Below are 115,343 nucleotides of genomic sequence, written 5' to 3'. Positions count from 1 at the left end.
ATATTCCCGGTGAGCGACAGGACCGCCACGGCGGTCATGATCGCGGCCGTTGAGCCCTGCACTGTAATGAGAATCCGCCGTTTGGAGAACCGGTCTGCGACAACCCCACCGAGAACGGAGAACGCAAACAGGCCAAGACTCATTCCGGTTGCAACCGCCGACAAGGCAAGTGGGCTGTCATCGAGTGCGAGTACTTGGAAGACCATGACGATCGTCCACATACCGGTCCCGAATACCTCGATGCCGACGGCGGCAAACAGGAGACGGTAATCACGTGATGCCAATGGGCGGAGTGCGCGTAGCTTGATGGTGTTGCTCATACCAGTGCCTCGCCTTCAGCCATCGCCATCAGATGTACATGAGACCATTGGGCGACATCGCGCAGGAGTTGCCGATCGTGGGTCGACAGTACGACGGCCGCTTGGGTAGCCCCGAGTGCCTCGGTGAGTTCGTCAACGAGCGCGATGGAGAGGTGGTTGGTGGGCTCGTCTAGTAGTAGCACGTGCGGGCGTGCCGCGAGTACGAGCGCCAGATCGAGGCGTCGTTGTTGACCCATCGACAGTTCACCCACTCGTTTGCCTGCCTCGCGCGATCGCAGCAGTCCAAGTTGACCGAGACCGACCGCCTCAGATGATTGAAGCGTTCCTTGACCGACGAGTTCGTCGAGGTGTCGGGCGTATACCTCGTTCGCCCGGCGATCAGGCGGCAGCATCGTCTCCTGACGAAGAAAACCCAAACGCGTGCCACGGGATGTCCGCACTGTTCCCGTATCTGGCAGTAGTTCGCCCGCCGCGATACTCAGGAGCGTCGACTTTCCGGCCCCGTTCGAGCCGGTGACCACGAGCCTGCCGCGGTGCGAGAGTTCGAACGACACTGGCTGCGCTAACCGCCCGGCAAGGCTCACGTTGTCGACGTTTAGTAGCACCGCCCCTTTTCGTGTGGGCAGGTCGGGGAACTGGAATAGCTGCGGTGGTTCAGGTACCGTCACCGCGTGTGCTTCGAGTGCTTCCTGGCGTCGGTGCACGCTCTGCACCAGCCCGCCCGCGCGCGTCGCGCGGCCGTGCTTCGGTGACCCCTTCTCCGGTCGCCAACCCGATACGAGTCGGTTCTGTGCAGCGCTGAGACTGTCCTGCAGCCGGGCTTGTTCCTGCTGCTGGCGGTCGTACTCCTGCTCCCAGCGTTCCCGCTCGGCCACGCGCCCTTCTCGGTATCCCGCGTACCCGTTGCCGTAGATGCGGGGGCGATCATCAGGTGTCGGATCGAGGTCGACCACCGTCTCCGCAATGTCAGAGAGCAGCGCGCGATCGTGGCTGACGATGACGACACCACCGTTGCGCGTGCGGAGTTGCATGGTCAAGAAATCAAGTCCGCTGCGGTCGAGGTGATTGGTGGGCTCGTCCAGCAGTAAGAAATCATCTTCAGCCCCCAACAGGCAGGCCAACCGCACTCGATATCGCTGCCCCACAGACAGATCAGCGAGCAACCGCGTCATGTCGGTTTCGGCGTCGAGTGCTTCGAGCGCGATTTGTACCCGGCGCTCGGCATCCCAAGCGTCGAGCGCTTCCGCATCTTCCAAGGCCGCAGCGTACTGCTCTGCGGCCTCGCTACTCCCTTCCGCGAGAGCGGCAGCGGCGTCGTCGAGTGTGGCCAGCGCTGCGAGCGGTTCGGCGATGGCCTCCGCGACGGCCTGCCCAACGGTTCGGTTGTCGGTGGAGTCCATCTCTTGTTCAGCGAGCCCGAGCGTGCCGATGCGCTGGATCGTTCCACTATCAGGTACCAGCGTGCCCGCGAGCGCGTGCAGAAGTGTGGTCTTTCCGCGCCCGTTCTCTCCGACGATCGCCACACGGGACGCGGGAGTGACGACGAGATCGACATGGTTGAGCACCGGGGTTACGCCTCGCATTACGGAGACGTCGGAAGCGGTGAGTTGCGCGCGATGGCGCGCCGGATGACGGTTAGTAGGGGTAAGCATTCAAATCCTTCAGCAAGGCGCACCACGACGAGCCAAACAGCCAGCGGGCACGCAAATGACGGGGACCCTTCCAGGGTCAGAACGAGCGGCCGTCGCTAGCTCGGAGTTGCTCAACGAGCGCGATAGGCCTACTCAACCGTCACAGGAAATACAAATGCATGCTTCCAGTGTACCCCATAAGGTCGGCAACGCTCAATCCCCACCTCCGCAACCAAGCATGTAAATGTCGATAGCAGTGCCGACCTCTCAAAGCAGACTGCGAAGCGACGCAAGCCACCGCTGGCGCGTCTCTTCCGGTGATTGTGACCGGCCCGACACCTCAGTAGCGAGAGAGAGGTAAAGCCCCACGAGAATCTGTGGACGCAAGTCAGATGTGTCGGCGGGGTCTATGCCGAGGCGGCGAACGTAGGCATCGCGCAGCCGGATGCTAAGTGACTCATGGAGGTAGGCGAGTTGGCGCTGAACGCGCGCATCGTCGCCAAGCTGATTGCGAATCGCCTGTCGTCGCCTGTCCAGTTCGGTCGTCGGGATCAAGAAGAGTTGCGCAGTCGCCCAGTCAAGCGTCTCGATCGCTACAACACCACGCGTCGGCATTCCTGGTGCGGGTATCTCGCTCCAGCAGTGTTTGAGGAGCAATGTCCTGTTACGCTGAGATCTGCTTCCTGATCACATCCCCCGTGTCTACTTTCCGGGGGTCGGGCCCCTTTGTTCAAGGAATCTCATTCTAAAGATATTGTAAAACTAGTATCGCTGGCGCACACGTGCCCCGACTGATCCCCTCTTCTGGTTCGTTTCACTAACAAGACGATTTAAACCAGTCTTGAACCAGCAGGCGGACCGTACGCCTGCCTCGCTTTGGAGGGGTAGAACCACTTTCTAAGTGGGGTGGCAGGGTTAGCTCAGCTAACTCCCCTGCCGCCCCGGTGGCTAAGGTCGCAGGGAGGCACCGTTGCTAGCAATGACCTGCTTGTACCAGTCAAAGGACTTCTTGCGGTAGCGCTCCAAGCTACCCGAACCGTCGTCATTCCGGTCTACATAGATGAAGCCGTAGCGCTTGGACATCTGAGCGGTACTGGCTGATACCAGGTCAATGGGGCCCCAGCTAGTGTAGCCCAGCACCTCAACACCGTCCTCAATCGCTTCGCCCACCTGCACCAGATGATCATTCAGGTAGTCGATGCGGTAGTCGTCTTCAACGGTCTCGTTGATCAGCTGGTCCTTAGCGCCCAGCCCGTTTTCCACGATGAAGAGGGGTTTCTGCCAGCGGTCCCAGTAATCATTCAGAATGATGCGCAGCCCCACCGGGTCAATCTGCCAGCCCCACTCTGAGGCTTTCAGGGTGGGGTTAGGGACGCCGCCAATGATGTTGCCCTCGCCACCTGCCTCCTGGTTGGCTGACTCACAGACCGACATGTAGTAAGAGAAGGAAACGTAATCGACTGTGTGCTTAAGGTCTTCCTTATCAGCATCGGTCATCTCTAGTTCAACGCCCAGCTCCTTGAGCTTGCGCAGGAAGTAACCGGGGTAGGTACCGCGCACGTGCACATCCCCAAAGGTGTAATCCTCGTGGGAGGCAGCCATCGCGGCGAGCGCATCCTGGGGGTCAGGGGTTAGAGGGTAACGGGGAACCGCCAGAATCATGCAGCCGACCTTGTTCGCTGGGTCGATGTCGTGGGCAATTTTGGTTGCACGGGCTGAAGCAACCAGCTCGTGGTGGATGGCCTGGTAGAGCTTTTGAGGGCCGAGTTCCTCGGGCGTGCTTTCGATGCCCGAGAAGAAGGGGAAATGCAACACCGAATTGATTTCGTTGAAGGTGAGCCAGTAGCGCACGCGCCCCTTGAAATGTTCTATAACGGTGCGGGCGTAGCGTTCAAAGAAGGTGATGAGCTCGCGGTTGGTCCAACCACCGTAGTGCCTTGCCAGGTGCAGGGGTGTTTCGTAGTGACTGAGGGTAACCAGCGGTTCGATGCCTTTTTCGAGCAGGTAGTCAATCACCCGGTCGTAAAATTCAAGGCCCGCTGCGTTGGGTTCTGCTTCGTCCCCCTGAGGGAAGATACGGCTCCAGGCGAAGGAGAGTCGGAAGGTTTTGAAGCCCATTTCAGCGAAAAGATCGATGTCTTCACGGTAGCGGTGATAGAAGTCGATGGCTTCACGTTTGAGATTATCGTTCGTGGGTTCAGCGGTAGGTGGGGTGCGCAGGCCGTGAGGCATGACGTCCTGGACGCTGAGTCCCTTGCCGTCTGCCCGATAGGCGCCTTCGATTTGGTTAGCTGCGGTTGCCCCGCCCCAGAGAAAATTGTGAGGAAACATCGTCTCATCTGCCTTCGTGTACTGTGCAGGCAGTGTCTGCCTGAAAAAGAAAAAACCCCGAGAATCACTGTATCAGCAGAAAAATATTTCTGGCAGGTAGCAGGCTTTGTGATTCTCTCTGAGGATTCCATCATGGGTTTTGATACCTTTACCATGGCACCTGCTCAGGGCGCCACTCCCATTTTTGCGGTCTTTGCCAAGAGGTTCATTGAGCAGTTTTCCCCTGAGGTTGCCTCCCATGTGCCCAGTGTCCTTTGCGCTCTCTGGTTTTTAGTTAAGCACCCATTCCTGCAACCCATCAGCAACTCCTCCGCGGGATTCTACTGCCTGTTTAACCCGCGCGTAAGAAGCTGCTGCACGTGCCGGCGCAGCGCAGGAGCTTGCTGCTGCGCTGGGTGAGGTAATGCAGTAGCGGTAGCTAGGGTCATCGACCATCATGCTCGGCGCCCAGCGCAGGGCCTTAACCGACCAGTCCCCTGCATCATCGCGGGTCATGACGGCGTTGACCATAATGCCCTCGTTGTTACCGACGATGGACGGTGAGAGCTCCGTGACGTTATTGCCCATGCCGTAGACAACCCAGGTGTCCCCGAACTTTTCGATGGGCTGGACGGTGTGAGCGTGCTGACCTACGATCAGATCAAAGGCCTCGGAATCTGACAGCTCACGAGCGACTGTGACCTGTTGGTTGTTGGGCTCGGTGACGTATTCATCACCGGCGTGCATATTGGCGACCACGATATCAGCACCTTTTTCTCTAGCTCGTTGAGCCTTAGCGAGCATAGTCTTGGTGTCGAGCATATCTACCTGCCAGTTGTGCTCGGGAACCTGCCCGTTAAGCCCGTAGGTGCCGGTAACCACCGCAATCTTGACGCCATTGGCGCTTTCAAAGATATCGGGTTGCTGGGATTCATCTTCGCTCAGGTTGGTGCCGGTGACCCCCATACCGGCTGCCTCAACGGCTCTATAGGTTCGTTCGAGCCCCGCAGTCCCCTGATCAATGGAGTGATTACTGGCCGTCATGCAGGCGTCCCAGCCAATGTTAGCTGCCGCCGTAAGAATCTGGGGAGGTACATTGAATCTGGGGTAGCCGCTGTAGGGGCCGCTTTCAACGGCTACCGGGGTTTCCATTTGGCACACGGCCAGATCTGATTTCTCTAAGTAGGGCTTTTGAGATGCAATCATCGGCTCAAAATCCAGCAGCTCTTGCCCGGTCAAGCGGGCATCAGCACCGGCCTGAGCCCACAGGAGGTTGTGCACTAAAAAATCACCGGTAAAGGTCAGAGAAACGCAACTAGCATCACCGCAATCATCGGTAGCGGCTGCTGAGTTGTCCACAGCGTTGAGGGTGGGTGAGCTCTGAGTGTTCGGGCTCTGCTGAGCAGGCTCACTAGTTTCTTGACCGATACAGCCGGAGAGAAGGAGGGTCGTTGCGGCGACTATAGCCAAAACTATGTGGGGGCTCTTCATGCGTCATTTCGTTTCACCGTGGGAAAGAACTATGCTTCCCACTCTACCGGTGCCCCTCTTTGCTCCCGCTTATTACGTCTCGTTGAAGTTGGCATAGACACCCGCCACCGGTTCTCCGCGCTGATTGCGGGGCCGATAGCCTGCTAGGTTCTTGAGCAGTTTCATGTCGCGGACGCCTGAGACCGGGTTGGTATCGATGACAGCGCACCTGCCGATGGGCTCACCGAGGGTGAGTTTTACCCCGTCTAAGTCGCCAGGAACCGGCTTTCCCTCTAGGGGGGTTAGCACGTGTAGCTGAACCTGTTGCCCTGCCCACGTGTCTTCAATAAAGGGTTCATCCGTCTGGACGACCAGGTTGCACCGCAGGCGGGCAGCGTCCACCGACACCAAGCCGGTTTCGTGGTTAGAAGGTAGCTCTACCCTACGTCCTAGCTCCTCTAAAGTGGCAGAACCTACCAGACTCAGCGGGGCGCCAAAAATCAGCGGGTCAAGGGCATAGGCCAGCACCACCTGCTCGTGAAGGAAATCAGACAGAGCTCTATTGACCGGGTGGTCGTAGAGGGATAGGCGTTTAGGCTGACCCCAAAAATCAAAAGCCCGGACTTCTCCCTTGGATAGTGGCTCAAGAGTGAAGCTACCCTTCCCCGGGATACGCACCTCGAGTACCGTCCCGTGACCACACTCGCTCACAGAATTCTCTACCTGCACCAGTTTCGGGTAGGCAACAGATCGCGCTACCTTACCTGTCTGGGGCAGAACAAGACCCCAGCGGCGATTAAAAACAATGCCACCGGGGCCACGTTTCGCCCTCGTGTGGGCGGTGTGCCGGGCGCCTTTGACCGGGCTGAAACCGAAGTGTGTGACCGTTAGCTGGAGCATACCCCCAGCTTAACAAGCCACACAGCGCGGCAAAAGGCTAATTCCACAGGCCGATCAGCATGAGCCAGAGCGTGCCAACGCTACCCCATATGATGATGTTAACGACCGAGGCAATGAAGCTCTTTTTGAACCATTCGTTGGTGGGAACGTAACCCGAACCAAAGATGACGCCTGCAGGGCCCGAGGCATAGTGGGTCAACCCGCCAATCAGGTTGCCGGCGAAACCGAACATCAGAGCAGCGAACATCGCCGGGGTGCCTGCGGCGACAGCCGCTGCCAGGAAGACCGCGTACATGGCGACAATTTGTGCGGTGTTGGACGCAAAGAGGTAGTGGACGTAGAAGTAGACCAGGAAGAGCACGGCGAAAGCGAGCGGCCAGGGCATGCCTCCGACCAGTGAGCTCACAGAGTTACCAATCCAGGTAATAACCCCCAGGGTGTTGAGGTGTTCTGCCATAGCTACCAGCACCGAGAAGAAAATGAGGGTGGACCAGGCACCGGAATTCTTCGCCATGTCGTTCCAGGTCAGTACCTTGCCGGCCAGCAGAATCGCGATGCCCAAGAAGGCAGCTGAGGTGGCATTGACACCGATGGTTGAGCCTAGAATCCACAGCGCCAAAAGGAGCAGGAAGGTCATCAGCATAATGATTTCGGCGCGGGACATAGGCCCCGATTCCTTGAGTTGCACACGAGCGTGAGCAGGAGCGTCCGGAGTCTGGCGCAGGGTGGGCGGATAGATTTTCATCATGACCCAGGGCATAGCCAGCAAAGCGACCAAACCGGGCACCAGTGCGCCCAGAGCCCAGGTGCCCCAGGTAATGTGAACGCCCTGCTGCTCAGCGAAGCCCACTGCCAGAGGGTTGCCCGCCATCGCCGTAATGAACATGGCTGAGGTGATGGTATTGACCTGAATCGCGGTCAGCGACAGGTAAGAGCCCAGACGTTTGCGGGAGTCCGTGGTGGTGGGTTCAGAGTTATTCACCATTGCCAGCGATTTGATGATGGGGTAGACCACGCCACCGGCACGAGCCGTGTTAGAGGGCGTAGCCGGTGCAAGAACTAGGTCGGTCAGTGCCATGCCGTAGGCAAGGCCCAGGGACGAGCGCCCCAGCTTGGATACAAACATCAGGGCGATACGGCGCCCCAGGCCGGTGATCAAGAAACCGTCGGCAATGAAGAAAGCGGCGACAATCAGCCAGATGGTGGGATTGCCAAAGCCGGTCAGTGCCTCATCTTTTGCAGCCATGGTGCCGGTCATCATCGCTGCAGCCAGACCAATCAGCGCCACTGACGCAGTAGGCAGGGGCTGCAGAATCAACCCCAAAATGGTACCGGCAAAAATACCCGCCATGTGCATACCGCGTGGGTCGACCCCTTCGGGGGCAGGCAGGAAGAAAAGAATTAGAGTCACAGCCAAAATCGCTATGATTTTGGCAATCATCATATTTCGTTCACGAGCTGGTGCCGGGGCTACAGGAACTCCTGGCTGTGGTGCAGATGTCATGGTTGCTTTCTTCGCGCAGCCCTCAAGCTACGCGCTCGAAGTAGGTATTTTTTCTTCCTAGCCTACTCCCGTCTAAGGGTTAATTCCCCAGCGAGGAGGCTAGTCGTCCTTGCCCTTACGGAAGGCGGAGCGGGCTCGCTCACGGTTGACGGCGGCGATAGCTGAAAGCGGGATGCCTGCCGGGCAGGTAACAGCACATTCACCGTAAACCGAGCAGGGGCCAAAGTGGGTATCCGCTTCGGCCAGCAGGTTACGGGCGCGGGAGGAGCGTTCAGCTTGCCCCTGAGGCAGCAGGGAAAGGCTTTGCAGCGCTGAACCAGCGTAGAGGTTAGCTGAACCGTTGGGGCAGGCTGCGATGCAGGCACCGCACCCGATGCAGGCTGAAAAGTCGAGTGCCTGTTCAGCCCGCCCGTGACCGATTTGCATGGAGTCGGCATCTGCGGCAGTCCCAGCATCCACCGAGACAAAACCGCCGGCGCGGATGACATCGTCCAGGGCGGTGCGGTCAACCACCAGGTCACGGACGACGGGGAAGGCTTCGGACCGGAAGGGCTCTAGGCGGAGCTTATCCCCGTCCTTGAAGGAACGCAGATGCTGACGGCAGGAGGGCGTGTTGGGCACTGGGCCATGGGGCTGGTCGTTAACGGTGATACCGCAGGTGCCGCAGATACCTTCACGGCAGTCAGACTCGTAGGCAATCGGCTCGTGCCCCTCAGAAACTAGCTGGTCGTTGAGGTAGTCAATGAGCTCTAACAGGGACATTTCTTCGTAGGCACCGGTAACAGTGTAGGTTTCAAATCGGCCTGCTGTAGCGGTGTTATCTTGACGCCAGACTTCGATGGTGAGTTTCACTTGTAGTTCCTCGTTTCTAGGGTGATGTCTTTGAAGTCCAGGGGTTCAGCGTGGCGGATGTGGGCACCATCTGCGGTCTCCTCCCAGACGCTGACAAAGCACCAGTCCTCATCGTTGCGGGAGGCCTCGCCCTCTTCGGTTTGGTATTCCTCGCGGAAGTGGGCACCAGCTGATTCCTTGCGGTCCAGGGCATCGATGCACATGAGTTCTGCCATCTGCAGGTAGTCCTCCAGGCGGCCGGCGCGCTCGAGTTCCTGGTTGAAGCTCTGGGGGTTGCCTGGGATAAAGAGGTCGGTGTAGAAGACCTTTCTCAGAGCCCTGATTTTCTCGATGGCGGCGGTGAGTTTAGCTTCGGTACGGCTCACCCCGCAGCCCTCGTAGAGGATTTCACCCAGTTCAGCATGGATACGGTCTGCCGGAGTTTTACCGCCAATCTTCATCAGTCGGTTTACTCTCTCTGAAACATCCTTCAGGACACCCTGCACGGCGGGGTCGGTAGGTTCTAGCGGGGTTTCCCCCAGGTGCTGGGCCAGGTAGTTGGGGACCGAGTAGGGCAGGGTGAACCAGCCGTCTACACAGGCAGAGAGCAGGGAGTTGGCGCCCAGCCGGTTGGCACCGTGGTAGCCCCAGCCGGCTTCACCGCCCACAAAAAGCCCGGGTATGTTGCTCATCTGGTCGTAGTCAGTCCACAGCCCGCCCATGGCGAAGTGGGCGCCGGGGGCGATACGCATAGGCACGTCGTGGGGGTCTTCGCCGGTTGCGTCCCGGTACATCTCGAAGAGGTTGCCGTAGCGTTCATCCAGCACTTTGACGCCCAGACGCTCCTTGGCGTCTCTAAAGTCAAGGTAAACCGAGTTCTTCAGCGGACCAACGCCGTGGCCGCTTTCAATCTGTTCGCGGGCTGCACGTGAGGCAATATCGCGCGGGGTGAGGTTAGCAAAGGCAGGGTACTTGCGCTCCAGGTAGTAGTCCCGTTCGTCCTCGGGAATGGCGTTGGCGGGCCGGTCATCGCCTGCCAGTTTGGGCACCCAGATCCGCCCGTCGTTGCGCAGGGACTCAGACATCAGCGTGGTCTTGGACTGCCACTTGTGGCTAATCGGTAAGGCGGTGGGGTGGAACTGAATGTAGGAGGGGGACGCAAAGTAGGCCCCCCGGCGCACTGCGCGCCAGGCAGCGGTCACGTTGGAGTTCTTTGCCAAAGTTGAGCGGTGAAAAACGTTGCCATAGCCGCCGGTTGCCAGTACGACGGCGTGGGCAGTTTCCGCTCGCACCTCACCGGTTTTGAGGTTGCGGGTGACGATACCCCGGGCACGTCCGTCCTTGATGATGAGGTCCAACATCTCCTCGTGGGTATGCAGAGTAACGGTACCGGCGGCAACCTGGCGTTGAAGTGAACGGGACGCTGAAACCTGCAGCTGTTGCCCGGTCTGCCCGCGAGTGTAGTAGGTGCGGGAGACCTGCACTCCACCGAAGGATCGGGTGGTCAGCTGGCCGCCGTACTCCCGGGCGAAGGGGGCGCCAATGGCGTTCATGTGGTCGATGACGCGCACCGATTCTTCGGCCAGACGGAAAACATCGGCCTCGCGCCCGCGGAAGTCCCCGCCCTTGACGGTGTCTTTGACGAAGCGGTGGATGGAGTCATTATCAACCTTGCGGGCACGGGCCGCGTTAATGCCGCCCTGGGCTGCTACCGAGTGGGCACGGCGGGCCGCGTCGTGAATGGTGTAAGCAGATACCTGGTAGCCCAGCTCCCCCAGTGCCGCGGCACAGCCGGCACCGGCTAGACCGGTCCCCACCACAATGACTTTGAACTTGCGGCGGTTGAGGGGCGAGACTAGTTTGTATTGGTCGCGGCGGCGAGCCCAGGCGGTTGAGGGAGGTCCGTCCGGCACTTTGCCGTCAACGGGGTCTGCGTAGGAAATATTGACGTTAACCATGATTGCTTATCTTTCTATTTCACTAGCCCGAAGAGCACGGCAAGGGGGATGCTGATGTTGCCCAGCATGACGATGAGCGCGTACACACCGGCAATGAGGATGACCCAGGAGCGGGCTTTTTCGCTGACGGTCACACCAAAGTCGTAGACCGCTGCCCAGAGCCCGTGAGCTAGGTGCAGGAAAAGAATGACCATGGCAAGAAGGTAGATTAGGGCTACTACAGGGCGTTGGAAGCTAGCGACCAGATTCTCGTAGGCGAAACTGCCTGCTTGGCTACCGTGCTGGAATTCGGTGGGTGATACACCCACGCCGGCGGTCAGATCAAGAATGTGGAAGATGATAAAGAGCAAGAGGACGACGCCTGTGACGGGCATAGTGCGGGCGGTGAAGGATTTGAAGCCTTTAAGGCCCCTGCGCTTGTGGGATCCGCGGGCTTTTTTAGCACGTGCTGAGAGGAGGACAGCGCAACCTACGTGCCCGATGAGACAGGCCAGCAGGGCGGCACGGAAAATCCAGAGAAAACCCTCGTAGGGGAAGAGCGGCTCGAAGAGGGTTCGCAGGAAGAGGGCGTAGTCGTTGAAGGCTTCAGGGCCTTTATAGACTTTGAGATTGCCGTACATGTGCACCATCACGAAGAGGGCGAAAACGATGCCAGTGATGGCCATAATGTACTTGGCGAGGACGTTGGAGATCAGTGGAGGCTTGGCGGCGGGGGTTCTCGAAGTCATGTGTATTCCTGTGCTGGTGGTGCCCTGTGTGGGGCTTTCAAACCGTCATTTCCAGCCTGGCACTTTTGGAGTTTGGTTTCTAGACCAGATGCCACCTTGAACCGTTTAAGTTCAATTTTTACGTTTGTTCGGTTTTCACCTTTAGGTTTTAAAGCGAAAACTCCCTAGCTAAAAGCTAGGGAGTTTTCTTTGTGCGCGATACTGGGATCGAACCAGACGGAAGGAAATTTTCCGAGCTGGCGAGGAAATAAAAATTTCCTGAAGTGGTCACTGTCATGAAACAGTGAGCACCAGATACCCATATATCATTTGTGCGCGATACTGGGATCGAACCAGTGACCCCTTCCATGTCAAGGAAGTGCGCTACCGCTGCGCCAATCGCGCGTGGAGGTGAGGACGGGACTCGAACCCGCGTACACGGTTTTGCAGACCGTTGCCTAACCACTCGACCACCTCACCACACGCTCAAACCTGGGGTTTGAGGGGCGAAAACTTTTGGTTTTCGTGAGAGCGGTTGACGAGACTTGAACTCGCGACATCCACCTTGGCAAGGTGGTGCTCTACCAACTGAGCTACAACCGCAACTCGAATTACTATACAGAGGTGTGGGGGTCTTGGCAAATGTGGTGTTGCCGTTCTCAGCCCATGGATATCTACCGTGTGAATGCGCCTTTTAGTAGCAGCGAATGTGCCATTTTGGAGCGCATGCTCGGCGCGAAGGTGCATACTGGCTTGCTGGGAGAGAGTTAAAACAAAACCCCGGTCGCTGGGACCGGGGTTTTCGTGCGAGCGGTTGACGAGACTTGAACTCGCGACATCCACCTTGGCAAGGTGGTGCTCTACCAACTGAGCTACAACCGCATATGTGTTGAACCGAAGTTCTGTACGCGATACTTAAGTATCATGCGTGCGCGATACTGGGATCGAACCAGTGACCCCTTCCATGTCAAGGAAGTGCGCTACCGCTGCGCCAATCGCGCATAAACCTGTAAAAGGTTTTGCGAGCGGTTGACGAGACTTGAACTCGCGACATCCACCTTGGCAAGGTGGTGCTCTACCAACTGAGCTACAACCGCAGATGTTTCGTTACGTTTTCACGCTTCGAACCAACGTGTATATACATTACAGCCTTTTTGGTCACTTGCCAAATTAGGTCAGGCTCCGCATAAATTTTCATTTATACTAGTCAGAGCGAAATTTTTGAACCTCTCGCCCTAGTCAAGAGAATTTTTTAGTCTATGCACTGCGCCACAGCCATTTAGGATTGAAGTGTTTACTGCATGGAGAGGTTAGATATGTATCCAAGCTTGATTGCTGAGCGTTTCACCTTGCGTCCTCTGCGAGATGCGGACGCTGCAGCTATTGCCGCTGCCTGCGTCGATCCTGAGATTGTGCGCTGGTGTAAGAGTATTCCCCTGGACTACACCCTGGATAATGCGCGTCTGTTCATTGACTACACTCGCGTTGCGGCGTCCAATGGCAGTGAGCTGGTGTGGGCTATTGACTATAGCGGGGTTTTCGCGGGCGTGGTCACTTTGTTTGATATTGAGCACGACGCTGCTGAGGTCGGCTTTTGGATGGCACCGCAGATGCGGGGCAAGGGAATCCTTAGAGAGGCTTTGGCAGTCATGATGGGTTTTGCCTTTGACCCTCAGGGTATGGGTCTGAATCAGCTGACGTGGACTGCCATTGAGGGCAATATAGCTTCTGAGAAAGCTGCTCTGGCAGTGGGTTTTGCCGGCATCAGAACGGTACCCAAGGGGACGTTTGACCGCCGGTTACCTAGCGGTGAGCAGCCTCGGCTAACGGCGCGAACAGCTACCATGACTCGTGCTCAGTGGGCCGAGAAGGGATTCCCTGTTTAGGAAGAAGTGGTTTCGCACCTCCTACTCCGGTTGGCCAGCTCCTTCACGAGCCAGTGCGGTGAGGCGGGACGGAGTGAGCGGGAGCGAGCGCGCGAGCTCAAAAGAGCGAACGGAGTGGTTTCACGCCTCCTACTCCGGTTGGCCAACTCCTTCACGAGCCAGTGCGGTAAGGCGTGAAACCGCACGGAAGTACTTTTTCTGGTAGCCACCTTCCATCATTTCTTGGGTGAAGACGCGGTTGAAGGGTATGCCGCTGGCGATGATGGGAAGGTCTTTGTCGTAGAGGCGGTCGGCGAGTACAACGAAGCGAAGGGCTACAGCTTGCTGGTCGATGGTTTGTACGTTCTTCCAGGCGACAGCGTCGAGACCGGTGATAAATTCGCGGTAGCGGGAGGGGTGCACGCGTGAAAGATGGTTGATGAGGTCTAGGAAGTTGTCAATGGCGATGGTGCCGAGGTCACCGAAGTTTTGGGCGACGGTGGTGTCAAAGTCCGTGTCAGAGACGGGGGCGGGGGCTGCGGGTAGGCCGCGGTGGCGGAAGTCCTCACCGTCTACTCGGATGACGTCAAACTGTTCGGCCAGCACTTGGATTTCACGTTTGAAGTCAGCCGCGGCGAAACGGCCTTCGCCGAGGGATCCGGGCAGGGTGTTAGAGGTGGCGACCAGCTTGACGCCAGCCTCTGCTAGTTCGCGCATGAGTCGAGACATGAGCACGGTGTCACCGGGATCATCGAGTTCAAATTCGTCGATGCAGACCAGCTTGTAGGCAGAGAGGGCTTCTACAGTTTTGCGGAAAGTGAGGGCACCCACCAGGTTGGTGTATTCCACGAAGGTACCAAAGGCTTTGGGGCCTTCTACTGAGTGCCAAAGGGAGGCCAGCAGGTGGGTTTTGCCAACGCCAAAGCCGCCGTCCAGGTAGAGCCCGGCCTTAGTCGCTGGTTTTTTCTTGGTTCCACCGAAAAGCTTGCCGAAGAAGCCGCCTGTTGCTGCACTTCCTCCGTTGATGCTGGCACCAAAGGCTCGGAGGGCGTCCACAGCTTGCTGCTGTGAGGGCTGGGTGGGGTCAGGGCGGTAGGTGTCAAAGGAGACCTCACCGAATCGTTCGGAGGGGCGGAAGCCCGCCAGCAGTTCGTCTGCTGAGACGTTGGGAGTGCGATCAGTGAGGTGGACGGTGGTGACCAAGGGCGTGACTCTCATCCCGTGTGCGTGTCGGTGATTCTTACAGGCTTAGTCTAGTGCTGCACCCCACTTTTACCCAATGTTGCGCTCTGCCGCGAGGGTACTAGGGTTGATGGGTAGTAGAGAAAGGTTGTCTCATGGCTAAAAAGAAGAAGACCGCTGCTGCTACTGCCGCGCTAGCTGTTTTGCAGGGCGCAGGGGTGCACTTTGAGGTGCGGGAGTATGAACACACTGCCGGGGAAACCAATTTTGGGGTTGAAGCTGCCCAGAAGCTGGGCCGCTCCCCCGAACAGGTTTTCAAGACCCTGATGATTAATCACGAGCAGGATTTCGCGGTCTGTGTGGTGCCGGTGGGGGGCAAGCTTAACCTCAAAGCTGCCGCTGCGGCGCTGGGTTGGAAGAACGCGGTCATGGCTGATCCAGCGGTCGCTCAGAAACGCACGGGCTATGTGGTGGGAGGGATCTCGCCCCTGGGGCAGAAGACTGCCCACCCGACGCTGGTCGATGAATCTGCCCAGCTTTTTGACACTGTGTTGGTCTCGGGAGGCAAAAGAGGGTTGGATGTAGAGCTAACCGGCGATGATCTGGTGGCGATCACCGCCGGTTCCTACGCTGATATCGCAACTTCCTAGCTAGCCAAGACGGGGCCCTAGCCAGTCAATCACAGTCCGCTCCCACTTGACGGGGTCCACGTTCCACTCGCGGGTGTGGGATGCCGCCTCGAAGGGGACGAAATCGACGAGGGCTGACTTTGTGGCGAGCTCCTGTGAAGGGCCAACCGGCACATAGGCATCATCGACTGAGTGCATGATGAGGGTAGGTACCTTAATATATGAAGCCCGGTGTGGCCAGGAGATTTCCTCTAGCCGGATGGGATCTTTGAGCCCGGTGAAGACCTTGAGCGCAGGGTGGGTAATCATTGAAACACCCAGCTGGCCAATACGCAGGGGCATTTTGTTGAGTTGAGAGTGGTACTGAATTAGTTCAATCCAGTTAAGGGCGGGGCCGTCCAATACGAGTGCCCTAACGTGCTGTCGGTTGCGCGCCTTATCGGCAGCCTGCAGGGAAATAGACCCACCCATGGACCACCCAAAAAGTACCACATCGTCCGCGCCGTGCTCCAAGGCGTAGTCGATGGCAACCTCAACATCACGCCACTCCGTGAACCCTAAACCGTATCTGCCGTCTTCTGAGGCGGGAGCTTCGCGGTCATTGCGGTAGCTCATGTGCAAAGAGGTGAGGCTCAGGGCCTGCGTTGCGCTCAGGGCACGCAGGGTTTCAGCCCTGGTTGCGCCCATACCGTGCACCATGATGACCCAGGTTGAGCTAGGGGTAGTACTGCTACTTTCAGCCTTCTGATCTGGCAGCGCAGTGAGGGACGCACCGGGCCGAACCAGCCAGGCAGGGGCGGGCCCAACCGGCAGATTAAGCTCAATATCTTCAGAAGCATAGCCCGCATCCCTAGGGTGGGGTGCTACCACTCCACTCAGCCGCCCCCGCTCGATGTCTGAGATATCGCCACGCATAATTTTTAGAATCTGACGGGTGACGGTCTGATCTTTGGGTGAGTAACTGGTGACCTCCCCCAGCACCGCAAAGCCCGCTCCACCCGAAAAGTAGAAGCCGTAATTGCCGCGAGCGCGTGTTCGGTCTGTGGCGTCTATTCTGATACTGCTCGGTTCTTGTCCCTCGGCGATATCAACAGAGTCATACCCCAGGGAGTGTACCCGCACGTCCTCTCCCGGGGTTTTGGGAGGGACCACCACGCGCCGAGCGAAATAGGTAGCTAGACCAGCTGAGCCTGCCAGACCAACGGTAGCCAAGGTCGCACCAGATACCAGGCCAAAGGTCAGCGGTTTCCACATTTTCGCGGGTTTTTCTTCAGGGCTTAGTTGAACCATAGTGACCAGTTTAGAACACTGGAGTTAAGCGGCCGGGGTTGGTGTGCTCAACCTCATCGCTCGGGCAGGGCAGATGCCCTGGGTGGGGATGAAGCGGGAATAAGAAGGTGTGCCGGCACGCTACTAGAGGTAGGGTAAAAAGTATCCTCTATTGAAAAAAGAAAGGCATTATCGTGAACGATTTTAAGCCCGGCGTTGGCTCTGTGGTTAAGAACTGGAAATCTGTGCTGAATCCCACCGAGTATGCCGTATTGCGCGAGGGCGGCACCGAGCGTCCCTTTACCGGCGAATACTGGGACGCCACCACTGAAGGTGTCTATTCGTGCCGAGCCTGCGGGGTTGAGCTCTTTCGCTCTAGCGAGAAATTTGAGAGCCACTGCGGTTGGCCCTCTTTTTATGAACCTGCAGCCGAGTCAAGCGTGCGTTACATCCAGGACCGTAGCATGGGCATGGTGCGTACCGAGGTGCGCTGTGCAGCTTGCGATTCCCATCTGGGGCACGTTTTCGAGGGTGAAGGTTATGCTACGCCCACCGACCTGCGCTACTGCATCAACTCTATTTGTCTTACTCTCGAAGAGAAGCCTGTACAGAAGTAAACCGCGCTTAACTCAGACTTAGGAGCCGTTTTCTACAAAGTGGCATAATAGTTGAGTATGTCTACCGCCGCGAAAGAGAGTTGGCCCATGCCCGCATCTACTACCCCCGGTGCTTCGGCGGCACCCACCGGGCCCGTGAGCAGCGACTTTGGGCTACCCAGTAGCCTTCAGATTCCTGATCTAGTCAAGCTTGAGGCTCCCGCTGGTGGCACACCCAGCGTGATTAATACCGAACGCGGGCTGAGAAGGGTTGCTCAGCTATTATCAGAGCAAACCGGCCCGGTCGCTGTCGATACCGAACGCGCCTCGGGGATTAGATACGGGCAGCGTGCCTTTCTGGTGCAACTCAAGCGCGGCGAGTCGGGTGTCATCCTCATTGATCCCGAAGCTTTTGAGGATCTCTCCCCCATCAATGATGCTCTCTCAGGTGTGGAGTGGGTATTGCATGCTGCTACTCAGGACCTCCCCTGCCTGGCTGAACTGGGGATGCACCCCGACGCTCTTTTTGATACCGAAATGGGCGGACGTCTGGCCGGCTTCGAGCGCGTTGGCCTGGGGTTCATGGTAGAAAACCTTTTGGGTTTCAAATTGGCTAAGGAGCACTCATCGGTTGACTGGTCTAAGCGGCCCCTCCCCGAAGAGTGGCTCAACTACGCCGCCTTGGACGTCGAGATTCTGCTGGACCTGCGCGATGCTGTTGAAGAGGTGCTGCGAGAGCAAGATAAACTCGGATACGCCCTTGAAGAGTTTAGGTATGAGTGCGAGGTCTGGGAAAGGGAGCCCAAAAAGGACCCCTGGCGTAAAACTAAGGGAATCAGAGAGCTAAAGAACCGCCGTCAGCTGACCGCGTTGCGCAACCTCTGGTACGAGCGTGAACGTCTTGCCCAAACAAAAGACGTAGCGCCTAAGCGCCTGCTGCCCGATCCCGCTCTGATTCAAGCAGCCCGGCTCATGCCCCGTTCGGTTCCCGCAATTTTACAGGTTCCGGGTTTCCAGACCCGTGCCCTCAAGCGAGAGGCTCCGCGCTGGGTTCGGGCAATTGCCGACGCAAAAAACGATGCCCAACCGGTTCCCTTCACCACCCCGGCAGAAGGGCCACCACCGCTCAAGGCGTGGGAGACTAAGCGCCCTCTATCAGCCCAGCTCTTTGCTGAGGCTAAACCTGCTATAGTCGCCCTGGCAGAGGAGCTTGCCCTGCCCCAGGAAAACCTCTTGTCGCCTGATACTCTGCGCCGTCTCTGCTGGGACCCTCCCGCCGAGCCAACCGCCGCGCAACTTAGGTCAGCCCTGCTTGAATTGGGAGCCCGAGAGTGGCAAATTGAAGTGGTAGTAGGCTCTCTTGCTGAGATTTTTGGTGAGATTCTGGGGTCTGCCCCCTCTACCTCTAAGGAGTAAACCGTGTGCAATACCTGTGGTTGTTCATCAGCCAAAGAAATCACTGAAAACCCTGGAATGACGCGCCGCGCAGCAGTTGGTGCTGTTAGCGCTGGTGCAGGAGCTCTAGCTCTTACCGCATGCGGCTCCTCCATGGATTCCGATGCCACCGCTGCCTCCATCGACCCCGGTGCCCCTGCAGAGCCCACTGACATGGCGGCTGTAGCAGATGTGCCGGTGGGCGGCGTTATTAAAGCTACCGCTCAGGGAACCAGCGTGATGATTACTCAGCCTACCGAAGGCACCTTCCATGCGTTCTCGTCCGTCTGCACCCACCAGGGTTGCCAGGTTAACGCGCAGAAAGAAAAGACCATAAACTGCCCCTGTCACGCTTCTGTCTTTTCCACTGAGGACGGCGCGCCCCAGGGTGGTCCGGCTGAAACAGCTTTACCAGAATTCCCCCTTGAAATTAAGGGCGACCGTATCTGGGTAGGCTAAAGCCTTCCAGTCGACTCAAAAGGCCGGGGATAACTATCCCCGGCCTTTTCTGTATCTGTTACCCACCGCTAGGGTAGTTTAGAGAGTATGTTTGGGCTTTTCACCTTCACCTCGAGCAAAGGGAACCATGGTGCCAGAAAGCTGGGCCAGGATATCAGAGCTAATCTTCTGGGGTGTCAGTCCAACTTCTTCAAGAATTTCGTGACGCTCAGCATGTTTGATGAATTCAGCGGGCAGACCCAACTCGTTGAGTGCGGTATCGATACCTGCTGCTCGCATTTCCTGACGGATGCGAGAACCCACACCACCTGCCCGCACGCCATCCTCCATTGACACCACGATGCGGTGTTGCCCGGCAAGATCAACCACGTAAGACGGCACAGGCATGACCCAGCGGGGGTCAATCACGGTAAGGGTAACACCCCGGTCTTCAAGGAGTTCGGCCACCTGCAGAGCCAGGCGCGCAAAGGCTCCCACACCAATCAACAAGACATCGCGTTGACCGGTTTCGGTGTGCGGTTCGCCGGTACGTGCGAGGATATCAGTGCCATCCGGCAGTCGCTCAAGAGCAGGGATGTCTGTACCTACCGAGCCCTTGGGGTAGCGCACCACGCTGGGGGCGTCCTCGATAGCGACTGCTTCACGCAGTTCTTCGCGCAGTGTTACGGCGTCGCGCGGTGCTGCCAGGTGCAGACCCGGGATGAATTGCAGCAGGGCCAGATCCCACATACCGTGGTGGCTGGCGCCGTCGGGGCCGGTAACACCTGAACGGTCTAGCACAATGGTCACACCCGCCTTGTGGAGCGCGACGTCCATGAGCAACTGGTCAAAGCCGCGGTTGAGGAAGGTCGCGTATAGGGCGATGACCGGGTGCTGCCCGCCGTAGGCTAGACCGGCGCTCATGGCAATCGCATGCTGTTCGGCGATTCCCACGTCGATGACCCGGTCAGGGTGGGCTGCGGCCATAGGCTTGAGGCCCACCGGAATCAGCATGGCTCCGGTGATACCCACGATATCTTTGCGTTCGTCGGCAATCTCTTTGATTTCCTGGGCAAAGACCGAGGTCCAGGACTTATCCGAGGGCTTAGCTAGAGCTTCACCCGTTTCGGGGTCAATCACGCCCACGGCGTGGAACATGTCGTCCTTATCATTGACGGCAGGCGCGTAACCGTGCCCCTTCTCAGTGATTGCGTGAACAATCACGGGGCCACCAAAGTTCTTGGCAGATTCAAGCGCTGATTCAATGGCTTCAAGATCATGCCCGTCAATCGGGCCCACATACTTCATACCCAGGTCCTCGAAGATACCGCCGGGCACCATGACGTCCTTAATCCCGGCTTTCATACCGTGCAGGCCCTGGTAAACCATGCGACCGAGTGGCCCGCCCTGCTGAAGTTTCTCCCGGGCGGTGGTCAGGGTGCGCTCGTAGCGACTATCAAGGCGAACCTTGTCCAGCTTGTTTTGCAGTTCGTATTGCAGGGCTGCTAGCTGGTTGGCAAAGCCGCCCACTGTAGGTGCGTAGGACCGGCCGTTATCATTGACCACAATAACTACCTTGCGGTTCTTGTCTGCCGCAATGTTATTGATAGCTTCCCAGGCCATGCCACCGGTTAATGCTCCATCACCAATAACAGCAACGGTGTAGCGGTCAGTTTCTCCTGCCAGCTGGCGCGCGCGAGAGATGCCGTCGGCCCAGGACAGCGATGAGGACGCGTGAGATGACTCGACGATATCGTGTTCAGATTCAGCTCGCTCAGGGTAACCAGCTAGGCCACCTTTTTGGCGCAGAGTTTCAAAATTTTGCCGTCCGGTCAGCAGTTTGTGAACGTAGGACTGGTGCCCGGTGTCAAAGATGAGAGAGTCACGTGGTGAGCTAAAGACACGGTGAATACCCACAGTTAGCTCTACGACCCCAAGGTTAGGGCCCAGGTGCCCACCGGTCTGAGAAACAGTTTTCACCAGAAATTCCCGAATCTCCTGCGCCAACTCAGTGAGCTGTAAGGCAGTTAGGCTGTTGAGGTCGCCCGGTTCGCGGATCGTTTCAAGTAGTCCCACGGTTGCTCCCTAAAGGACCGGATTTACCCAAGCATCTCTGGTAGCTCAGCACTGCTCACCGGTCATTAAACTATGTCGTACAGGAATGTAACTTTACCCGCTCACCGAACGATTAGCGATTTTACGAGGCAAACATTAGGCCTCCCTTTTGTGTTTCGTTTAAGTTTCCGGGCGCGTGGCTGCTTCCATAAGTCTGACCCAGCGTTTATTATCAGTGTTCAACAGCTCACATTAAGCGGTATGACACAGTTTTATACGCCGCAGAGACTGGCATCATTACACAGCTAGCATTATCAGCTAGCCCCACACGAACGGATACAAATCATGACTGCAGTCATTGACTGGGTGAACGGAATAATCTGGTCTCCCGTACTTGTCTATCTCTGCCTAGCAGTAGGTGTGTATTTCACCATTCGCACCCGGTTGTTGCAGATCCGGCAAATACCCACCATGATTCGCTGCACTTTCAAAGGCGAATCTTCCAAAGACGGAGTCTCCTCCTTCCAGGCTCTAGCGATGTCACTTGCAGGTCGCGTGGGCACCGGCAATATCGCTGGCGTTGCAACCGCTATTGCTTTTGGTGGCCCCGGTGCAGTCTTCTGGATGTGGACGGTTGCTTTCCTAGGTTCATCTACATCCTTTATCGAATCTACCCTGGGTCAGGTTTTCAAAGAACGCGACAAGATTACCGGTGAATACCGTGGTGGTCCCGCCTACTACTTTGAGAAGGCCTACAAGCACACCAAGTACGCTGGGCTTTTTAAGGTTTACGCCTCAATCTTTGCTTTCGCCACGGTTCTTGCCTGTGGTTTCTTCCTCCCCGGTGTGCAGGCTAACGGTATTGCAACTTCTATGGAAGGTGCCTTCCCGTCCGTTCACCCCTGGATGGCAGCTACCGGCATCACCATCCTGCTGGCTTTCATTGTGGTCGGTGGCGTCAAACGTATTGCTACCTTTGCCTCGGTAGTAGTGCCCATCATGGCTATCATTTACATCATTCTCGCCATGATTGTGGCCTTCGTTAATATCGGTATGCTCGGTGATGTCATCAACCTGATCTTCACCTCAGCATTTGGTCTGAACGCTACCTTCGGCGCCATCGTCGGCACCGCTATTGAGTGGGGCGTCAAGCGCGGCATCTACTCCAACGAAGCTGGCCAGGGCACCGGCCCTCACGCAGCTGCAGCAGCTGAGGTCAAGCATCCCGCCGCTCAGGGCTTCGTTCAGGCTATGGCGGTCTACATTGACACTCTCTTTGTTTGCTCAGCAACAGCATTCCTCATTCTGTCGACCGGTATGTACCGCGTCTACGAGGGTGGCTCAATTGAATCACCGGTACTAGCTGAAGGCGCGGGCGGCCTGGCAGAAAACGTTACCGTTGGTCCCGCTTTCGCGCAGAACGCTTTTGACACTTTCATCCCTGGCGCTGGCCCCATCTTCATCGCTATTTCACTGGCTTTCTTCGCCTTCACCACAATTATTGCCTACTACTACATGGCAGAAACCAACCTGCGTTACCTCACCCGCAACCTCAACAACCAGGTTGCATCCAACGTCCTGCTCCGTTGCTTGCAGCTTCTCATTCTTGTAGCGACTGTACTGGGTTGCGTGTCCTCCTCAGGCTCTGCCTGGGCGTTAGGCGACATCGGGGTGGGTCTCATGGCTTGGCTCAACATTTTGGGCATCCTGGTGATTCAGAAACCTGCCCTGCAGGTTCTGCGTGACTACGAACAGCAGAAGAAGCAGGGTCTGGACCCCATGTTTGACCCCCGTCCCCTGGGCATCAAGAACGCAGACTTCTGGGAGAACTACTACGACGTGAAGACCGGAGCAATCCCGGTTCAGAACAAGTAGCGCTCACTCCTTAGCACGTTCCTTATATCAGCGCCCCCGCTCACTTTCTGTGAGCGGGGGCGCTGTGGTTTAGGGTGAGTATATGAGCACAGAACACCCCTCACCTCTTAACGGCGAACGTCCCACCCGTGATCAGCTAGCAGGATTTATCAACGGTAGCCTTGATGACAGGCTTCCGTTGCCCGGCACTGCCCTGCGCCTGCTGATTGTGGGCATCAACCCGGGCCTATGGACGGCGGCAGTCAATGCACCTTTTGCATTTCCTGGCAACAGGTTCTGGCCTTCATTGGACCGTGCTGGCATCGTGACTCCTAGGGTGGATGCTTCCCGCGGGCTCAGTGATGAGGTTGAAGCTCAGCTTGCCGCGCTGGGCATCGGCATTACCAACCTGGTCGGTCGAGCTACAGCGCGAGCCGATGAGTTGACCCGCCAGGAGCTTCAGGATGCTCTCCCCCGGCTGATAAAGCTCACCCACACCTACACACCCCAAGCGGTAGCCGTCGTCGGTATCACCGCCTACAGGGAGGCTTTCAGCGACAGGAAGGCGAAGGTGGGGCAGCAAGATACTTCTCAGATTGAGGGTTGGAACCCGGCTACTCAGCTGTGGGTGGTGCCTCAGCCCAGCGGGCTCAACGCTCACGAAACCGTTGATTCACTGGCTAATACATGGCGCCGTGTTTGGGAGGCTACCCGGAGCTAAAACCGGTGGTACTGAACCTGAAAACATAGACCGGTGGCCCCCATCATCTGAGGGGGCCCACCGGTCTATGAGCTGATCAGCGAGCTACTAGGAGCCGCGGACCAGGTTGCGCAGCACGTACTGCAGGATGCCGCCGTTGCGGTAGTAGTCAGCTTCACCCGGGGTGTCGATGCGTACTACAGCGTCGAACTCAGTGACCTTACCGTCTTCTGCGGTGGCAGTGACCTTCAGAGTCTTGGGGGTGGTGCCCTCATTGAGTTCAGTCAGACCTGTGATATCGAAGGTTTCGGTACCGGTCAGACCCAATGATTCGTGTGATTCACCGGCGGGGAACTGCAGGGGAACAACACCCATACCGATCAGGTTTGAACGGTGGATGCGCTCGAAGCTCTCAGCAATAACAGCCTTAACGCCTAGCAGGGTGGTACCCTTCGCTGCCCAGTCACGGGATGAGCCGGTGCCGTATTCCTTACCGCCCAGAACGACCAACGGGATGCCAGCAGCCTGGTAGTTCTGAGATGCATCGTAAACAGTTGCCTGCTCGCCGCCAGCGGTAAAGTCACGGGTGTAACCGCCCTCAACGCCATCCAGCAGCTGGTTTTTGATGCGGATGTTTGCGAAAGTACCGCGAATCATGACCTCGTGGTTACCGCGACGTGAGCCGTAGGAGTTGAAGTCCTTGCGCTCCACACCGTTCTCAATCAGGTACTTACCAGCAGGGGTGTCTGACTTGAAAGAACCAGCAGGTGAAATGTGGTCAGTGGTCACCGAATCGCCCAGCTTGAGCAGTACGCGAGCACCCTTGATGTCTTCAACAGGGGTGATGTCCATGCTCATGCCCTCGAAGTAAGGAGGCTTGCGCACGTAGGTGGACTGGGCATCCCACTCGAAGGTGTTGCCGGTGGGGGTCTCCAGGGCCTGCCAGCGCTCGTCACCGTCAAAGATGGTGCTGTATTCCTTGTTGTACATCGCGGTGTCCAGGGACTCGTCGATGATCTTCTGAACCTCAGCAGGATCGGGCCAGATGTCGCGCAAGTAAACGTCGTTACCATCGGCATCGGTGCCCAGGGCCTCCTTCTCGAAGTCGAAGTCCATGGTGCCGGCCAAAGCGTAGGCGATGACCAGGGGCGGGGAGGCCAGGTAGTTCATCTTGACGTCCGGTGAGATACGGCCTTCGAAGTTACGGTTGCCGGAGAGAACGGCGGTAACAGAGAGGTCGTTGTCCTGGATAGCATCTGAAATCTCGGGCTCCAGTGGGCCGGAGTTACCGATACAAGTAGCACAGCCGTAGCCCACGACGTAGAAGCCCAAGGCTTCGAGGTCAGGCAGCAGCCCCGCCTCCTCGTAGTAGTCGGTAACAACCTTTGAACCCGGTGCGATGGAGGTCTTGACCCAGGGCTTAGAGGTGAGACCCTTGGCCGCTGCGTTGCGTGCCAGCACGCCCGCTGCCATCATCACGGAAGGGTTGGAGGTGTTGGTGCAGGAGGTGATGGATGCGATGGAGACCGCACCATTCTTCAACTCGAACTCGCGGCCATCTGCCATGGAGACGGATGCGGACTTGCCGGCTTCGCCGTAGTTCTTGATGTCCGAAGCGAACTGCTTCTTAGCGTCAGATACCTGGATGCGGTCTTGAGGACGCTTGGGACCAGCAATGGAGGGAACAACGGTGGATAGGTCAAGTTCCAGGTACTCGGAGTACTCAACCTCAGCCTTGGGGTCGTGCCAGAGGCCCTGCTCCTTGGTGTAAGCCTCAACCAGAGCAACCTGATCTTCGCTACGGCCGGTCAGACGCAGGTATTCAAGGGTGTTTTCGTCGATGGGGAACATGGCAGCGGTTGAGCCGAATTCGGGGCTCATGTTACCGATGGTTGCGCGGTTTGCCAGGGGAACCTGGCCTACACCCTCGCCGTAGAATTCAACGAACTTGCCCACAACGCCGTGTTCGCGCAACATTTCGGTGATGGTGAGCACCACGTCGGTTGCGGTAGCGCCGGAGGGGATGGTGCCGGTGAGCTTGAAGCCAACCACGCGGGGAATCAGCATGGAAACGGACTGACCCAGCATAGCTGCCTCGGCCTCAATGCCGCCAACGCCCCAGCCCAGAACACCCAGACCATTAACCATGGTGGTGTGAGAGTCGGTACCTACCACGGTATCGGGGTAGGCACGCAGCACGCCGTCAACCTCGCGGGCCATGATGGTGCGTGCCAGGTATTCAATGTTGACCTGGTGCACGATGCCCATGCCCGGGGGAACAACCTTGAAGTCGTCAAAGGCGGTCTGACCCCAGCGCAGGAACTTGTAGCGTTCGCCATTGCGCTGGTATTCAATATCCATGTTGCGGGTGATCGCATCTGAGGTACCGAAGCTATCAATCTGAACGGAGTGGTCAATGACCAGTTCAGCAGGTGCCAGGGGGTTAATCTTTGAGGGATCGCCGCCCAGTTCCTTCACGGCCTCACGCATGGTAGCAAGGTCAACCACACAAGGAACACCGGTGAAGTCCTGCATAATAACGCGGGCAGGAGTGAACTGGATTTCGGTATCAGGCTCAGCCGATGCGTCCCAGTTAGCAAGTGCCTTAATATGGCCCTCGGTGATGTTGGCGCCGTCTTCGGTGCGCAGTAGGTTCTCCAGCAAAACCTTGAGTGAATAAGGCAGCTTCTGTGAGCCGTCAACTGCCTTTAGACGGAAAATTTCATACTCGGTTCCGTTGACGTTCAAAACGCCCTTTGAACCGAAGCTATCCACAGTGCTCATATGTGGGACTCCTCTCGACACTGTCTTCATCTTCGCCTACCGCCCGGTGCCAACCGGCTGCGATGCCGGCCCGTGTGTGATGCACACTTGAGGGACACTCTGACGCTAAGCTATCGAAACCAGTGTACCCCGTGTCACCTTATTCACATATTTTCAGGTCAGGACACAGTCTTTATTTCAGATAGCTAAGACCAGTATTCGATATAGTGTGCACTCCCGCCGCACGATTGCAACTTCGGAAAGAAAAACATGACCTAATTATGTTGCAATTTTATGACGTGTGCGCATTCATTCCTCAGTAACAAGTTCAAAGGAAGTGGGGAGAGAGCGCCGGCAGGCAACTTATTGGTAACCGGTGAGCAAACCCTTGCGGGTTAGTTCTACCGCTGGCTGCCTGAGTATTTGGTGAAGACCGCCAGGGTTTCCACGTGGTGGGTATTCGGGTACATATCGAAGGCTTCCACCCTCATGAGGCGGTAGCCAGATGCCCGCAGATAAGCAGTATCTCTACCCAGGGCTGCCGGGTCGCAAGCAACGTAGACCACGGTGGGTGGGTTCAGATCAGCAATTTGTTGCATCACCGCTTTGCCGCAACCTTCACGTGAGGGGTCAGCGATGACGACATCAGGGGCAGGGAACCTGCCGGCTTTTACCTCTGCGGTGACCCCGGTCAGGACGCGAGAAACATCGCCGCGCTCAACACGCACGGTGGTGCGTTCGGAGCGGTGGGTGCGTGAGGGACCGTCCTCCGCAAAGTTATCAGCGGCATTTTTGCTGGTAACCGGGGAGCCTTCCACCGAAAGGACGGTGCCGCGGTCCCCCACAGCGTCGGCTGCGATGGCAGTGAAAAGACCGGCGCCAGAGTAGAGGTCGTAGACGGTCTGGCCCTTGCGCAAACGCGCCATATCAAGCACGGCGTTGCCCAGGGTTTCGGGGGCGGAGCGGTGAATCTGCCAGAAGCCGTTAGCGGCTACGTCCCAGTAGAAATCTTGGGCATAAACGGTAGCAGTTTCCAGCAGGGCGGCGTTGCCAGCACCGCGCACAATGTCGGCGGGTTTAGCACCGCGGCGGCGTCCAGCCTGCTTTTCAACGGTAAAGATGAGGGTGGTAAGGCGGTCTTCAACATTGCCCCAAGCATCCTGGCAAATAGCTTCAACAGCATCAGCGACCTCAACCATGTTCTGAGAGGCTGGAACGGTAAAAACTAAGGCCAGCATGTCCGTGGCAGAAACAGCGACATCCAGACGCTTAACGCCGGTGAAAGTCAGTTGACCAAGACCCAGTGCTTCGATGCGGGAATCGACCAGAGGGAAGGACTCAACCGGCACGGGAGTGCCGGAGTTATGGGGGAACATAGCAATTTTTCCGGTGGCGCGCTCCACGGTGAAGTGGGCTCGGGTGCGCCAGTTCAGCCCCTCACCGGTAGCGCCGGGAGCCTCTGGCAACGCATGAATAGGCAGATCGGTGAGCATGGGATGTTCAGCTGGTACGCCGCCCAGCCGGGCCAGCTGTTCGGTCACCACCTGTTTTTTGTAACGGCGCTGCACGGTGGGCACGATATGCCCGTACTCCATACCGCCCAGAGGCTGGTCGTGAGCCAGCGAATCTGCCGCAGGCCAAGGGTGCGGGCGACGCGCGATTGCTGGAACATCTACGTTCACTACATCAGCGAAAAAGAAGCGTCCCTTGGGGCCTCGCCCGGTGATACGGGCGGTAGCGGTTTCGCCCACCAGGCCGTGGCGCACAAAGACCACTCGCCCATCGACGCGGGCAACGAAAGCGCCACCGTGAGCAGCGCGTTCGGGGGTTACCTCCACGAGTTGCCCCACCTCAAACTCGGGCGCTTGGTTTTGCTGGGTCTGTTCAGTCACGGTATCTCTCAATGCAGTTGATGGTGGGGCAGTCGGTTCTTCTTCTCTAGCTTACTGTGAAGCAGTAGCCGATGATCCCTTTTCTATTTGCCAGGGCACTGAGGCAACCACCACTCCTGGCTCGTGACGCAACTGTGCTTTGAGACGGTGCACGGTACGGCGGTGGAAGATACCCTCCCACCACCGTGAAACAACGTACTCGGGGAGGTAAATCACCAGAACATCACGCGGTGATTTCTGGCGCGAGCGGCGTACATAGTCCATGACGGCCTCCACGGGGTTGCGGTAGGGCGCGTCCAGCACAGTGAGGTCCAGCGGCAGCCCCAGCTGTTGCCAAGCATCGATATTCTGGTGCGTGCGCTCTTCGTCAATATTGACCACCAACGCTTCGATGGATGAGGGCCGAGTAGCGCGTGCGTAAGAGACCGCCCGCAATACTGGCTTCCGCACCCGCTCAACATAAATCAGGGCGTGGACGCGGGAGGGCAGAGCCCGAGCTTCAGCTAGCTCGGCCTCCGTTTGCGGCAGGGCTAATTGGCGATCTACGCGCTGATAGTGCTTGTTAATTTTCATCATGAGGCCTAGCAGGAACAGAATGAGGAGCATGGAGAACCATGCACCGTGAGTGAATTTAGTGAGGATAATGACCGTCAAAACGGTGCCCGATGCCAGCACGCCAATGGATGTGATGATGAGGTCGCGCCAGATAAGTCTGCGTTTTTTGGTATCGGGGGTGATCCGCTGGGCCAGCCAGCTGTTCTTGAGTACTGATACTTGGGTGAGCAGCATAGCGGTGAAGGCACCCACAATGTACATCTGCACCAGGGTGTGCACATCTGGCCCCACGACGCCTACCAGTGCCATTGAGCTGAGCCCCAGCACCAGGACACCATTGCCGTAGAGCGCTGTTGAGTCACGGGCTGAGAGGTAAACGGGTAGATACTGGCGGTGCGCCAGCACAGTAGCCAGCATAGGGAAACCTGTAAAGGCGGTCATGGCTGCCACGACCAGCACACCAACGGTTGAGACCCCCAGGAGCACGGCAACCCAATGAGCTGCGAAAACGGTATCTGAAATCTGCAAGAGCAAGGGAGTTTGATGGAAGTCAGGGCTAACATTCTGCCCGTCAACCCGTAGCGTTTGGGCGGGATCAAGCACAAAAATAGCGCCTGTACGCCAGGTCAGGTAGAGCACCCCCACCAGAAGCAAAGAGGTTACTGACCCCATTAGCATGAGGGTGAGAGCGGCGTTGCGCTGTCGCGGGTGCGCAAAGGCACGCGTGGCATTGCTAATGGTGTTCACACCGGTCATTGCAACAGACCCCGAGGCGAAAACTCTCAGTAATAACACCAGAAGCCCCACCCCGGTAGCCAGTTCCTCCGGGGAGGTGGGCTGCGCTATTTCGTAGTCCGCCGATACCGCCGTGCCCAGGGTTCCTGCCATATCGGCAGCCAGCCCAAACACAAGTGTCCCACCCAGTAGAAGAAGAAAGATGTAGGTGGGCCAGTGAGCTACTCTAAACATGAAATTAATGCCTCGTAGACACACCAGAGTGACCACTGCAATCAGAGAGCAGGCCACCAGGCGCTGATGCGAGTAAAGCGCAGGTAGAAGCGATTCAAGATACTGGGTTGCCGAAGAGAGCGAGACAGCAACGGTGAGCACAAAGTCCACCATCATTGCTGCTCCCAGAAGTACAGCGAATCCGGTGCCCAGATTCTTCTGCACCAGGGCGAAATCACCCTTTTCGCCTACCCGCTGAATGTTGTAGCGGTAGGTTCCTATCACCAACATCAAAATGGTTGCGACACCCAGCCCCACCCAAAGGGAATAGGCAAGTGCCATCTGACCTGCGATGAGCACGGTGAGGATAATTTCATCAGGTGCGTAGGCTACAGAAGAGACGCCATCGGCTCCAAAGAGCGGGAAGGCGCGGCGTTTAGGCAGGTTTCCGGCCTTAGCCTGCCTGCTTGAAATAGGTGCCCCCAGCACCAGGGCTGACGCCCTGCTTCTCATAGTCTTCACAGGCTCTAACCGTAGTCGCCTCACCCGGTAAATAACAGCCGTACACACCACATTTTGTGCTTGTCCTCCTCAGCTGATGAAGGCGTAGACTGGTAGCGGGCCTGGCGCCCACACGTCACCATCACGATTGATTAAGGAGCGCACGTGCCCCACTTCGTCATTATGGGAGCCGGCAGAGTCGGCGTCATGCTTGCCCATACCTTAGAGGACGCCGGGCACACGGTAGCAGTCATCGACCAGGATGACCGCTCCTTCAGGCGTCTGCGCAAAGAGTTTGCCGGGCAGAAGGTCACCGGAGTGGGGTTTGACCGCGAAACCCTGAAACGTGCCGGCATTGAGAAGGCCTACGCTTTTGCCGCTGTCTCTTCAGGGGATAATTCCAACATCATTGCTTCCCGAGTCGCCCGTGAGACTTTCAAAGTACAAAACGTGGTGGCTCGAATTTATGACCCTAACCGCGCGGAGTTTTACCAGCGTCTTGGCATTCCAACCGTAGCAGCGGTGCGCTGGTCTACTGACCAGGTGCTACGCCGCCTCCTACCGGAGCAGGCCATGGCCGGTGATTTTAGAGAGGCTTCCGGCCGTCTTCTGCTGGGAGAACTCAACCTGCACGACTCCTGGGCCGGCCACGCACTGACCGATATTGAGCGCTTCGCCGGTGTGCGCATCGCATACATCACGCGCTTCGGTGAGGGCCTCTTGCCCGGCCCCGATACCTCCTACCAGCAGGGCGATACAGTTCATGCCATGATGGGCACTGAAGACATGAACGATATTGCCCGCATTCTGTCCCAGCCCCCCGCCAGCGACGCCGAAAGTGATCTTTCATGGAAGTAATTATTATCGGAGCCGGTTCGGTAGGCTCATCAAGCGCTAAAGAGCTGCTGTCCCACCACCACAATGTCACCATTATTGATCTCAAGCCTGAAGCGATTTCACGCAGCGGGATTCAAAACGCTCAATGGGTGATTGGCGATGCCTGTGAGCTGTCAGTTCTGCGCCACGCCAAGCCAGAGAACGCTGATGTAGTAGTTGCGGCTTCAGGCGACGATAAAACTAACCTCGTAGTTTCGCTGCTCTGCCGCAGTGAGTTCGGGGTGCCACGAACGGTGGCCCGTGTGAACAACCCCAAAAATGAGTGGCTTTTTGACGAGTCCTGGGGCATCGATGTTGCCGTTTCAACTCCCCGTCTAATGACGGCCCTGGTTGAGGAGGCCGTCGAGGTGGGCGATGTGGTTCGTCTGCTGACGCTACGCTCTGGCAACGCCACCCTAGTGGAATATACCGTACCGGCAGAGCACCCCATCATTGGTTACACCATTGGTCAGGTGCAGTGGCCCTATGACACCGCCCTTACCGCCATCGTGCGCGATGGCTCCCCCCTAGCCCCCAGCAATGACAATGTCATTGATGGCGGTGACGAACTCTTCTTTGTCACCACCCCTAAGGGCGAGGACGATTTGCGAGCCCTCTTTAGTTAGAGGACGCTAACTTTCAAGACTGGGCACAATCTCATAGCGAGGGTTGTAAATTACCGGCTCATCGCGCGTTGATAGCATACCCGAAACCCTCAGATAACCACCGGCTACAATCCCCGGCACCTGCCGTTGCCCCAGCCAAATCAGCCTCACCCGCATGCCCGGTGCCAGAGGGGAAAAGTCAGGGTAGAGCACCCTTGGTGCAGTCTTAATAACACTAAATCGGGTGCCGAAACCGGCGTCTGTCTCTACGGCCGGTGCCCGCCCGGTGTTCTCTTCCTCAGCGCAGATGTCTACAGTATCATCGAGGTCCTCCCCCGTCTCAGCGATGGGCATACCGGTGAGAGGGTGCGTTTTAGCAGGTGGAAGAGGTTTTGATCGTTCTACGAGCAGGATAACTTCAAACCGGGGGTTAGCCTCGCGGTGCGATATATGAACGCGCTCCACCCTACCTGCCACGCGTGCTCGAAACCTTTGCGGGTAGGTCTCAAGACGCGTCGGAAGCTGGGAGTGAAAGGTCTCGGTCATGATATTTAACCGATCTCGGTGATTTCGGGGCCTCTGCGGGGTATCTCCCGGCCTGCCGGATTTTTTTCACCCTGCTGAGACTGAGCGGCTTTTTGCGCCTCTTCAGCGTCCTGAATGCTCTGCGGCACCTGCATCGGCAGAAGGTCACGGGGGGCCATAGGGCCAGAACCACGATGAACAATGATAGAACGGAAGACGTCTTCAAGCGCCTCAGCCGATTCACCGGGTAAGACCGCTGCACCGGAAAACACACCGCGCACAAACCAACGGGGACCGTCTACACCCACAAACCGGGCGATGCGAAAGCCCTTGCGACCATCGGCGGTTTGGGCAGGTACACGAGAGATCAGCTGACGCCCAAGAGGGCCATCGTTAATCTCCACCTGACCGCCCTGGTTGCGAACACTTTCAGACAGCTCGTGGCGGATATCGTCCCAGATACCGGCGCTCTTGGGCGCGGCGAAAGCCTGCACCTGCAGGTGCCCCTTTCCGAGCTCGAGAGTAACGGCAATGACCTGCTGGGTCTTCTGATCTGCTTCAAGACGCAGATTGAGACCGGGATGGCTTTTAATGAGCAGTCCACCCAGATCGATGTACGAATCAGCACTGGCTTTTTTCTCTGATGAATCCCAAGGCCCATTACTGCGGTCAAAAACCGGATGCTCGTCAACGATGTTTTTTTCGGCTGGGGGGGCGCTTTCAGCCTCAGCCGAAGGGGCCTTTATCTCCTCTATTGCCAGTTCAGCTGCACTCTGCTCAGCTTTCTTCTTCTTGCCCATTCCAAACATATATATGCCTTTCTTTAGCAGACCTCTAGGGTCTACTGTACGCCTGAGGATCCAAAACCACTGGTACCTCGTGTAGAGGCAGGCAATTCATCAACTACCTTAAAACGAGCAGTCTCAAACCGCTGAATCACTAACTGGGCAATGCGGTCCCCGCGCTCCACCTCAAAAGTTTCTTGAGCATCTGTATTAAGCAGGCAGATCATTAGTTCACCGCGATAGCCGGCATCAACCGTGCCCGGAGCGTTGACGATGGTGATACCGTGCTTAGCGGCAAGACCAGATCTAGGGTGTACTAGACCAACAAAGCCCTCTGGAAGTGCAAGGGCAACCCCGGTAGGCACAAGAGCTCGTTCCCCCGGAGCCAATGTCACCGGAATACGCGCCCGTAGGTCAGCACCGGCGTCCCCTTCCTTAGCGTAAGCAGGCACAGGTAGCTGAGGGTCAAGTATTTTAATCTGAACATCAATCTGTTTATCCACCCCATTACTGTACCTGTTTCGCCCCACCGAGGGATGTGAACGAGCTGGGAGTTTTTGCCCCTTTTACGGGTTCTCTCCAGGATTACAGCGGCAGAGCTGAAGTCACCCAGGTACATCTCGTACACTGGTAAGCGCACCCTGGAGAAGAAAACTCTACAAAGACCTCATAACGGAAGCGTGACCCATGGCAGAAAACCCCAACGCAGTTCTTTACCGAGAAAGACTGGCGCCCGGCATCGGCATGTGGATTGCCTGTGTGGGCGTAGGCCTAGCCTCCTTCTTGGTCGGGGCACCCATCAACATCTACGCCGGTATCATCGCCGGAATCGTCATGTTTGCTGTGGTGGGTTGGGTCCTCTTCGCAACCTCACCGGTTATTGAGGTTACCCCTAGCGTCCTACGCGTCGGAAGGGCACAAATTGAACGCGAGCATGTTGGCCGAGCATACGCTTTTCGCGGCGAAGATTCCCGCCTAGCCACCGGTCCGGCACTCGATGGTAGGGCTTTCATGTGCTTCCGCGGCTGGATTTCATCAGTTGTTCGCATCGATATCACAGACCCGGCTGACCCTACCCCCTACTGGGTAGCGTCCTCCCGCAACCCTGAACGGATTGCTGAGATTCTCAACGACGGGCTACCCGAAGAAGAATAAGCTGATCCCCCCATAGGAAATGCCCACCGGTTTAAAGCCGGTGGGCATTTTCATAGGTCAATCGCTTGGAGCTGATTTAGCCTTCGCACTCAATGCAGTACTTCAAATCGCCATCTTCATAGGCGATCTGTGAGCGGTGGCGGACCAGGAAGCAAGAGGCACAGGTGAATTCGTCATCTTGGGCTGGGAGGACAACTACATTGAGCTCTTCGTTAGAAAGATCTGCGCCGGGCAGCTCAAAACTTTCGGCGGCTGCGTTCTCGTCCTCATCTACCGCACCGGACTGCATCTCGGAGCGTCGTGAATTGAGCTCCTCAAAGGACTGGTCCTTGCTTTCTTCGTCCTGCTTGCGGGGTGCATCGTAATCGGTTGCCATGGTTTTCTCCGTGTGTAGTGCGAGGCGAGACAGTCAATCTCTTCACAGTAGGTAGTGCACCCCTTACAGGTGGTGCAACCAGAGTATTAATCGGCTGCTCCTGAGTTATACGAGGTAACGCGTAGAATTGTTCACCATTAAGGAGCTTTAAGCAAATACAAACTAATCATTTATTCCTCACAGCGAAAGGTGCCCCCACGAGAGTGCATACCCCACCCCTTCGATAAGCTAAACCTAATCTACAAGTTGATACAAAAAGTCCTGGTTTTTAGGGTTTTTTCTAAAGATACCTCCCGGTTTGCCAGTGAAGTAAAGGCTGTCCTGACTCAACCCTGTAATCTTTCAAGTAACTGTAAAGATTGAAGAGTGTGCGTGATTCTAATGACCGCGTGCCCCTATGCCAAGGAGAAACCTGTGCTCGAACTTCAACTAGCTGGGATTCACGACGATGGCGAGAACCTAGTCCTCAATGACGATAACGGTTCTTCCTACCTGCTACCCATAGATCAGAATCTTCGCCAAAGCATTGCTAAGGCTCGCCGTATCTCGCCTGCACGCCCGGGCGGTCAGGGAAGTTTCGGGCCTCGAGATATTCAGGCTAGATTTCGACAGGGTGCAACGGTTGAAGAAATCGCCGCTGAATCTGGCTGGGAAGCTGAGCGCGTACGCCGCTACGAGTGGCCCATTGTCGCTGAGCGCGCCAACATTATTCGTACTGCCCGCTCTGTGCTCATTTCGCCCACTCCCGGTGGCGAAGGCCCTGCACGTAGCCTAGACCAGCATTATGAGACCATCTCACAGCACTATTCCTTCGGTGATGCACCGCTGGATTGGTCTACCTGGCAGCAGGAGTCAGGTCAGTGGATTCTTACCCTTGATGTAGAGCTCCCTACCGATGTGCAGAATGAACTGCCCCGCGGTGTACATTTTCCCGCCCGCTGGACCTTCAACCCCGCTAATCAGAGCTTGTACGCTTCCAATGAAGCTGCCTACTTCCTCATGGGCCGGGAGCACACCACCGGTGGGCCTATCCCCGGCCTGGGAACGAACGGAGCCTCACACAGCGCCGAAGCGGAGCAGAAAACAGCAGAGACCAAAACTGTGCCCACCCCCGAACCTGCGTCCTCGCCCCGTTTGACCGCTGTGCGCGTACCAGAAAACCGTGAGCAAAATGCGTTACTGGATGAGCTGACGGCTCGCCGTGGCGCTCGATCTTTTGACCCGGCGAGTGAGCGTAAATTGGCTGATCTTTTGGAGCGTGCCCGCCGCACCTCCCGGCCCCTTGAGGAAACTCCCGCTGAGGTGCCCACTGTAAGTGGTGAGGTTGACGATTCTTCAGCCGCTGAGCAGCCAGATAGCTCAATCTCTGAACAGCTGGTATCCAAGAGTGAGGCTGACACACCTTCCCAGGACGCCCAGGAGACCGCACCGGTTGACGATTCTTCAGCCGCTGAGCAGCCAGATAGCTCAATCTCTGAACAGCTGGTATCCAAGAGTGAGGCTGAAACACCTTCCCAGGACGCCCAGGAGACCGCACCGGTTGCCGAGCTTGAAGCAACTGAGCTCCAAGACGCCGGGGCGAAAGAGGGCGTAGCCGAAATTCACGAAGCCGCTGAAACCGAGGGCATCGATGAAGGAGTTGCCGGTGAAACCGCGTCTGACTCCGTTGCTCCAGCAGAGCAGCTGGATGCTGTAGAACCGTCTAAGACAGAAGGCACCAACGCCCAGGACGACTCACACGGTGAGCAGGGCGAGGAAGAGACTGCAGCTCAGGAGCCTGTTGAAGCGGAGCCTGCTCAGCCTAAGCCCGCCTCGAGAGGTAAGCGCACCTCCGTACCCAGCTGGGATGACATCATTTTTGGCAATCAGAGGCGCTAATCAGCCTAATAGAAAATACAGGTGAGAGCTAGGAAACACAAACACCTCAGATGCTTTAAAGCCCGCTAAAATGATAGTCACATCATTTGCTCGCACACCCCTACTGATAGGGAAGCAGGGGTGCACCAACACTACAGAGGAAACATTGACGTCTCGTCCTAATTCTCAAGACTCCTCAGATGAGTTCAGTCCCGCGCCGCGTCCCTCCGATGCTACCGATACAACTGACTCCATTACTCTGCCCTTACCTCTCGCACAGGGGTATGAGTACGTAACCTCCGATAGCGGCTCACTGCAAACCGTTGTGGACGCTGAGGATGAATCCCTTACGTCCGGTTTGATGCGCCACGCTGAGATCGTTGAAAAGCCGACCCGCGAAGAGCGTCGCGCTGACCGAGCTGAGGCTAGGGCTGCAGCTTTAGCCGCTAAAGAAGCTGAAGGTGAGCGTGCCGCTCAGCTCCACGCTGCCGCGGCAGCCGCCGCAGTGCGTGAAGCTGCCGAGCGCGATCGTTTAGTGCCCGCTCTTGCTATGGAATCTGCCTATTCCGAACCTGTTCGGGCAAAGAACAGCTCCAAAGCAGTATTTTTCGGTTCAGCAGCGCTTCTGGCGGGCGCAATTGCTGGAGCGGCGCTACTCTTCCTGCCGGAGATGAATAGCGCAGCTGATGAGCTGGGACCCCCCAGCTCTCCGTCAGCTCCGGCCACTGTGACCAGCGCTGATATTGAGTCAGCACGCCCCTCCGCTCCGGCGCCGAGCTTCAATACTGAGGCGCCCACCGTGACTGAGCAAGAAGCAGCTGTAGAGCTCCCGGTGGCACCCGGAACCATTTCTTATGCACCGGTTGAGGCACCACCTGCGCCCGCCACTGAGGCTATTGTTGAAGAAAAACCCTCTGAAGATCCAACACCGTCAGAGGAAGCTACCGAATCACCGGAGCCCACAGAAACCGCGGTGGAAACGCCCTCACCTGAACCAACAGAATCTCCTGCCCCTGTTGAGCCCACCGTGTCTCCCGCGCCAACACTTCCGACTGAAACGAGTACTCCAGAGGTTGCTCCTCCAGCGGCCACCGCAGCACCTACCAGTGAAGCGCCGGTTCAGCCACAGGTCACGCCAACGCCCTAGAAGCGGTTGCAAAGGACCAGATATTCTAACTGCCCGAGGCCCAACGAATAACCGTTGGGCCCCGGGCAGTTTACTTGGGTGATAGAGTGCCCCTGCTCTAGCCAGTAGGCAACATCAACAGGGGAACTTGAGTTTCCTCTGCTGTGAGTGATCCATGCTGACCTACCATGTTCAGGGCGTGGGATTTGTAATGGCGCATGTCATAGAGAGCCACCGGTTCACGAGCAGCTACCAGCACTTCACCGATGCGAGCGCGGGCTGTTTCGGTGATGTGCGCACCAAAGTACCCGCCGTTGAAGGCTTCTTCGGTGTCGATGATCCAGGCTTGCTCACCCCAGGCGTCCGCCCAGCGCTGCATGGTTGCTTCTTTAGCGGCGGCGCTGGTGTCTTTGAGGTGCAGTTGCACCATGCGGGGTTCACCAGCGGTAAGCTCGATATTTTCTAATAGGGCAGAATCCTGGGAGTAGTCGTAGCGGTTGGTCGGCTCAACATCGACCATGCCGTGGTCGGCTGTGACTAGAAGGAGGACGTGCGGGGGTAGCCGCTTGGCTAGATTCTTGAGTGCTAGGTTCAGTTCTTCCAGCTGCTCTAGCCGCTGCTGGGAGTGCGCCCCGTACTTGTGCCCGGCTTGATCTAGTTCGCCCCAGTAGAGGTAGACCAGTGAGGGCTTACGCGATGAGAGCAGGCTGGCGGCCAGGGTGGTCCGGGCGGCGTAGCCCTGGGCGTGTACGAACCGCCCGCCGCGTAGACCCGCTTCGCTGAGGCCGGTGCCTGCATACTTGCTGAGCGAGACGGTGGCAACGTCCAGATGTTTTTCGTAGCGTTCAAAGACGGTGGGGTGAGGCTGCCAGAGGTGTGGGTCTACGGTCTTATCCCAGCCTGATAGCTGGTTCATCACTTGCCCGGTTTCCGGGTTTTTAAGTTCGTAGCCAGCCATGCCGTGATAGCCGGGAGGTGAGGACGTGCCCAGGCTAGTAAGGGAGGCGACCGTTGTTGAGGGAACCGCCGAGTGCAAGGGCCCCAGGCTAGTGGCATTTTTGAGGAAGGGCGCATAAGAGCCGTAGGTCCGTAGCAAACTCTCCCCCACCCCGTCCACCATGACTACGCAGACACTGCGGTAAGTATGGGGCTTGCCGCCGGCTTTTTCGATTCGCCCCGCTAGCCCCAGCAGATCATGCCGCCCAGCTCCGTAGATAGGGTGGGGTTCAGGGGTCAAACTCCCCTGGGCTGTGAGCGTGCCGGCCGACTCAAAGAGATCGGCTACCGTGTTGGCGCCGTAGGGCGGGGCTACCGGGAGTTCGTTTCCGCAAAAATCTTTCATATCTCCTACCTGCTGCCTGCCTGAAGGTGGGCAGCTCGCAAAGCCCGGGCAAAGGTGCGGGCCTGCTGGGTTTGCTGGGCGCCATCGGCCCCCGCGCTAATTCGCACCAAGATGTCCTCTCGGGGTGCCAAGCCGGTCATCCCGTGGTCAGCATCGCAGGACGGGTCAGGGCACTCAGCCGGTTGCAGGTCAAGACGCTGGGAGCCGGTCCAGCAGAGCAGCATGGAAACCTCACTGACGGGGGCACCAGGGGTGTAGCTCTGCGGCTGGGGGTAGGCGTAGCTAACCGTGAAGGTTGAGATTTTTGAGACGTGCAGGGTCTCAGTCGATACGTGGGCGACCACCTGCTGCCCCTGTTCATCTAAGTTTTGGTCATCTAAGTGCGCCACCAGTAGAAATTCGCCGGCCAGGACCAGGGCGGTGATGTGCCGGTGAACCTCGTTCTGGTCAAAGTGAGTTTCTACTTGCACCATGTGAGTGGTGGGTTCAAGACCCGCCAGCGCCTCATCGATTGTATCGAGCACCAGCTCCGGGTAGAAGCTTGCGTTCTGGATATCGGCAATCATGCGCTGGCGCGGGCTGGTATCTGCACTCACGTCTACTCCTGAAGGTGGTGGGTTGTTTCTTACTCCCTTCATTTTAGGGGCAGGTAGGTTCTTGGGGCTAACTGCTCATAGTTCTGCGGGCGGAATCGGTACGCTGCTGGGGGTTGCCCAGTTTGAGCCGGGCACCTACCACGGTCATGGTTTCCTGAGATACCAGGATGGGGTTGAGCTCCAGGTAGGCAATTTCGGGGTGGTTGTCTTTGAGCAGGGCGACGCGGGCGCAGAGGTCTTCGAGCAGGTCAATACGGACCGCCGGTAGGTCTGCTTCACCCAGCAGTTTTGCTGCTGCCTTGGGTGAGCGCACCATCTTGTAGACATCGCGTTCGGTGAGCGGCGGGACACGGTGGGCCCAGTCATCGAGCAGGCTAGTGGCGTCCCCAGCCATACCGAAGGATACAACCGGCCCCATCAGGGGGTCTTCTATAGCAGTGAGTACGGCGGTCTGCCCGGCTTGAACCTGCTCTTGAACACTCAAATCGAAGGTTCCGTAGGGTTCGAGAGCACGGTGCATCTGAACGATTTCACGCTCCAATTCCGCGTCGCTTTCGATACCCAGACGCACCCCGCCCAGGTCAATGCGGTGTCGCAGGAAGGGGTCGGTAGTTTTAAGGACGACCGGGTAGCCACCAATTTCTTGCACGGCACGGTGTGCTTGTTCTGGGGTGGAGAAACCGTATTCGGGTAGCAGGTCAATACCGTAGTGGCCCAGAATTGCCCGGGTTGATTCTGCATCGAGTTCAATCAGATTCTCGCCGGTGACGTCCCCCATATGGGCAGTAATTTCGGCGAGTGCAGCTTTGGGGCTTACGCCTTCAGGTTGGGCAGCTACACCAGTTTCTTTATCCCGCCACTCTACGTAGTCCATGACTGCGGCCAGGGATTTGATGGAGGCACCGGGTGACTCGTAGCAGGGCAAACCCAGTGTTTGCATGAGACGGGTGGCTTCTTCACCGGTGGGTTCGGTTCCCTGGCTTTCGGTCTGACCCGGTGCTGGGTAGTTAGCGGTTTCATCCTGCCAGATGCCGCGTAGCGACTGTTCAAAGGTCACCGTGCCCGGGAAACTGGCAACTGCCGGTTTGCCCGTTGCTGCTGAGGCGCGTAGGAGCACCCGAGCAACGTCACGGGGGTCGATGGATTCACCGGTGAGGAAGACTCCTATGACCGCATCAATATCTGATGCTTCTAAAGCTCCAGTGGCAACCTCTTCTAGCACTTCAAGCCCGTCTAGTCCCTCATCGGTCAGGCGCAACATGGAATCATTGATACGGACATCGATGCCTAGTTCCCCAGCCTTGTCCGCAATGATCTGCCCCAGGGCAGATGCGTTGGAGAGCAGTGCCACGCGGCGGCCGGCAGGTAGGGGTTGGGAGACCAGAATCTGGGCGATATCGAGGATCTGGTCGAAGGTCTCGGCGCTAATCACACCCGCTTGACGGAACATAGCGTCGATGGCCTGCGTGGGGGCGATGGAGGTTCGCCCTGAGTGCCCCGGAGGTAGCTGCTGCCCGGTCACCGCGTTCTTTGCCACCAGCACGGGTTTGACGCGCGAAAGCCTGCGAGCGATGCGGCTGAACTTACGGGGGTTGCCAATAGATTCAAGGTAGAGGGCGCAGACCTTGGTGGCGCTGTCATCTTCCCAGTACTGCATGATGTCGTTGCCCGAGACATCTGCCCGGTTACCCGCTGAAACCAGGGAGGAAACCCCGATATTGCGGCGTACAGCAGAGTTAGAGAACATAGCGCCAATGGCTGAGGATTGGCTAAAAAGGCCCAGTGCGCCCGGGGCCGGGTCGTAGGTGCTGATGGTGGCATCCAGTTTCACCGCAGGATCATTGTTGAGTACGCCGAAGGACGCCGGGCCAATGACTCTCATACCAAAACTACGGGCAGTTTTGACCAGGGCTTTTTGGCGGGCACGCCCGCGAGCGCCGTCCTCGGCAAAACCGGTGGTGTAAATCAGGACGCCGCGGGCTCCGGCCTGACCTGCGGATTCAACAGCTGCAGCAACCTCAGTAATGGGCACAGCAATGATTGCTAGGTCAATGCGTTCTTCAATCTGGGTGAGGTCAGTAACGACAGGGGTGTCCCCGGCAGCTGTCCCGGCGCTGTTGTAGCCGTAAAGTTTGCCGGTGAAGCCTCCTTCACGAATGGTGCGAATCACCTTATGGCCGTTGGTTTCCCAGGCGTCCGCCGTACCCATCACGGCAATCACTTCGGGGGCCAGTAGTTCGGCAATTGATTTTGCCTCGGCGCGGTGCTCACGAGCCTCCATCACACCGCGGGAGCGGTCGGTGGGGTCAATGTTGAAGTGCACGGCCACCAGGCCATCATCAAATTCGCGGGCTAGCTCGTAGCCTGCATCGGTGAAGACGTTGAGCATTTTACGGTTCTGTGGGAGCACTTCGGCGCTGAACCGCTCGATTCCTTTTTCGTTGGCGGCAGCGGCGAGGTGTTCTAGCAGAATGGAGCCGATTCCGCGGCCCTGGTGGGCGTCTGAAATCATGAAGGCGACTTCAGCTTCTGTGGGGTCGGTGGCACGGTCGTAGCGGCCGATACCGATCATTTCGCCGTCTAGCATGATGACAAACGCAACTCGGTCCTTGTGATCCACGGTGGTGAAACGGGTGAGTTCTTTGTCGCTGAGGGTGGGCTTGTGGGCAAAGAAACGCAGGTAAATGGTGCGTTCTGACTGGCCCGCGTACATCTTTTCAAGGGCTGCCCGATCGGTGGGGACCACAGGACGCAGGTGAGCTGTCGCGCCGTCGCGGAGCACGACGTCCGCTTCCCAGTGTGCCGGGTAGATAAAAGGGATTTCAGCTGTAGTGGGGCTGTTGGGGTCTGCTGGGGTGAAAACATCGTTGGTTTCAGTCACGGGTGCCTCCTGGGCAACTGAGATGAGGAAGACCGCTTTGACTTACATTCCTGTTTTATAAGCCAAAACGGTCATCCTCAATTTTATCTTGAATTTGTAGCGCGAACAGTTTTGCGCAGTTTCAGAACCTTTGCTACAGCTTCTAGCCAAGCATCACGGTCTTGGACGGCTGGAACGTACTGGGAAATGGGTGTGAGGCTCAGATCCTGTACAAAGGCATGAAGGGTAACCCGGCGGTGTTCCTCACCCTTCTTCTGGGAAATGGCTGGAAGTTGGTTAATCAGCTCCGAGTTCCCGACCCCCAGATAGAAGGGAAAAACCGCCGGAAACGCCTTACGTCCCAGATAAGTTGAGAAGCGCGGGCTGCGCAGAGCTGCGTCTATCTCTTCGGTGTACCCTTCAGCCGTGATACGTACTAGAAACTCACTGTCTGCTAGATAGGTACGGTTCACGATGGAGGTTCCACCCTGGGCATCCGGGGTAAAGATAAGGTTCTTAGCACTGGAGGCTTTCATGCCCTGAGCAAGCAACATCCGTCGGCGAAACTTTTCTTCGCCGGTTCTAGGGTTGATGGTCTGAAAATCGTCGGTGAAGGTGACACGTTTTTCTTCGCGCACCGTAAATTCCACCTTATCTAACCAGGCGGGAAATTCGCCGCGTTTATAGCCCAGCGCGCCGGCTAAGAGTCCTCGCATGCTGCTGGGTGTCGGCAGACTTTCCGTTCGCACGATGTTGCCCGTTACCGTCGCCCCTGCCCAGGACTGCAGAGGCCCAGCAAGTCTGATGTATACGGAATCTGTCACTGGCGGACCCATTCCACAACGGCATCCACAAATTCTTTGAGAGAGGTAGCTTTGAGGTTGCCAAACTTTCCGTCGAGGTCAGCGTAGGTACCGGTCAAGGCTTCTAGAGGACCAAAGTTATCGGGGTCAAAACGGCGGGCTGCATCGTACTGCTGTGCTAAACGCTCGATGCTGGTGGGTAGGTAGCCGCCGTCCTTGCTATTAGGTACCGGAGTCTCAAAGTCATAGGCGGTACGGTACTGCTGCTCTTCTGCCAAGACCAGAGCGGGCTGGACGTAGGGAGCAGTGCTGTTTTCTTTACCGCGGGGCAGACCGTAGATAATTGCGGTAATGAGGTCCCGAAGGTTACCGGTTGAGCTTTCGAGGTCGAATCCGCTCCAGCTTTCCTTGAGCTGGTTACGGTCAATGCTGATGGTGCGGTAGAAGATACCATTGGTGTACTGGGAGATACCCAGAAAGGTTGCACCGGTATCCCTATTGCGTTCACGTACGTCATCCACTGTTGAGAAATAGTCCGTTTCGATGGTGGCGGCGTGAGTGGTGATGCCGGGTGAGACACTCAGCGCTGCTTCTGTACCCTTCTTAGGTGCGTTCGCGAACATACGCCCAAAAGCAGCGATAGCTAGTGACCCGGTCTTACCCTCTGCCATAAAGTCCTCATCGGTTCCGTTGAGAACGGTGGTGGCTGCGGCGGTGATTTCTTCTTCGCTCAACCAGGCCGAACGTTCTGATCCTTCTGCCGAGCTGTCTTGCTTAGTTAGGGTGCCGATCAGATTCTTGGCCACTTTGGTAATTGCCTTTTCATCTGCATCGGGGCTCATCTCCAGCGACTTCGCCACGACCTCCCCGACCAGGTTACCCGAACGGACCGAGCGGTCCAAAGAGCTGTTTTCGTAGGCTACACGGATTCCGCGCTTAACGGATTGAGAAGAGTGCAGGGCGCGCAGGGCACCGCCTACGGTAACCCGTTTGGGGGTCCCGTTATCGTCCCGGTTGAGGTTGGAATATGGTACGGAGGTCAGGATGCTAATGGTGAGATGGTTTGACACGGTGGTCTCCTAATCTTCTTTAGGGTCAGTAGTGGAAGCGTCGTCGTTGGCACGGTAGATGAAAGCTGAATAGTAGTCCCGCAGAATCTGCTGGCGGGTCTCTTGGGATTGAGGTGAGAGACCGTTACCCCAGTAGAGGGCAAGGCGGGCCAGCCCATAAATATCTAAGGCAGGAGCGTTCTTTGATGAGTTGGCTAGGGAGAGGAGTCTGCGGATACTCTGCATCGCTTCTTCCAAGGTTTGAGTATGCAGGTAGGCTAGGCGTTGCCCCACAAGATCGCCAGAGTCACCAGGACGGGGTTGGTCACCGCCTTTCTTGCCGGCTAGTGCGCAGGTAAGCTGGTAACACCATCTGCCAAAGGTTGGGCGCACACCGTTCTGCCCTGAGCTTTTATAAACGGGAATATCGGGATATTCGGCGAGCATAGCGACCAACCGTAGAAGAGCCGTTTGCTGGTCTTTGCGGAGCCCCTGGGTATAGGGCAGGATGTAGGGGTAGGCATAGTGTTCAGTGGTAGCCGTCGCACCCTTGCGAACTGCCGCTAGCTCCCTGGTAAAGGAGACTCTGTCTGACCTCCATCTGTTGACTGTGCCCATCAGAGTTTCCCACGGCAGAACTGCTTTTTCACTCATTAACTTCCTTCTTTCTCTGAAGTATCTGCTACGGTGCGCAAGCGCCATCGTAAGCGTGATTCCAGACTGCCCCGCACAAATTCAAACTGGGCTCTGTCTTGATTTTTATAGGCAAGGGTCACCACATCGAAGGCGCGTATAGCGGCCGCGAAAGTCTCTGCCCTGGTGTCTTGGGAGATGACTTCATCTTCAGTGGTATTTTGGTGAATCAGATCGATATAGACGGGCGTAATTTCACGCCAGAAGCTGGCAGAAGCATCATTTTTTAGGTCTTCTAGAGTTTCTAAAACAGCCACTGTTTTACCTTCTAACTCACGCTTTTTGTCGTTTTCGTTTTTACGTCGGAAGGGTGAGCAGACCAGGCTGTGTAGGTCTCTAATCAGGGTTGCTCTTTGAACAATACGCTCCTGTAGCCCTTCGCTTGCATCAAAGACCCAGCGTTGAGGATCAGGGGTATAGACCTGGGTGGCGCGAATGCTGGGGGAGGAAGCTGTGCCCTCAATCTGGTGGCGGATAAAGTTCAGCGGAGCGTAGTCTTTGGAGAAGAAAGCTGCTGCCTTGTGAAGTTTTGCTTTCTCAACCTTTGATTCTGCAGCCCATTCAACAGCTAGGTCCGTAGCGTCGCGACCGAAGTCAACGCGCTGTGCCTTCTGTTCGCCCTGCTGATTGGGAATGTAGAGATACATGAGGTCTTCGGTATTGCGCTGGTCCCACCAGGCTTTCTGGCTTTCTTTCGTCGTGCCCATGGTCGGTAAGAACCAGGTATCAGGTGCACCACCAATACGGACGCCGGTCAGTTGCCCCTCTTCCCAGTGACAGGCAGCCGTGTTAGAGCTCCAGGTCCCGCGCCAGAGGGGGTGCTCACTACCATCTGACCGAAGAGTTGTTTTACCCTCTCGGTCACACCAGGCAGGCAAACCATCACCTTCTACCCAGCTCTTAGGGAGGCTTTGCAACAGTGATTCAAGCAAACTCTCCCCTCCCCAGAAAATCTCAGTGGCGGCAAACCCTTTGCCAAGGAAACGGACACCGGGAGCGCCCATGGCACATTTGAAACCATCATAGGTATTATTACCCGCCATGGAGTAGTGATGATGAATGGCGAGATGTAGCACTGCCTGAGGCAGGTCTAGCGTTTCCCCTTGCGCTACCGAGAGGTTCCAGAAGTCTTCGCCCTGGTCAGAGGGCATAGCAGGTAGCAACTTTTTGACCGGTTGCTTGCCGGCCTCCAACAGTCTGGCACTGTCTTTAGGGTGAGCCATGGGAGCAACTGGACGTTGCAGAAATGGGTTAGTTGCCGAAAAAATATCTGCACAGGCGGCTAGCTTTTCAAGCCCTTTTTCGAGAGCCATTTCGGGGACGCCATCGGCTAGGAGGTCTTCTGAGAGGTCCTGCTCTTCACCTTGCTGGTAATCCGGATGGAAGCGTAGAACCACAGCTAGAACATCCCGTAAGAGCCTAAACTGCGCCCCAAAGACGTAACCTGGCACATTTTTATCAAGAAAGAACCCCGCCTCATGCGAACGTTTCAAAACATCCACTAAAGTGAGGTGTGACACTCCAGATTCATCAAGGGCGCGAATCCAGGGTATCTCGGTAAGCGCATTAGCCATCATTGCCTCCTTTGCAACCTAGTCAAAAGACTATCATCAACCTATTCCTTCACGCCAGTCTTTAATTGTTGTTTTTTTAGGACTATCTCAGTAGCATAGGGATTGAAAGTACCCCCGCTAACGCGGGGAAAGCTCCAATATGCCCTCTCGCCAGGAATTACCCCGCTCTACCACTTTAGTAGCTAGCAGGAAACAGGAGCGCTTCAACCTTATCAGCCTGTAGACACAGGCAGAGAGCAAAGGAGCTTAAGGATGAGCATCCCCACCACGGTTTATCTAACCAAGTACCCGGTTCACCAAGCACTAGCGGTTGACCATCCCGGTAAGCCTCAGCGGGGCTGGGACCTAGACTCCCCCGTTTTCAGGCATCGGGCTACCATGCACCTGTTCCCCCAGATTAACGAAGCCACACCCCGGGCTGATGCCAACATCCTTTTCCGCTTGGATACTGCCCCCGGGTCGGCGCCCTTCTTCCTGATTCAGTCTCTCCACGAGCCGACGGGAGTTGAGACAGCGCAGACCAAGATGGTTGAGCTAACCACACCCGATGCCGGATCCACCATCGCCTTTAGGTTGGCGGTCAACGCCATCAAGCGTAAGGCCGATGGAGGCATTACCCCCATCGCTTTTGACCTGGACGAACACAAAGACGGGGTGCCAGGCATGACCGACTGGCTAAACCAAAAGCTCTCACCTGCGCTGACCGGCATTGAGCTACTCAACCACCAGCGTCAGGTGCTGGGAACTGACCGGCGGGGAGCCAAGCGAGGCTCTGACTTTGCAGTTCAGGTCGATACGGTAGACGGCTTCGCTCAAGTAGCAGACCCTGCGCATCTGCAAGAGCTCTTGCTCAAGGGGGTGGGGCGGGCTAAGTCTTACGGTTGTGGTCTGTTATCAATCCGCGTGCTCGAAAGCTAGGGCTGAGCGTGAACACCCACGACTATATCTGGGCTAAACAGGACGGGGTATCTGGCACCTACCCTCTACTAGCGCATCTACTGGATACCGCTACCGTTGCAGGAATTCTCTATGACCGTTGGCTCCGGCAAGGTTTGCAGGAGCTGATAGATAGTGAGCTGGGTGGCGAGGGCAAAAAGATATTCATGTGGATGGCAGCTACCCATGACATCGGCAAAGCATCCCCCCTCTTTCAATACCAGCCCCGCCATCGAGGCCCCGAATGGGACGCCATTAGGCAGGCTTATACGGTAGATTCAGCAGGTTGTTCTTTCGGTGACATTGAGAACCTTAAAAACCAGTACGAGTTTTCTTTAACTCCTGGCACTTCTTTTTTGCGGCGGCACGAACAAATCAGTGCTTTCGCCTTGATGGGCAGGGTTCCCGAAAGTGCTAGCTCCGCCAGCCGCGCCTGGAGCTATCTGCCGGCTATGGGCCACCACGGAAGTTTTAAGTTCCTGTTATTTGGGGGTAGAGCATCTGCTAAAACTGCGCAGAGTCTGCTCACCGATCTGGGATGGGCCCAGGCACAACAGGATCTCTTGCAGATCGTTGCAGAAGCCCTTGAGGTAAAGCCGGCAACCTTCCCCAAGAAGGTCTCACCCACGGTCACTATTTTGCTCTCGGGGCTTCTCATTCTGGCAGACCGCCTAGCTTCTGGCGCCGACTGGGTTGCAAGAAATCAGCAACGACTCAGCAGTCAACAGATTTCCCTCAATCAACCTCAGCAATGGATTCACCACCTCTCTCAGCCAGCCTTTGAAAGGGTGGACCAACTACTCGGCATTTACCGAGGATGGGGTGAGCAGCAAGATGCGCTCGCCGCTATTTTGGGTGGACACTCCCCCAGACCGCTGCAGCAAGAAGCTCTGAAAACAGGGGCAGGTATATGGAATGCTATGGCACCGACAGGGAACGGCAAGACAGAAGCTGCCGCCCTACGTCATTCTCTAGCCGATGAGCGGCTAGTCTTTCTCTTGCCTACTCAGGCAACCAGCAACGCGCTCATGCGGCGCGTCCAAAAGATGTACAGCAGCACCAAGAACGTTGCCTCTCTTGCCCACGGGCTAGCCTCCATCGAAGATTTTTATAACCAGCCCGTCACTGACTATGCAGACACCTGCGAAGGCCAGGACGCCGGTGGGCTCTACCCCACCGAGTTCGTCAAGTCCGGGGCTTCCCGCCTGCTCGCCCCCGTCTGTGTGGGAACCGTTGACCAGGCGCTCATGTCGGCGATTCCGCTCAAGTGGACTCATCTGCGTCTGCTGGCACTAGCCAACTCTCACATCGTTATCGATGAAATTCACACCCTGGATCACTATCAAAGCGAGATTCTGGTGCCCCTGCTCAAGTGGCTGGGTCAGACCAAGACTAGGGTGACCTTTCTATCCGCTACCTTTCCTAGCTGGCAGCGTGCCCGTTTTCTAGAGGCCTACTCAGGCCAGGCGATTCAGAGCAGTCCTGCCTTCCCCTCTGCTGAGAGCCTGGAATTCAATGAACCCACACCCCGGCAGGTTCAGCTCACGGAGGGAAGTGGCGGCAACGAGTACATCATAGATTTCACCTTTGCAGAACCGCCTTTTGAGGAACTTGAAGCAGCCCATATAAGGTGGGCGGGGGAACAGCGCAAGAAGTTTCCTTTGGCGAGGCTTGGCGTTATCTGCAACACGGTAGCACGCGCTCAGAAAGTGGCAGAAGAACTCACTGCAGGCGGTGAAAAGGTCATACTTCTTCATTCCCGTATGACAGCAGAGCACCGACGCATCAACGCTGAACTCTTAGAAAAGCTCATTGGTTCATCTGGCGAGGGTAGCGCCCTGACTGTGGTGGGCACCCAAGCGATTGAAGCGTCCCTAGATATCGACCTCGATATACTCTCAACCGATTTGTGCCCGGCGCCTTCCCTGATTCAGCGGGCGGGGCGAGTGTGGCGCCATCAGGACATTAAACGCCTAGAACGAGTATCAGGTCTACCTCGCCTCACCGTCAACGTTCTAAAACCAGCGGCACCGGAGAAGCACCAGCTATTGCCCTACTCAGAAGCAGAACTTGGTAGAACCTGGGACTACCTCCAGGAACACCAGACCTTCCATTGCCCCACAGATAACCAGGAATTTGTGGATAAAGCAGCAGTCACTCTGGAGACCATCGGTGAAAATCTAGACCGCATGGAGGCAGACTTAGACCATATCGCCCTGGACAGCCATAAAATACAGCGCGGTAGAGACCGGGCACGCGCCATCACCGCCGCGATCAAAGAGACAAGTAGACTAAATGAATTTGAAGCTTTCACCGACCCCCAGCTGAAGGACAAGGACGATACTGCCTTTACACGTCTCATTGAAGCCGACGTGCGCCAGGTCATTGTGGGCGGTCCTCATGAACAGGTGCCCGGGGGGTGGAAGGGTAGCTACCAGGAGCTACTGGCTCTTACCTCGCACCAACAGGGAAAGCTAAGGCAAGCCCTTAAAGCCTCTATGCCGATCCCGGTCAATTCTAAAACTAGAGATCTTCTCAGCACTGCCCTCTCCCTTGAAAATTCACCATCCCTTCTCAAACGCTACCTCTTCTTGCCCGTTCCACAGGGCCTCATCTATGACCCTGTTCTAGGTTTTATAGGGGATGACAAATGAGCTACTCAGATGAAGCACTCGCTTTTTCAACCATACCGACAGACCATCAGGTCAGACTGGAGGACCGCGTATCCTTTCTCTACCTTGAATATTGTGTGGTCAGGCAAGATAAAACGGGTGTTATCGCCTATGGCGGGGATATAGAGAAGGGTGTTATTGCGGGAAAACGGGTCCAGCTACCTGTAAGCGGTCTGGCGGTGCTCATGCTAGGCCCTGGCACTAGCATCACTCAACCCGCCATATCTTCGTGCACCCGCGCTGGAACAACAGTCATGTTCACTGGTGGCGGCGGCGTGCCCAGCTACTCACATGCAACGCCGCTGACGTCGTCCGCGCGCTGGGCAATAGCACAAGCCCGACTTGTTGCCCAGGAGAAGCATCAAAAGGTCGCTGCCCTGGTGCTTTACAAAAAACAGCTGGGCTTGGACCATATGCCAGGGGGTACCATCGCATCTATGCGCGGAATTGAGGGTCGGACCATACGAAACCTCTACCAGAGCACAGCTAAGAAATATAAGCTTCAACTTTTCAGGCGCGATACAAACGCAGAGGACAACGTTAATATCGCGCTCAATATCTCTAATTCGATTCTCTACGGATGCGCGGCGGCAGCCTGTGCGGCAATTGGAGTCAACCCTGCACTGGGCGTCATTCACCGAGGTAATGCCCGTTCATTGCTTTTTGATTTAGCCGATTTATACAAGCCTTCACTAACTATCCCTGTTGCTTTTGCCTGCCATAACAGTGAGGACGTTGCGCAGGAGGTGCGCGCTGGAGTGCGTAAAGAACTGATTCGTCAGGACGTACTGAAGGGTATGTTACAGACCCTGATGGAGATTCTGACCCCTCATCTACCCGAGAGGGACGATGATAGGCTCATCAGTGAGCGCGGCGATGAGGTAGCCGGGCACACCCAGTACGGAAGCCGAGAATAAAGAAACATGTTTGTGGTTTTATCGATGACCTCCGCCCCGGAACATATGCGCGGGTATGTGAGTAGGTTTCTTTCTGAAGCAGCTACCGGTCTCTACGTCGGCAATGTGTCAAAACGTGTCCAACTGAACCTATGGGAGCGGTGCGAGCTAGCCGCGCGTGATGGGTCTTTCACCATGATCTATAGTGATCGATCGCAGGAGCAAGGTTTCAGCATTAGATCTGTGGGGGCTCAGAGCAGGCCAGTTATAGAGCTAGATGGCATAGCTTTGACCTACATGGATGTCCCCAAAAATCGCGAAAAACAGGTAAGCAACTGATAAAATTGCTAATCAGATAGTCTCTTCCCCGCACACGCGGGGGTATTTCCTCAGGTGGCAGTAGCGCCGGGTACACCGCGAACTCTTCCCCGCACACGCGGGGGTATTTCCCTCACCGGCGTACTCGAAGCCGCCAAAACCTTCTCTTCCCCGCACACGCGGGGGTATTTCCAGACTTCGATGACGTGGCTGAGGGTGAAGAGTCTCTTCCCCGCACACGCGGGGGTATTTCCAGATATAAAAGGTAATCGCACCATATCAAGGCCTCTTCCCCGCACACGCGGGGGTATTTCCGGTGAAAACCTTGTATAACTGGCGCTCTGCCCCTCTTCCCCGCACACGCGGGGGTATTTCTATTTACAGTAAAACTGTGAAGGTCGAAGGCGACTCTTCCCCGCACACGCGGGGGTATTTCCCTAAGTGGACGTGTTTCTCGGATAGCCCGAAACTCTTCCCCGCACACGCGGGGGTATTTCCGTGAAGACCGCGACGATGTAGAAGCCATCACCCTCTTCCCCGCACACGCGGGGGTATTTCCGCGCGGATCCGCTGATTTTATTGTTGGCCGTGCTCTTCCCCGCACACGCGGGGGTATTTCCTAAGCTGCCTTTGACCGCTGAGAACGTTGAGGCTCTTCCCCGCACACGCGGGGGTATTTCCGGAAGCCTACAGGAAAATTCAAGATGGTGAGGCTCTTCCCCGCACACGCGGGGGTATTTCCCTAGCCGCCCGCTGCGGTGTAGGCACCACAGACTCTTCCCCGCACACGCGGGGGTATTTCCACCGAAATCAAGGCAGCCAAAGAAGCCCTGGGCTCTTCCCCGCACACGCGGGGGTATTTCCCCTCCGGGGCTGAGGCGGCCACTACTAACCTCCTCTTCCCCGCACACGCGGGGGTATTTCCTCTGGTGGGTGCTGGGCGACCTGATACCCCGGCTCTTCCCCGCACACGCGGGGGTATTTCCATTCAAGCCACCTCCAACATTTCCTGCTGACCCTCTTCCCCGCACACGCGGGGGTATTTCCAGGCCCTCCGGGGATAAAGACTCGACAACCTTCTCTTCCCCGCACACGCGGGGGTATTTCCCGCGTGGGTGCAATCACCACCGGCGAGGCCTCCTCTTCCCCGCACACGCGGGGGTATTTCCTTGGAAACCGCGTACAACGCCCTATCGGTTCGCTCTTCCCCGCACACGCGGGGGTATTTCCCTACGCGGCAAAGTGGACACCCTGTACTCCAACTCTTCCCCGCACACGCGGGGGTATTTCCGCAGTACGGCGCGGCAGGGAACCCGGAAACCTCTCTTCCCCGCACACGCGGGGGTATTTCCACTTTTCTGAAACCCAGCCCCAGAACGGGGCTCTCTTCCCCGCACACGCGGGGGTATTTCCAGCTTGGAATGAACCGAGCCAATATCAGCAGACTCTTCCCCGCACACGCGGGGGTATTTCCTTGATGTTCTCCCAAGCCGTGCTCACAAAGCTCTCTTCCCCGCACACGCGGGGGTATTTCCCCGTAAAGTACACCCTGGACAAAGAGGCAACACTCTTCCCCGCACACGCGGGGGTATTTCTCTGACGATCACACTACGTTCGGAGCAGCGGCGCTCTTCCCCGCACACGCGGGGGTATTTCCGTGTGCCTCGATACGGTCAATGTTTGCGGTTTCTCTTCCCCGCACACGCGGGGGTATTTCCATCACAAACCCCAATCAACAAGGAAGATTAAACTCTTCCCCGCACACGCGGGGGTATTTCCATGTGCGTTTCGTCTGAGATGTTGGGGTATTCCTCTTCCCCGCACACGCGGGGGTATTTCCACCTTCACTGAGGGTATTGATGAAAGTGTGTGCTCTTCCCCGCACACGCGGGGGTATTTCCACTGCTACGCATGTGGCTACGATGTTTGCCGGCTCTTCCCCGCACACGCGGGGGTATTTCCCTGACTCCGATGAAGAGTTCGTGGCGGTCATGCTCTTCCCCGCACACGCGGGGGTATTTCCGCTGCAGTCAATGGGCCAGCCTTCCAAGGCGCCTCTTCCCCGCACACGCGGGGGTATTTCCTAAAGAGAATATCCTTGCTGGGGCTTCCCGAACTCTTCCCCGCACACGCGGGGGTATTTCCTCTTGGAGGGAATGTGCTCCTTCTTTGTGGGGCTCTTCCCCGCACACGCGGGGGTATTTCCCCCATCCCTTTAACAGATACCTACTGCCAAATCTCTTCCCCGCACACGCGGGGGTATTTCCCGCAGGTAAAGGCGGGGGAGCTTGCGGAGGAGCTCTTCCCCGCACACGCGGGGGTATTTCCATCCGTGAAGGGTTTACTGAACTGCACCCGCTCTCTTCCCCGCACACGCGGGGGTATTTCCTGGTGTAAATAGAAAAATCGCTGAGGGTCACACTCTTCCCCGCACACGCGGGGGTATTTCCCGCTTTCGGCGGTCTTGACTTGGCGTCCGTATCTCTTCCCCGCACACGCGGGGGTATTTCCTGGGGGCTTTTGGCGATGGTGCGCAGTACCTGCTCTTCCCCGCACACGCGGGGGTATTTCCGAGCAGCGCCGACAGGCTGCAATCCAGGTAAACTCTTCCCCGCACACGCGGGGGTATTTCCCTTCATCACCGAGGCCGTCAGCGCAGGTATAGCTCTTCCCCGCACACGCGGGGGTATTTCCTATGTGAGCGCCGGGGTGTGGGCCGCAATCTGCTCTTCCCCGCACACGCGGGGGTATTTCCAGGCATCATCTGGTATCACCATTGGTGCTGTGCTCTTCCCCGCACACGCGGGGGTATTTCCTTCTGGGGAAGTAATGAGTGCTACGGTGCTTTCTCTTCCCCGCACACGCGGGGGTATTTCCCATGGTTTCTCGGCCGCGGTCCCTGATGTGCTCTCTTCCCCGCACACGCGGGGGTATTTCCCAGATATCGTTGAGTTCGAGTTCGAAGGCGTGCTCTTCCCCGCACACGCGGGGGTATTTCCCTCATTCGCGGCGTGGCGCTGGGCAAGAACCCCTCTTCCCCGCACACGCGGGGGTATTTCCAAAAAGCCTAGCCACCGGGGGTGTTTGCCTGCCTCTTCCCCGCACACGCGGGGGTATTTCCACTGGCAGTGGTCAGGCTCGGCGTGGATCAAGCTCTTCCCCGCACACGCGGGGGTATTTCTATCGGTTCAAGACCCTACATCATCCCGACTATCTCTTCCCCGCACACGCGGGGGTATTTCCTTGCCCGATGCTTCAAGTGTGCTGGTAGCTACCTCTTCCCCGCACACGCGGGGGTATTTCCTCCATCACATCTATCTCACCCTTCACACCCTTCTCTTCCCCGCACACGCGGGGGTATTTCTATGGTAGATACTGCCTTCGCTTGGGTACAGGCCTCTTCCCCGCACACGCGAGGGTATTTCCGGCTCTGAGACGCGCATACCGGTTCCGCAAGGCTCTTCCCCGCACACGCGGGGGTATTTCTGAGCCTAGATGAATACCTGCCGCTACTGATACCTCTTCCCCGCACACGCGGGGGTATTTCCAACGGTGAAACCCTCAATGTAATGGAAGTTGTCTCTTCCCCGCACACGCGGGGGTATTTCCTGGTGGAGCTGTTTGCAGACTCCCACACCCACCTCTTCCCCGCACACGCGGGGGTATTTCCCAATCTGGAAGTTTCACTGCAGCCGGCGATGGCTCTTCCCCGCACACGCGGGGGTATTTCCCATTTATAAAGGGACCCGGCTAGATTTCACGTCTCTTCCCCGCACACGCGGGGGTATTTCCACCAGAAGGAAAATTGCAAATGCACAGCACCACTCTTCCCCGCACACGCGGGGGTATTTCCCAGGGGCTACTGGTGGGTAAGCCGCACACCCACTCTTCCCCGCACACGCGGGGGTATTTCCCAGGGGCTACTGGTGGGTAAGCCGCACACCCACTCTTCCCCGCACACGCGGGGGTATTTCCCACGGAAATAATCTTCTAAAGCAGAGAACAAGCTCTTCCCCGCACACGCGGGGGTATTTCCACCCCTCGCGGCCAAAGGGTGATTCTCTAGCCCTCTTCCCCGCACACGCGGGGGTATTTCCGCCTTGCCAGCTTGGTTTACGATGCGCCGAGCCTCTTCCCCGCACACGCGGGGGTATTTCCACCCACCCGGAAGGCTACGAGAACGGCGTTCGCTCTTCCCCGCACACGCGGGGGTATTTCCGGGAAGAAGTAATGGATATCATCAGGGGTAACCTCTTCCCCGCACACGCGGGGGTATTTCCGGTGACCGCGGGCAGACCATGCGAGGTGAGCACTCTTCCCCGCACACGCGGGGGTATTTCCCGTGAAGCGACACGTGATGTGGCTAAGAAGCTCTCTTCCCCGCACACGCGGGGGTATTTCCGCTTCCCACGCTAACGGCAACGCCTGGGCTAACTCTTCCCCGCACACGCGGGGGTATTTCCGCTTCCCACGCTAACGGCAACGCCTGGGCTAACTCTTCCCCGCACACGCGGGGGTATTTCCCAAATTCCTCAGCGGGGTTCAGGTTTTGCAGGCTCTTCCCCGCACACGCGGGGGTATTTCCCCTCTCCTGTGCAGGTGTGCGTAAGATTTTCGCTCTTCCCCGCACACGCGGGGGTATTTCCTCAGTAGGCACACCCTTTGAGTTTACGAAATCCTCTTCCCCGCACACGCGGGGGTATTTCCTCAGTAGGCACACCCTTTGAGTTTACGAAATCCTCTTCCCCGCACACGCGGGGGTATTTCCACTGTTACCCGGCTCAATCCAAAGCATGTCGACTCTTCCCCGCACACGCGGGGGTATTTCCGGGATACTTAAGCCACTTACGATTGGAGAGCTCTCTTCCCCGCACACGCGGGGGTATTTCCACCCCGGGTTCTTCGAAGTGCTGAACCGCACCCTCTTCCCCGCACACGCGGGGGTATTTCCTCGCCAGCCGCCGAACCGTTCGAATCCTGGGTCTCTTCCCCGCACACGCGGGGGTATTTCCGTGTTGGTGTGTTTTTGGGTGTTTTTGTGGAACTCTTCCCCGCACACACGGGGGTATTTCCCTCCTCCACTCCCAACAATAGCCAGACGCAGACTCTTCCCCGCACACACGGGGGTATTTCCGAGAATATCTGTTGCTGTTGAGGTGCGTTCAGCTCTTCCCCGCACACGCGGGGGTATTTCCTGGGTCATCGCGGTAGCGGCGAGTTCTGCGGCCTCTTCCCCGCACACGCGGGGGTATTTCCCAGTGTATGAACAGTTTGATTGTTCAGGGTCCCTCTTCCCCGCACACGCGGGGGTATTTCCCTCCAGGCAACCGACCTCGACCCCTTCAATAACTCTTCCCCGCACACGCGGGGGTATTTCCCAGCCAATGGCCCGTGTGCCGGTATAGCTGGCCTCTTCCCCGCACGCACGGGGGTATTTCCACGGCGCCACCCAGCCCAGCGATGACTAAGGTCTCTTCCCTGCACACGCGGGGGTATTTCCCACAGAGTGCTTTAACTGAAGGTGATAGCATCTCCTCACTAAGTAAGGAAGGTATTCGAGCTTATTTTACAACTTAGATTTTGTGGATATTAACAGCAAAAGACCCCCACCGTGCGTGGAGGTCTTTTTGGAAAATGTGCGCCCCCTCGGACTCGAACCGAGAACCCATTGATTAAGAGTCAATTGCTCTGCCAATTGAGCTAGAGGCGCTTATTTATTTATCATCACCGGCAAGCTTTCGCTCTCTGGCAACGAATAAATACTATACGCACCGATTTGACCCACCGCAACTTGAAAACTGCTTTTGTGAGCACCTACACATGAACCTTTTCAAAGACCGCTCAGTTGCACCCCTAGTAGAGGCCCTCCACGGTCCTTAGTATGAGACCATGACCAAGGAATCACAGCTGCCAGCCAGCATTAATCGCATAGCGTGGCGCACCGTTTTTATCAGCCTCATCATAGCCCTCCTGTTCTTTATAGCCGCTCCGCTGATGCGGGCGTCCAGCTCCCAACAAAACCTTGTTCTGATGTGACCGCTTGCTTTGGTTTGCTCTTCTTGGTCGCACTCTTTCTCATTGGCATCTATGGCCTTATGCGCCCTGCTCCGCGGCGTCCCGCCCTATCGGCCCCTCAGGAAGCTTAAGTCAGCTAGCTGTTCACGGTATTATGGGCTAGAAACTATGTTCGAAACCGATTGATGAGGTCCCATGGCTCGCCGCACCAAAACCGCGCACGATGACTACCCCGAGGGCATTGTAGAAAACATCGTCGATATTGATGTCTCAAGCGAGATGGAAAACAGTTTCCTCGAGTACTCCTACTCGGTCATCTACTCCCGTGCTCTGCCGGACGCCCGAGACGGACTCAAACCAGTGCAGCGCCGCATCCTCTACATGATGCAGCAGATGGGCCTACGCCCAGACAAGGGGCACGTCAAAAGTGCCCGCGTCATCGGTGAGGTCATGGGTAAGCTCCACCCCCACGGTGACAGCGCTATCTACGATGCCATGGTGCGACTCGCCCAGCCGTTTGCGATGCGCCTACCCATGGTCGATGGGCACGGTAACTTTGGTTCTTTGGACGATGGCCCGGCAGCCTCCCGTTACACCGAGGCCCGCATGGCCCCGGCAGCCCTTGCTATGACAGCTGATCTGGGCGAGGACGTCGTAGACTTCGTGCCCAACTACGACAACCAGTTCATGCAGCCCTCCGTGCTACCGGCTGCCTACCCCAACCTGCTAGTGAACGGTTCAGCCGGTATCGCGGTGGGCATGGCAACGAACATGGCGCCGCACAACCTGCGCGAGATCATCGCCGCTGCCCGCCACCTGTTGGAGAACCCCGACGCCAGCCTCAAGGACATCATGAAGCTGGTGCCCGGCCCTGATCTGCCCAGCGGCGGCACCATTGTGGGCACCACCGGCATTAAGGACGCCTACGAGAAGGGTCGGGGTATCTTCAAGACCCGCGCCAAGGTATCCATTGAGCAGGTAACTGCCCGCAAGCAGGGCATCGTGGTCACCGAACTGCCTTACATGGTAGGCCCCGAGAAGGTCATTGAAAAAATCAAAGACGGGGTCAATTCTAAGAAACTACAGGGCATCTCTGACGTGGTTGACCTGACCGACCGCAAAAACGGTCTGCGTATGGTCATTGAAGTCAAGAACGGCTTTAACCCCAAGGCGGTGCTAGCTGCTCTCTACAAGCACACTCCTCTAGAAGACTCCTTCGGCATTAACAACGTTGCCTTGGTCGACGGTCAGCCTCAAACCCTGGGTCTGCTTGACCTCCTGCACGTTTATGTTGATCACCGCCTTGAGGTGGTACGCCGTCGCACCAACCACAGGCTTGGCAAGCGCCAGGACCGTTTGCACCTGGTCGAAGGTTTACTGATTGCCATCGTCGATATCGACGAGGTCATTCAGATTATTCGATCATCAGACGAAACTGCCCAGGCACGCACCCGTCTGATGCAGGTCTTTGATCTAACCGAGGTGCAGGCTAATCACATCCTGGAGCTACGTCTGCGCCAGCTCACCAAGTACTCCCGTATTGAGCTGGAGACCGAGCGCGAGGACTTGCTGCGTGAGATTGCTGAGCTTCAGGAAATCCTGGGGTCAGATGCCAAACTGCGTGCCCTGGTCTGTGCCGAGCTGCAAGCTGTAGCTGACGAGTACGGCACCGACCGTCGCACCAAGATTGTCACCAAGGACGATTTGGCTGATGCTGTCGCAGCGCTCTCTGCCACTGCGTCCAAGGCGAAAAAAGAGGCGGGGATTTCACTAGAAATCGCTAACGACCCCTGCTGGGTTCTGCTCTCTACCTCTGGGCAGGTGGGCCGTACGCGCGGTGAAGCTGGTGGCCGCAGCGAGCTGGTTGAACCAGGTAAGCGCCTGAAACACGACGCACTGACCTCTTGGGTGGCGACCACTGCACGCGGGGAAATTGGGGCGGTTACCTCAACCGGCAGGCTGGTGCGCGTCTCGGTACTGGAACTACCGGTGCTAGAAGATTCAGCGGGCACTCCCCTGCTAGCTTCCGGTGTGAAAGCCGCAGAAATGATCACGCTAGGACGAGGGGAAACCCTGGTTGCTCTGGTACCACTTGATCAGGTGCTGGCGCTCGCAACTGAACGGGGCGTGGTTAAAAGGGTCAACCCTGATTACCCTCTGAACGCAGGGGACTTTGAGATTATCAAGCTCAAGCCCAAGGACCGCCTGATCGCCGCTACCGCCTGTGACAGCAATGATTTGCTGCTAACTTTCGTGACCGAGCAAGCCAAGCTACTTGTCTTTGATGCAGCCAAGGTTCGCCCGCAGGGCAGGACCGGTGGCGGCATGGCGGGCATGAAGATTGCCGACGATGACCGGCTCATCGCCTTTGGGGTGACTGCCCCTGGCTCCCCCGCCCAGGTGGTAACCATTACCGATGGCGGGGCTGAGGGCGCTTCAGCTAAGGTGACCGAGCTGGCTGACTTCCCACAGAAGGGTAGGGCAACTGCCGGTATGCGCGCCCACCGCTTCCTCAAGGGTGAGTCTTCCCTAGCGCTTGCTTGGGTAGGTATTGGCCCCGCTAAGGCTGTTTCTGCAGCCGGTGTGGCTCGTACCCTGCCCGGTGAGTTTGGGGCACGTGATGGCTCCGGTGTGCCGCTGGCTCAGGCCGTGGACGCAATAGGCCCAGCCTATGCGGTCACCGCGGCAACACCGGTAGCAGCAACCGAAGCTAATCAGTCCGGTGCGTTAGCAGCCGTTGAGACTGAACGTGGCGCTCAAGGTGCAGAGGCAGGTGAGGCGGCCGAAGAAGCACTCTTCTGAGCCGTCTCACACCTCAGTAAATGAAAGTGCCCTGGCAAGCTAGCATGCTTGCCAGGGCACCGCTCTTTTGAGCGGTTCTAGAGTTTGACGACGGTATCGCAGGCAGCAATATCTTCTGCACGGTGCGATACCAGCACAACAGCGGGCAAGGTAGTTTTACCGGACGGTTGATCTGCTGAGGTACGTTTGGTGCCGCGAGCAACCTCATCAATCAGTGCCACAGCGGCTGGAGCGTCCAGATGGGCGGTGGGTTCGTCCATGAGGAGCAGCGGAGAATCCACCAGCAGGGTTCGAGCGATGGCTATGCGCTGGCGCTGACCGCCAGAGACGAAGGAACCTCCAGCGCCCACGGGAGTCTGCAAGCCCGCCGGTAGCTGCCGCACAAAATCTCCGAGCCCCACGCGGTCTAGCACCTCGTACATTTCAGTTTCAGTGGGCCTTTCCTCAGACGAGCGAGCAATTGCCAGGTTGTTGGCGATGGTCGATTCAAAGATGTAGGCAGACTGAGGGCACCAGGCTGCATAGCCCCTGAGCGCCTGGGCATCAAAGACCTGGCCGTTGACCCGAATCTCACCTTCTTCAAGCGGTAGGAAGCCGAGCAGAGTAGCCAGCGCCGTGGTCTTTCCCGCGCCTGACGGGCCGGTGATGCCCAACCATTCGCCGGAAGAAACTGAGGCGCTCAGACCGCTAAAGACCGGTTGCTGCATGTCTGGCCAACGGGTTGCCAAAGATTCAAGCTCAAGGGTGATGGTGCTGTGGGCACTTCGCTGGGAGCGACCAACTCCGGGTTCCCCCAGAATATCGCGCATGTTCTGGCGCTCCTGCGCCTCGCTTTCTTGGTCGCCTTGATCCGCTTCAACGTCGGCCAGGTGCTCGCGGGTACGTTCTACCAGGATTGCAAAGGCTGGCCAGTTGCGTACGGCTTCCACGTGGGCAGCGGTGGTCTCAAAGAGGGCAGTGAGCATCAGAATAACCACTGCAGCGGTGGGGGCAGTAATACCCCCATCACGTACCGAGGGCCACACACAGATGATGGTAGCGAGCGCGGCTCCCCACCAGGTAGCGACCATGAGCCCCTGCCCCACACCGATCGCACGCGAACTATGGATGCGGGAGCGCACGTTCAGACCATCCCTGCGAGAAAGTGCTAAGGCAACCGTTTGGTCCAGGTCGTTATTGTGCAGGTCCGGGGCAGCGTCGATGGCGGATACACCTAACCTCAGAAGGCCCGCGGTTTCCCTGCGTGCCGCGGCGTCCGCACGTGCATCAGCACGGATGACCACTGCTGGGATGATAAAGGTGGCGATGAGTACCGCTAGCCCTACGGGTAGTAGCGCGATGGGGGTAGCTAGCGCGGTCACAAGGACTACCAGGCCCATGACAATGAGGTGGGACGCTACGGGCAGCAGAACGCGGGGGGCGGTGTCTCGCAGCTCATCAACATCACCCACCAAGCGGTCTAGCACCCGGTCACCGCGTAGGAGGGAACGTACCGATAGCACGCTGCGCCCCGCGGCATCCCAGGCGCGTATTCGCAGGGCATTAGCTGCTTTGAGCACGAGGTCATGGGTTTTAAGGCGTTCGGCGTAGCGGCTCACTGCACGGCCCAGGCCAAAGAAACGCACACCGCTCACCGCTACCAGGAGGTACATCATGGCTGGCTGCTCAGCAGCTCGCACAATCAACCAGCCTGATAGGGCGGTGAGGCTGACGGCAAAGACCACGGTCAGAACCGAGAGGAAGACAGGCAGTAAGGTCTGATGAGTTCTAATGCCGGTGAGTTTTCGTGCGGTGCGCAGGGTGCTCACGATACCGGGGATACGGCGGCGGTGCGGTGCGCTTGGCTCTTCAGCTTGCGCCGCTGGAGTTGAGTCTTCGAGCTCACCGGTGGCCACCGCCTGGGCTAAGGTGCCCAGGGCATAACCTCCCAGCCCGGTTGTATTTTGAGAGGTCAGCTGCCATGTTACCCCGTGAGGGCGCCGGGCGGCGTCCAGACGGTTATTGGTAGCAGCAGCGAGCTGGGTGTCATGGGTGACGATAATGAGTGTGGCGCCCGTTTCTTGGAGGGCAGCGAGCGCTACGTTGACTTTGGCTGCCGAGACAGGGTCAAGGTGGGCGGTAGGTTCATCAATGAGTACGGTGACGCGGTGGTTCTCTGCCTGCAAGGTGGCAACGCGGGCGAGAGCTCGAGCGATAGCTAGGCGGCGCATTTGCCCGGCGGAGAGCGCCTCGGGCGGCAAATCTGCCAGGTCAGCTAGGCCAACAGCGTGCAGATAGCTGGTAAAAAATTCACGGTCTTCTTCGGTGAAAGCAACGGTTTCACCGAGCAGGGTTGAGGCGTAGTGGATGCCTTCAAGGGCCCCTTCACCGCGCGTCACGGCGGCGTAGAGAGCAACCTCTGCCAGAGCTGTGGGGGCGATGAAGGCTGGAGACTGGCTGATCCATACGGTGGATCCGGTGCCACTCACTAATCCGCTAACCTTGATTGGTTCTGTGGTGCCGGTGGGAACCAGGCCCTGACGCAGGGAGCCACCCAGCACACCCAGCAGGGTGGATTTGCCGCAGCCTGAAGGGCCAGTGATGGCGGTGGTGGTGCCGTGCTTGAGGTTGAAGCTCACACCGGTGAGGACGCGTTCGCGCCCTGGGTAGCTCAGTGAGAGGTCGCGTACCGATATATAGTCTCCGCCGGGGGCAACCATGGGTTGGGGTACCGGTTGATCAATAATTGCTTGGGCGCGGCGCTGGGCTGCCACGCCCTCTTCCGACTGGTGATAGGCGGTGCCGACGTCCCGCAGTGGCTGGTAGCATTCGGGGGCCAATAAGAGAACGAGCAGGGCGACGTCTAGCCCCATGTTTCCCTCAACCAGACGTAGACCAATAAAGACAGCCACCAGTGCGATAGAGATGGTGGTAATGAGCTCTAGGGCAAGCGAGGAGAGGAAGGCGCTACGCAGGGTATACATCGTAGCTTTTCGATAGCGTTCACCCAGCTCCCCCAGCGCTTTAGACTGTGCGCGTGAACGCCCCAACCCCACCAGAACCGGCAACCCTTTAACCAGTTCCACGATATGGTCAGATAGACGCAGCAGATCCTTTTGGGCGCGCGCCGTATCTTCACGGGTGGTACGGCCAATCAGCACCATGAACACCGGGATGAGGGGCAAGGTGAGCACGATAATGAGGGCTGATACCCAGTCATAGAACGCTATCACCAGTAGCAAAATGCTGGGGATAACGGCAGTGGACACAAAGGCTGTTAGTGTCTTGGTGTAGTAGTGATCCAGTGCATCAAGGCCGCGTGAGAGCAGTACAGCGGTAGCGCCGGTACCATCAGGTGTATCGATCCCTCCGGTAGCTAGCACTCTCCGGATCACCTGACGGCGAAGAGTGGTTTTTGCACCGGTAGCAGCTTTTTGTGCGTAGTAGGTGAGATACCAGTCCGCTGCTGCCCGCACGATGAGGGCTAAGGTACCTGTCAGGGCGAGTGACAGGACGCTGGGCTCCACAAAAGGGCTGGCAAAAAAGATACCCTCAACCTCTGCTCGCCCGTTGCCTGCGAAGACCGCACGCTGAGCCTCCACCGCGCTGGCGTAGGTCGCACCTTCATGGAAGACAGCGAACGTCAGCCGCGCAAGATAGGTTATAGCAGTACCGAGGACGGCAGCGAAGACTACCAGTGCCAAAGTTTTGATGGCAATCAGCAGGGAAAAAACCGCGAGGTTTTTCTTGGCATCGGGTCCCAAGGGTGGCCTGCTGTTCTTTGGGTTCGCCATGAAGGTTTCTGCCTTTGCTGCCGCGAATAGTTTGTTCACCATTGTAGTAGTATCTCTACCGGCCTGCCGAACCGGGACTCGTGCTTCGGCCTCTCAGAAAATCACGGCCTTACTTGCTGATTCTGCGAGCAAGCTCCGTGACATCATGGGCTGTGGGTATATGATCAACGGTCAGGCGCTGACGGAAGACCCAGTAGGTCCAGCTCTGGTAGATCAGTAGAATTGGCACTCCAAAGATAGCCACCCAGCTCATGACAGTTAGGGTGTAGTCAGAGCTTGATGCACTGGAAATCGTGAGGTGATGTGCTTCATTCAAGGTGGAGGGCAGGACGTTGGGGTAGAGCGCCAGGAAGATAGCACTGACCCCCAAGACCGTGAAACTGGCCAGGGCTGCAAAGCCCTTCCCCTCGTGGCCGGCTTTGAGCAGTGTCCAGGCCCCGACCGCAGCAATGACCGCAACTACGGTAAAGGCCAAAGAGAGGGCTTTACCCGCGGTGAACTGCAAGTAGAGAACCCAACCGGTCACAGGCAGAAGTAGCAGCGGCAACAGCCTCAGTAACAGCGTACGGGCGCGGTGGCGTATCTCGCCGTCGGTCTTGAGGGCGACGAAGGCCAAACCCATGACGAGGGACAGCCCCACCATTGCCAGACCACCCATCAGCACTGCGGGAGTTACCCAGGCAAAGGCGCCGCCCACTCGGTCTCCGTTAGCGTTAAGAGGAAGGCCGGTGCTGGTGAGGGCCAGCAGGGCACCAATCATAAAAGCAATCACTAGTGAGCCCAGAGAAATGGCTAGGTTCCAGCCCGCAATCCACCGAGCGCTGTCCTTTTTGCCCCTGTATTCAATACCCACTGCACGGAAGATGAGGGCTAGCAGAGTAAGGGTCAGCGGAATATAGAGGGCAGAGAAGAGCGAGGCGTACCAGAGCGGGAAGGCTGCAAAAGTCGCGGCACCAGCCGTCACCAGCCACACCTCGTTACCGTCCCATACAGGACCAATGGTGTTCAGCAGTAGGCGGCGTTCCTTCTCGTTCTTAGCGAAAAGGCGACTCATGAGCATGCCCACCCCGAGATCAAAACCGTCCAGAACGATATAACCAATCCAGAAAAAGCCAACGACGGCAAACCAGATGGTGGGTAAGAGAGGCTGGTCGGCAAATAGATCAAACATTGTTCTACCCTTGTCTAGTAAGCGAACGCGAGAACATCGCGGTCATCGTGGTCATCCTGCTGAGGGTCTTCAACCAGTTCAGGCATGGCGGCTACCACCCCGGCCTTGACGTATTTTGCGAGCAGGTAAATTTCAACCACCATCAGTGCGGCATATACCAGTGCTAGGGAGACCAGCGAGAAGAGAATCTCAAACCCAGAAACCCCGGGCGATACCGCGGCTGCAGTGAACATCAGAATAGCGGGGTTGCCATCCGGATTGGGAGCCACCACGAAAGGTTGCCTGCCCATTTCAGTGAAGACCCAGCCCAGGATATTAGCGCCAAAAGGTGCCAGAATACCTGCTATCGCCAGGTTAGAGATCCACTTCGCTTCTGGCACGGTACCCTCACCCTTTTTGCGGGTCACCCACAAAACGTAGAGGAAAGACAGGGCACTTACCCCACCCAGGGTAATCATGCCGCGGAAACCGTAGTAGGTGACCTCCATCAGCGGCAGATAGTCGATTTCTGAACCGGCGCGCTCGCCGTAGAGTTCGGGATCATCGGGCAGGTGGGTGCCGTAGGTTTCTTCGTAGATAGGCATCAGAGTGGTGATGCCGGCGACGTTGGTGGTGAAGTCCCCATAGGCAAGGAAGGAGAGGAGCCCGGGAATCTCAAGGATCGCTTGAACCTCATCGCAGTTCTGGGCTCCGGGTGAAGACAGTGATAAGACCGAAAAACCTGTGCCGTCGTGGCAGGCAGCCTCCGCTGCAGCCATTTTCATGGGCTGCTGTTCTATCATGAGCTGTGCCTGGGAATGGCCGGTGAAGGCGGTACCCAAGAAGCCGATGAGACCTACAATTGCACCAATACGCAGGGACTTGAACCAGACCGTAAAGTCAGTGGTATCACGTGCGCCTTCTACCTGCTGGCCAACGACTACTTTGCCGTTCTCACCGATAGTATCTACACCATCGCGGCGGCGCTTCCAGAGCTTGTACCAGGCGATACCCACTAAGAAACCACCCGCGACCTGCACCGCACCCGCCAGAGCGTGGGGGTAGGCAACCATAGCAGTGTTATTTGTCAGCACAGCCCAGACGTCATTGAGAACGGGGCGTCCGTCCACCATCTCAACACCAACGGGGTGTTGCATCCAGGAGTTCGCCACAATAATGAAGTAGGCACTGAGCCAGGATGCTGCAACCGCCATGAAGAGGCAGGCTGCATGGATTTTGGGTTTGAGTTTGTCCCAACCAAAAATCCAGAGACCCAAAAAGGTAGATTCTACGAAGAAGGCAAGAAGACCTTCCATGGCAAGAGGGGCACCGAATACGTCTCCTACGAAGCGGGAGTACTCGCTCCAGGCCATACCGAACTGGAATTCCTGCACTAGACCGGTGGCCACGCCCATGATGAAGTTAATGAGGTAGAGCTTGCCCCAAAACTTGGTCATGCGCTTGTACTCGGGCTTTTGAGTGCGGATGTAGGCGATATAGAAACCTGTCACAACGGCGCCGAGCCCCAGGGTGAGGGGGACCATCATGAAGTGGTAGACAGTGGTGATACCGAACTGCCATCGGGCGATTTCGAGGGGATCCATCGGTGTCCTTGTGAAGTGCGAAGGGGTGAGCAAGCGTCGCTACCGATGCCCGGCAGTCCGACCTTACTGTGGTGATTTTGAACTATGGTACACCCCCAAAATTGGGAATCACTTAAGGTCACTTACACCCTGTCAGAGCGGGATTTGACGCATGACTAAAGGTGCCTTAAACGCTAATACACGCTGGGACCTTTAGGTGCACAGCGGATCCCCCTAAGGCGTCTCCCTGCCTATTCACAGGTGCGGGTAGAACTCAAGGTCAGATAGGTTAGCGCTGCCCTAGTAAGCCCAGCTGGGCCACAGCCTCACGCTCGTCAACAAGCTCAGCCACCGAGGTAGCAATCTTGTCCCTCGAAAAATCCGAGTGCTCAAAAGAGTGAATAATCCCATATTTTCCTCCCACACAGCGCACCGGGAAAGAGCTAATGAGACCTTCAGGCACCCCGTAAGATCCATCCGAGGGGACAGCCATGGAGGTCCACCGCTCCCCTGTTCCCAGCGTCCAATCGCGTACGTGCATCAAAGCTGCATGAGCGGCAGAAGCAACTGACGACCCGCCTCGCACCGCGATGATTTCGGCACCGCGATTGGCCACCGTGGGGATAAAGGTTTCTTCAATCCAGCTCTGGTCTAGACCCTTTTCGGTTAAAACATCAAGAGCCGCACGCCCATCCACCGTGGCATGGAAGAGGTCGGGGTACTGGCTGGCGGAGTGGTTACCCCAGATGGTGACCCCTTCGATATTCTGCACTGCTGCCCCGGTTGCTAGTGCTAGCTGGCCGACAGCGCGGTGGTGGTCCAAGCGGGTCAGGGCGGTAAAGCGCTCCAGCGGGACGTCGGGTGCGTGCGAGGCTGCAATGAGGGCGTTGGTATTGGCAGGGTTTCCCACCACTGCCACCCGCACGTCATCAGCCGCGTGGTCGTTAATCGCCTTACCCTGCACCGAGAAAATACCGCCGTTGGCTTCCAGTAAATCGGCGCGCTCCATGCCCTTGGTGCGGGGGCGGGAGCCAATCAACAAAGCGACATTGGCACCGTCAAACCCAACAGTGGGATCATCAGTAACCTCCACCGACTGCAACAGCGGGAAGGCGCCATCAGTCAGTTCCATAGCGGTCCCCTCGGCCCCGTTGAGCCCTTGAGAGATTTCGAGGAGCCGCAGGCGAACTGGGGTGTCAGCTCCCAACATCTCACCGGCGGCAATGCGAAAGACCGAGGCATAACCAATTTGACCGGCAGCACCGGTAACGGTGACCGTAACAGGATTCTTTTTTGAAGGTGTCATGGACAACATTATATAGTGACTTGCGTAACTCTTACCGGTTGACTCCCGGTGTTTAGGGAGCGAGCAATAGATCCTTAAACATCGATAGCCGCAGCATCGAGCTTGTGCGCGCCTCGAATAATAAAGTCCTTACGGGGGGCAACCTCTGAACCCATCAAAAGGGTAAAAGCACGCTCAGCCGCCTCGGCATCTGAGACCCGCACCCGGCGGAGCATGCGGTGGCGGGGGTCCATGGTGGTTTCAGCCAGCTGATCTGCATCCATTTCACCCAAGCCTTTGTAGCGCTGGATGGGCTCTTTGTAGCTCTTACCCTCAGCTTCAAGGCTAGCCAGCAACTGATGTAACTCTTGTTCGGTGTACGTGTAGACCATTTCATTGGGTTTACCGCGGTGCACCACCTCAACCCGATGCAGGGGCGGCACAGCAGCGTAAATCTTACCTGCCTCAACCAGGGGCCGCATATAGCGGTAGAAAAGGGTTAGCAGAAGCGTGCGAATGTGGGCGCCGTCCACGTCCGCGTCGGTCATCATCACGATTTTGTCATAGCGGCGGGAGTCTAGGTCAAAGCTTCGACCTGAACCGGCACCAATGACCTGAATAATAGCGGCGCATTCGGTGTTGGCCAGCATATCGGTAATAGAGGCCTTCTGAACGTTCAGAATTTTGCCACGAATGGGCAGTAGCGCCTGGTAGGTGGATGACCGCGCCAGGCGGGCTGTTCCCAGCGCCGAGTCGCCCTCCACAATAAAAAGCTCAGACTTCTCGACGTCCGTGGTGCGGCAGTCCACCAGTTTGGTGGGCATGGACGAGGTCTCTAGCGCGTTCTTGCGCCGCTGGGTTTCCTTGTGCACCCGTGCTGAGACGCGGGATTTCATTTCAGCAACCACTTTTTCAGAAAGCTGGGTGGCTTGTGTCTTATCGGCCCGCGCCGTAGCTTTCAGTTTCTCCGCTAGTTGCTTGGCAACTACCTTAGAAACAATCTGGCGCACTGCTGGGGTGCCCAAAATTTCCTTGGTCTGGCCTTCAAACTGTGGTTCAGCCAGTCGCACGGTCAGCACCGCGGTGAGGCCTGCCAGCACGTCGTCCTTCTCGATTTTCTCGTTGGCTCCCACCTTAAATTTGCGGGCATTATCAGTCAGGTGTTTACGGAAGGTCTTCAGCAGACCCTGTTCAAAGCCGGTCTGATGGGTGCCTCCCTTAGGGGTGGCAATGATGTTGACGAAGGTGCGCAGAGTGGTCTCATAGCCAATCCCCCAGCGCAGCGCAATATCGACTTCGCATTCACGCTCAACTTCGGTGAGTTTGGAGTGGCCTTTACCATCGAGCACGGGCACCGTCTCGGTGAAGGTTTCCCTGCCGGTAAAGCGCCAGATGTCGGTCACGGAGGTATCGTGAGCCAGGTATTCAACGAACTCCCCGATCCCTCCATCGTGTTGGAAGACCTCTTCAAAGCTTCCGTTCTCACCGGGTGTTCCGGGTAGGCGGCGGTCATCGCGGATAGCAATACGTAGACCCGGGATCAGAAAGGCAGTCTGGCGGGCGCGAGCGGTCAGGTCAGCGTAGCTGAATTTGGCATCCGGGGTGAAGATCATGGGATCAGCCCAGTAACGCACCCGGGTTCCGGTGACACCGCGTTTAGCTTTACCTACGACCTGTAGAGGATCGCCTGCGGTAGAGAAAGCATTATCAGGTTTTGGGGTGCGGCCATCGTCAAAGATGCCGGGGACGCCGTGGCGGAAGCTCATCTGGTAGGTCTTACCGCCGCGGTCCACGTGTACATCCAGGCGGGAGGACAGCGCGTTAACTACCGATGCGCCCACACCGTGCAGACCGCCGGAAGCCGTGTAGGAGCCACCGCCGAATTTACCCCCAGCGTGTAGCTTGGTGTAGACCACTTCAACGCCTGAGAGGCCGGTGCGCGGTTCGATATCGGTGGGCACACCTCGGCCGTCATCTTGTACCTCTACCGAGCCGTCCTTATGCAGGATGATTTGGATGTTCTGCCCGTACCCTGCCAGCGCCTCGTCTACGGAGTTATCGATGATTTCCCAGAGGCAATGCATGAGCCCGCGAGAGTCGGTGGAGCCGATGTACATGCCGGGGCGTTTACGCACGGCTTCAAGACCTTCGAGGACTGATAGGTTGCTCGCGGTGTAGTTGCTGGCGGCCACGGGGTCTCCTTGGGGCTGACGGACTTATCGACTCTTTAGTTTAGTACATGTGTTCGGATTATGCGGCTGATGCCCTGACGTTTAGAGGCCTAGCTGGGTTTTATGTCGCCTCCGGCTGGCTTAGTGCCCTGAGCGAAAGCCGGTGCAGTGCGGTCTGCTAAGTGGTTGTATGGGGGTAGACCCTAAAAGTTCAGAGAAGGAGAGTAAATGATGAGTGCAACTCTTGAAGCTCGCGAGCTGAGCGCCCTTGATCGTTGTGATGCCTGTGGGGCGCAGGCCTATGTACGCGTGGTTTTTGCTAGTGGTAATGATTTGGTTTTCTGCGGCCACCATGCCCGCAAGAATGAGCAGCAGCTGCGCGAAGTTGCTACTGAGTGGGACGACCAGACCGGCCGTATTTAGTAGCTAACTCCCCCGCTGTTGATACAAGGAGCCCCGCAACCCTAGGGTTGCGGGGCTCCTTGTGTTGGTGTCCATGATTGGCCCTGGTATGAGTTGCGCTTGGTCCGACGGCCTTCACCGAATCTGGGCAAATGAGAGGGCGCGGAATGGTTACCCGCGCCCTTACTCATTGTGTTCAGTTTTAGTCTAGGTAGTCTCGCAGAACCTGGCTACGTGAGGGGTGACGCAGCTTAGACATGGTCTTGGACTCGATCTGGCGGATACGTTCGCGGGTAACCCCGTAAACCTTTCCGATTTCGTCCAGGGTTTTGGGCTGGCCATCGGTCATACCGAAGCGCATGGCCACTACGCCTGCCTCTCGTTCTGAGAGGGTGTCAAGGACGCTGTGTAGCTGTTCCTGGAGCAGGGTGAAGGAGACTGCGTCGGCGGGGACCACTGCCTCGGAGTCTTCGATGAGGTCACCGAATTCTGAGTCACCGTCTTCGCCCAGGGGGGTGTGCAGTGAGATGGGTTCACGGCCGTATTTCTGGACCTCGATGACCTTTTCGGGGGTCATATCGAGTTCTTTAGCGAGCTCTTCGGGGGTGGGTTCGCGGCCTAGGTCCTGCAGCATCTGGCGTTGCACGCGGGCGAGCTTGTTGATGACTTCAACCATGTGAACGGGGATGCGGATGGTACGAGCCTGGTCTGCCATGGCGCGGGTGATAGCCTGGCGGATCCACCAGGTGGCGTAGGTTGAGAATTTGAAGCCCTTGGAGTAATCGAACTTCTCTACCGCACGGATTAGACCCAGGTTGCCTTCCTGGATGAGGTCCAGGAAGAGCATACCGCGGCCGGTGTAGCGCTTAGCTAGTGAAACGACCAGGCGAAGGTTGGCTTCGAGCAGGTGGTTCTTGGCGCGTCGTCCGTCATGAATAACCCAGCGGAGCTCTTTTTTGAGTTCAGGGCTCATATCGGGGTTGTCTTTGAGCTTGTGCTCGGCGTAGAGGCCAGCTTCGATGCGCATGGCTAAGTCGACTTCCTGCTCTGCGTTTAGCAGGGCAACCTTGCCGATTTGCTTAAGGTAGTCTTTGACCGGGTCTGCCGTGGCACCGGGGGTGACGACGCGGACGGCGGGGGCATCATCTTCGTCGTTGGTAGTCAGAACGAAGCCGGAGCCTTTAGCCGCTACGGCTTCTGCTTCTTTCTTTTCTTCCTTAGTGACGGACTCTGCTTCATCGCCGTCTTCCTCGTCAACTTCTTCATCGTCAAGTTCGAGGTCTCCGGACTCAAGATCTAGGTCTTCAGTTTCAATTTCGTCACCGTCTTTAGCTTTGCGTCCCTTTTTAGGCGCTGCTTTTTGAACGGTGGTTTTCTTGGGCGCAGCAGCGGGTGTCTCGGCCTCGTCTGCTTCTAGGGCGTCAGCTACCTCATCCGCCTTTTTTGCTTTGGCACGGGTGGAGGTTTTTACGGCAGTTGTTTTGGCTGCAGCGGTATCGCTGGTTGCTTTCTTGCGTGCGGCTGGTGACACAGAAAACCTTTCTGATTAGCTGACCGTGTGCGATGGTGCGCGGTGTTCGCGGTCAAAACACCTAAGACCCTGTCAAGTCTGCGGTCATTGAAAATCGCTGTTTGAATCAGGGTTTCTATGTGGGATAACACCTGGTTGCATAACATTATTCCCTGGGAAGGGTGCAGATTTCACGCAGTACTGTGAGCGGGGTCAGTAGTCAAGTATGACATGTTTTTTGGTCTTTACCTACTTAGCACGACCCAAGGTTGACCGTTCTTCATCACGTTAGATATTGGGTTGTGGCCTAGCAGATAACCAGACGGGTAAAACTCCGGCATCGAGGACTCGATGTAAGACGGTGGGCTCATTGCCGTGGTGAATCGGCTCCACCGCCCTCAGGAGGTAGTCTGCGAGAGTGGACTTACCCTGCAACCAGTGAGCCCATGCCTGAGCTAGTTTGAGTAGGCTTTCAGGTTTATGATGGGCAGCTTCTTCAAGAATCGTGGCAATAGCGCACAGTGCAGCTAGTCTGTCCCAGTTAGGGCTTAGAGTGTCGTGCCCACAGAGCTTTGATGCCATGGACGCGATTGCTGCGCTGTCAGCAGGTTCCTTAGTTTTAACCGGGTTCAGAAGGCTCTTCCGGTCAAGGCCGTACCTATTGAGGCTGCTTTTCTGAGGTAGCACCGGTATGGTCTGGCTCTTGTCTAGACCCACCGTGGCAGTCTCTTCTAAGCGGCAGCTAATATTTTCAAGGGCAGCTAGCGCCTCCTGAAGCCCGGTGCAAGCAAGGTAGATGACCAGTTGCACGGTGGCGGTGCTGTTGAGAGAAGCAATCAGATAAGCTCCAACATCTTGGTTGAGCACGGTACGCATGAGGTCAGCTGGTGCTGGGCTCACCACATCACGGTGAGGTGGTCCTGATAAATCTTTGGGATTATCAACCCCTAAAGAGCGGTACCCCAGCATTACCTCAACACCACGTTGCAAGGCAGCGTCCCACATCATAAGTTCAGCCCGTATTTGATGGTACTCACCCACATCACTTTCAGCCTTTTGGGTGAGATATCTCAGCGCAGCAAACTCAGTGTGGGCAAGCCAGCTATCGCGTCGACTGACGTCCGCTGTTTCCATGGGATCCCAGAGATATTTTTCGAGGAACTCCTCATGACTTCTCGCCACATCAGAGCCCTGTCCGAACATCTCGCGGTATATAGGGCTATCTACCACGCTAGCGGTTGGGGTAGCGGGCAATAGGGTGAGCTCTGGCGGGTGAAGTGCCCAGAGGAATCTGTGCCCTACTGCTATCACGTCTATGAGGTCTATAGATCGGTTATCCAGGCAGCGGTGGAGGGGCGGAATGAGGACTTGCACCTGATCAATAAAGTTATTGTCTGAGCAATCTGAATAATCCAGAGAATATGGCGCTACTACCTCCCTTTCCTTATCCATCTCACCTGCAGTGCTCCCGAAGAAAACTGCGAAGAGACGATTGTAGGAGTCGGGGTCCGCGGCAGACTGGGGTAGCTGGGAGAGGAAGAAGTCAAAATATTCCCCGTAGTCCTCTTCCCCTGCCACGGGTAAATCTATACGGAGCAAAGGCCCTACCCCCGGTGAGCCCACGGTCAGTAAAACCAGGGAATTTCGCGGCCAGAACCCCAGGGTGTGCACACACACCGCCACTACGTCGGCTTCTTGCCGCACAGGAGTGTTAATCTTCGGTGGGTAATCGCCGGTGACTGGCAACAAACCGGTCGGATAAAAAGATGCAAAAGGGTATCGGCTATTCATGCACCTAGCCTGCCCGGCCAGGATAGCCTGTTTCAATGCCAGGAAGCGCTGTGGATGAACTCGTCGAGAAAACTACCGAAAAATCAGCGGTACCTGGTTCTCAATGAGCCTCATACAGTGAGCTAGCGACAGAAAATGACGCCTAGCTACCTAGGCTCTGCACACCCCTAGTTCACGGCTTAAACCCCGACCAGTTCAGTGGGCTAGGTAGAGGTAGCTAGGACGCTAGTCCTGATCCCCGTTGTTCATTTGAGCCAGATAGGCCTCAATTTCAGCCCCAATTTCATCGCGTGAAGGTACCACACCAGCAGCCCGTTGAGATAGCGGGATACCAACGTAGCCGTCATCACCAGCGTTGGCATCGTAGGAGGCTTCAAGACGAGAAATCATCATCTGGATTTCAGGATTGGCGCTAGCCTGCTCATTGATTTGGAGCTGAACATTCTCTGACATTTCCCTCAAACGATCAGAAGGCAAGCTCAGCTTCGCAGCCATTGACAGGTGTTCCATGGCGACCAGCGCTGTCTGAGGTAACTCTGACTCAGAAAGGTATTGCGGAACGTTCACCGCAAACCCTGCGGTACCGATTCCAGCTTCATCCAGAGCAATTTCAATCAAACTACTCACTGACCCTTGAACGATTGCTTCTGGCTTCCAAGCAGAAATACCTCGCGTGAGATCTTTGCGGGAGCCGTGGGCCGTCACGGGCAAAGGGCGGGTATGGGGAACCGGCATGGGGAACCCCGAAATCAGGAGCACCACAGAGGTATCAAGGCGTTGCGCTAATTCGACGACCGAAGCGGTAAAACGCTGCCAGAGCAGATCAGGTTCGGCCCCCGTAAGCAGCAAGAAAGGCTTACCTAGGCGGTCCTCTACGGCATACAGCTTTAGTTCTGGCAATACAGGGTCTGTGTAGTGGTCACGTTTAAAGGTCACTCTGGGCCTGCGCGCGCGGTAATCGTGCAACCGGTCAGCATCAAATTCAACCAGAGGGATGTTGTTAAGCTCGTGCAAAAGCACCTCGCCCAAGTGCCCGGCCGTTCCACCGGCGTCCTGAGGGTGAGAAAGCGCGATGACCAGAGGCAGGCCCTGCAATCTTTGGTTCTCAAAGATACCCGAGTGAGCAATATACAGTTGCTCCGAGTTATCCCTATTCATCATTGCAAGCCCCTTTCTACCGTAGCTCATTCGTCTCATAATCCTTGATGTGAGTAACCATAGTACTCCAGCAACCTCGAACATCGAATGGCCGTAACGGTTCTAACACCCATTATCCTCTTTTCATTCCAAGCCCTGATCTGTGAGGGGTTTCGCTGTGCGGTGATTTCAACCGTCAGCACGGCGCTTAGTACACATTTATTCAAAACCCACCTACTCTTGAGTAGTGAATCACGGGGGCCGCTTCATCCATGAACGGCCTCAGCCCTCACTTCGCGGGTGCATTTCTCACCCCCAACGCTTTGTAAGGAGCATGTATATGAGCGAATCTCACGACCTTTCCTTCTCAGTTTCAGCTGCTGAACTTGAGCACCTGGACGCCGGAGTCCTGGTCCTCGGTGTCCATTCAACCGATGAAGGCCCCGCCTTGGCGCACACCCCCCTGGAGACTGAAACAGCTGAGGGTCTCGAAGCTATCCTGGAAGATTTAGGGGTTACCGGTGCTGCTGACGAGCTCACTCGACTACCCGGAATCGACGGAGCCGGTGCAGATATCATCGCCCTCATTGGACTGGGCAAGCAGACTGAGGACGCTACGGCCCACCTCAATAACTTGCGATACTCCGCTGGATCAGCCATCCGTCAGCTGGCCGGTGTAGAGAGCGTTGCGATAGCGCTGGGCACCGATAGTCTTGAAGAAGTGGCCGCCCTTGCCGAGGGTGCAGCTTTTGGTGCTTTCAGTGACAAGCAACTTCGCGCTAAAACCGCTGATAGCGTCAAGGCCCCGGTTTCGGATGTCACTATTATTACCGAGATTTCCGCAGCTGATGCTGAGCCGGTACTCACCCGCGCCTTGATCGTCGGCGAGGCAGTAGACCACACCCGACGCCTGGTCAACACCCCTCCTTCCCATCTCTACCCCGAAACTTTCGCTGCAGAGGCAGTTGAGCGCGTAGCCAGCCTTGAGAACGTCGAAGCCCGAGTGTGGGACTTTGACCAGCTTCTTGATGAAGGCTTTGGCGGCATTGTTGGAGTGGGCAAGGGTTCAGCGCGCAAGCCCCGTTTTGTGGAGGTTAAGTACACCCCCGCCGGCGCTGTGAAGACGGTTGCAATTGTTGGCAAGGGCATCACCTTTGATACCGGCGGAATTTCGCTGAAGCCCGGAAACGCCATGGGAACTATGAAGTCAGATATGGCCGGTGCCGCCACCGTACTAAACGTCGTAGCCGCAGCCGCTGAACTAGAGATTCCCGTAGCTGTTACCGGCTACCTCTGCTTGGCTGAAAACATGCCCTCAAGCACTGCAACCAAGCCCGAGGACGTCCTCACCATGCGCGGGGGCCGCACTGTTGAAGTCATGAATACAGACGCCGAAGGTCGGCTCGTCATGGCTGACGGTCTTGCCTACGCCTCAGAATCAGAACCCGATGTCATCCTGGATATCGCCACGCTAACCGGCGCCCAGCTCATTGCGCTCGGTGTTCGTACCGCAGCGGTCATGGGTGATCAAGAGATCCGTGAAAAGGTCGCAGAGATTTCACAAGAAACTGGCGAACCCTACTGGCCTATGCCCATGCCCGAGCACCTGCGCTCTTCTCTTAAGTCCCCCGTTGCTGACCTGCAAAATATTGGCTCCCGCTATGGCGGCATGCTGGTGGCAGGGCTCTTCCTTGAAGAATTTGTGGGAGAAAAAGACGGGGCGAAAATCCCCTGGGCCCACCTTGACTTCGCCGGCCCCTCCTTCAATGAGGAGGCCGCCTACGGTTACACTCCCAAGGAAGGCACCGGCCACTCGGTGGCAACCCTGCTCAAGTTCATTGAGACATACGCCTAAGATCTAGCTCGCTAGAGATTGAGTACACCCCGCACCCCTCTAGAGTGGTGCGGGGTGTAACTTTTTTCACCACAAGCCGTGGTGTTTGCCATAGAAAACATCGCAGATAGGGACAAAAAGAATTAAAGACCGCCGTATAGGTGCTGACCAACAGAACCGCATCCACCTTATAAACCGCCCGAAAGCCACGCTACCAGCGCTAACACTTACTTCCACGCTTAAAGCAGGGGCAAGAAGGCTACTGCTAAGGGCTAAGTAACAAAACGCCCCTGAATAGTGGAGGTGTGCCCTTGCAAGCGATAAGCTATGGGGGACAGTACATAAGGGGGCTTATACCCCGCAACCCATGCAAGGGAGCGTCAACGTGGCCGATTCGGCAACAACAGAATTCGATATCCTCATCCTCGGTGGTGGCAGCGCTGGTTACTCAGCCGCTCTACGAGCAGTGCAGCTTGGCTTCACCGTTGGTCTCGTCGAAAAGAGCAACCTTGGTGGCACTTGCCTGCACACCGGTTGTATCCCTACCAAGGCTTACCTGCACGCAGCGGAACTCGCTTCTGAAGCACGCGAAGCTTCGAAGTACGGCGTGAACACCACCCTCGATTCCATCGACATGGCTAAGGTTCGTAGCTACAAGGACGGCATCGTTGCCGGCAAGTTCAAGGGCCTGACCGGTCTTCTCAAAATGAAGAAGGTTACCGTCATTGAGGGTGAAGGCAAGCTCACCGGCACCGACACCATCACCGTAGACGGCACCGCCTACAAGGGTAAGCACATCATCCTTGCATCGGGTTCAGTCTCCAAGACCTTTGGCATCGAAATCGGCGGCAAGGTTCTCACCTCAACCGAAGCCCTACAGATGGACTACCTCCCCAAGAGCGCTATCGTGCTCGGCGGCGGCGTCATCGGCTCAGAGTTCGCTTCCATGTGGAACTCCATGGGCGTAGACGTCACCATCATTGAGGGCCTACCCCACCTGGTACCCAACGAAGACCCCGCCATCATCAAGGTGCTCGAACGCGAATTCAAGAAGCGCGGCATCAAGTCCTCGCTGGGCAAGTTCTTCAAGACCGTTGAGCAGGACGCCAATGGCGCCAAGGTTACCCTTGAAGACGGCACCGCCTTCGAAGCTGAGATTGTTCTGGTAGCAGTGGGCCGTGGCCCCAACACCGAAGGTTTTGGCTACGACGAGCAGGGTCTGACCATGGATCGCGGCTTCGTTATCACCAACGAGCGCCTGCACACCGGCGTAGCTAACATCTACGCAATCGGCGACATCGTCCCCGGCGTGCAGCTCGCTCACCGCAGCTACCAGCAGGGCCGCTTCGTCATCGAAGACATCGCAGGTCTGAACCCCCATGTCGTTGAAGATATCAACATCCCCAAGGTCACCTACTCCGAACCTGAAATCGCTTCCATCGGTTACTCCCAGCCCAAGGCTGAAGAGAAGTTCGGCAAGGAAAATGTTCAGGTTGCTGAATACAACCTGGCAGGCAACGGCAAGTCCTCCATCCTGGGCACCGGCGGTCTGGTCAAGGTTATCCGCGAGAAGGATGGCCCCATCATCGGTGTTCACGCCGTTGGCAAGCGTATGGGCGAGCAGATTGGTGAAGCTCAGATGTGGGTTGTCTGGGAAGCTTTCCCCGAGGACGTTGCACAGTTCATACACGCTCACCCCACTCAGAACGAGGCACTGGGTGAAGCAGCTATGGCACTAGCCGGCGCTCCGCTGCACGGCTAATCATCAGCTTTCGGTAGGTGGCAGGTCTCAACCCGCCACCTACCCTCATAAATTTTCATCACTCACAAGGAGATACGAAGGACTATGTCCACTACCGTAGAACTGCCCGCACTGGGCGAATCCGTCACCGAGGGTACCATCACCCGCTGGCTCGTAGAGGTTGGCGAAACCGTTTCGGTTGATCAGCCTATCGTTGAAGTTTCCACCGATAAGGTTGATACTGAGGTCCCCTCACCCGTCGCCGGCGTTATCGAAGAAATCCTCGTTGAAGAAGACGAGGACATCGAGGTTGGTGCTCCTCTCGTTGTTATTGGCGACGGTTCAGGTTCAGCATCAAAGGAAGAAGCTGATCAAGCTCCCGCTAAAGAGGCTCCTGTAGCTGAAGAGGCACCCGCTGAAGAGAAGAAAGAAGAAGCTCCTGCTGCTTCAGCCGGTTCTTCTGAGGGCACCGAGGTTACCCTGCCCGCACTCGGCGAATCCGTCACCGAAGGTACCATCACCCGCTGGCTCAAGGAAATTGGCGAAGAAGTCGCTGTCGACGAGCCCCTGGTTGAGGTTTCAACCGACAAGGTCGACACCGAGGTCCCCTCACCCGTCGCTGGTACTTTGCTTGAAATCCGTATCCAGGAAGATGAGGACGCCGAGGTAGGCCAGGTTCTGGCTGTTATCGGTTCAGCCTCAGCTGCTTCTGCTCCCGCTGAAAAGGCTCCCGAGGCTCCCGCAGCTGAGGAGAAGAAGGAAGAGGCACCTGCCGCTCCCGCTGAAGAAGAGAAGAAGGAAGAAGCTCCTGCGGCTGACTCCGCACCCGCTTCTGAGAACACCGGTGAGGCATACGTGACTCCCCTGGTTCGCAAGCTGGCAAAGCAGGAAGGCGTTGACCTCTCCACCGTCAAGGGCACCGGTGTTGGTGGTCGTATCCGCAAGCAGGACGTCCAGGCAGCCGCTGACGCCAAGAAGTCAGCTGCTCCTGCAGTAGAGGCAAAGCCTGCTGCTGAAGCTCCCGCGGCCAATGCTGCTCCTGCTCAGAAGGCTGCGGCTCCTGCTGTTGAAAAGTCTTCTAAGCGCGGCACCACCGAGAAGGCTCCCCGTATTCGCCAGGTTGTTGCTAAGCGTATGGTTGAGTCACTGGCTATCTCAGCTCAGCTGACCACCGTTCAGGAAATTGACCTGACCCGTCTGATGGCTCTGCGTAACAAGGCTAAGGATGGCTTCGCAGCTCGCGAGGGCGCTAAGCTAACCGTTCTGCCCTTCTTCGTCAAGGCAGTGACCGAAGCTCTGCAGCAGTTCCCCCAGTTCAACTCATCCATGAGCGAAGACTTCAAGGAAATCACCTACCACGGTTCCGAAAACGTCGGTCTCGCAGTTGATACTCCCCGCGGTCTGATGGTTCCCGTCATCAAGGATGCCGGCGACCTAAACATCTCAGGTATTGCTAAGAAGATTGGTGACGTTGCAGGCCGTGCCCGCGACGGCCAGGTCAGCCCCGAGGAACTCTCAGGTTCGACTTTCACCATCTCTTCAACCGGCCAGACCGGCGGTGTATTCTTCACCCCGATCATTAACCAGCCCAACGTTGCTATCCTGGGTATCGGCTCAACCAACAAGCGTCCCGCTATCGTTCAGGACGCTGATGGTAACGATGTCATTGCTGTGCGTAGCCTGGCTTACTTCTCACTGACCTACGATCACCGTGTAGTAGACGGTGCGGATGCCGGTCGCTTCCTCAACTTCCTCAAGACCCGTCTTGAAGAAGCAGCTTTCGACGCTGAGCTCGGTCTCTAAGGCTTAGAGCCTTTCAAGAAGGTAGGGGCGTTACTCGGGTTCTCCGGGTAACGCCCCTTTTTTTACGGACCACGTGCCTAGTTCCACATCTGTTTTAGTGTCATAGTGTCGATATAAAAAGGTGTCTTCAGTAGACTGGTATCTATGTCTATCGCGTTTTCAGTTCTCCTTGCTCTTCACCTTATCGGTGCTTCCCTTGTCTTCGGTATCTGGGTAGCCAATCTTAAGAAGGGCATTGTTGTGCCCGGCCAGTTCCATGCGGCCCTGCTGCAGCTCATCACCGGCTTTGCCATGTATTTCTGGCAGATGAGTCAGGGCATGGTGCTCAACCACATGATGATTGGCATCAAGATGCTTCTTGCTTTGATCATCGCGATCGCTGCTTTCATGGGCCAGAAGAAATACAAGGCAGCCCTGGCAGTAGGCCGACCTGAAGACGCCAAGAACATCGCGCTTGCTCACACCGTTGGTGGTTTGGCGCTGGTGAATATTCTGATTGCAGTTTTCATGAACACTCACATCTAAAATTTTTTGTTAGGACGGCGCCGGTAAGTTACCGGCGCCGTTTTCGTTTACTCTTCAAGAGTTTGGGGCACTGCGGATACCAGCAATAGGTGGCCATCTTGTACACGGGCACTAACATTTACTTGCTGAAAGACCCTACCCCCAGCGGTATAGATTCCTGCTGTTTCCAGCTCCTCCTCGCTCCCCTTAGGCTCATAACCTTGAGCTTCAATGATCGTTAGGGCCGTGATGTCGTCGCCCTGAACCTCAATAGTGTTGATTTCTACTAGCTGAGTTGTCATCGAGGCTAACTGACGGTCGCTATCAGCTGCTATAAGTGCTGTATCAGCCCGGTGCAGCTCTGACTCTGCCAGTGCGTAACGGGTAATCTCGCCGGTTTTGCCCGAGGCTAGCACCTGGCTGCGTGTATCAATGAGAGTTGATAGGTTCTCGGCATAGTCTAAAGAAGTCTCGCCACCATCGGTAGAGGGCTCTGAGGCGGCTTCTGGAGGCTGTGCAGGTAGGCTTTGCTGTACTAGAGTGCTGGATGGCTCTGTTATGGCGCTCTCTGGAGGGCTGTAAGGAGACTCTTGAGAGGTGAGCAGAATCCCTGCGCCCACAAGCATAGCCAACACGGTGAGGGTGCCAAGGATGAGCGGTGACCGTCTATCCCTTTTTTTACTAGAAAACATTTTCTTTGAGGTAGCCTGAGACGCGCTGAGATCCTGAACCTCACCCAGCAGCGGCGGTTTACGCCTAAATCGCTCTTTAGGCACAGAATCAAAGCGGGTTGGCCTAATAGCTGGCAGGCGGGAAACCACGCTTTCATGAGCGCTCAAATGTAGCTCTAGAGGCTCAGGGTCCTTCGAAAGCTCGAAGAGGGCAGCTATTTGCTGAAGCCCCGGCTGGTCCGAGCGGCGATCAATGGCGTCCTCTAGGGTGCGCGCAAGAGTCTCCCCTGCTTCTGGGACGCTGAGCGATAACGGCTTACGAAAACGCTGAGCTGCAGCCTTTTCACCGGTGAGACAGAACCATAACAAGGCTGCGAGAGCAGAAATATCTTCTGCCCGGTGTTTTTTGAGTACCTCACCTGGAGCATCCCTCACATCAAGAGAGGGAACCAGAAGCTTAAGCTCCCCAGCAACGGTAAACACGACCTGCTGACCGGTGAGCTGACTGAAGGATAGATGGTTTTCGTGCAGATAGGTCATCGCCGCACACAGATCGTGCGCTAGACGGCTGACCTGTTCGAGGGGTAACCGGCCTTTAGCCGCACAGTAGTCAGCTAGTGTTCCAGCTTCAGCGGCCTGACACCAAACCTGATCGTTTTCCCCGCTACTAGTCACCGCCACCACCGTGAGCACATGGGGGTGAGAGACCAGTGCACAGAGACGTTCGGCTGCTTTCACATACTGATGTTGACCAGCATTAAGCTGTATTAGTGTGTAGGTTCCTGCTGACATTTCAAGATTGTTGGCGGTGTGCTCCCCGCACTCCACAATCCAGGTGCTGTGCCTGTTGCCGTTTTCCAGCGGGTAGCGGACCATCACATCGTTAGGAGCCCTCAGGGTGGGTTGCTGGCCTAGGGTTTCTGCAGTGCTCATAGAAACAGTGATACACCTACCGAACAATCTCCGCTGATGCTCTCCACAGAGAGCAGAAATGCACTGGTCAACGCGGTGAAGACCGGCTGTGGATAGAAAGATACACAGAGTCATCAAGAACCGGTGAGCATCCTAACCTTCAACAACACAGCTGAAAGCAACTGTTGGCAAAAACATAGTCAACCACACAGGGGCACCGCCCTCTCGGTTTTCTCACTGCAGGGCAAAAACGATAGTCTAGAAGCTATGGCTCTAAAGTTTGAACGGGTAGGTTTAGCCCCCGATTACGTGAACTACTCATCGGCGCTTGAACTGCAGCAGGCGACCCACCAAAAAGTAGCTGCCAAGCAGCAGCAAAATACCGTGCTCGTCCTTGAGCACCAAGCAGTTATCACCGCCGGCAAACGCACCGAAAGCCACGAATACCCTTCTGACCAGAGCACCCCCGTCATCAAAATTGACCGCGGCGGCAAACTTACCTGGCACGGCCCGGGTCAGCTGGTGGGCTACCCCATCGTCCGCCTCCTCGAACCCATTGATGTAGTGAAGTTTGTGCGTGACCTCGAAGAAATCCTCATCAACCTCCTGACTGAAATGGGGATCACCTGCCAGCGCATCGAAGGGCGCTCAGGTGTATGGGTGCCCGGTGATGGCGCTCTGCTGCAAGACAAGAAGATTGCAGCTATCGGCCTGCGCGTCTCAAAAAATACCACCATGCACGGCTTCTCCATTAACTGCAATAACCCCGTGGATGTTTTTGAGCCCTTTATTCCCTGCGGGATCACCGACGCTGGCGTGACTACCATCAGCGAACAGCTGGGGCGGAATGTAAACCCGGCAGATATTGTTGATGCACTAGAAGCACATATGCTGCGGTACACAGATACCCTGGCTGAAAATTTCACGCCTGAGCCCTAAACCCTACGGGCGCGACCTCCGTTACCCCAGCCTGCGCCCAAGATTTAAACAACCAATGGTAATGACACCAAAGGAGCACCGTTAATGAGCACCACCTCAGAAGGCCGCAAGCTACTGCGCGTTGAAGCACGCAACGCCGAAGTACCCATCGAGAAAAAACCCTCCTGGATCAAAACCACCGCCAAAGTTGGCCCCGAGTACAAGGAAATGATTGACCTTGCCCGCGGCTCAGGCCTGCACACCGTCTGCGAAGAAGCAGGCTGCCCCAATATCTTCGAGTGCTGGGAAGACCGCGAAGCAACCTATCTCATCGGCGGTTCAGAATGCACTCGACGCTGCGACTTCTGCATGATTGATACCGGCAAGCCCGTTGCCATCGACCGCACCGAACCCATCAAGGTAGCCCTCAACGTCAAGAAAATGGGCTTGCGCTACGCCACCGTTACCGGCGTCGCCCGAGATGACCTAGAGGACGGCGGCGCATGGCTATACGCCGAAACCATCCGCCAAATTCACCGCGTCTCTCCCAACACCGGTGTCGAAATTCTCATCCCCGACTTCAAGGGCAAGGAAGAAGACGTACAGCAGGTCATCGATGCCAAGCCCGAAGTCTTTGCCCACAACCTCGAAACCGTGCCCCGTATCTTCAAGCAGATCCGCCCCGCCTTCCGTTACGAACGTTCACTAGACGTCATCACCCAAGGCAAAGAGGCAGGCATGATCACCAAATCCAACCTCATCCTGGGCATGGGTGAAACCAACGAAGAAGTCTACGAAGCACTCTGCGATCTACACGACGCCGGCACCGACCTCATCACTCTCACCCAGTACCTGCGCCCCGGCCCCCTCTTCCACCCCATCGAACGCTGGGTCAAACCCCAAGAATTCGTAGAACTCTCAGCTATGGCAGAAGAAATCGGCTTCGCCGGCGTCATGGCCGGGCCCATGGTGCGTTCTTCTTACCGCGCCGGACGCCTCTGGGCACGTGCCATGAAAAAGAACGGCCGTGAAATCCCCGAGCACCTAGCGCATATCTCCGATGATGGGTACGCTGCGCAGGAAGCAAGCTCACTGGTAGCAGCCGGCCGCTAAGCTGAGAGGGTCAGCTCCCGTCAGCAGGTCCGCCGATATCCTAGATGAACGATGGCACCTGCAGATACCTCCTACTCTCTGCCAGCTAGTTAATTCGTGGGAGAGAGCGGGAACTTCTCAGCCCCTGAAGTTCAATAATCAGCCCAATCTTAGGTATAAGTGCCCGCCGGTTTTCCCGGTGGGCACTGCCCGTATAGAATGGAAAAGTTACGGCGTTGCCCCTCATCTAGCGGAGCGCCCAAAATCGACACACGAAGGATTACCCAGTGGCTGAATCTCGTGGCAGCACCCGCGCACAGACTCGTGAAGAAAAGAAGCAGGCTCGCGCCGAGCGCCGCGCTAAGCGCGGCCCTGGCATGTTTGCTCAGATGAAGCAGGTCTATAAAATGACCCGCGAGCAAGACCCCAACATCCCCTGGACCCTCGCTCTCATCTTCTTCGGAACAGTACTGGTCTTCCTCCTCATCGGTCTGCTCCTCAACAACTGGATTACCTTCCTGCTCATCGGTATCCCTCTGGGCATCCTCTTTGCAGTGATGGTGCTTTCACGTCGCGCAGAAAAAGCAGCGTTCGCCCAGCTTGATGGCCAGCCTGGCCGTTCCGGCGCCGCTCTCTCTACCCTGCGTCGCGGCTGGATCTTTGAGCAGCAGCCCGTTGCCGCCAACAAGTCTCAGGACGTCATCTTCCGCGCCATCGGCCGCCCCGGCATCGTCCTTGTTACCGAAGGCCCCACCAGCCGTGTTACCCCCCTTGTTCAGAAGGAAAAGCTGAAGTACAAGAAGATTGTGCCCACCGTTCCCATTCACGTGGTTAACTCAGGTAACGATGAGGGCCAGGTCGGGCTCAAGAAGCTAACGAAGACCCTCAACAAGCTCCCCAAGCAGCTCACCCAGCAGGAAATGCACCAGGTAGCTAACCGCATCGATTCTTTGGGTAAGCACAACAACATCATGAGCGCACTGCCCAAGGGCATCGACCCCATGCGTATGCGCCCAGACCGCAAGGGCATGCGTTAAATAGTTTGAAATAAAGCCCCCTCTTGCTAGAGATTGTCTGACAGTCCCTCAGCAAGAGGGGGCTTTTTGCATATTGCTCTTGCCCTAAGATTTTTTGCGGTTCTTATACCAAACCACGATGAACATGTAGGCCATCAGGGCCAGAGTTGCTTGCATCATGTAGCGGTCAATCGTCATCAGCACCGGCTTAATCTCTTCACCGAAAGTAACTCCCAGGTAAAGATAGAAGCACTTGAGTAAAAGCGCCAATAGAAAAACGTAGCCTGCAATAGCCCAGCCCTTGAACCTGCGGATCCCTGCTATGGCCACCAGAATGGTAGCAGGTATCGGCGAAAAGGGCAGAAAGGCAAGGAAGAGGCAGAAATAGATGTGCCTCTGCACAAAACCTTCAAGTTTGCGATACCAGAGTGGGGTGTGGCTAGCGAAGATCCAGTCGAGGAAAGCCTGCCCCCAGTGTTTCCCCATGAAGAAGTAAACCACCGGGAATTTCACTGCACTGAGAGCAGCAACGGTCACGAGCCCGGCCCAGAGCAGGGGCTGACTGGGGGTGCGGGCTGCAAGGCTGAGGACCGAAAGACTAGAGCCGGTCAGTAGTGTGTAGAGGAAGGTGTGGTTAATGAGCAGATAGGCTCGAAGGGGGATGAGCGCCAATGAATAGACCGTGATAAGGCCCAGCGCTGTCAGTAGCCATCGGTCTACCTTTTTCGGGTGAGTGAGAAAGCTGGGGAGGGCTGGATCACTGTTAGCTGGGCTGATTGGCGCTGAGGACGAGCCGGTTTGGGCGGTGCCTGAGTATTCATCGGGCTCTGAGGTCTTCTCTGGTGTCATGTCAGCTCCCTTAGCGAATCATGGTGAGGACGGTATGACGTGCGCGGTCGTGCAAGCCTCGATGGTCAGCGTCCATAATAACTACGGGAAGAATCAGCATCACCATGCTTTGTCGGATCAAGGCAGTAAGCCAACCAGCGGGTTGCCCGTCCAGCCGCTGAACCTGCATTCCCAAGGCGAAGTGCCCCACTGTGTGCCCCATAAAGCCAACAGCAGATACCAGATAGAGCCAAAAAATAACTAGCTGAGCGCTATCAACCAGGGCCGTATTGACGCCCGAAAGGGGGCCTTGGGAAAGGGCCCAAAAAACACCTTCTATCAGGAACCAGTCAAGGCAGAAGGCAATAAGACGGCGCATGGGGCGGGCGAGGGCACCGGGGCCCCGCTGTGGGCGCCCCATATCCTGGCCCGGGTACAGCTGTTCAGTCGGCGCTCCATCAATCCAGGAGCCCATATCTTTTCTACTAACCACTGCTCCAGAATACCTTCCGCACCTGCCTACCTTCGAATAGGCGACCCAGCATGTGGTTTGTATCCCACGCCAGCCCGAGATTTTATCTAAAATAGAAGAGTTAGCGCACACCGGCCTATGTTTACCTCACGCTCATACAGGGTTCATCCTGTTACATGAGTGAAACAAAGCCGATACTCGCGGGCAAAAGAGCCAGCCTAGGCTGGTACCAATATAGGGCGCTGCACCAGCGCACCATTTAGCGGTCGACACACGTCAAGGAGAACAACCGACTATGTTCACTACTGCTCAGGAAGTCTTAGACTTCATCAAAAATGAAGAAATCCGTTTCGTGGATATCCGTTTCTGCGATATGCCCGGCGTTCAGCAGCACTTCAACCTGCCAGCTAAGGCGGTAGATGAGGACTTCTTCATTACCGGTCAGATGTTTGACGGCTCATCAATCCGCGGCTTCCAGGGCATTGCTGAATCGGACATGCAGTTGATCCCTGATCCCAAGAGTGCTTATGTTGACCCCTACCGCCTTGAAAAGACCCTGATTATTACCGGTTCAATTGTGAACCCCCGTACCGGTGAGTCCTACCACCGCGACCCCCGCGGCGTTGCTGAGCGCGCTGAAGAATACCTGAAGTCAACCGGTATCGCTGACACCGCTTTCTTCGCCTCAGAAGCTGAATTCTTTGTCTTTGAGGACGTCCGCTACGAGGTCACCCCTCAGTCCACCTTCTTCAAGATTGACTCTGATGAAGCTCCGTGGAACTCAGGCCGCAAGGAAGAGGGTGGCAACCTGGGCAACAAGACCCTCACCAAGGGGGGCTACTTCCCCGTTTCCCCCGTGGACAAGCAGGCTGACCTACGCGATGCTATGTGCGTTGCTCTGGATGAGGTAGGTCTCGAAGTCGAGCGTTCCCACCACGAGGTAGGTGCTGCTGGTCAGGCTGAGATTAACTACAAGTTCTCAACCCTTACCCAGGCAGCCGATGACCTGCTCAAATTCAAGTACGTCATCAAAAACACCGCTGACCAGTGGGGCAAGTCTGTCACCTTCATGCCTAAGCCTGTCTTCGGTGACAACGGTTCCGGCATGCACTGCCATCAGTCCCTGTGGCAGGACGGCGAGCCCCTCTTCTACGATGAGCGCGGCTATGCAGGTCTGTCAGATATCGCCCGCTGGTACATTGGCGGTCTGATTGAGCACTCCTCATCGGTTCTGGCTTTCACTAACCCCACCGTGAACTCCTACAAGCGTCTGGTTCCCGGTTACGAAGCACCCATCAACATGGTCTACTCGCAGGGTAACCGCTCTGCTGGTATCCGCATCCCCATCACCGGCACCAACCCCAAGGCTAAGCGTCTTGAATTCCGTGCGCCAGACCCCTCATCCAACCCCTACCTGGCCTTTGCTGCTCAGCTGATGGCAGGCCTGGACGGTATCCGTAACCGCATTGAACCCCCCGCACCCATCGACAAGGACCTCTACGAGCTGCCCGCTGAAGAAGCAGCAGACATCAAGAAGGCACCTGCCAACCTTGAAGAAGCCCTAGCGGCCCTGGAAGCCGACCACGACTTCCTGCTGGCCGGCGACGTCTTCACCCAGGATCTCATCCAGGCTTGGATTGACTACAAGCGCACCAATGAGCTTGCTCCCCTGCTGCTGGTCCCCCACCCCCTGGAATACCAGATGTACTACGGCGTCTAAAACCGCCTAGTTTCCTCTTGAATGACCACGCCCCGCACCGGTAATGAATCCGGCGCGGGGCGTGTTTTTAACCCTCTCAGGCGGGGTAGACGGTACCGTAGAAAAAGTAGTTACCACTCCCACCGAAAGAAGAGAAACCGTGGCTTACTCTCCCACCCAGCTCAACGGCGAAACCGTTTACCGCAATGAGGTTTTCCAGACCGGGCTGATGTCACAGCTGCTTGACGGGATCTACGATGGCGAAATGACCATCGGTGAACTCCTGGGCCACGGCAACTTTGGTGTGGGCACCTTCAACGGACTGGACGGGGAGATGGTGGTGCTGGACGGTAACTGCTACCAGATGCGCCACGACGGCAGCGTAGAGCCAGCTAGCCTGGATCAGAAGACACCCTTTGCCGTGGTGATGAATTTCGTACCCACCATCCGAAGAGGCTTGCCCAACAACATCATTCGTAGATCGGCTTCTCAGGTTCTTGACGATTTCACGGTCTCAAAGAATTACATGTACGCCATCAAGATTGTGGGCGACTTCGAATGGATCCGTACCCGCACCGTGCAGAAGCAGGAAAAGCCCTACCCCAAGATGGTAGACGCCACCGAGAATGATGACATCGTGCAGTTCGACCGGGTACGAGGAACCATCGTTGGCTTCCGTACGCCCATCTACGAGCAGGGAATCGGGGTGCCCGGCTGCCATGCCCACTTCATTGATGATGCGCACGAGCGGGGCGGGCACGTCATTGACTTCAAACTGGATAACGCCTACGTTGAAATCTGTATCGGCACCGATTTGAGCCTGCACCTGCCACTGACTGCAGAGTTCTCAGCAGCGGATCTTTCACCCGAAGACCTTGCGGAGCAGATCTCTAAGGCAGAAAAACACGCATAACAAAGAATGCCCCCGCACCAAAACCACGTCAGCCAAAGCTCGTTACAAAGGAAGCACTGATGACCGCAGAGATTAACAGCCCTATCACCATCACACCGCTTGATTTTAGTCAGGACGAGATGCTGGCCGACTACCATCGTGTACTCAAAGCCTCAGCGTCCCACGGCAGAAACAACCCTAGTGTCTGGACCCTCGACGGCCTACGCAGCTACTTCGGATCCCTCGAAGACCCAGACGCCACTAAGCTCTACGGGGCTTATCTCGACGTTAAGCTCCTTGGCGTGGCATCAGCCGAAATCTCAGACGACGAAGGCCAAAGGAATCTAGAGCTCAACATTGAGGTTTTACCGGACTACCGCCGTCAGGGAATCGGTAGCGCTATCTACCGCCACTGTGCCGATGAACTGCTCTCAACGCCATATTTAATATCAGGCGAAGCCTACCCACCTTTCGGACAAGCAAAAACCTGGCCTGGCCACCTCTTTGCTCAGTCCCTAGGGTTTTCTCTTGTCCACGAAGAAGAGCACATGCAACTGACGCGTGAGGCCTTGCAGGACGGTCTCGGCAGTTCCCCGGCTAGCGGCTTGCCTGAAGGCTTCAATCTCATCAGCTGGCAGGGGGCTACACCCGCGGAGTATCTTGAAGAATTTGCTCAGCTACGGACCAATATGGAAGTGGACGTGCCCACCGGCCAATCGGTCAAAGCTCCCAAGGTATGGTCGGTTCAGGAAGTCCGTTCCCATGACCAACGGGTGAGTGCTAGAGGCAACTGCCAGTGGGTTTCAGCAGTTCAAGCACCTGATGGTGCTCTAGCTGGCTACACCCTGATCTATAGCTCCAGCGATTCGACGGAGCTGGAACAGGATGACACCTATATCTTGCGAAAGTACCGTGGGTTGGGTCTGAGTCTACCCCTGAAACTGCACAATCACTGGCATGTCCTTGAAGGCGTGAGCAACTTTTCAGCGGTCACCACCTGGGTGGATGCAGAGAACCTCGCCATGTACGCCGTCAACAGGGCGCTAGGCTACCAGGGTCTTGAGCTGTGTCAGATGCTCGAAAAACAGGAGTAGAGAACACCCTTAAGGCGTGGCGGGATAAAACAGCCTCTCGTAAACCGCCCGAGCCTGGCGGGTGGTCCGTAGATAATCTTCCTCTAAATCACGGGCACTATGCGGCGGGTAGCCGCACCAGCGGGCAATCGCTTCAAGGTCTGAACGCACCGTGGTGAGGGTGTCCGTTGCTCGGCCGGTGCGCAACACATTGAGACCGCGAATCTTGGTCGCCAGCTCCCAGGCAGTGCGCAACACCTCAGCGTCTTCAGCCGACACCAAACCAGCCTCCACCATCGCCATCAAAGCAGTAATAGTGCCGGTGGTTTGCAGTTCGGGGTGAGCATGAGCGTGCTGAAGTTGCAAAAGCTGCACCAGCCACTCAACGTCCGTCAGACCACCGCGGCCCAGCTTGAGCTGGCGGTTCTTATCAGCCCCACGCGGCATACGCTCGGTTTCAACGCGGGCTTTCATGCGGCGAATCTCCGTTACTTTGGCTGCATCGAAGGACGCAGGGTAGCGGTAAGGCGCGATGAGCTGGACGAAGGCCTGCCCCACGCGCTCGCTGCCGGCAATAGGCCGTGCCCGCAAGAGCGCCTGGAACTCCCAGGTATCAGCCCAACGCTCGTAGTATTCGCGGTAGGACTCCAGCGAGCGCGCCATCGCCCCCTGTTTGCCCTCGGGGCGGAGGTCAGCATCAATTTCCAGGACCTTTTCAGCACGTATTGCTGGGGTGCAGGGCTGTTTGAGCAGGGCAACCATTCGGGTCACCAGTTCAACTGCTTGGGTTTGCGCCTGCCTCTCGTCAGTGCCCTGTCGGGGCTGGTGCACATAAATCAGGTCAGCATCTGAACCGTAGCCGATTTCGGCTCCACCCTGCCGGCCCATCGCGATGACGGCCACATCGGTCAGCTGTTCGGTTCCTGCGTTGGCCAGTTCCCGCTCTGCCAAGGTCAGGGCTGCTTGGATAGCGGCACGGTCAATGTCGGCTAGCCCGCGGGCCACCTGATAAATATCGTTGAGTCCCAGCGCTTCACCCATAGCTATGCGCAGTATCTCGCGGCGGCGGGCCATACGAACCGCACGAATGGCTTCGCTGACCTGGGTGTGGCGAGTGAGCTGTGAGGTCATTTCACCGCTGATGGCCTCTGCTGATCTGGGCTTGAGGTCATCCTTTTTGTCCAACCAGGCAATGGGCTCAGGAGTGTCTTCCAGCAGGTCGGTAATGAACCGGGAGCTGGACAGCAGGGCGCAGAGCCGTTCAGCTGCGGCCGGTGAGTCGCGGAGCATACGCAGGTACCAGGGGGTGCCGCCCAGAGATTCGCTGACTCGACGGAACCCCAAAAGCCCGGCGTCCGGGTCTACCCCAGCAGCGAACCAGCCCAGCAACACCGGCATGAGGGTGCGCTGAATTTCGGCTGAACGACGTAGCCCCTTGGTCAGTGCCTCAATATGCGTCATAGCCCGCTTAGGGTCCTTGTAGCCCAGTGCGGCCAGGCGGTCGGCAGCTGCCTGGGGGCTGAGGGCGACCTCATCCGTCGACAGGTTGGCAACGGCTGCCAACAGGGGACGGAAGAAGAGACGTTCGTGCAGACCCTTGACGGTGCGTTTGATGCTCTGCCAGTTTTTAAGCATCTTCTCTTCAGTCAGGTTGCCCACGGCTACCGGTGAGCTGAGGCTACGCGCCAGCACCCGCCGGTCGCTCTCCTTAGCGGGCATGAGGTGGGTGCGTCGCATGTAAAGCAACTGGATGCGATGCTCCATAACGCGCAGGGCGGCGTAGGTTTCTGCGAAGTCGTGGCCGTCTGTGCGGCTGATGTAGCTGGCACGTGCCAGTGCCGCGATGGAGTCTGTGGTGGTTTGGGTGCGAACGGTTTCATCGGTCCGCCCGTGCACCAGTTGCAGCAACTGCACGGTGAATTCGACGTCACGTAATCCACCGGGGCCTAGTTTGATTTGCCGGTCAACTTCAGCTGCGGGAATGTTATCGGTGACTCTCCCGCGCATGCTCTGCACCGATTGCACAAAGGATTCTCTTCCGGCAGATTCCCAGACAAAAGGGCGCATCGCGCGAGCCCAACGAACGCCTAGCTCGGGGGTGCCAGCGATGGGACGGGCCTTGAGCAGCGCCTGGAACTCCCAGTTTTCTGCCCATCTCTTGTAGTAGCTCACGTACGACTCCACGGTGCGTACCAGCGCGCCGTCCTTACCTTCAGGGCGTAAGTTGGCGTCTACCTCCCAAAGCGCGGGTTCTGGGGCCGGTGCCATAATGGCTTTGGTCAGCGCCTGGACCAGTTCTGAGCCGATGGTGGTCAGCTCATTTTCGGTCAGGGGCTTGAAATTCTCTGGCAGGTCGCTCAGCGGCGCATGAGCCACGGTGTAGACCACATCAACATCTGAAATGTAGTTGAGTTCCCTAGCCCCGCATTTACCCATACCGATAATTGCTAGCTCAACGGCGGCAACGGCTTGGGGCCCGCGACTTTCAGCAACTTCAGCTCGAGCAATCGCCAGTGCTGCTTCGAGGGCAGCTGCGGCCAAATCTGCCAGGTTTCTGCCCACGATGGGCATGAGCTGTTCTGGTGCGTAGGCGGTCAGGTCAGCAATGGCGAGGGCGGTCAGATGGCGTCTATAAGCGGACCTGAGGGCGATGCAGGCGTCCTTGCCGGTTAGCTGGGCGACCGGGGTTGCTGCCTCGGGGTCAGCGCCAACAGCCTGTAACAGGCGATTTCTATGAAACGTATCCAGGGGTGCGATGGGGGTCAGGAACTCACCGTCAGTTTCAGGCAACAGGGATGGCGGCGCTTCAGCCGCTTCAAAGCCTACAGTCTCAAGAATCTCGGACGATGACAGCAGGAGGTCAGTGTGCTCTGGGCGGCGGACCAGAAATTCACCCAGTGCCTCTGATCCTCCCAGTAACCGGTACAGCGGAGCGGCCTCAGCTCCCTGATTGGCCAGAGAAACTACCTCTGGGGCGCGCTCGATGAGTCGTACCAAGGCGGGGAGAGCGATATCGGGTGAGGGAGAAAGGCGCAGCCCCTCAAAGAGTTTTTGTTGGTCCACTGTTTCTAGTTCCCGGCACCTGAGCCAGCGTTCACTCTTCCCAGCATCGTAGAAACCAACTGAGGTCATTTCACGCAAGAGGCGTAGGTGCGCCTTGCGTTCTTGGTCAGCCCGGCGGGTTGCTTCTTCAGGTGTTTCTGCTGCTTCTGGCATCTTCGGGGTGGTCACCGGTACTGGACTCCTTGGGGCCGGGCTGCTGAGGTTAAAGGTGAGGTGCAGCCCCGGGCAGGGCTGCGCCGGGCGGGGTTAGAGAATCCCCAGGTTGTTTTTGAGTTCGTAGGGGGTGACTTCAGCGCGGAAGGCGTTCCAGTCCTGTCGTTTGTTGCGCAAGAACTGTTCGAAGACCTGCTCACCGAGGGTTTCGGCCATGAACTCAGATTCTTCGGTGCGCAGGATGGCATCGTGTAGGGAGGTGGGTAGAGCGTGGTAGCCCATGGCACGGCGCTCAGCGCTTGCCATTGCGGCGATATCCTCGGTCACTGCACCGCCCAGCTCGTATTCGTTCTCGATACCCCTCAGACCTGCGGCAAGAATGACGGCGTAGGCGAGGTAGGGGTTAGCGGCAGAATCAATACCGCGGTACTCCATACGCGCTGATTGCATCTTGTTGGGCTTGTAGAGGGGCACACGCACCAGGGCCGAGCGGTTATTGTGACCCCAGGAGACGTAGGAAGGAGCTTCACCGCCACCCCAAAGACGCTTGTAGGAGTTCACAAACTGGTTGGTGACCGAGGTGAACTCGGGGGCGTGCTTGAGGACGCCGGCGATGAAGTGCTTGGCGGTGCGGGAGAGCTGGAATTCGGCTCCTGCCTCAAAGAAAGCGTTGGTGTCGCCCTCAAAGAGGGAGAAGTGGGTGTGCATACCCGAGCCTGCATGTTCGGTGAAGGGCTTGGGCATGAAGGTGGCGTAAATTCTCTGGGACAGCGCTACTTCTTTGATGACGGTGCGGAAGCTCATGATGTTATCGGCGGTTTGCAAAGCATCGGCGTGGCGCAGGTCAATTTCGTTTTGCCCAGGCCCGGTTTCGTGGTGGGAGAACTCCACCGAGATACCGATTTCTTCCAGGGTAGTTACTGCCTTACGGCGGAAGTCCTGCACCACACCGCCCGGGGTGTGATCGAAGTAGCTTTCGGAGTCAACGGGTTCTGGGAAACCGCTGGCTCCCAGGTCCTTAGATTTGAGTAGGTAGAACTCAATTTCCGGGGAGGTGTAGCAAGTAAAGCCCATGCCAGCAGCTTTAGACAGCACATTCTTCAGCACACCGCGGGTATCTGAAGCGCTGGGTTCGCCATCCGGTGTGAGAATGTCGCAGAACATGCGGCTGGTGGGCTCTTCATCGCCGCGCCAGGGCAACAGTTGGAAGGTAGAGGGGTCAGGTTGCAGGAGCATATCGGACTCGTAGATACGGGACAGGCCCTCAATAGAAGAACCATCAAAGCCAATGCCCTCATCAAAGGCACTCTCGACCTCAGCAGGGGCGATAGCAACCGATTTGAGCTGCCCCACGACGTCCGTAAACCACAGGCGAACGAACCTCACGTTGCGTTCTTCAATGGTGCGCAAAACAAACTCTTGCTGACGATCCATAACTGTCCTTTTTCTCGCGGACGGCAGCGTCTAGCCACCGTGATACGGAAGATACATCCTGCCCTTAACTGTACGCCAGAGCTGAGAGCACATCAGTAATCCCTGGGGTGCCGTAACCTGCTTTAAACAAAACTTTCACCGTTCGAGATATTGCTCGAGGGTCAGGCTTGCACGGGCCGCAGGGGTCGATACAGTAGAGGGTATGTTTAACGAAGAAACCGCCCCTTACAGCGCCGGGACTCCGGTAGCTGCCGCCGCTACAGCAACTGAAGAGAGCAGCGTGCTAGCCGTTAAAAAAGTGCGCACTGTGCACCTGCAACAGGCTAAGGACGCCGGCGAAAAATTTGCTATGCTCACCAGCTATGATGCTCTGACCGCCACTATTTTTGACCGGGCTGGTATCGATATTCTCCTGATTGGTGACTCAGCGGGTAATAATGTGCTGGGGCATGAATCGACTCTCACCATCACGGTTGATGAAATGATTCCGCTGGTCAAGGCGGTCTCCACCGCCGCTCAGCGCGCTATGGTGGTAGCGGATCTTCCCTTTGGCTCCTACGAGCAAAGCCCAGCTCAGGCGGTCGCCACCGCGGTTCGCTTTATGAAAGAGGGCGGGGCGCACGCCATCAAGATGGAAGCGACCGCCCACTATGTGGACCATGTGCGAGCTCTAGTAGCCGCCGGCGTCCCCGTAATGGCTCATATTGGTTTCACCCCCCAGTCTGAACATGCCTTGGGCGGCTTCCGCGTGCAGGGGCGCGCCGGTGGGGATATTCTGCAGGAAACCGCGCTGGCTCTCGAAGAAGCGGGCGCTTTTTGTCTGCTCATGGAAATGACCCGTAGCGATGTTACAGCCTCCATCAACCGGGCGGTTCGCGTCCCCATCATCGGCATCGGCGCCGGTGCTGAAACATCCGGGCAGGTATTGGTCTGGCAGGACGCTTTCGGTCTGCGGGACGGCAAAATGGCACGCTTCGTTAAGCAGTACGCTAATCTCTTTGAAACACTCACTGACGGGGCTAGAGCCTACCGAAAGGACGTCCGTTCAGGCGCCTACCCTGCCCCGGAACACCGCTTCGACAGCTAAGACCAACGGAGCAGATTTTAACAGTGCTGTAGGTGTATTTTCACCGGTAGTCCCTCTTAGGGCTCGCGCGGGGCGCTCGCCCCGAGCCAGCCGGCGAAAATACAGCTGCGGCACCCCTGACTTTTGGGCTAGTTGGTTTAGAACCAGCCGTCCTTCTGGGCGTCTAGTTCTTCGTTGCGCTTACGGGCGGACTCCATAGCGTTAGCGGCTTCTTCGCGGGTGTTGAAGGGGCCCCATAGATCCTTAACCGGGGATTGCTGACCTTCTTCTACCTGCCCGGTTTTGAGGTTGTAATAGAACTCTGTGGCGTGGGGGCCGGGTGTGAGACCGTCGAGCGGCATTGGTCCTCCTAAAAGTAATCGGTGTTTGCGTGAGCGAGCTTACCTTAGTAGTTTACTCCCCCGGTACGTCAACCACCAGGGGCGAACCACTGGCCAGACCGGTATCGCTGGGTCAAGACGGCAAAAAATACAGTTTCTGCACATGCGCCGGGCGGACACTGTTGGGCAGGTGGCGTGGCTGGCGACTACCATTGAAACCATGTCGACTATCACTTCCTCCCACAATTTACCTGCTGAGCCCGGTAAAGCTCCGGTCGGTGTACTCACCCCAGGTGTTGTTGCCCCCCAGCGCCCGGTGCCAGCCCATATTATCCGCCCTGAATACGTGGGTAAGGCTGAAGCCAACGAGGGCCAAGGCTCTAACTTCTACACCCCCGAAGAGGTTGAGCTGGTACGTGCAGCTGGCAAAATCGCTGCCGGTGCTATCGTGGAGGCTGAAAAAATTGCCGTCCCCGGCACCACCACCAACGAGATTGACGTGCTGGTGCACGAATACATCTGCGATCACGGCGCCTACCCCTCCACCGTGGACTACCGAGGCTTCACCAAGAGCGTCTGCACCTCTCTCAATGAGGTCATCTGCCACGGTATTCCTGACTCCACCGTGCTAGAGGACGGGGATATCCTCAACCTAGACGTCACCGCATACCTGAACGATATGCACGGCGACACCAACCGCACCCTGTTGGTGGGCACCGTGGACGAGGAATCCCGCTTACTGGTAGAACGCACCGAAGAGGCTTTGAACCGCGCCATGAAGGCGGTTAAGCCCGGACGCGAAATCAACATTATTGGCCGCGTCATCGAAAAGTACGCCGCCCGTTTTGGGTACGGCGTCGTGCGCGATTTTACTGGCCACGGTGTGGGGCGCGAGTTCCATTCCGGGCTCATCATTCCCCACTACGACGCCGCCCCCGCCTACAACACCGTTATTGAGGAGGGTATGATCTTTACCATTGAACCCATGCTCACCCTCGGCACCATCGAATGGGACATGTGGGAGGACGACTGGACCGTGGTGACCCGTGACCGTAAGCGTTCAGCTCAGTTCGAGCACACCATGGTCGTCACCTCAGATGGCGTAGACATCCTCACCCTCCCCTAATAGCTAGACCTTTATCAGAAAAACCCGCCCTAAGGAGCGCTCATGAGCGAGACAATCACCGCTGAAATCCCTGCACCAAAACCCAACGACCTGGCCATCGGTATCGATATTGGTGGCACCGGCATGAAGGGCGGTGTGGTGGATACCCGCACCGGCAACCTGGTGGGCGAACGCTTCCGCATTCCCACCCCGCAACCCGCCACTCCTGAGGCCTGTGCGACTGTGGTACGTGAAATTGTGGATGAGTTACAGGGCAGGGAGCTAGCTCCGGCACCCGATTCAGCAATCGGCATTGATTTTCCAGCCGTGGTGAAGAACGGCGTAACCCTCTCAGCAGCCAACGTTGATGAGACCTGGATCGGTGCTGACCTTGAGGGCATTATGAGCGCCGCGCTGGACGGGCGGAAGGTGTATGCCCTCAATGATGCGGACGCCGCTGGTCTGGCTGAGGCTATCTACGGCCAGGGCCGAGACAAGCCAGGGCTGATTGCTGTTATCACGCTGGGCACCGGGATCGGTTCAGCGCTCATTATCAATGGCCAACTGGTGCCCAACACCGAGCTGGGTCACCTGGAAATCGATGGGCATGACGCTGAAACCCAGGCGTCCGCCCGCGCTCGTGAAACGCACGAACTGTCGTGGAAAAAGTACGGCAAGCGCCTACACCGCTACTTCACCCACGTAGAAATGCTCTTCACCCCCGACCTCTTCATTATCGGCGGCGGTATCTCAAAGAATCCCGAGAAGTTCCTGCCCTATTTCGAAGAAGATGTTCGCACTCCTATCGTCATGGCCGAGTTGCGTAACAACGCTGGAATAGTTGGTGCTGCGGTGTGGGCAGCGGGCATGCCGTCCGAACAAGCACGCCGCGCAGCCTAGAGCACACCCTACCGGTTCCGCCTTAGCTACACCCCCGCCGTCCACCCGTTGATAGCGGGGGTGATTTATACCACACATGTTGTCATAAGAAGTAATTCAGCCCACTATCACGACACATGAATGGCATAAACCAACAATTTTCCCCTTCAATCAAAATAAAAAAGCAACAATGGCGCGCCTCGGTGAAATGCCTTGTGAATAAGAAATTTGTAGAATTAGAATAAATGTATGTCAGAACACACAAGCCTAGAAACATCAGTAGCTAGTTTCCGCTCATCACTCTTAAAGCACCTCCAGTTCACTGCGGGCAAAGACCCCAAGCATTCGACTATTTTCGACTGGAGAATTGCTCTTTCGCACACTCTGCGAGATCACGCAGTAGACCCCTGGTTTGCATCAACTCGACGCACCTGGGACGAAGACCGCAAGCGCGTCTACTACCTCTCCATGGAATTCCTCATCGGTCGCCTCACCGAAGACCTTGCCATTAACCTGGGTCTGCGCGATGTTGCCGCTGAGGCCCTCGAGAGTTTGGGGGTCGACTTCGAGACCGTTGCCAGCGAAGAGCCGGATGCCGCTCTAGGTAATGGTGGTCTGGGCCGCTTGGCAGCCTGCTACCTTGAGTCCATGGCAACCGTGGGCTGTCCCGCCTACGGTTATGGCCTGCGCTACGAACACGGTCTTTTTGAGCAGAGCTTCAAGGACGGTCGCCAGCAAGAAAACCCCGAGAACTGGCTTGCCCACGGCAACCCCTGGGACTACGCTCGACCCGAAACGGTCTACGGTGTTGGCTTCGGCGGTGATGTCTATGAAGAAAACGGTGTTCTGCGTTGGAAGCCCGGCACCCACGTCCAGGCTCAGGCTTTTGACAGCCCTGTGGTGGGCTACGGCGGCAAGTGGGCTAACACTCTCCGCCTCTGGGCAGCTACCCCTAACGCTGACCTCTTTGACCTGGGCAGGTTCAACTCCGGTGACTTCGCAGCAGCCGCAGAACCTGAAGCTCTGGCTCGTAGTCTCAGCCGAGTGCTCTACCCCAATGACACCACCGATGGCGGTAAGCAGCTTCGCCTCTCCCAGGAATACTTCCTTACCTCAGCATCCGTGCAGGACATCGTGCGCCGCCACCTGGTGAACCACGACTCGCTGGAAAACCTGGATGCCCACGTCGCTATTCAGATGAACGATACTCACCCCGCCATTGCCGGGCCGGAGCTTATTCGTATTCTGGTTGATGAACACGGCTTTGACTTCGACCGGGCAACCGACCTGTCCACCCGCGTGCTGGGCTACACCAACCACACCCTGCTACCTGAGGCGCTGGAACGCTGGACGGTGGGCCTCATGCGCAATGTGCTCCCGCGCCACCTGCAGATCATTGAGCGTCTGGACCAAAAGTTTGTTGAGCTGCAGGCAGGTTCACACCACCCAGCACGCCTGATTTCAGGCGACCAAGTGAATATGGGCGATCTTGCCTTCACCACCAGCCACCGTGTCAATGGTGTCTCAGCGCTACACACTGAACTGGTGAGGACCGAGCTCTTCCCGGCTCACGATGCCCTCCACCCCGATCGCATCGTCAACATCACCAACGGCATCACGCCCCGTCGCTGGCTCAAATTGGCTAACCCCGCACTTGCTGACCTCATCACCAAGACCATCGGTGAAGGCTGGGAAACCGACCTTGATCGTCTGCGCGAACTTGAAGCTCATGCCGATGACCCCGCCTTCCTGAACGCTTTCGCCCAGACCAAGCTGGCTGCTAAAGAACGCTTCTCGCAGTGGCTAAAGGAAGAGCACGGCCTGGATCTACCCACCAATGCTTTGGTTGATTCACAGGTCAAGCGCATGCACGAGTACAAGCGTCAGCTGCTGAACATCCTCTGGACCATCGCTCATTACCAGCGCATCAAGAGGGATCCCACCGCAGGCTGGGTGCCCCGCGTCAAGATCTTTGCAGGCAAGGCAGCGCCCAGCTACCACACCGCCAAAGACATCATTAAGTTGATTAACGATGTGGCAGAGGTTGTCAATAACGACCCCGAAACCAAGCACCTGCTGCGCGTTGTCTTCCCTCCTAACTACAACGTCACCATGGCTGAGAAGTTGATTCCTGCCTCGGATCTCTCCGAGCAAATCTCAACCGCCGGCATGGAAGCCTCCGGTACCGGCAACATGAAGTTTGCTCTTAACGGTGCATTAACTATCGGTACACTCGACGGCGCTAACGTTGAGATACGTGAGCATGTCGGTGCAGATAATTTCTTCCTCTTCGGCCTCACTACCGAAGAAGTAGCCCAGCGACGAAGCCAGCGGGGACACTCCCGTGCAGCCATCGAGAAGAGCCAGGCTCTTCAAGACATCCTGCAGGCAGTTGCAGAAGGCACCTTCAGCCCTGATGAGCCCTATAGGTTTGGTCAGCTTGTTGACAACATGTGGAACAGCGACTGGTTCCTCGTTGCGTCAGATTTTGATGACTATGACCGCGCTCAGCAAGAGGTTGAAGAAGCCTACCGCGACACAGCCCGCTGGAACCGTATGGCCGTGCTGAACATAGCCCGTATGGGGTATTTCAGTTCGGACCGGTCGGTACGGGAATACATGACCGAAGTCTGGGGAATTGAATCAGCCCTTTAGGCTACATCCTTAAAACCTTAAGGAGACTGGAGAAATAATCATGGCAATCACCCACGAAGAAGCCCGCGTCCTCGCTGCAGGAAAACACCGGGACCCGTTCAAGGTTCTGGGACCAAGCGCGGACGGCACCGAAATTGTGGCGCTTCTTCCCGGCGCTCATCGAGTGTGGGCCGTCAACGCAACGGACCAGCGAGAACTGGTGCAGCGCTGGGGTGATGTGCCAGTCTTTGTGGGTGAGTCACTCCCCTACTACCGCCTGCGCATTGAATGGAATGGCGGATATGTTGAGGAGAAGGAGGACCCCTATCGGTTCACCCCGGTCCTGGGTTCCCTCGATGAACATCTCATCAGCGAGGGCCGGCATGAGTCTCTATGGCGGGTTCTCGGTGCCCACCCCATGCAGCACGAAAATGTACCGGGTGTACATTTCGCCGTGTGGGCACCGAATGCTAGCCGCGTTTCTGTGGTGGGCGCCTTCAACGCATGGAATGGCATTGCCCACCCCATGCGACTGCGTGGCTCCAGCGGTATTTGGGAGCTCTTCATTCCCGGTCTCACCGAAGGGGAAACCTACAAGTACGAGATTCTCACAGCCGAGGGCGAGCTCTTGCCTCTCAAGGCTGACCCGGTGGGGTTCGGCTCAGAAATGCCTCCGGCTAACGCCTCGGTGGTGCGCGCTCTTGGCAAGCACTCCTGGCAGGATGGCGCTTGGCTGAAAAAACGTGCTGAGGTGGACGCGCTGACCACCCCAGTAAGCGTCTATGAGGTTCACCTCGGCTCGTGGCGGCGTGAAGGATGGCATGATCTGATCGACTACGTCGCTGATCTTGGCTTCACCCACATCGAGGTTTTACCTATCACTGAACACCCCTTTGACGGTTCCTGGGGTTATCAGCCCATCGGCATGTACGCTCCCACCATTCGCTACGGCCTACCCGAGGATTTTCAGGCATTCGTTGATCGGGCTCATCAAAAGGGCATCGGGGTTATTGCCGACTGGGTACCGGGGCACTTCCCCACCGACGCCCACGGGCTAGGCAACTTTGACGGGACCGCGCTCTATGAGCACCAGAACCCGCAAGAAGGCTTCCACCCCGACTGGAACACCCTCATCTATAACTATGGCCGACCCGAGGTGGCCGGTCACCTGCGGTCTAACGCCCTCTACTGGTTGCAGGAATATCACCTGGACGGTCTGCGCGTCGACGCCGTTGCCTCTATCATTCACCGCAACTATTCCCGCAAGGATGGCGAGTGGGTGCCCAATAAGGACGGCGGGCCCGAGAACTACGAAGCCATCGACTTCTTGAAAACCACCAACGACGCCGTTGAGCGCACCGTTGAAGGTGCCATGATGATCGCTGAGGAATCCACCACCTTCCCCGGAGTCACCCGCACAACCGAGCACGGTGGCCTGGGCTTTGACTTCAAATGGAACCTTGGCTGGATGAATGACTCACTGCGCTACTTTGGGCTAGACCCGATTTACCGTAAGTATCACTCTGATTTGTTGACCTTTGGCATCACTTACATCTTTAGTGAACGTTTCATGCTACCCATTAGCCACGACGAGGTTGTGCACGGCAAGGGTTCCCTCTACGGGCGGATGCCCGGGGATCACGCAGCCAAGCTGGGTAATCTCAAAGCCTTCCTGGCCTACATGTGGGCCTACCCCGGCAAGAAGCTTCTCTTCATGGGGCAAGAATTTGGCCAGCCCAGTGAGTGGAACTACGAAAGCGAACTTGACTGGCACGTCCTAGAAGACAAGGGTCACGCCGGCGTCCTGTCGTTGGTACGAGACCTCAATAGCCTATACCGGCAACAACCTGCCCTACACCGCAGCGACTCTGACCCTCACGGCTTTCAGTGGCTACTGGTCGATGCCGTCGATGAGCAGGTCTACGCCTGGTTGAGACGCGGCTGGGCGGGTGACCGGCACGTAGTGGTAGTCATGAACCTAAACCCGATTGAACGCGATGGCTACCGTGTGCCCTTCCCGCTGGCCGGTCGCTGGATTGAAGCCCTCAATACCGATGCTGCCCACTACCACGGCGGAAATCGTGGCCACGGTGGTGCTATTGAAACCGAACCTGTGCCCATGGGTAACGAAGCCCAGTCAGCCCTCCTCAAACTTCCACCCTTGTCAGTCATTTATTTTGTAGAGGAACAATCATGATTCACCTCAGCTCAACCACCACTCATAGGGACAGCACCCACCGACTATCGAATCAAGCTATGGCTTTTGTCCTCGCAGGCGGCCGTGGTAGCCGCCTCGAAGAGCTCACTGACCGCAGAGCTAAGCCAGCAGTTCACTTTGGTGGCAAGGCCCGAATTATCGACTTTCCCCTTTCGAATGCCTACAACTCAGGTATTCGTAAGATTGCTGTAGCAACCCAATACAAGGCGCACTCCCTCATTCGCCACCTGCAGCGTGGCTGGAGCTTCTTCCGCGCAGAACGCAACGAATACCTCGATATTCTGCCTGCCAGCCAGCGCGTGTCAGAACACCAGTGGTACATGGGCACTGCCGACGCCATCTACCAGAACATTGACATCGTTGATGACTACCAGGTGGAGTACATTGTAGTCCTAGCCGGCGATCACATTTACAAGATGGACTACGAAATCATGTTGCAGCACCACGTGGAGAAGGCCGCTGATGTAACTGTCGGCTGCCTGACCGTCGCACGTGATGAGGCAAGTGCCTTTGGTGTTATGGCCGTTGATGAGAACAGCCAGATTGTCGACTTCCTCGAAAAGCCAGACGTCCCCCCGGCAAGCCCCGATAACCCCGATGAGTCCTTGGTCTCGATGGGCATCTACGTCTTTGACTGGTCTTACCTGAGGGAAATCCTGATCGCTGATGCAGAGAATCCCGAGTCCTCCCACGATTTCGGGCACGATATTATTCCCCTGATTGTGAAGGACGGCGGTGCTTATGCCCACCGCTTCAGCGATTCTTGCGTCATGAGCGGTCTGGAAACCGAGCCCTACTGGCGAGATGTCGGTACCATTGATTCTTTCTGGCAGGCTAACCTTGACCTGACCTCAATGATTCCTCCCCTGGACTTCTACGATCGTTCATGGCCGATTTGGACTTACTCAGAGCTCACTCCTCCCGCCAAGTTTGTTCACAACCAGGAGGGGCGAGTGGGTCAGGCCATTCAGTCCCTGATCGCCGGTGACTGCATCATTTCAGGTGCCACTGTTTCTAACTCGCTGCTCTACACCGGCACCCGCGTGCACTCGTACGCTCAGCTGGATCAGGCCGTGGTGCTTCCCAAGGTTGATATTGGCCGTTCAGCGCGTCTTACCCGTTGCGTGGTAGACAGTGATGTAACCATCCCTGAAGGTCTAGTAGTGGGTGAAGATCCAGAAGAGGACGCCAAGTGGTTCAGCGTGACCGCCACCGGGGTAACTCTGATTACCCAGAAAATGATTGATCGCCGCTCAGCTGCACAAGAAGGGTAAATTTCCTCATGGCTCGTCGTATAAAACGCGTTCTATCGGTAGCATCTGAATGTGCACCTCTCATCAAAACTGGTGGTCTGGCAGATGTGGTGGGCGCTCTGCCCGCCGCGTTAGAACCGCTAGGTTGGAAAACTAAGGTACTGCTCCCCGCTTACCCCGGTCTGCTCCAAAAAATTGGACGCGGCACCCGCGTGTGGAGCGATGAAAACCTTTTCGGCGGCCCCGCTACGGTGGTTCGCGGCAAGATCGATGGGCTAAACGTCCTGCTGCTGGATGCCCCGCACCTCTTTGACCGTGATGGCGGGCCCTACTCCGCTCACGGTCACGACTTCCACGATAACCACGTGCGTTTCGCGGCTCTCAGCTGGGTCGGCGCCCAGATTGCTCTGCACGGAACCAAGGATAAGTGGAAGCCCGATCTGGTGCATGCCCATGACTGGCAGGCAGGTTTAGTTCCTTCTTATCTGCGCTATGCCGGTTCTCAGATACCGACCGTGATGACCGTACACAACATCGCCTTCCAGGGCATCGTGGGCGCCGACCAGCTAGACTACCTGCGTTTACCATCCTGGGATTTCACACCTGAATCCCTGGAGTACCACGGGCTGCTATCCACCCTTAAGGCGGGTATGGTGCATGCCTCCCGTCTTACCACGGTGAGCCCCAGCTATGCCCAAGAGCTGACCGAGGCTCACTTCGGTTTTGGTCTTGAGGGTGTCGTCAAGGCTCGCCGGGAACGCGGTGAACTAGCAGGCTTTATTAACGGTGTTGACACTTCGGTCTGGGACCCGGCAACCGACCCCGAGGTTGTGCCCTACTCAGCTCTAGATACTTCTGGCAAAGCTGAAAACCGTCAGCGCCTACTGCAAGAATTCAGTCTGGCTGAACCCACCGGCCCTCTCGCCGTTGTAGTGACCCGCTTGACTTATCAGAAGGGCATTGACCTGATGGTTGAAGCACTACCGGGCTTTTTGGAGCGCGGTGGAGCTGTAGCTATTCTGGGCTCTGGCGACGCTGATTATGAGGCTGCACTCGGCGATCTAGCTGCCCGTTACCCGGGCCAGGTAGGCCTGCGCATTGGCTACGACGAGGCTCTGAGCCACCGCCTGTACGCCGGTGGCGATATCGTACTGGTCCCTTCACGGTTCGAGCCCAGCGGTCTGACACAACTTTACGGTATGCGCTACGGTACCATACCGGTTGTCGCCGCTACCGGCGGGCTCCGTGATACCGTCTGCGATGCTACCCCCGAGAATCTGGCTGCAGGCGTTGCCACCGGCTTTACTTTCGGGGACGCTTACCTGGGCGGAACCATCGATGCCGGAGGGCTCAGTTTCGCTCTCGGCCGTGCCATAGATCTCTACGGTGATGCCGAGGCGTGGTCTCAGCTACGCCACACAGCGATGAACGCACCTGTTGGCTGGGAACAGTCGGCTGCGCAGTATGCAGCGATGTTTGATAATCTCATTGAATGAATATAGAGGTTTGGGCCCCAGAAGCCACGAATGTTTGGTTGTGCCTTTTCGATGACAACGATTGCGAAACTCGGCATGAACTAACTCGCCGTGACGGCGAATATTGGATTGGCGATATTGCCGGTGTGCACGCAGGTGACCGATACGGTCTTCGTGCCACCGGCAATAACCCAAACTTTAACCCTGAAAAACTTCTCATTGATCCCTGGGCACAGGAGCTTGAAGCCCCTTTACATTGGGACCCGATGATGGCGGGGGGTGCTATTGGTGACAGCGCACCTGTTGTACCGAAGTGCGTGGTACCGGCTGCACCCGATACCGCTTTTGACCCCTCCAGTAATCGCCCGCATCATTCCTGGGCGGATTTAGTGATTCTTGAGGCCCACGTTAAAGGCCTGACACAAAAGCACCCAGACATCCCTGACCAGATTCGAGGGTCCTACGCAGCGCTGGGCCATCCCGCCGTGCTCGACCATCTCAAAGGTCTGGGCATCAATGCGTTGGAGCTACTGCCCGTTCAGGCCTTCTTAGATGACCAGTACATCACTGAGCGCGGTCTCACCAACTACTGGGGCTACCAGCCTATCGGTTTTTCAGCATTAGAACCCCGTTATACCTCCGGAGATAAAACCGGAGCGCACGCCGATATTGAATTCAGGCAGGCTGTGAACGCTCTGCACGAGAACGGCATCGAGGTCATTTTGGATGTGGTGTTCAATCACAGCGGTGAGGGTGACCAGGGCGGCCCTACCCTTTCAATGCGCGGCCTCAACGACCACCACTACTATATGCGCAACGCCGATAGGTCCTACGCTAATCACAGCGGCACCGGTAATACCCTAGCGGTCCGTAGCCCCCACGTCCTGCGGCTTGTGCTTGATTCTTTGCGTCATTTTGCCCAGCGCTACGGTGTGGACGGTTTCCGCTTCGACCTTGCCAGCACTTTAGGGCGTTCCCACACCGGTTTTAACGATCGTTCAGCCTTCTTCCAAGCAATCTCACAAGACCCTGTTCTCAGAAATCTCAAGATGATTGCTGAGCCCTGGGATATTGGCCTAGGGGGCTACCAGCTGGGCCACTTCCCGCACCCCTGGCGCGAATGGAACGATACCTTCAGAGATGGCGTGCGCCAGGCTTGGCGAGGTGATGCTGAGAGTATGCCCAAGCTTGCCTCCGCCCTGCTGGGCAGCGCTGAGCGTTTTGACCACAGCAGCAGACCCGCTAGTGCGTCCATCAACTTCATTACAGCCCACGACGGTTTCACCCTCCTTGATGTGGTGAGCTACTCCCTGCGGCACAATGAAGCTAACGGTGAGGGCAATAGGGACGGTCACGGCGAAAACTTTAGCGATAACTGCGGCGTTGAAGGTCCCAGCGATGATCCCCAAATTACCCTGGTGAGAAAACGTCGTATTAAAGCTATGCTGGCAACTCTAATGTTCTCTCAGGGAGTGCCCATGCTACTGGCCGGCGATGAGCTGGGGAACACCCAGCGGGGTAATAACAACGCCTACTGTCAGGATAACGACACCACCTGGCTTGATTGGGAATCTGCCGACAAGGAGCTATCAGCTTACGTTGCAGAGCTCATCACCTTGCGTCGCCGTTTCCCCCAGCTGCACCAGCAAGAATTTTTGCACGGGGACGAAGCGCTCTGGTGGCGGGCCGACGGGCAACATACACAGGACCACGACTGGCATGACCCTGCCTTCAGGTGCTTCCAATTACAGCTAGACGGTCTCTTGCTGGTCTTCAATACCGGTGGTGACGTGGATCTTCAGCTACCTCCGCACCCCGAGGGCAGGCAGTGGAACCTTGAGTTTGCTTCTGATGAGGGCCTGCCCCAGTCAGTGCGGCTGTATAGCTAAATGCTGAGAGGCAGTACTCTCAGGGTACTGCCTCTCAGCGTTGTGGGTCTAAGCACCCCACCCCCCATCTGCGGGTGCGCTGCCACTGATTTAGATGAGGGTTGGCTGCTCGCCCTCCTCAGCCCCACTGTTACGCAAATCTGCGATAGCTCGCTCAAAATCAGCCAGGGATTCAAAGGCCTGGTAGACGCTGGCGAAGCGAAGATAGGCTACGGTATCCAGACGTGAAAGCGGCTCTAGGATGCTCAGGCCCACTTCGTGGGCATCAATTTCTGCCAGACCCTTAGCACGAATCGATTCTTCAACTTCCTGGGCCAGCTTAGCCAGGTCGTCCTCACCGACCGGGCGCCCCTGGCAGGCTTTACGCACACCGGAGATAATTTTTCCTCGGTTGAAAGGCTCGGTCACCCCGGATCGCTTGATGACCGCAACGGCGGTAGTTTCCACGGTGGTGAAACGCTTACCGCACTCGGTGCACTGGCGGCGGCGGCGGATAGCGCCGCCGTCATCGGTTGTACGGGAGTCTACAACACGGGAGTCGGTGTGACGGCAGAAGGGGCAGTACATTAGTTGCCTTTCGTGCGTGCGGTAATGGCCTCACCATGGGCGGGCAAATCTTCATCTTCAGCGACAGCTACAATAGCGTCACCGATTTCTGCTAGAGCTTCTTCGGAGTACTCAATCAGCTGCACCGCTTTCATGAAGACGGTGGTATTCAAACCTGAGGCAAATGCGGCCGACCCACCGGTGGGAAGCACGTGGTTAGAGCCAGCAGCGTAATCCCCCAGGGGCACCGGCGAAAAACCGCCGATAAAAATAGCGCCAGCATTACGGACGCGAGCAGCGACGGCCGCGGCGTCCTCAGTGTGAATTTCAAGATGCTCAGCGGCGTAGGCGTCTGCCACAGCGATGGACTGATCCAGGGAGTCGGTGAGAATAATGCCGGACTGGGGGCCGGACAGGGCGGTGGCGACACGCTCGGCGTGTTTGGTGGAAGCCGCGCGAGAGGTGATGGCCTCGGTGACTGCCTCAGCTAGGGGCGAGCTGTGGGTAATCAAAATTGACCCGGCGTTGGGGTCATGCTCAGCCTGGGAAATGAGGTCAGCCGCTACGTAGTCTGGGGTGGCGGTGTCATCCGCAATGACCGCGATTTCGGTGGTTCCGGCTTCGCCATCCACGCCCACCACGCCCTGCAGAGCTCGTTTTGCCATGGCAACGAAGATGTTACCGGGGCCGGTGATGGTGTCGACCGGCTCTAGGGTTTCACCGTCGTCATCAATGCCGTAGGCCATAGCGGCCAGCGCCTGGGCGCCGCCGATAGCCCAGACCTCGGTGACCCCCAAGAGTCCTGCTGCCGCCAGGATGGTGGGGTGGGGCAGACCGCTGAATTCTTTTTGGGGTGGGGTGCAGAGCACCAGGGAGCCAACACCGGCGGCCTGTGCGGGCACGGTGTTCATAATGACGGATGAGGGGTAAACGGCCAGACCGCCGGGCACATAGACGCCGGCGCGGCGTACGGGCGTCCAGCGGTTGGTGAGCTTAGCGCCGGGGGCTACTTCGATGGTTTTATCGTCAGGACGCTGGGCGACCGCGAAGGCGCGGGTACGGGTGATGGCGATTTCAAGGCCTTCACGCACCGCAGGGTCTAGGGCGGCAACTGCATCGTCAATGGAGGACTGGGGCACGCGCAAGGCGTCCTGGGTTACGCCGTCAAAGCGCTGTGAGAGCTCGCGGAGGTAGGGGGCGCCGTCGGCTCGTACTCTGGTAATAATGTCTTCGACGGTAGCTAGAGCGTTGCCCACATAGTCACTGGTTTGGCGTGGAACAATCTGGCGCAGTTCCTTATAGGAATGGCTGGTGCCGCGCAGGTCGATGGTGCGCAGCATTGGGGCTGCCGGGCTCTGGGTGCTATCGATGGTGCTCACACCCCCCATTTTATAGGGGGCGTCAAATAGAAGGGTATCTGTTACAGGCACGGTTTTACGGAGCGACGACAGTCTGGACTGGCGTGACTCCGAACAAAAGCCCAGCCTATCCACTTTTTTGCCTGCCAATATGTCGATGACCACACGGGGTGCACCCCTTCTGGCACTGAGATCAGGCCCTGTTGAACCTGCTCTAGTTAGTTTTAGCGATGTGAATGTGTAATTACTTCATCCAGCATGCCAATTGAGACCATCAACCGCGCCATTCGGGGTCCACCCCCTAAAAAGATTGGGTGGAGACCTACCGGGACGAGGCGCTCCAGACTCCCACTGCTAGAGCGGTGCAGATAACTGAACGGCTACTCTCTGAGGCTTCGTATAACAGCGGGCGGCAACGCGGCAGGCTTTCTGGAGGGTGTGACAGCCTGAGACGGACTTCTTTGCTAGACTCTGCTGCTAGACGAGCTTTAACACGGTTATTGCAGACGATAGTGGCGGTCAAGACGCCGGGAATAGCTTGATCACGCCAGTGAGCCAGGGTGTTCGCTCCGAGGCAGCGACTAATAGCCTCTGCCTTGGAGCAAACACCCTGCCTCACTGTATGAATACCGATTAGTCAGGCTCAGACACTTTTCTACCCGGTCCACCAGCGTGACGGTTGGGGACGCCAATCGCATTTTTTTCTGGCCATTTCGGGATTCTCACCTGCGATAATTTTTTCGTTATCTTTACGTTCTTGAAGCAAACCATTGAATTGCCTGCGATAGGAAATAAATTCAAGGGAGACCGACTCGCTACTATACATCTTAGATACAAAGATTAGGGAATATACTGATGCTATTATCAGCAATATAACTGAAATACTCAATGCATCCAAATAAAACCCACCCTCTACACTTGAAACCAAGATTAAACCACTCAACAATGCCATTACGAAGAATGAAGCGCAAGTTATTGACAATATGAAATTCATAATCCCATCAAGCTTTCGTTCAAGTCCTTTTGAAAATTTATTATAATATTTCAACTTATTATTATTTTCAAATATAAAAAATGCACTGAATAAAATAATAAAAATCAGAAGATAGAAAGAGATAATTTGAATTACCCCATATCGATTGAAATCATTTAAAATAATATAACCAATCAACAGCAGAACAGAAAATGCTAATGGGACAACGAATTGCCAAGACCCAACAAGACAAAAAACAATCTTTTTTAAATGAAAGTATCTCGAACTAACTTTTATTTTAGTATCAAGTACCAGCATGTCGTGAAACCGACTCTTTGGTGGAGCGCTTAGCCAATACCGCAGGATGGCTTCACTCGCACCTGGAATCAAATCTTCGATTTCCTCGTTTATTTCCTCAACCCTCTGCTTGGCCTTCCTTGAGTCCGGCATTTGATTAAACGCGCCAAACCCAAAAATTAGAAGTGAAACTATTACAAGAAAGAGATTTGACCATACCTCTTGGCCTACACTTCCCAATGTCAATATGCGGCACATTATAATTGCCACACTGGAGTTCAAATGCAAACTGACAGCCAATATGCCAATCAACGAAATCAACACTGAAACGAATCGCATGCGATCCCGGTAGCGATTTTCGTTTTTACTTCGCAAACTACCGGGTGAAACAGCCAACGCAATTACCAATGCGATAATTATTGAAGCAGCCCCAATTATATAGTTATCTTCGACCCTAAAATAAAACCATAAAGAATTTCCGTAAATTTCTGCTAAGGCTTGCCAGAAACCGGTATCATCCCTGAATGACCTTAAAGCATAAATTATAACTAGATAATGAGTGACAAACACAATAATAACTGGGAGGAAAAAAGCATATTTCAAAAAATCTCTTGAATCTGAATTTTTCTCAGCCATTCCACACCAGCTTCCCTGTTTCCTTTGAATACAGGAAGTCCACGATGTCGCCGCTAATGACCATCTGGATTGCTCGGTCAATGGTTGCCCTAGGTACCATAAACCACTCCGAGGGAGTGTAGGGCTTTCCATCAGCATCAGTCATAGTGATGTCCAGACGTACCTCTGCGAATACACGGTGCAAGAGGTGTTCAAGTTTAGCTGCTTGCAGATCCTTGACAGCATAGGCGGCTACGACTTCCACCGGTGCCATGAGATAGGTAGGGTCTTTTTCTGCTTGTGCAATGCGTTGTTCTACAGCACCACGTGAAAAGCCAATTTTGTGGAGGTTAGGCAACTGCGAAATTGCAGGGTCCTTGCTCTGTGACTTCAAAACATAGATGTAGCCAACAGGCATGAAATCTTCGCCTACCTCTTGCTCAGCAAAATTCTGGTGGTGAGCTGAAGCAAGACTGCGGCCATCTTGCTCCCCTAGACGTCCTGCCAGCGATTGCCGGTACATTGATGACTCGGTGCCGTTTTCAAAGATGACCCGCAAGCGCTCTTTGGGTACCTTTCGGTCGCCGTTTTTAACCATCTCAGTTTCGCCAACTTCAGCAACATAGAGCATGACGCCTCCGAGAACGAAGAATCGCCCCTGTTTGATGGTTGAAACCCCACCAAAGGCACTTTGCTTTAGTTCTCCTGCCTCTAATTGCCGGTGCTTGAGCCTGAAGAGATGCTCAAATTTCCCGAAGTCTTCAGCCTTTTTACGTTGGGCCACGTCGAATTCGTCTGGCTCCCGTTGTAGTTCGGGCATTGTCGAAAAGTCGTAGAGACCCGAGTTGTCGTTTAGTAGGTCGAGCCCGTCAAAATCTGAGGTGAGTAGTTCCTCCAAAGAGGTTGGTGCTTCTGGCAGGGAGAGCATATCAAACTCGTCGAGGTGCCGCACAGCATTAGCTTTAGCTTCATTATTGAGAAAGCCGTCGAGCCTTGCCCCGAGTTTGCGTTCAGAGATATCAAGGGTCTCGGCTGACGGTAGCCTGCCATGCTCCCGCCTAAACTCCACGATTTCTAGAAAAGCTCGTTCTAACCGGTCGGTTGCGGTGATAGGTTGGGGCTTTTCTGGGGTTGCGAGCAAACCCTCAGTATCGTTTTTAAGGAGCTGGGTGAGTTGGTCTTCAAAGGATAGCTTCTCTGAGCTCATGGCTACTCCCCTTCTGCCTTGGTTTGTTCTGTCTGTGCTGCTGCTTGACGTTGTTTGAGCGATTGGGCTGCCTTTTGGAGAACCAGCAGGGCTTCGCCGTAGGTACGTTCAGTGGCGTCTTCTGACCTACGGTCTGGCCGGCGGCCGTTAGTTTTAACCCATAACTCTATTTTCTTGTACAAGGTCATAGCTTCTTCTGGTGTCATCACTATTTTGTTGGCGGCGATGGTGTCTGAGATAAGGCGCAGGACGTTGGGGGTTACAGACTTCGATAGCACTTCGAAGGCGCGTTGGAAGGGGTTGATCGTGTCTATGAGGTTGATATTAATGTCATCGATATTGACGAATTTGTCAGCCATCATCACAAATTTTTTGTCCCCAACGGTACGCACTTCGCCGTTCTTAATAACCGAGTCGACGACTACTTGCTGGCGTACCTCTTCTACCTCTGTATCTGAAAGATCGGGGTATTGGGTTCTAATTATCTTGGGGATTACCACCTTGTTGGTAGTCTCAGCGTCAAAAGCTCCGCTAGCTGCTCGGGTAAAGGTGTCATCTTGCAGGATTATAGCTTTTAGGTCGTTGAGATCTGTATCGACAATCTGTTGTACTCGGGCGGTCGAGGGCTCTTTGAAACCCTTGATTTTGATGGTGCCGGGCTCCTCAAAATCATCGTTTCCCTTTTTGGCTTTGAAGGTGAAATTTGGTGCCAACACCTGTTCCATGAGCAAGGATGCAGTGATGGCTTTGAGGGTGTTATTGACTGAGACCGTCACCTGGCTTTGGCTGGCATTCGGCTCTGCAATTAGGTTGGTGAATTGCGCATGGGTTTTACCCTCAGAGTCGCGTGTAACCCTGCCAATAATCTGGATGACTTCGGTCAACGATGCCCGGTAACCCACTGTGAGAGCGTGCTCAGCAAAAGGCCAGTCGAAGCCTTCCTTTGCCATACCCAAAGCGATGATAATGTCTACAGCGTCCCGGTTTTTTGAAGCGACGCTGGTGAGATAATGCAGGGTTGCGCTACGTTTTTGCGTGTCTCTGTCGTCTACTAAATCCGCTACCCGTAACAACTGATCATTGTTTTTACGCTGAACAAGGATAATGCCGGTTTCTTCTTCAACTTCTACAAATTCACCGATGGTATCGAGGATGAATCCAACCTCTTCGTACTTATCCTTGGTGGACTCGCCAGAACCCACACTAGGTATGTGCAAGATTGTTTTCTTATCCAGATTAAGCACTTCGTGAATAGCGTCGGTGTATCGACCCTGGTAGAAGTGGTGTCCAATACCCAGTGTTTTAAGGTACTGGTAACCGTTGAGCTGGTCGTAGTAGTTGAAGGTGACCGGGGTGAATTTAGCTTCGTCTTCTGGTGCAAGGACGGCCACGGTATCACCGCGGAAGTAAGAACCCGTCATGGCGAGGATGTGAGCATCTGACCCAGCCATGATGCTGTGCAGTAAGGAGCCGAGTCTGCTGGAGTCTAGGTCTGCTGAGACGTGGTGGAACTCGTCGATGGCAAGCAAGATTCCGTTGAAGTCCTCTGGTGCCAGCTTCTCGTACGCATAGCGCAGAGTTGCATGGGTGCAGACCAGCAAGGCATCGTTGCCCTTAAGGAATTCGGTGAAACGGTCTACTTTACCGGCTGCTCCACCCGGGGTACAGAGATTGTTGCGGGGTTCTACCTGCCAGTCAGCAAAGAAGCCGTGTGCGGTGAGGTTAGTGGAAGCAAAGGAGGCGCCAATAGAGCGTTCGGGAACGGCAACAATGACCTTACGAGTGCCCTGGTTGAAGAGTTTGTCAAGACCTACGAACATGAGGGCACGGGACTTACCGGATGCCGGCGGTGCCTTCACCAGCAGATATTGCGCATTACGTTGTTCGTAGACTCGGCGTTGCATTTCTCGCATCCCAAGGTCGTCAGTATTGACTGAGGTGCCCGCCTGCGCGTAGGTGACATTGACCAGATTGTTTGAATAAGTTTGGGGGGGGCTCATTATTAGGCTTCTTTGCTGGTTTCTGAGTTGCTAAGAGATAAGGACGACGGCGCTGAGGTGACGCGCTTTCGGCGGGTAGTAGGCTTTTTAGCCTTGGCTTCTGCCAGCTGAGCCTTTTCTTCTTCAACCATTTTTTCGTAGAGGTCAAAGAGTACCGTTAAACGTTCTTCATCGGTTTCAAAGGTCTTTGTGGAGTATATGGAGTCAACCATGTCATCAACAGTCTGATGTGCATGGAGCAAGTCAGCGGGCATCTTTTCCGGGTCGTAGAGCTCCGCAAGTGTTTTCTCACAGTGGTACTCGCGCACATCAAGAACACGCAAGGTAGCCTGAGTGAGCTTAGATTTGGTGTTATCGCTGAGGTAAGGAACAGGAAAATTATTGTAAACAATAGTGTTTGTGTATAT

General features: G+C 56.5%; 83 protein-coding genes, 7 tRNA genes and 1 CRISPR repeat array (1 of these 91 running past the window's edge). Of the genes, 37 read left to right on the top strand and 53 right to left on the bottom strand.

Annotated features, from left to right (window positions below):
* From VVR27_RS09490 to VVR27_RS09420, 15 genes are all read right to left on the bottom strand, one after another.
* Positions 1-320, bottom strand: the 5' portion of a protein-coding gene (locus tag VVR27_RS09490) for an MFS transporter (RefSeq protein WP_053544137.1). Its footprint begins 943 nt before the window's first position; the window shows 320 of its 1,263 coding nt (coding positions 1-320); its start codon is at positions 318-320; its stop codon lies beyond the left edge, outside the window.
* Positions 317-1,972: an ABC-F family ATP-binding cassette domain-containing protein gene (locus tag VVR27_RS09485; protein WP_368548118.1), complete on the bottom strand. Its 1,656-nt coding sequence runs from the start codon at positions 1,970-1,972 to the stop codon at positions 317-319. Before VVR27_RS09485 ends, VVR27_RS09490 begins: the two co-directional genes overlap by 4 nt.
* Before the next feature lie 927 nt (positions 1,973-2,899).
* Entirely contained in the window at positions 2,900-4,282 is a 1,383-nt protein-coding gene (locus VVR27_RS09480; protein WP_368548117.1) for a glycoside hydrolase family 1 protein, read from the bottom strand.
* A gap of 270 nt (positions 4,283-4,552) precedes the next feature.
* A complete protein-coding gene (locus VVR27_RS09475) occupies positions 4,553-5,731 on the bottom strand; it encodes a CapA family protein (protein WP_368548116.1) in 1,179 nt (392 codons plus the stop codon).
* Positions 5,732-5,824: 93 nt separating this feature from the next.
* A complete protein-coding gene (locus VVR27_RS09470) occupies positions 5,825-6,631 on the bottom strand; it encodes an MOSC N-terminal beta barrel domain-containing protein (RefSeq protein WP_368548115.1) in 807 nt (268 codons plus the stop codon).
* A gap of 37 nt (positions 6,632-6,668) precedes the next feature.
* Entirely contained in the window at positions 6,669-8,135 is a 1,467-nt protein-coding gene (locus tag VVR27_RS09465) for a DASS family sodium-coupled anion symporter (protein ID WP_368548114.1), read from the bottom strand.
* A gap of 99 nt (positions 8,136-8,234) precedes the next feature.
* Positions 8,235-8,987 (bottom strand): succinate dehydrogenase/fumarate reductase iron-sulfur subunit, encoded by a 753-nt coding sequence (locus VVR27_RS09460; protein ID WP_368548113.1) that lies wholly within the window; start codon positions 8,985-8,987, stop codon positions 8,235-8,237.
* Positions 8,984-10,924, bottom strand: a complete 1,941-nt coding sequence (locus VVR27_RS09455) for a fumarate reductase/succinate dehydrogenase flavoprotein subunit (RefSeq protein ID WP_368548112.1) — start codon at positions 10,922-10,924, stop codon at positions 8,984-8,986. Before VVR27_RS09455 ends, VVR27_RS09460 begins: the two co-directional genes overlap by 4 nt.
* Positions 10,925-10,938: 14 nt before the next feature.
* Entirely contained in the window at positions 10,939-11,652 is a 714-nt protein-coding gene (locus tag VVR27_RS09450; RefSeq protein WP_368548111.1) for a succinate dehydrogenase cytochrome b subunit, read from the bottom strand.
* 312 nt (positions 11,653-11,964) lie between these two features.
* A tRNA-Val gene (locus VVR27_RS09445) sits at positions 11,965-12,036 on the bottom strand.
* A gap of 1 nt (position 12,037) precedes the next feature.
* Positions 12,038-12,111: transfer RNA gene (locus tag VVR27_RS09440), tRNA-Cys, on the bottom strand.
* 50 nt (positions 12,112-12,161) lie between these two features.
* A tRNA-Gly gene (locus VVR27_RS09435) sits at positions 12,162-12,234 on the bottom strand.
* A 206-nt stretch (positions 12,235-12,440) separates the two neighbouring features.
* Positions 12,441-12,513, bottom strand: a tRNA-Gly gene (locus VVR27_RS09430).
* A gap of 47 nt (positions 12,514-12,560) precedes the next feature.
* Positions 12,561-12,632, bottom strand: a tRNA-Val gene (locus tag VVR27_RS09425).
* Between the two features lie 23 nt (positions 12,633-12,655).
* Positions 12,656-12,728 (bottom strand) — tRNA-Gly (locus VVR27_RS09420).
* Between the two features lie 219 nt (positions 12,729-12,947).
* On the opposite strand from VVR27_RS09420, the gene VVR27_RS09415 reads away from it, so the two are divergent.
* Positions 12,948-13,517, top strand: a complete 570-nt coding sequence (locus VVR27_RS09415; protein WP_346871713.1) for a GNAT family N-acetyltransferase — start codon at positions 12,948-12,950, stop codon at positions 13,515-13,517.
* 129 nt (positions 13,518-13,646) lie between these two features.
* Here VVR27_RS09415 and zapE read toward each other — a convergent pair whose 3' ends face one another.
* Positions 13,647-14,699: a cell division protein ZapE gene (gene zapE / locus VVR27_RS09410; protein WP_368548110.1), complete on the bottom strand. Its 1,053-nt coding sequence runs from the start codon at positions 14,697-14,699 to the stop codon at positions 13,647-13,649.
* A 134-nt stretch (positions 14,700-14,833) separates the two neighbouring features.
* On the opposite strand from zapE, the gene ybaK reads away from it, so the two are divergent.
* Positions 14,834-15,328 carry a Cys-tRNA(Pro) deacylase gene (gene ybaK, locus VVR27_RS09405; RefSeq protein WP_368548109.1) on the top strand — a complete coding sequence of 165 codons (495 nt, stop codon included), beginning with the start codon at positions 14,834-14,836 and terminating at the stop codon, positions 15,326-15,328.
* On the opposite strand, the gene VVR27_RS09400 is transcribed toward ybaK, so the two are convergent.
* Entirely contained in the window at positions 15,329-16,597 is a 1,269-nt protein-coding gene (locus VVR27_RS09400) for an alpha/beta hydrolase family protein (RefSeq protein WP_368548108.1), read from the bottom strand.
* Positions 16,598-16,770: 173 nt separating this feature from the next.
* Between VVR27_RS09400 and msrB the strand changes: the two genes are divergently transcribed.
* The 3 genes from msrB (at position 16,771) to VVR27_RS09385 (ending at position 19,065) form a co-directional block, all read left to right on the top strand.
* Entirely contained in the window at positions 16,771-17,193 is a 423-nt protein-coding gene (gene msrB, locus VVR27_RS09395) for a peptide-methionine (R)-S-oxide reductase MsrB (protein ID WP_368548107.1), read from the top strand.
* A gap of 87 nt (positions 17,194-17,280) precedes the next feature.
* A complete protein-coding gene (locus tag VVR27_RS09390) occupies positions 17,281-18,588 on the top strand; it encodes an HRDC domain-containing protein (RefSeq protein ID WP_368548106.1) in 1,308 nt (435 codons plus the stop codon).
* Between the two features lie 3 nt (positions 18,589-18,591).
* The gene (locus VVR27_RS09385) at positions 18,592-19,065 is read left to right on the top strand and encodes a Rieske (2Fe-2S) protein (RefSeq protein ID WP_345445612.1); all 474 of its coding nucleotides are present in this window, start codon (positions 18,592-18,594) and stop codon (positions 19,063-19,065) included.
* A gap of 78 nt (positions 19,066-19,143) precedes the next feature.
* On the opposite strand, the gene dxs is transcribed toward VVR27_RS09385, so the two are convergent.
* Positions 19,144-21,120 (bottom strand): 1-deoxy-D-xylulose-5-phosphate synthase, encoded by a 1,977-nt coding sequence (gene dxs / locus VVR27_RS09380; protein WP_368548105.1) that lies wholly within the window; start codon positions 21,118-21,120, stop codon positions 19,144-19,146.
* 324 nt (positions 21,121-21,444) lie between these two features.
* On the opposite strand from dxs, the gene VVR27_RS09375 reads away from it, so the two are divergent.
* Both VVR27_RS09375 and VVR27_RS09370 read left to right on the top strand, forming a co-directional pair.
* Positions 21,445-22,974 (top strand): alanine/glycine:cation symporter family protein, encoded by a 1,530-nt coding sequence (locus tag VVR27_RS09375; RefSeq protein WP_368548104.1) that lies wholly within the window; start codon positions 21,445-21,447, stop codon positions 22,972-22,974.
* 82 nt (positions 22,975-23,056) lie between these two features.
* A complete protein-coding gene (locus VVR27_RS09370) occupies positions 23,057-23,674 on the top strand; it encodes a mismatch-specific DNA-glycosylase (protein WP_346871705.1) in 618 nt (205 codons plus the stop codon).
* Positions 23,675-23,761: 87 nt separating this feature from the next.
* Here the strand turns inward: VVR27_RS09370 and acnA are convergent, their stop codons facing one another.
* The 3 genes from acnA to VVR27_RS09355 form a co-directional block, all read right to left on the bottom strand.
* The gene (gene acnA, locus VVR27_RS09365) at positions 23,762-26,437 is read right to left on the bottom strand and encodes an aconitate hydratase AcnA (protein ID WP_368548103.1); all 2,676 of its coding nucleotides are present in this window, start codon (positions 26,435-26,437) and stop codon (positions 23,762-23,764) included.
* A gap of 380 nt (positions 26,438-26,817) precedes the next feature.
* Complete coding sequence (locus VVR27_RS09360; protein ID WP_368548102.1) at positions 26,818-28,308, bottom strand: class I SAM-dependent RNA methyltransferase; 1,491 nt, start codon at positions 28,306-28,308, stop codon at positions 26,818-26,820.
* 51 nt (positions 28,309-28,359) lie between these two features.
* Positions 28,360-30,324 (bottom strand): APC family permease, encoded by a 1,965-nt coding sequence (locus VVR27_RS09355; RefSeq protein ID WP_368548101.1) that lies wholly within the window; start codon positions 30,322-30,324, stop codon positions 28,360-28,362.
* Positions 30,325-30,477: 153 nt separating this feature from the next.
* Between VVR27_RS09355 and VVR27_RS09350 the strand changes: the two genes are divergently transcribed.
* Together VVR27_RS09350 and VVR27_RS09345 are read left to right on the top strand one after the other, a co-directional pair.
* A complete protein-coding gene (locus tag VVR27_RS09350) occupies positions 30,478-31,170 on the top strand; it encodes a TrkA family potassium uptake protein (protein WP_368548100.1) in 693 nt (230 codons plus the stop codon).
* Positions 31,161-31,814 carry a TrkA family potassium uptake protein gene (locus VVR27_RS09345; protein WP_368548099.1) on the top strand — a complete coding sequence of 218 codons (654 nt, stop codon included), beginning with the start codon at positions 31,161-31,163 and terminating at the stop codon, positions 31,812-31,814. The genes VVR27_RS09350 and VVR27_RS09345 overlap by 10 nt, the downstream gene beginning before the upstream one ends.
* Before the next feature lie 6 nt (positions 31,815-31,820).
* On the opposite strand, the gene VVR27_RS09340 is transcribed toward VVR27_RS09345, so the two are convergent.
* From VVR27_RS09340 to dut, 3 genes are read right to left on the bottom strand one after another with little or no spacing between them, the layout of a single operon-like run.
* The gene (locus tag VVR27_RS09340) at positions 31,821-32,339 is read right to left on the bottom strand and encodes an asparaginase (protein WP_368548098.1); all 519 of its coding nucleotides are present in this window, start codon (positions 32,337-32,339) and stop codon (positions 31,821-31,823) included.
* A 5-nt stretch (positions 32,340-32,344) separates the two neighbouring features.
* Complete coding sequence (locus VVR27_RS09335; protein WP_368548097.1) at positions 32,345-33,118, bottom strand: DUF3710 domain-containing protein; 774 nt, start codon at positions 33,116-33,118, stop codon at positions 32,345-32,347.
* A gap of 41 nt (positions 33,119-33,159) precedes the next feature.
* The gene (dut, locus tag VVR27_RS09330) at positions 33,160-33,606 is read right to left on the bottom strand and encodes a dUTP diphosphatase (protein WP_368548096.1); all 447 of its coding nucleotides are present in this window, start codon (positions 33,604-33,606) and stop codon (positions 33,160-33,162) included.
* A 184-nt stretch (positions 33,607-33,790) separates the two neighbouring features.
* Between dut and VVR27_RS09325 the strand changes: the two genes are divergently transcribed.
* The gene (locus VVR27_RS09325; RefSeq protein WP_368548095.1) at positions 33,791-34,258 is read left to right on the top strand and encodes a DUF3093 domain-containing protein; all 468 of its coding nucleotides are present in this window, start codon (positions 33,791-33,793) and stop codon (positions 34,256-34,258) included.
* A gap of 76 nt (positions 34,259-34,334) precedes the next feature.
* On the opposite strand, the gene VVR27_RS09320 is transcribed toward VVR27_RS09325, so the two are convergent.
* A complete protein-coding gene (locus VVR27_RS09320; protein WP_251379850.1) occupies positions 34,335-34,634 on the bottom strand; it encodes a DUF4193 domain-containing protein in 300 nt (99 codons plus the stop codon).
* A 414-nt stretch (positions 34,635-35,048) separates the two neighbouring features.
* Here VVR27_RS09320 and sepH point away from each other — a divergent pair, with 414 nt between their 5' ends.
* Together sepH and VVR27_RS09310 are read left to right on the top strand one after the other, a co-directional pair.
* A complete protein-coding gene (gene sepH, locus VVR27_RS09315) occupies positions 35,049-36,512 on the top strand; it encodes a septation protein SepH (protein ID WP_368548094.1) in 1,464 nt (487 codons plus the stop codon).
* Positions 36,513-36,657: 145 nt separating this feature from the next.
* Positions 36,658-37,638, top strand: a complete 981-nt coding sequence (locus tag VVR27_RS09310; protein WP_368548093.1) for a hypothetical protein — start codon at positions 36,658-36,660, stop codon at positions 37,636-37,638.
* 97 nt (positions 37,639-37,735) lie between these two features.
* On the opposite strand, the gene VVR27_RS09305 is transcribed toward VVR27_RS09310, so the two are convergent.
* The 7 genes from VVR27_RS09305 to VVR27_RS09275 form a co-directional block, all read right to left on the bottom strand.
* Positions 37,736-38,959 (bottom strand): alkaline phosphatase family protein, encoded by a 1,224-nt coding sequence (locus VVR27_RS09305; protein WP_368548092.1) that lies wholly within the window; start codon positions 38,957-38,959, stop codon positions 37,736-37,738.
* 5 nt (positions 38,960-38,964) lie between these two features.
* Positions 38,965-39,555, bottom strand: coding sequence for a DUF5998 family protein (locus VVR27_RS09300; RefSeq protein WP_346871692.1), 591 nt, complete (start codon positions 39,553-39,555; stop codon positions 38,965-38,967).
* A gap of 67 nt (positions 39,556-39,622) precedes the next feature.
* Positions 39,623-42,436: a GNAT family N-acetyltransferase gene (locus tag VVR27_RS09295; protein WP_368548091.1), complete on the bottom strand. Its 2,814-nt coding sequence runs from the start codon at positions 42,434-42,436 to the stop codon at positions 39,623-39,625.
* A gap of 83 nt (positions 42,437-42,519) precedes the next feature.
* The gene (gene cas5e / locus VVR27_RS09290; protein ID WP_368548090.1) at positions 42,520-43,251 is read right to left on the bottom strand and encodes a type I-E CRISPR-associated protein Cas5/CasD; all 732 of its coding nucleotides are present in this window, start codon (positions 43,249-43,251) and stop codon (positions 42,520-42,522) included.
* Positions 43,236-44,288, bottom strand: a complete 1,053-nt coding sequence (gene cas7e / locus VVR27_RS09285) for a type I-E CRISPR-associated protein Cas7/Cse4/CasC (RefSeq protein WP_368548089.1) — start codon at positions 44,286-44,288, stop codon at positions 43,236-43,238. The genes cas5e and cas7e overlap by 16 nt, the downstream gene beginning before the upstream one ends.
* Positions 44,289-44,297: 9 nt before the next feature.
* Positions 44,298-44,921: a type I-E CRISPR-associated protein Cse2/CasB gene (gene casB / locus VVR27_RS09280; RefSeq protein WP_368548088.1), complete on the bottom strand. Its 624-nt coding sequence runs from the start codon at positions 44,919-44,921 to the stop codon at positions 44,298-44,300.
* Positions 44,921-46,534, bottom strand: a complete 1,614-nt coding sequence (locus tag VVR27_RS09275) for a type I-E CRISPR-associated protein Cse1/CasA (RefSeq protein ID WP_368548087.1) — start codon at positions 46,532-46,534, stop codon at positions 44,921-44,923. Before VVR27_RS09275 ends, casB begins: the two co-directional genes overlap by 1 nt.
* Positions 46,535-46,786: 252 nt before the next feature.
* On the opposite strand from VVR27_RS09275, the gene VVR27_RS09270 reads away from it, so the two are divergent.
* From VVR27_RS09270 to cas2e, 4 genes are read left to right on the top strand one after another with little or no spacing between them, the layout of a single operon-like run.
* Positions 46,787-47,452 (top strand): type I-E CRISPR-associated protein Cas6/Cse3/CasE, encoded by a 666-nt coding sequence (locus tag VVR27_RS09270; protein WP_237202558.1) that lies wholly within the window; start codon positions 46,787-46,789, stop codon positions 47,450-47,452.
* An 8-nt stretch (positions 47,453-47,460) separates the two neighbouring features.
* The gene (gene cas3 / locus VVR27_RS09265) at positions 47,461-50,124 is read left to right on the top strand and encodes a CRISPR-associated helicase Cas3' (protein ID WP_368548086.1); all 2,664 of its coding nucleotides are present in this window, start codon (positions 47,461-47,463) and stop codon (positions 50,122-50,124) included.
* A complete protein-coding gene (cas1e, locus tag VVR27_RS09260) occupies positions 50,121-51,059 on the top strand; it encodes a type I-E CRISPR-associated endonuclease Cas1e (protein ID WP_368548085.1) in 939 nt (312 codons plus the stop codon). Before cas3 ends, cas1e begins: the two co-directional genes overlap by 4 nt.
* Positions 51,060-51,065: 6 nt before the next feature.
* On the top strand, positions 51,066-51,377 hold the full coding sequence (gene cas2e, locus VVR27_RS09255) for a type I-E CRISPR-associated endoribonuclease Cas2e (RefSeq protein ID WP_368548084.1): 312 nt from the start codon (positions 51,066-51,068) through the stop codon (positions 51,375-51,377).
* Between the two features lie 21 nt (positions 51,378-51,398).
* A CRISPR array of direct repeats spans positions 51,399-56,856; the repeat unit is 29 nt; unit sequence CTCTTCCCCGCACACGCGGGGGTATTTCC.
* A 137-nt stretch (positions 56,857-56,993) separates the two neighbouring features.
* On the opposite strand, the gene VVR27_RS09250 is transcribed toward cas2e, so the two are convergent.
* Positions 56,994-57,066 (bottom strand) — tRNA-Lys (locus VVR27_RS09250).
* Between the two features lie 179 nt (positions 57,067-57,245).
* On the opposite strand from VVR27_RS09250, the gene VVR27_RS09245 reads away from it, so the two are divergent.
* The gene (locus VVR27_RS09245; protein ID WP_368548083.1) at positions 57,246-57,392 is read left to right on the top strand and encodes a hypothetical protein; all 147 of its coding nucleotides are present in this window, start codon (positions 57,246-57,248) and stop codon (positions 57,390-57,392) included.
* A 174-nt stretch (positions 57,393-57,566) separates the two neighbouring features.
* On the top strand, positions 57,567-60,173 hold the full coding sequence (locus VVR27_RS09240) for a DNA topoisomerase (ATP-hydrolyzing) subunit A (protein WP_368548082.1): 2,607 nt from the start codon (positions 57,567-57,569) through the stop codon (positions 60,171-60,173).
* A 77-nt stretch (positions 60,174-60,250) separates the two neighbouring features.
* On the opposite strand, the gene cydC is transcribed toward VVR27_RS09240, so the two are convergent.
* The 5 genes from cydC to VVR27_RS09215 all read right to left on the bottom strand — a co-directional run bounded on the left by cydC (position 60,251) and on the right by VVR27_RS09215 (position 70,156).
* On the bottom strand, positions 60,251-63,988 hold the full coding sequence (gene cydC, locus VVR27_RS09235; protein ID WP_368548081.1) for a thiol reductant ABC exporter subunit CydC: 3,738 nt from the start codon (positions 63,986-63,988) through the stop codon (positions 60,251-60,253).
* 67 nt (positions 63,989-64,055) lie between these two features.
* Positions 64,056-65,117 (bottom strand): cytochrome d ubiquinol oxidase subunit II, encoded by a 1,062-nt coding sequence (gene cydB / locus VVR27_RS09230; RefSeq protein WP_368548080.1) that lies wholly within the window; start codon positions 65,115-65,117, stop codon positions 64,056-64,058.
* 14 nt (positions 65,118-65,131) lie between these two features.
* The gene (locus VVR27_RS09225; RefSeq protein ID WP_368548079.1) at positions 65,132-66,700 is read right to left on the bottom strand and encodes a cytochrome ubiquinol oxidase subunit I; all 1,569 of its coding nucleotides are present in this window, start codon (positions 66,698-66,700) and stop codon (positions 65,132-65,134) included.
* 268 nt (positions 66,701-66,968) lie between these two features.
* Positions 66,969-67,985 carry a malate dehydrogenase gene (locus VVR27_RS09220; RefSeq protein ID WP_368548078.1) on the bottom strand — a complete coding sequence of 339 codons (1,017 nt, stop codon included), beginning with the start codon at positions 67,983-67,985 and terminating at the stop codon, positions 66,969-66,971.
* Positions 67,986-68,059: 74 nt separating this feature from the next.
* Complete coding sequence (locus VVR27_RS09215) at positions 68,060-70,156, bottom strand: type IIA DNA topoisomerase subunit B (protein ID WP_368548077.1); 2,097 nt, start codon at positions 70,154-70,156, stop codon at positions 68,060-68,062.
* Between the two features lie 210 nt (positions 70,157-70,366).
* On the opposite strand from VVR27_RS09215, the gene VVR27_RS09210 reads away from it, so the two are divergent.
* On the top strand, positions 70,367-70,558 hold the full coding sequence (locus VVR27_RS09210; RefSeq protein WP_251379835.1) for a hypothetical protein: 192 nt from the start codon (positions 70,367-70,369) through the stop codon (positions 70,556-70,558).
* A gap of 181 nt (positions 70,559-70,739) precedes the next feature.
* Here the strand turns inward: VVR27_RS09210 and VVR27_RS09205 are convergent, their stop codons facing one another.
* The 3 genes from VVR27_RS09205 to VVR27_RS09195 form a co-directional block, all read right to left on the bottom strand.
* The gene (locus tag VVR27_RS09205; protein ID WP_251379834.1) at positions 70,740-72,068 is read right to left on the bottom strand and encodes an RNA polymerase sigma factor; all 1,329 of its coding nucleotides are present in this window, start codon (positions 72,066-72,068) and stop codon (positions 70,740-70,742) included.
* 267 nt (positions 72,069-72,335) lie between these two features.
* Entirely contained in the window at positions 72,336-73,838 is a 1,503-nt protein-coding gene (locus VVR27_RS09200) for a DUF4192 family protein (protein ID WP_368548076.1), read from the bottom strand.
* A 225-nt stretch (positions 73,839-74,063) separates the two neighbouring features.
* Positions 74,064-75,026 carry a PAC2 family protein gene (locus tag VVR27_RS09195; protein ID WP_368548075.1) on the bottom strand — a complete coding sequence of 321 codons (963 nt, stop codon included), beginning with the start codon at positions 75,024-75,026 and terminating at the stop codon, positions 74,064-74,066.
* A 289-nt stretch (positions 75,027-75,315) separates the two neighbouring features.
* On the opposite strand from VVR27_RS09195, the gene VVR27_RS09190 reads away from it, so the two are divergent.
* The 4 genes from VVR27_RS09190 to VVR27_RS09175 all read left to right on the top strand — a co-directional run bounded on the left by VVR27_RS09190 (position 75,316) and on the right by VVR27_RS09175 (position 80,878).
* Complete coding sequence (locus VVR27_RS09190) at positions 75,316-76,830, top strand: leucyl aminopeptidase (protein ID WP_368548074.1); 1,515 nt, start codon at positions 75,316-75,318, stop codon at positions 76,828-76,830.
* 346 nt (positions 76,831-77,176) lie between these two features.
* Positions 77,177-78,571, top strand: a complete 1,395-nt coding sequence (gene lpdA, locus VVR27_RS09185) for a dihydrolipoyl dehydrogenase (RefSeq protein ID WP_368548073.1) — start codon at positions 77,177-77,179, stop codon at positions 78,569-78,571.
* Between the two features lie 84 nt (positions 78,572-78,655).
* Positions 78,656-80,353 (top strand): 2-oxoglutarate dehydrogenase, E2 component, dihydrolipoamide succinyltransferase, encoded by a 1,698-nt coding sequence (sucB, locus tag VVR27_RS09180; RefSeq protein WP_368548072.1) that lies wholly within the window; start codon positions 78,656-78,658, stop codon positions 80,351-80,353.
* 144 nt (positions 80,354-80,497) lie between these two features.
* Entirely contained in the window at positions 80,498-80,878 is a 381-nt protein-coding gene (locus VVR27_RS09175) for a hypothetical protein (protein WP_251379828.1), read from the top strand.
* Between the two features lie 47 nt (positions 80,879-80,925).
* Here the strand turns inward: VVR27_RS09175 and VVR27_RS09170 are convergent, their stop codons facing one another.
* Positions 80,926-82,461: a protein kinase gene (locus VVR27_RS09170; protein ID WP_368548071.1), complete on the bottom strand. Its 1,536-nt coding sequence runs from the start codon at positions 82,459-82,461 to the stop codon at positions 80,926-80,928.
* Between the two features lie 246 nt (positions 82,462-82,707).
* Between VVR27_RS09170 and lipB the strand changes: the two genes are divergently transcribed.
* The 3 genes from lipB (at position 82,708) to VVR27_RS09155 (ending at position 85,487) form a co-directional block, all read left to right on the top strand.
* On the top strand, positions 82,708-83,379 hold the full coding sequence (lipB, locus tag VVR27_RS09165; RefSeq protein WP_368548070.1) for a lipoyl(octanoyl) transferase LipB: 672 nt from the start codon (positions 82,708-82,710) through the stop codon (positions 83,377-83,379).
* 84 nt (positions 83,380-83,463) lie between these two features.
* Positions 83,464-84,471: a lipoyl synthase gene (lipA, locus tag VVR27_RS09160; protein ID WP_368548069.1), complete on the top strand. Its 1,008-nt coding sequence runs from the start codon at positions 83,464-83,466 to the stop codon at positions 84,469-84,471.
* A gap of 266 nt (positions 84,472-84,737) precedes the next feature.
* Positions 84,738-85,487 (top strand): DUF4191 domain-containing protein, encoded by a 750-nt coding sequence (locus tag VVR27_RS09155; RefSeq protein ID WP_368548068.1) that lies wholly within the window; start codon positions 84,738-84,740, stop codon positions 85,485-85,487.
* A gap of 84 nt (positions 85,488-85,571) precedes the next feature.
* On the opposite strand, the gene VVR27_RS09150 is transcribed toward VVR27_RS09155, so the two are convergent.
* Together VVR27_RS09150 and VVR27_RS09145 are read right to left on the bottom strand one after the other, a co-directional pair.
* Positions 85,572-86,315, bottom strand: a complete 744-nt coding sequence (locus tag VVR27_RS09150) for a hypothetical protein (RefSeq protein ID WP_368548067.1) — start codon at positions 86,313-86,315, stop codon at positions 85,572-85,574.
* A 10-nt stretch (positions 86,316-86,325) separates the two neighbouring features.
* Positions 86,326-86,787 carry an RDD family protein gene (locus VVR27_RS09145; protein WP_368548066.1) on the bottom strand — a complete coding sequence of 154 codons (462 nt, stop codon included), beginning with the start codon at positions 86,785-86,787 and terminating at the stop codon, positions 86,326-86,328.
* A gap of 274 nt (positions 86,788-87,061) precedes the next feature.
* On the opposite strand from VVR27_RS09145, the gene glnA (VVR27_RS09140) reads away from it, so the two are divergent.
* The 3 genes from glnA (VVR27_RS09140) to VVR27_RS09130 all read left to right on the top strand — a co-directional run bounded on the left by glnA (VVR27_RS09140) (position 87,062) and on the right by VVR27_RS09130 (position 90,451).
* Entirely contained in the window at positions 87,062-88,486 is a 1,425-nt protein-coding gene (glnA, locus tag VVR27_RS09140; RefSeq protein ID WP_368548065.1) for a type I glutamate--ammonia ligase, read from the top strand.
* A gap of 139 nt (positions 88,487-88,625) precedes the next feature.
* Positions 88,626-89,378: an acetolactate decarboxylase gene (budA, locus tag VVR27_RS09135; protein ID WP_368548064.1), complete on the top strand. Its 753-nt coding sequence runs from the start codon at positions 88,626-88,628 to the stop codon at positions 89,376-89,378.
* Positions 89,379-89,437: 59 nt separating this feature from the next.
* Entirely contained in the window at positions 89,438-90,451 is a 1,014-nt protein-coding gene (locus VVR27_RS09130; protein WP_368548063.1) for a GNAT family N-acetyltransferase, read from the top strand.
* Positions 90,452-90,460: 9 nt separating this feature from the next.
* Here the strand turns inward: VVR27_RS09130 and VVR27_RS09125 are convergent, their stop codons facing one another.
* Positions 90,461-93,646: a bifunctional [glutamine synthetase] adenylyltransferase/[glutamine synthetase]-adenylyl-L-tyrosine phosphorylase gene (locus tag VVR27_RS09125; RefSeq protein ID WP_368548125.1), complete on the bottom strand. Its 3,186-nt coding sequence runs from the start codon at positions 93,644-93,646 to the stop codon at positions 90,461-90,463.
* A gap of 93 nt (positions 93,647-93,739) precedes the next feature.
* Positions 93,740-95,080, bottom strand: coding sequence for a type I glutamate--ammonia ligase (glnA, locus tag VVR27_RS09120; RefSeq protein WP_346871667.1), 1,341 nt, complete (start codon positions 95,078-95,080; stop codon positions 93,740-93,742).
* A 202-nt stretch (positions 95,081-95,282) separates the two neighbouring features.
* Here glnA (VVR27_RS09120) and panB point away from each other — a divergent pair, with 202 nt between their 5' ends.
* A complete protein-coding gene (gene panB, locus VVR27_RS09115) occupies positions 95,283-96,167 on the top strand; it encodes a 3-methyl-2-oxobutanoate hydroxymethyltransferase (RefSeq protein ID WP_368548062.1) in 885 nt (294 codons plus the stop codon).
* 137 nt (positions 96,168-96,304) lie between these two features.
* Here panB and VVR27_RS09110 read toward each other — a convergent pair whose 3' ends face one another.
* Positions 96,305-96,508, bottom strand: coding sequence for an SPOR domain-containing protein (locus VVR27_RS09110; protein WP_346871665.1), 204 nt, complete (start codon positions 96,506-96,508; stop codon positions 96,305-96,307).
* A 199-nt stretch (positions 96,509-96,707) separates the two neighbouring features.
* Here VVR27_RS09110 and map point away from each other — a divergent pair, with 199 nt between their 5' ends.
* The 7 genes from map (at position 96,708) to glgX (ending at position 107,940) form a co-directional block, all read left to right on the top strand.
* Positions 96,708-97,613, top strand: a complete 906-nt coding sequence (map, locus tag VVR27_RS09105; protein WP_368548061.1) for a type I methionyl aminopeptidase — start codon at positions 96,708-96,710, stop codon at positions 97,611-97,613.
* A 42-nt stretch (positions 97,614-97,655) separates the two neighbouring features.
* Entirely contained in the window at positions 97,656-98,492 is an 837-nt protein-coding gene (gene ppgK, locus VVR27_RS09100; RefSeq protein WP_346924263.1) for a polyphosphate--glucose phosphotransferase, read from the top strand.
* Between the two features lie 228 nt (positions 98,493-98,720).
* Entirely contained in the window at positions 98,721-101,126 is a 2,406-nt protein-coding gene (locus VVR27_RS09095) for a glycogen/starch/alpha-glucan phosphorylase (protein ID WP_368548060.1), read from the top strand.
* Between the two features lie 40 nt (positions 101,127-101,166).
* The gene (gene glgB, locus VVR27_RS09090) at positions 101,167-103,302 is read left to right on the top strand and encodes a 1,4-alpha-glucan branching protein GlgB (protein ID WP_368548059.1); all 2,136 of its coding nucleotides are present in this window, start codon (positions 101,167-101,169) and stop codon (positions 103,300-103,302) included.
* Complete coding sequence (gene glgC, locus VVR27_RS09085) at positions 103,299-104,597, top strand: glucose-1-phosphate adenylyltransferase (protein WP_368548058.1); 1,299 nt, start codon at positions 103,299-103,301, stop codon at positions 104,595-104,597. Before glgB ends, glgC begins: the two co-directional genes overlap by 4 nt.
* A gap of 8 nt (positions 104,598-104,605) precedes the next feature.
* Complete coding sequence (gene glgA, locus VVR27_RS09080; RefSeq protein ID WP_368548057.1) at positions 104,606-106,072, top strand: glycogen synthase GlgA; 1,467 nt, start codon at positions 104,606-104,608, stop codon at positions 106,070-106,072.
* Positions 106,069-107,940, top strand: coding sequence for a glycogen debranching protein GlgX (glgX, locus tag VVR27_RS09075; RefSeq protein ID WP_368548056.1), 1,872 nt, complete (start codon positions 106,069-106,071; stop codon positions 107,938-107,940). Before glgA ends, glgX begins: the two co-directional genes overlap by 4 nt.
* 90 nt (positions 107,941-108,030) lie before the next feature.
* Here the strand turns inward: glgX and nrdR are convergent, their stop codons facing one another.
* The 6 genes from nrdR to VVR27_RS09045 form a co-directional block, all read right to left on the bottom strand.
* The gene (nrdR, locus tag VVR27_RS09070) at positions 108,031-108,507 is read right to left on the bottom strand and encodes a transcriptional regulator NrdR (RefSeq protein ID WP_251379809.1); all 477 of its coding nucleotides are present in this window, start codon (positions 108,505-108,507) and stop codon (positions 108,031-108,033) included.
* On the bottom strand, positions 108,507-109,826 hold the full coding sequence (gene hisD / locus VVR27_RS09065) for a histidinol dehydrogenase (protein WP_368548124.1): 1,320 nt from the start codon (positions 109,824-109,826) through the stop codon (positions 108,507-108,509). The genes nrdR and hisD overlap by 1 nt, the downstream gene beginning before the upstream one ends.
* A 673-nt stretch (positions 109,827-110,499) precedes the next feature.
* Positions 110,500-111,750, bottom strand: a complete 1,251-nt coding sequence (locus VVR27_RS09060; protein ID WP_368548055.1) for a hypothetical protein — start codon at positions 111,748-111,750, stop codon at positions 110,500-110,502.
* Positions 111,743-112,936, bottom strand: coding sequence for a GIY-YIG nuclease family protein (locus VVR27_RS09055; RefSeq protein WP_368548054.1), 1,194 nt, complete (start codon positions 112,934-112,936; stop codon positions 111,743-111,745). Before VVR27_RS09055 ends, VVR27_RS09060 begins: the two co-directional genes overlap by 8 nt.
* A 2-nt stretch (positions 112,937-112,938) precedes the next feature.
* Positions 112,939-114,936 carry a DEAD/DEAH box helicase gene (locus tag VVR27_RS09050; RefSeq protein WP_368548053.1) on the bottom strand — a complete coding sequence of 666 codons (1,998 nt, stop codon included), beginning with the start codon at positions 114,934-114,936 and terminating at the stop codon, positions 112,939-112,941.
* 2 nt (positions 114,937-114,938) lie between these two features.
* A partial coding sequence (locus tag VVR27_RS09045; protein ID WP_368548052.1) for a type IIL restriction-modification enzyme MmeI occupies positions 114,939-115,343 on the bottom strand: 405 nt, incomplete at its 5' end.

Origin of the sequence: Rothia sp. LK2492 (genome assembly GCF_040946345.1) — a bacterium.
Classification (GTDB): domain Bacteria; phylum Actinomycetota; class Actinomycetes; order Actinomycetales; family Micrococcaceae; genus Rothia; species Rothia endophytica.
This window is presented reverse-complemented; position numbering and strand designations above follow the sequence as displayed.

Bases quoted from the DNA above. Each gene is read 5' to 3' on its own strand.
- VVR27_RS09320 (WP_251379850.1), bottom strand. From the start codon at position 34,634: ATGGCAACCGATTACGATGCACCCCGCAAGCAGGACGAAGAAAGCAAG.
- hisD (WP_368548124.1), bottom strand. From the start codon at position 109,826: ATGCTGCGCACCATCGACCTGCGCGGCACCAGCCATTCCTATAAGGAA.
- VVR27_RS09110 (WP_346871665.1), bottom strand. From the start codon at position 96,508: ATGCCGCTCGACGGTCTCACACCCGGCCCCCACGCCACAGAGTTCTAT.
- VVR27_RS09370 (WP_346871705.1), top strand. From the start codon at position 23,057: ATGAGCACAGAACACCCCTCACCTCTTAACGGCGAACGTCCCACCCGT.
- cas5e (WP_368548090.1), bottom strand. From the start codon at position 43,251: ATGGGTCCGCCAGTGACAGATTCCGTATACATCAGACTTGCTGGGCCT.
- VVR27_RS09245 (WP_368548083.1), top strand. From the start codon at position 57,246: ATGACCAAGGAATCACAGCTGCCAGCCAGCATTAATCGCATAGCGTGG.
- VVR27_RS09170 (WP_368548071.1), bottom strand. From the start codon at position 82,461: ATGAGCACTGCAGAAACCCTAGGCCAGCAACCCACCCTGAGGGCTCCT.
- VVR27_RS09130 (WP_368548063.1), top strand. From the start codon at position 89,438: ATGACCGCAGAGATTAACAGCCCTATCACCATCACACCGCTTGATTTT.
- VVR27_RS09055 (WP_368548054.1), bottom strand. From the start codon at position 112,936: ATGAGCTCAGAGAAGCTATCCTTTGAAGACCAACTCACCCAGCTCCTT.
- glnA (WP_368548065.1), top strand. From the start codon at position 87,062: ATGTTCACTACTGCTCAGGAAGTCTTAGACTTCATCAAAAATGAAGAA.
- lipA (WP_368548069.1), top strand. From the start codon at position 83,464: ATGAGCACCACCTCAGAAGGCCGCAAGCTACTGCGCGTTGAAGCACGC.
- VVR27_RS09415 (WP_346871713.1), top strand. From the start codon at position 12,948: ATGTATCCAAGCTTGATTGCTGAGCGTTTCACCTTGCGTCCTCTGCGA.
- VVR27_RS09485 (WP_368548118.1), bottom strand. From the start codon at position 1,972: ATGCTTACCCCTACTAACCGTCATCCGGCGCGCCATCGCGCGCAACTC.
- VVR27_RS09175 (WP_251379828.1), top strand. From the start codon at position 80,498: ATGTCTATCGCGTTTTCAGTTCTCCTTGCTCTTCACCTTATCGGTGCT.
- cas1e (WP_368548085.1), top strand. From the start codon at position 50,121: ATGAGCTACTCAGATGAAGCACTCGCTTTTTCAACCATACCGACAGAC.
- VVR27_RS09335 (WP_368548097.1), bottom strand. From the start codon at position 33,118: ATGGGCAAGAAGAAGAAAGCTGAGCAGAGTGCAGCTGAACTGGCAATA.
- VVR27_RS09210 (WP_251379835.1), top strand. From the start codon at position 70,367: ATGAGTGCAACTCTTGAAGCTCGCGAGCTGAGCGCCCTTGATCGTTGT.
- VVR27_RS09125 (WP_368548125.1), bottom strand. From the start codon at position 93,646: ATGCCAGAAGCAGCAGAAACACCTGAAGAAGCAACCCGCCGGGCTGAC.
- VVR27_RS09355 (WP_368548101.1), bottom strand. From the start codon at position 30,324: ATGAGAAGCAGGGCGTCAGCCCTGGTGCTGGGGGCACCTATTTCAAGC.
- VVR27_RS09150 (WP_368548067.1), bottom strand. From the start codon at position 86,315: ATGACACCAGAGAAGACCTCAGAGCCCGATGAATACTCAGGCACCGCC.
- VVR27_RS09050 (WP_368548053.1), bottom strand. From the start codon at position 114,936: ATGAGCCCCCCCCAAACTTATTCAAACAATCTGGTCAATGTCACCTAC.
- VVR27_RS09060 (WP_368548055.1), bottom strand. From the start codon at position 111,750: ATGGCTGAGAAAAATTCAGATTCAAGAGATTTTTTGAAATATGCTTTT.
- VVR27_RS09375 (WP_368548104.1), top strand. From the start codon at position 21,445: ATGACTGCAGTCATTGACTGGGTGAACGGAATAATCTGGTCTCCCGTA.
- glgA (WP_368548057.1), top strand. From the start codon at position 104,606: ATGGCTCGTCGTATAAAACGCGTTCTATCGGTAGCATCTGAATGTGCA.
- casB (WP_368548088.1), bottom strand. From the start codon at position 44,921: ATGAGTGAAAAAGCAGTTCTGCCGTGGGAAACTCTGATGGGCACAGTC.
- VVR27_RS09345 (WP_368548099.1), top strand. From the start codon at position 31,161: ATGGAAGTAATTATTATCGGAGCCGGTTCGGTAGGCTCATCAAGCGCT.
- nrdR (WP_251379809.1), bottom strand. From the start codon at position 108,507: ATGTACTGCCCCTTCTGCCGTCACACCGACTCCCGTGTTGTAGACTCC.
- cydB (WP_368548080.1), bottom strand. From the start codon at position 65,117: ATGTTTGATCTATTTGCCGACCAGCCTCTCTTACCCACCATCTGGTTT.
- glnA (WP_346871667.1), bottom strand. From the start codon at position 95,080: ATGGATCGTCAGCAAGAGTTTGTTTTGCGCACCATTGAAGAACGCAAC.
- acnA (WP_368548103.1), bottom strand. From the start codon at position 26,437: ATGAGCACTGTGGATAGCTTCGGTTCAAAGGGCGTTTTGAACGTCAAC.
- VVR27_RS09305 (WP_368548092.1), bottom strand. From the start codon at position 38,959: ATGAAAGATTTTTGCGGAAACGAACTCCCGGTAGCCCCGCCCTACGGC.
- VVR27_RS09240 (WP_368548082.1), top strand. From the start codon at position 57,567: ATGGCTCGCCGCACCAAAACCGCGCACGATGACTACCCCGAGGGCATT.
- VVR27_RS09225 (WP_368548079.1), bottom strand. From the start codon at position 66,700: ATGGATCCCCTCGAAATCGCCCGATGGCAGTTCGGTATCACCACTGTC.
- VVR27_RS09450 (WP_368548111.1), bottom strand. From the start codon at position 11,652: ATGACTTCGAGAACCCCCGCCGCCAAGCCTCCACTGATCTCCAACGTC.
- VVR27_RS09455 (WP_368548112.1), bottom strand. From the start codon at position 10,924: ATGGTTAACGTCAATATTTCCTACGCAGACCCCGTTGACGGCAAAGTG.
- VVR27_RS09400 (WP_368548108.1), bottom strand. From the start codon at position 16,597: ATGGTTCAACTAAGCCCTGAAGAAAAACCCGCGAAAATGTGGAAACCG.
- VVR27_RS09275 (WP_368548087.1), bottom strand. From the start codon at position 46,534: ATGGCTAATGCGCTTACCGAGATACCCTGGATTCGCGCCCTTGATGAA.
- VVR27_RS09465 (WP_368548114.1), bottom strand. From the start codon at position 8,135: ATGACATCTGCACCACAGCCAGGAGTTCCTGTAGCCCCGGCACCAGCT.
- cydC (WP_368548081.1), bottom strand. From the start codon at position 63,988: ATGGTGAACAAACTATTCGCGGCAGCAAAGGCAGAAACCTTCATGGCG.
- VVR27_RS09190 (WP_368548074.1), top strand. From the start codon at position 75,316: ATGAGCGAATCTCACGACCTTTCCTTCTCAGTTTCAGCTGCTGAACTT.
- sucB (WP_368548072.1), top strand. From the start codon at position 78,656: ATGTCCACTACCGTAGAACTGCCCGCACTGGGCGAATCCGTCACCGAG.
- lipB (WP_368548070.1), top strand. From the start codon at position 82,708: ATGGCTCTAAAGTTTGAACGGGTAGGTTTAGCCCCCGATTACGTGAAC.
- VVR27_RS09220 (WP_368548078.1), bottom strand. From the start codon at position 67,985: ATGACACCTTCAAAAAAGAATCCTGTTACGGTCACCGTTACCGGTGCT.
- cas2e (WP_368548084.1), top strand. From the start codon at position 51,066: ATGTTTGTGGTTTTATCGATGACCTCCGCCCCGGAACATATGCGCGGG.
- VVR27_RS09200 (WP_368548076.1), bottom strand. From the start codon at position 73,838: ATGAATAGCCGATACCCTTTTGCATCTTTTTATCCGACCGGTTTGTTG.
- VVR27_RS09095 (WP_368548060.1), top strand. From the start codon at position 98,721: ATGTCAGAACACACAAGCCTAGAAACATCAGTAGCTAGTTTCCGCTCA.
- map (WP_368548061.1), top strand. From the start codon at position 96,708: ATGTCGACTATCACTTCCTCCCACAATTTACCTGCTGAGCCCGGTAAA.
- glgX (WP_368548056.1), top strand. From the start codon at position 106,069: ATGAATATAGAGGTTTGGGCCCCAGAAGCCACGAATGTTTGGTTGTGC.
- ybaK (WP_368548109.1), top strand. From the start codon at position 14,834: ATGGCTAAAAAGAAGAAGACCGCTGCTGCTACTGCCGCGCTAGCTGTT.
- VVR27_RS09340 (WP_368548098.1), bottom strand. From the start codon at position 32,339: ATGACCGAGACCTTTCACTCCCAGCTTCCGACGCGTCTTGAGACCTAC.
- glgC (WP_368548058.1), top strand. From the start codon at position 103,299: ATGATTCACCTCAGCTCAACCACCACTCATAGGGACAGCACCCACCGA.
- VVR27_RS09470 (WP_368548115.1), bottom strand. From the start codon at position 6,631: ATGCTCCAGCTAACGGTCACACACTTCGGTTTCAGCCCGGTCAAAGGC.
- VVR27_RS09195 (WP_368548075.1), bottom strand. From the start codon at position 75,026: ATGAGCTACGGTAGAAAGGGGCTTGCAATGATGAATAGGGATAACTCG.
- glgB (WP_368548059.1), top strand. From the start codon at position 101,167: ATGGCAATCACCCACGAAGAAGCCCGCGTCCTCGCTGCAGGAAAACAC.
- ppgK (WP_346924263.1), top strand. From the start codon at position 97,656: ATGAGCGAGACAATCACCGCTGAAATCCCTGCACCAAAACCCAACGAC.
- lpdA (WP_368548073.1), top strand. From the start codon at position 77,177: ATGCAAGGGAGCGTCAACGTGGCCGATTCGGCAACAACAGAATTCGAT.
- panB (WP_368548062.1), top strand. From the start codon at position 95,283: ATGTTTAACGAAGAAACCGCCCCTTACAGCGCCGGGACTCCGGTAGCT.
- VVR27_RS09390 (WP_368548106.1), top strand. From the start codon at position 17,281: ATGCCCGCATCTACTACCCCCGGTGCTTCGGCGGCACCCACCGGGCCC.
- VVR27_RS09325 (WP_368548095.1), top strand. From the start codon at position 33,791: ATGGCAGAAAACCCCAACGCAGTTCTTTACCGAGAAAGACTGGCGCCC.
- VVR27_RS09480 (WP_368548117.1), bottom strand. From the start codon at position 4,282: ATGTTTCCTCACAATTTTCTCTGGGGCGGGGCAACCGCAGCTAACCAA.
- VVR27_RS09270 (WP_237202558.1), top strand. From the start codon at position 46,787: ATGAGCATCCCCACCACGGTTTATCTAACCAAGTACCCGGTTCACCAA.